General features: G+C 46.2%; 86 protein-coding genes, 2 tRNA genes and 3 rRNA genes (2 of these 91 running past the window's edge). 28 read left to right on the top strand and 63 right to left on the bottom strand.

Annotation, left to right across the window (positions count from 1 at the left end; all coding sequences use genetic code 11):
- From guaD to SHAL_RS03310, 13 genes are all read right to left on the bottom strand, one after another.
- Positions 1 to 305, bottom strand: partial view of a guanine deaminase gene (gene guaD, locus SHAL_RS03370; RefSeq protein WP_012275788.1) — the 5' portion only. Its footprint begins 1,012 nt before the window's first position; the window shows 305 of its 1,317 coding nt (coding positions 1-305); the start codon lies at positions 303 to 305; its stop codon lies off the left edge, out of view.
- A gap of 158 nt (positions 306 to 463) precedes the next feature.
- Complete coding sequence (locus SHAL_RS03365; RefSeq protein WP_012275787.1) at positions 464 to 1,870, bottom strand: nucleobase:cation symporter-2 family protein; 1,407 nt, start codon at positions 1,868 to 1,870, stop codon at positions 464 to 466.
- Between the two features lie 275 nt (positions 1,871 to 2,145).
- A complete protein-coding gene (locus tag SHAL_RS03360; protein WP_012275786.1) occupies positions 2,146 to 5,016 on the bottom strand; it encodes a molybdopterin-dependent oxidoreductase Mo/Fe-S-binding subunit in 2,871 nt (956 codons plus the stop codon).
- Positions 5,017 to 5,018: 2 nt separating this feature from the next.
- Positions 5,019 to 5,813 carry a molybdopterin-dependent oxidoreductase FAD-binding subunit gene (gene ygfM, locus SHAL_RS03355; RefSeq protein WP_012275785.1) on the bottom strand — a complete coding sequence of 265 codons (795 nt, stop codon included), beginning with the start codon at positions 5,811 to 5,813 and terminating at the stop codon, positions 5,019 to 5,021.
- A 342-nt stretch (positions 5,814 to 6,155) separates the two neighbouring features.
- Positions 6,156 to 6,614 carry an aspartate carbamoyltransferase regulatory subunit gene (pyrI, locus tag SHAL_RS03350; RefSeq protein ID WP_012275784.1) on the bottom strand — a complete coding sequence of 153 codons (459 nt, stop codon included), beginning with the start codon at positions 6,612 to 6,614 and terminating at the stop codon, positions 6,156 to 6,158.
- The gene (pyrB, locus tag SHAL_RS03345; RefSeq protein ID WP_012275783.1) at positions 6,614 to 7,546 is read right to left on the bottom strand and encodes an aspartate carbamoyltransferase; all 933 of its coding nucleotides are present in this window, start codon (positions 7,544 to 7,546) and stop codon (positions 6,614 to 6,616) included. The genes pyrI and pyrB overlap by 1 nt, the downstream gene beginning before the upstream one ends.
- Positions 7,547 to 7,658: 112 nt before the next feature.
- Positions 7,659 to 8,501 (bottom strand): FAD binding domain-containing protein, encoded by an 843-nt coding sequence (locus tag SHAL_RS03340; protein ID WP_012275782.1) that lies wholly within the window; start codon positions 8,499 to 8,501, stop codon positions 7,659 to 7,661.
- Positions 8,498 to 8,977: a (2Fe-2S)-binding protein gene (locus SHAL_RS03335; protein ID WP_012275781.1), complete on the bottom strand. Its 480-nt coding sequence runs from the start codon at positions 8,975 to 8,977 to the stop codon at positions 8,498 to 8,500. The genes SHAL_RS03340 and SHAL_RS03335 overlap by 4 nt, the downstream gene beginning before the upstream one ends.
- A complete protein-coding gene (locus SHAL_RS03330) occupies positions 8,961 to 11,162 on the bottom strand; it encodes a xanthine dehydrogenase family protein molybdopterin-binding subunit (protein ID WP_012275780.1) in 2,202 nt (733 codons plus the stop codon). The genes SHAL_RS03335 and SHAL_RS03330 overlap by 17 nt, the downstream gene beginning before the upstream one ends.
- A gap of 389 nt (positions 11,163 to 11,551) precedes the next feature.
- The gene (locus tag SHAL_RS03325; protein WP_012275779.1) at positions 11,552 to 12,787 is read right to left on the bottom strand and encodes a RidA family protein; all 1,236 of its coding nucleotides are present in this window, start codon (positions 12,785 to 12,787) and stop codon (positions 11,552 to 11,554) included.
- A gap of 837 nt (positions 12,788 to 13,624) precedes the next feature.
- Entirely contained in the window at positions 13,625 to 14,953 is a 1,329-nt protein-coding gene (ssnA, locus tag SHAL_RS03320) for a putative aminohydrolase SsnA (protein WP_012275778.1), read from the bottom strand.
- An 11-nt stretch (positions 14,954 to 14,964) separates the two neighbouring features.
- On the bottom strand, positions 14,965 to 18,069 hold the full coding sequence (gene ygfK, locus SHAL_RS03315) for a putative selenate reductase subunit YgfK (RefSeq protein WP_012275777.1): 3,105 nt from the start codon (positions 18,067 to 18,069) through the stop codon (positions 14,965 to 14,967).
- Positions 18,070 to 18,444: 375 nt separating this feature from the next.
- Positions 18,445 to 19,041 (bottom strand): NTP transferase domain-containing protein, encoded by a 597-nt coding sequence (locus SHAL_RS03310; RefSeq protein ID WP_012275776.1) that lies wholly within the window; start codon positions 19,039 to 19,041, stop codon positions 18,445 to 18,447.
- Positions 19,042 to 19,066: 25 nt separating this feature from the next.
- Here SHAL_RS03310 and yqeC point away from each other — a divergent pair, with 25 nt between their 5' ends.
- Together yqeC and yqeB are read left to right on the top strand one after the other, a co-directional pair.
- Positions 19,067 to 20,092 carry a selenium cofactor biosynthesis protein YqeC gene (gene yqeC / locus SHAL_RS03305; protein WP_012275775.1) on the top strand — a complete coding sequence of 342 codons (1,026 nt, stop codon included), beginning with the start codon at positions 19,067 to 19,069 and terminating at the stop codon, positions 20,090 to 20,092.
- A 100-nt stretch (positions 20,093 to 20,192) separates the two neighbouring features.
- Positions 20,193 to 21,785, top strand: a complete 1,593-nt coding sequence (yqeB, locus tag SHAL_RS03300) for a selenium-dependent molybdenum cofactor biosynthesis protein YqeB (protein ID WP_012275774.1) — start codon at positions 20,193 to 20,195, stop codon at positions 21,783 to 21,785.
- Positions 21,786 to 22,067: 282 nt separating this feature from the next.
- On the opposite strand, the gene SHAL_RS22490 is transcribed toward yqeB, so the two are convergent.
- The 3 genes from SHAL_RS22490 to SHAL_RS03290 all read right to left on the bottom strand — a co-directional run bounded on the left by SHAL_RS22490 (position 22,068) and on the right by SHAL_RS03290 (position 23,213).
- Complete coding sequence (locus tag SHAL_RS22490; protein WP_012275773.1) at positions 22,068 to 22,274, bottom strand: zinc ribbon domain-containing protein; 207 nt, start codon at positions 22,272 to 22,274, stop codon at positions 22,068 to 22,070.
- A gap of 127 nt (positions 22,275 to 22,401) precedes the next feature.
- The gene (locus tag SHAL_RS03295) at positions 22,402 to 22,704 is read right to left on the bottom strand and encodes a hypothetical protein (RefSeq protein WP_012275772.1); all 303 of its coding nucleotides are present in this window, start codon (positions 22,702 to 22,704) and stop codon (positions 22,402 to 22,404) included.
- A gap of 119 nt (positions 22,705 to 22,823) precedes the next feature.
- Entirely contained in the window at positions 22,824 to 23,213 is a 390-nt protein-coding gene (locus tag SHAL_RS03290) for a hypothetical protein (RefSeq protein ID WP_012275771.1), read from the bottom strand.
- A 1,231-nt stretch (positions 23,214 to 24,444) separates the two neighbouring features.
- Between SHAL_RS03290 and SHAL_RS03285 the strand changes: the two genes are divergently transcribed.
- Together SHAL_RS03285 and SHAL_RS03280 are read left to right on the top strand one after the other, a co-directional pair.
- On the top strand, positions 24,445 to 29,487 hold the full coding sequence (locus tag SHAL_RS03285; protein WP_150102052.1) for a 2-oxoacid:acceptor oxidoreductase family protein: 5,043 nt from the start codon (positions 24,445 to 24,447) through the stop codon (positions 29,485 to 29,487).
- Between the two features lie 2 nt (positions 29,488 to 29,489).
- On the top strand, positions 29,490 to 32,228 hold the full coding sequence (locus SHAL_RS03280) for a sulfide/dihydroorotate dehydrogenase-like FAD/NAD-binding protein (RefSeq protein ID WP_012275769.1): 2,739 nt from the start codon (positions 29,490 to 29,492) through the stop codon (positions 32,226 to 32,228).
- An 843-nt stretch (positions 32,229 to 33,071) separates the two neighbouring features.
- Here the strand turns inward: SHAL_RS03280 and arcC are convergent.
- The 5 genes from arcC to ygeW form a co-directional block, all read right to left on the bottom strand.
- A complete protein-coding gene (gene arcC / locus SHAL_RS03275; RefSeq protein ID WP_012275768.1) occupies positions 33,072 to 34,001 on the bottom strand; it encodes a carbamate kinase in 930 nt (309 codons plus the stop codon).
- Positions 34,002 to 34,082: 81 nt separating this feature from the next.
- Complete coding sequence (gene hydA / locus SHAL_RS03270) at positions 34,083 to 35,483, bottom strand: dihydropyrimidinase (RefSeq protein WP_012275767.1); 1,401 nt, start codon at positions 35,481 to 35,483, stop codon at positions 34,083 to 34,085.
- Between the two features lie 199 nt (positions 35,484 to 35,682).
- Positions 35,683 to 36,894 (bottom strand): YgeY family selenium metabolism-linked hydrolase, encoded by a 1,212-nt coding sequence (locus SHAL_RS03265; protein WP_012275766.1) that lies wholly within the window; start codon positions 36,892 to 36,894, stop codon positions 35,683 to 35,685.
- Between the two features lie 102 nt (positions 36,895 to 36,996).
- Complete coding sequence (gene dpaL / locus SHAL_RS03260; protein ID WP_012275765.1) at positions 36,997 to 38,211, bottom strand: diaminopropionate ammonia-lyase; 1,215 nt, start codon at positions 38,209 to 38,211, stop codon at positions 36,997 to 36,999.
- Between the two features lie 85 nt (positions 38,212 to 38,296).
- Entirely contained in the window at positions 38,297 to 39,484 is a 1,188-nt protein-coding gene (gene ygeW / locus SHAL_RS03255) for a knotted carbamoyltransferase YgeW (protein WP_012275764.1), read from the bottom strand.
- Positions 39,485 to 39,945: 461 nt separating this feature from the next.
- On the opposite strand from ygeW, the gene SHAL_RS23600 reads away from it, so the two are divergent.
- Positions 39,946 to 41,613 (top strand): sigma 54-interacting transcriptional regulator, encoded by a 1,668-nt coding sequence (locus tag SHAL_RS23600; RefSeq protein ID WP_012275763.1) that lies wholly within the window; start codon positions 39,946 to 39,948, stop codon positions 41,611 to 41,613.
- 243 nt (positions 41,614 to 41,856) lie between these two features.
- On the opposite strand, the gene ssb is transcribed toward SHAL_RS23600, so the two are convergent.
- Together ssb and SHAL_RS03240 are read right to left on the bottom strand one after the other, a co-directional pair.
- Positions 41,857 to 42,528, bottom strand: coding sequence for a single-stranded DNA-binding protein (gene ssb, locus SHAL_RS03245; RefSeq protein ID WP_012275762.1), 672 nt, complete (start codon positions 42,526 to 42,528; stop codon positions 41,857 to 41,859).
- A gap of 32 nt (positions 42,529 to 42,560) precedes the next feature.
- Positions 42,561 to 43,928 carry an MFS transporter gene (locus SHAL_RS03240; protein WP_012275761.1) on the bottom strand — a complete coding sequence of 456 codons (1,368 nt, stop codon included), beginning with the start codon at positions 43,926 to 43,928 and terminating at the stop codon, positions 42,561 to 42,563.
- A 266-nt stretch (positions 43,929 to 44,194) separates the two neighbouring features.
- Here SHAL_RS03240 and uvrA point away from each other — a divergent pair, with 266 nt between their 5' ends.
- The 4 genes from uvrA to SHAL_RS03220 all read left to right on the top strand — a co-directional run bounded on the left by uvrA (position 44,195) and on the right by SHAL_RS03220 (position 50,526).
- Positions 44,195 to 47,038 (top strand): excinuclease ABC subunit UvrA, encoded by a 2,844-nt coding sequence (gene uvrA, locus SHAL_RS03235; protein WP_012275760.1) that lies wholly within the window; start codon positions 44,195 to 44,197, stop codon positions 47,036 to 47,038.
- Positions 47,039 to 47,055: 17 nt separating this feature from the next.
- Complete coding sequence (locus tag SHAL_RS03230) at positions 47,056 to 47,358, top strand: hypothetical protein (RefSeq protein ID WP_049763867.1); 303 nt, start codon at positions 47,056 to 47,058, stop codon at positions 47,356 to 47,358.
- 94 nt (positions 47,359 to 47,452) lie between these two features.
- Positions 47,453 to 48,412, top strand: a complete 960-nt coding sequence (locus SHAL_RS03225) for a M28 family peptidase (RefSeq protein WP_012275758.1) — start codon at positions 47,453 to 47,455, stop codon at positions 48,410 to 48,412.
- Between the two features lie 236 nt (positions 48,413 to 48,648).
- Complete coding sequence (locus tag SHAL_RS03220) at positions 48,649 to 50,526, top strand: DEAD/DEAH box helicase (protein ID WP_012275757.1); 1,878 nt, start codon at positions 48,649 to 48,651, stop codon at positions 50,524 to 50,526.
- 399 nt (positions 50,527 to 50,925) lie between these two features.
- Here the strand turns inward: SHAL_RS03220 and SHAL_RS03215 are convergent, their stop codons facing one another.
- The 6 genes from SHAL_RS03215 to metB all read right to left on the bottom strand — a co-directional run bounded on the left by SHAL_RS03215 (position 50,926) and on the right by metB (position 57,453).
- Positions 50,926 to 51,903 carry a DMT family transporter gene (locus SHAL_RS03215; RefSeq protein WP_012275756.1) on the bottom strand — a complete coding sequence of 326 codons (978 nt, stop codon included), beginning with the start codon at positions 51,901 to 51,903 and terminating at the stop codon, positions 50,926 to 50,928.
- A gap of 56 nt (positions 51,904 to 51,959) precedes the next feature.
- Positions 51,960 to 52,223, bottom strand: coding sequence for a cysteine-rich CWC family protein (locus SHAL_RS03210; protein WP_012275755.1), 264 nt, complete (start codon positions 52,221 to 52,223; stop codon positions 51,960 to 51,962).
- Positions 52,224 to 52,610, bottom strand: a complete 387-nt coding sequence (locus SHAL_RS03205; RefSeq protein WP_012275754.1) for a GFA family protein — start codon at positions 52,608 to 52,610, stop codon at positions 52,224 to 52,226.
- A gap of 157 nt (positions 52,611 to 52,767) precedes the next feature.
- Positions 52,768 to 53,658 (bottom strand): methylenetetrahydrofolate reductase, encoded by an 891-nt coding sequence (gene metF / locus SHAL_RS03200; protein WP_012275753.1) that lies wholly within the window; start codon positions 53,656 to 53,658, stop codon positions 52,768 to 52,770.
- Between the two features lie 225 nt (positions 53,659 to 53,883).
- On the bottom strand, positions 53,884 to 56,277 hold the full coding sequence (locus SHAL_RS03195) for a bifunctional aspartate kinase/homoserine dehydrogenase II (protein ID WP_012275752.1): 2,394 nt from the start codon (positions 56,275 to 56,277) through the stop codon (positions 53,884 to 53,886).
- 15 nt (positions 56,278 to 56,292) lie between these two features.
- Entirely contained in the window at positions 56,293 to 57,453 is a 1,161-nt protein-coding gene (gene metB, locus SHAL_RS03190) for a cystathionine gamma-synthase (protein ID WP_012275751.1), read from the bottom strand.
- A 211-nt stretch (positions 57,454 to 57,664) separates the two neighbouring features.
- On the opposite strand from metB, the gene metJ reads away from it, so the two are divergent.
- Together metJ and SHAL_RS03180 are read left to right on the top strand one after the other, a co-directional pair.
- Positions 57,665 to 57,979 (top strand): met regulon transcriptional regulator MetJ, encoded by a 315-nt coding sequence (gene metJ, locus SHAL_RS03185; protein ID WP_012275750.1) that lies wholly within the window; start codon positions 57,665 to 57,667, stop codon positions 57,977 to 57,979.
- 178 nt (positions 57,980 to 58,157) lie between these two features.
- On the top strand, positions 58,158 to 58,889 hold the full coding sequence (locus SHAL_RS03180) for a sulfite exporter TauE/SafE family protein (RefSeq protein WP_012275749.1): 732 nt from the start codon (positions 58,158 to 58,160) through the stop codon (positions 58,887 to 58,889).
- Between the two features lie 5 nt (positions 58,890 to 58,894).
- Here SHAL_RS03180 and SHAL_RS03175 read toward each other — a convergent pair whose 3' ends face one another.
- Positions 58,895 to 60,088, bottom strand: a complete 1,194-nt coding sequence (locus SHAL_RS03175; protein WP_012275748.1) for a conjugal transfer protein TraF — start codon at positions 60,086 to 60,088, stop codon at positions 58,895 to 58,897.
- A gap of 209 nt (positions 60,089 to 60,297) precedes the next feature.
- A complete protein-coding gene (locus SHAL_RS03170; protein ID WP_012275747.1) occupies positions 60,298 to 61,212 on the bottom strand; it encodes a LysR family transcriptional regulator in 915 nt (304 codons plus the stop codon).
- Between the two features lie 143 nt (positions 61,213 to 61,355).
- On the opposite strand from SHAL_RS03170, the gene SHAL_RS03165 reads away from it, so the two are divergent.
- The 5 genes from SHAL_RS03165 to SHAL_RS03140 all read left to right on the top strand — a co-directional run bounded on the left by SHAL_RS03165 (position 61,356) and on the right by SHAL_RS03140 (position 67,693).
- A complete protein-coding gene (locus SHAL_RS03165) occupies positions 61,356 to 62,075 on the top strand; it encodes an SDR family oxidoreductase (protein ID WP_012275746.1) in 720 nt (239 codons plus the stop codon).
- A gap of 407 nt (positions 62,076 to 62,482) precedes the next feature.
- A complete protein-coding gene (locus SHAL_RS03155) occupies positions 62,483 to 62,812 on the top strand; it encodes a c-type cytochrome (protein WP_041415818.1) in 330 nt (109 codons plus the stop codon).
- Between the two features lie 175 nt (positions 62,813 to 62,987).
- Positions 62,988 to 64,700, top strand: a complete 1,713-nt coding sequence (locus SHAL_RS03150) for a DUF3373 domain-containing protein (RefSeq protein ID WP_012275744.1) — start codon at positions 62,988 to 62,990, stop codon at positions 64,698 to 64,700.
- Positions 64,701 to 64,748: 48 nt separating this feature from the next.
- The gene (locus SHAL_RS03145; protein WP_012275743.1) at positions 64,749 to 66,146 is read left to right on the top strand and encodes a tetrathionate reductase family octaheme c-type cytochrome; all 1,398 of its coding nucleotides are present in this window, start codon (positions 64,749 to 64,751) and stop codon (positions 66,144 to 66,146) included.
- Between the two features lie 398 nt (positions 66,147 to 66,544).
- Positions 66,545 to 67,693 carry a putative sulfate/molybdate transporter gene (locus tag SHAL_RS03140; RefSeq protein WP_012275742.1) on the top strand — a complete coding sequence of 383 codons (1,149 nt, stop codon included), beginning with the start codon at positions 66,545 to 66,547 and terminating at the stop codon, positions 67,691 to 67,693.
- 161 nt (positions 67,694 to 67,854) lie between these two features.
- On the opposite strand, the gene SHAL_RS03135 is transcribed toward SHAL_RS03140, so the two are convergent.
- Genes SHAL_RS03135 through SHAL_RS03125 form a run of 3 tightly spaced genes read right to left on the bottom strand, consistent with a single transcriptional unit; the run spans position 67,855 to position 70,685 of the window.
- Entirely contained in the window at positions 67,855 to 68,409 is a 555-nt protein-coding gene (locus tag SHAL_RS03135) for a response regulator transcription factor (RefSeq protein WP_012275741.1), read from the bottom strand.
- The gene (locus tag SHAL_RS03130; RefSeq protein WP_012275740.1) at positions 68,402 to 69,706 is read right to left on the bottom strand and encodes an ATP-binding protein; all 1,305 of its coding nucleotides are present in this window, start codon (positions 69,704 to 69,706) and stop codon (positions 68,402 to 68,404) included. The genes SHAL_RS03135 and SHAL_RS03130 overlap by 8 nt, the downstream gene beginning before the upstream one ends.
- A gap of 52 nt (positions 69,707 to 69,758) precedes the next feature.
- Positions 69,759 to 70,685 carry a dTDP-4-dehydrorhamnose reductase family protein gene (locus SHAL_RS03125; RefSeq protein ID WP_041415817.1) on the bottom strand — a complete coding sequence of 309 codons (927 nt, stop codon included), beginning with the start codon at positions 70,683 to 70,685 and terminating at the stop codon, positions 69,759 to 69,761.
- 110 nt (positions 70,686 to 70,795) lie between these two features.
- Here SHAL_RS03125 and SHAL_RS03120 point away from each other — a divergent pair, with 110 nt between their 5' ends.
- Positions 70,796 to 72,682, top strand: coding sequence for a metallophosphoesterase family protein (locus tag SHAL_RS03120; protein ID WP_012275738.1), 1,887 nt, complete (start codon positions 70,796 to 70,798; stop codon positions 72,680 to 72,682).
- Between the two features lie 236 nt (positions 72,683 to 72,918).
- Here SHAL_RS03120 and SHAL_RS03115 read toward each other — a convergent pair whose 3' ends face one another.
- The 3 genes from SHAL_RS03115 to SHAL_RS03105 all read right to left on the bottom strand — a co-directional run bounded on the left by SHAL_RS03115 (position 72,919) and on the right by SHAL_RS03105 (position 75,727).
- Positions 72,919 to 73,857, bottom strand: coding sequence for a pseudouridine synthase (locus SHAL_RS03115; RefSeq protein WP_012275737.1), 939 nt, complete (start codon positions 73,855 to 73,857; stop codon positions 72,919 to 72,921).
- Positions 73,858 to 73,915: 58 nt separating this feature from the next.
- Entirely contained in the window at positions 73,916 to 74,509 is a 594-nt protein-coding gene (locus SHAL_RS03110) for an LON peptidase substrate-binding domain-containing protein (RefSeq protein WP_012275736.1), read from the bottom strand.
- Positions 74,510 to 74,671: 162 nt separating this feature from the next.
- On the bottom strand, positions 74,672 to 75,727 hold the full coding sequence (locus tag SHAL_RS03105) for an alpha/beta hydrolase (RefSeq protein WP_041416231.1): 1,056 nt from the start codon (positions 75,725 to 75,727) through the stop codon (positions 74,672 to 74,674).
- A gap of 273 nt (positions 75,728 to 76,000) precedes the next feature.
- Here SHAL_RS03105 and SHAL_RS03100 point away from each other — a divergent pair, with 273 nt between their 5' ends.
- On the top strand, positions 76,001 to 76,462 hold the full coding sequence (locus SHAL_RS03100; protein ID WP_012275734.1) for a NanQ anomerase/TabA/YiaL family protein: 462 nt from the start codon (positions 76,001 to 76,003) through the stop codon (positions 76,460 to 76,462).
- Positions 76,463 to 76,658: 196 nt separating this feature from the next.
- On the opposite strand, the gene mepA is transcribed toward SHAL_RS03100, so the two are convergent.
- The 7 genes from mepA to SHAL_RS03065 form a co-directional block, all read right to left on the bottom strand.
- A complete protein-coding gene (gene mepA / locus SHAL_RS03095) occupies positions 76,659 to 77,555 on the bottom strand; it encodes a penicillin-insensitive murein endopeptidase (RefSeq protein ID WP_012275733.1) in 897 nt (298 codons plus the stop codon).
- A 400-nt stretch (positions 77,556 to 77,955) separates the two neighbouring features.
- Positions 77,956 to 81,180, bottom strand: coding sequence for an efflux RND transporter permease subunit (locus SHAL_RS03090; protein ID WP_012275732.1), 3,225 nt, complete (start codon positions 81,178 to 81,180; stop codon positions 77,956 to 77,958).
- 12 nt (positions 81,181 to 81,192) lie between these two features.
- Complete coding sequence (locus SHAL_RS03085; protein ID WP_012275731.1) at positions 81,193 to 82,605, bottom strand: efflux RND transporter periplasmic adaptor subunit; 1,413 nt, start codon at positions 82,603 to 82,605, stop codon at positions 81,193 to 81,195.
- Between the two features lie 10 nt (positions 82,606 to 82,615).
- Positions 82,616 to 83,935 carry a TolC family protein gene (locus SHAL_RS03080; RefSeq protein ID WP_012275730.1) on the bottom strand — a complete coding sequence of 440 codons (1,320 nt, stop codon included), beginning with the start codon at positions 83,933 to 83,935 and terminating at the stop codon, positions 82,616 to 82,618.
- Between the two features lie 287 nt (positions 83,936 to 84,222).
- Positions 84,223 to 84,627, bottom strand: coding sequence for a hypothetical protein (locus SHAL_RS03075; protein ID WP_012275729.1), 405 nt, complete (start codon positions 84,625 to 84,627; stop codon positions 84,223 to 84,225).
- Positions 84,628 to 84,815: 188 nt separating this feature from the next.
- Entirely contained in the window at positions 84,816 to 84,992 is a 177-nt protein-coding gene (locus SHAL_RS22485) for a DUF3012 domain-containing protein (protein ID WP_012275728.1), read from the bottom strand.
- Positions 84,993 to 85,065: 73 nt separating this feature from the next.
- Positions 85,066 to 85,437, bottom strand: a complete 372-nt coding sequence (locus SHAL_RS03065; RefSeq protein ID WP_012275727.1) for a SpoIIAA family protein — start codon at positions 85,435 to 85,437, stop codon at positions 85,066 to 85,068.
- Positions 85,438 to 85,619: 182 nt separating this feature from the next.
- Between SHAL_RS03065 and arfB the strand changes: the two genes are divergently transcribed.
- From arfB to SHAL_RS03040, 5 genes are all read left to right on the top strand, one after another.
- Positions 85,620 to 86,042, top strand: a complete 423-nt coding sequence (arfB, locus tag SHAL_RS03060) for an alternative ribosome rescue aminoacyl-tRNA hydrolase ArfB (protein ID WP_012275726.1) — start codon at positions 85,620 to 85,622, stop codon at positions 86,040 to 86,042.
- Between the two features lie 149 nt (positions 86,043 to 86,191).
- Positions 86,192 to 86,647 (top strand): type II 3-dehydroquinate dehydratase, encoded by a 456-nt coding sequence (gene aroQ / locus SHAL_RS03055; protein WP_012275725.1) that lies wholly within the window; start codon positions 86,192 to 86,194, stop codon positions 86,645 to 86,647.
- A 9-nt stretch (positions 86,648 to 86,656) separates the two neighbouring features.
- The gene (gene accB / locus SHAL_RS03050; protein WP_012275724.1) at positions 86,657 to 87,103 is read left to right on the top strand and encodes an acetyl-CoA carboxylase biotin carboxyl carrier protein; all 447 of its coding nucleotides are present in this window, start codon (positions 86,657 to 86,659) and stop codon (positions 87,101 to 87,103) included.
- 55 nt (positions 87,104 to 87,158) lie between these two features.
- Positions 87,159 to 87,821 (top strand): SDR family NAD(P)-dependent oxidoreductase, encoded by a 663-nt coding sequence (locus tag SHAL_RS03045; RefSeq protein ID WP_012275723.1) that lies wholly within the window; start codon positions 87,159 to 87,161, stop codon positions 87,819 to 87,821.
- 147 nt (positions 87,822 to 87,968) lie between these two features.
- Positions 87,969 to 88,322, top strand: a complete 354-nt coding sequence (locus tag SHAL_RS03040; protein WP_150102050.1) for a hypothetical protein — start codon at positions 87,969 to 87,971, stop codon at positions 88,320 to 88,322.
- 3 nt (positions 88,323 to 88,325) lie between these two features.
- Here the strand turns inward: SHAL_RS03040 and SHAL_RS03035 are convergent, their stop codons facing one another.
- From SHAL_RS03035 to tyrP, 10 genes are all read right to left on the bottom strand, one after another.
- Positions 88,326 to 88,952, bottom strand: coding sequence for a DsbA family protein (locus SHAL_RS03035; RefSeq protein WP_012275721.1), 627 nt, complete (start codon positions 88,950 to 88,952; stop codon positions 88,326 to 88,328).
- Between the two features lie 654 nt (positions 88,953 to 89,606).
- On the bottom strand, positions 89,607 to 90,695 hold the full coding sequence (locus tag SHAL_RS03030) for a linear amide C-N hydrolase (protein WP_041415816.1): 1,089 nt from the start codon (positions 90,693 to 90,695) through the stop codon (positions 89,607 to 89,609).
- A gap of 897 nt (positions 90,696 to 91,592) precedes the next feature.
- Positions 91,593 to 91,708, bottom strand: a 5S ribosomal RNA gene (gene rrf, locus SHAL_RS03025).
- Positions 91,709 to 91,892: 184 nt separating this feature from the next.
- Positions 91,893 to 94,786: ribosomal RNA gene (locus tag SHAL_RS03020) — 23S ribosomal RNA — on the bottom strand.
- A gap of 329 nt (positions 94,787 to 95,115) precedes the next feature.
- Positions 95,116 to 96,658 (bottom strand): 16S ribosomal RNA (locus SHAL_RS03015).
- The 16S, 23S and 5S rRNA genes sit together here, the layout of an rRNA operon.
- A gap of 895 nt (positions 96,659 to 97,553) precedes the next feature.
- Positions 97,554 to 98,897, bottom strand: a complete 1,344-nt coding sequence (gene gdhA, locus SHAL_RS03010; protein WP_012275719.1) for an NADP-specific glutamate dehydrogenase — start codon at positions 98,895 to 98,897, stop codon at positions 97,554 to 97,556.
- Between the two features lie 288 nt (positions 98,898 to 99,185).
- Positions 99,186 to 99,539 carry a hypothetical protein gene (locus tag SHAL_RS03005; RefSeq protein WP_041415815.1) on the bottom strand — a complete coding sequence of 118 codons (354 nt, stop codon included), beginning with the start codon at positions 99,537 to 99,539 and terminating at the stop codon, positions 99,186 to 99,188.
- Between the two features lie 24 nt (positions 99,540 to 99,563).
- Positions 99,564 to 99,654, bottom strand: a tRNA-Ser gene (locus tag SHAL_RS03000).
- A gap of 341 nt (positions 99,655 to 99,995) precedes the next feature.
- A tRNA-Ser gene (locus tag SHAL_RS02995) sits at positions 99,996 to 100,086 on the bottom strand.
- Positions 100,087 to 100,242: 156 nt separating this feature from the next.
- Positions 100,243 to 101,445, bottom strand: coding sequence for a tyrosine transporter TyrP (gene tyrP, locus SHAL_RS02990; protein WP_012275718.1), 1,203 nt, complete (start codon positions 101,443 to 101,445; stop codon positions 100,243 to 100,245).
- A 546-nt stretch (positions 101,446 to 101,991) separates the two neighbouring features.
- Here tyrP and SHAL_RS02985 point away from each other — a divergent pair.
- Positions 101,992 to 102,483 (top strand): TlpA disulfide reductase family protein, encoded by a 492-nt coding sequence (locus SHAL_RS02985; protein WP_041415813.1) that lies wholly within the window; start codon positions 101,992 to 101,994, stop codon positions 102,481 to 102,483.
- Between the two features lie 43 nt (positions 102,484 to 102,526).
- Positions 102,527 to 103,051 carry a GNAT family N-acetyltransferase gene (locus SHAL_RS02980; RefSeq protein ID WP_012275716.1) on the top strand — a complete coding sequence of 175 codons (525 nt, stop codon included), beginning with the start codon at positions 102,527 to 102,529 and terminating at the stop codon, positions 103,049 to 103,051.
- Between the two features lie 332 nt (positions 103,052 to 103,383).
- Here the strand turns inward: SHAL_RS02980 and SHAL_RS02975 are convergent, their stop codons facing one another.
- Positions 103,384 to 103,938: a hypothetical protein gene (locus SHAL_RS02975; protein ID WP_012275715.1), complete on the bottom strand. Its 555-nt coding sequence runs from the start codon at positions 103,936 to 103,938 to the stop codon at positions 103,384 to 103,386.
- Between the two features lie 222 nt (positions 103,939 to 104,160).
- Between SHAL_RS02975 and ubiD the strand changes: the two genes are divergently transcribed.
- Positions 104,161 to 105,642: a 4-hydroxy-3-polyprenylbenzoate decarboxylase gene (gene ubiD, locus SHAL_RS02970; protein ID WP_012275714.1), complete on the top strand. Its 1,482-nt coding sequence runs from the start codon at positions 104,161 to 104,163 to the stop codon at positions 105,640 to 105,642.
- A gap of 111 nt (positions 105,643 to 105,753) precedes the next feature.
- The gene (gene fre, locus SHAL_RS02965; protein ID WP_012275713.1) at positions 105,754 to 106,464 is read left to right on the top strand and encodes an NAD(P)H-flavin reductase; all 711 of its coding nucleotides are present in this window, start codon (positions 105,754 to 105,756) and stop codon (positions 106,462 to 106,464) included.
- A 156-nt stretch (positions 106,465 to 106,620) separates the two neighbouring features.
- On the opposite strand, the gene SHAL_RS02960 is transcribed toward fre, so the two are convergent.
- The 6 genes from SHAL_RS02960 to rbsD form a co-directional block, all read right to left on the bottom strand.
- On the bottom strand, positions 106,621 to 107,625 hold the full coding sequence (locus SHAL_RS02960) for a substrate-binding domain-containing protein (protein ID WP_012275712.1): 1,005 nt from the start codon (positions 107,623 to 107,625) through the stop codon (positions 106,621 to 106,623).
- 88 nt (positions 107,626 to 107,713) lie between these two features.
- Positions 107,714 to 108,631 (bottom strand): ribokinase, encoded by a 918-nt coding sequence (rbsK, locus tag SHAL_RS02955; protein ID WP_012275711.1) that lies wholly within the window; start codon positions 108,629 to 108,631, stop codon positions 107,714 to 107,716.
- Positions 108,632 to 108,755: 124 nt separating this feature from the next.
- The gene (gene rbsB / locus SHAL_RS02950) at positions 108,756 to 109,655 is read right to left on the bottom strand and encodes a ribose ABC transporter substrate-binding protein RbsB (protein WP_012275710.1); all 900 of its coding nucleotides are present in this window, start codon (positions 109,653 to 109,655) and stop codon (positions 108,756 to 108,758) included.
- 99 nt (positions 109,656 to 109,754) lie between these two features.
- Complete coding sequence (gene rbsC / locus SHAL_RS02945) at positions 109,755 to 110,729, bottom strand: ribose ABC transporter permease (protein WP_012275709.1); 975 nt, start codon at positions 110,727 to 110,729, stop codon at positions 109,755 to 109,757.
- Positions 110,726 to 112,231, bottom strand: a complete 1,506-nt coding sequence (rbsA, locus tag SHAL_RS02940) for a ribose ABC transporter ATP-binding protein RbsA (RefSeq protein ID WP_012275708.1) — start codon at positions 112,229 to 112,231, stop codon at positions 110,726 to 110,728. Before rbsA ends, rbsC begins: the two co-directional genes overlap by 4 nt.
- A gap of 17 nt (positions 112,232 to 112,248) precedes the next feature.
- Complete coding sequence (rbsD, locus tag SHAL_RS02935) at positions 112,249 to 112,668, bottom strand: D-ribose pyranase (RefSeq protein ID WP_012275707.1); 420 nt, start codon at positions 112,666 to 112,668, stop codon at positions 112,249 to 112,251.
- A 127-nt stretch (positions 112,669 to 112,795) separates the two neighbouring features.
- On the opposite strand from rbsD, the gene SHAL_RS23190 reads away from it, so the two are divergent.
- Positions 112,796 to 112,963, top strand: coding sequence for a hypothetical protein (locus SHAL_RS23190; protein WP_190273618.1), 168 nt, complete (start codon positions 112,796 to 112,798; stop codon positions 112,961 to 112,963).
- Positions 112,964 to 113,212: 249 nt separating this feature from the next.
- Here the strand turns inward: SHAL_RS23190 and SHAL_RS02930 are convergent, their stop codons facing one another.
- Together SHAL_RS02930 and SHAL_RS02925 are read right to left on the bottom strand one after the other, a co-directional pair.
- Complete coding sequence (locus SHAL_RS02930; RefSeq protein ID WP_012275706.1) at positions 113,213 to 114,496, bottom strand: winged helix-turn-helix domain-containing protein; 1,284 nt, start codon at positions 114,494 to 114,496, stop codon at positions 113,213 to 113,215.
- A 275-nt stretch (positions 114,497 to 114,771) separates the two neighbouring features.
- Positions 114,772 to 115,343, bottom strand: the 3' portion of a protein-coding gene (locus SHAL_RS02925) for an ABC transporter permease (RefSeq protein ID WP_012275705.1). It continues 259 nt past the right edge of the window; the window shows 572 of its 831 coding nt (coding positions 260-831); its start codon lies off the right edge, out of view; the stop codon is at positions 114,772 to 114,774.

Raw genomic sequence — 115,343 nt, 5'->3', positions numbered from 1 at the left:
TTCAACCACTCCAGCAACTGTTCGCCGTAGGCGCCAACCATCTCGGCTTGGGGATAGTGAATATGGGTATCAATAAATCCAGGCATTACTATTTTACCTGGATAAGTGCGCACCCTAACGTTAGCTGGAATTCGAGATTGCCCCTCCTCCCACGTGCCAACCCACTCAATATGTCCGTTGGCCACGAGCAATAAACCATCTTCAATAAATCGTAGGTTCTTTTCTATATCTTTTGGGCTATCAACGGTACAAGCGATATCCAATATCGATGCCCGGATTGCTTTGATTGTATGGCTATATTCCATGTTGACCTCTAATATTATTCATAATCTAGTTCACTTCGATTAGTGGTTGAGCACTATCGACAGGTGTTACTTTTTCATTTTTACTTATTGAGCTATGAGCGATTTAAAATCACTCATATTGATTTAGCGTTTGTTATCACTATGGGTTCAATCTGAAACTAAACACGAGTCACTTTTACACGTGCAGCCTCTTGGTCTGCGAGTGCGGTGTTGCATGATTCACACTCTTTTATCTGCTCTCTCAATGACTCGCGCTTCTCTTCGGCGCACTGCGCTTCATCGGATCGGCTCACTCTGAGCACGAGGTTTAATAACAAGGCGACCAAGGAGCCAGCGGTAATGCCTGAGCTAAAAATGACTCTGATGTAATCGGGGAAATAAGCCAGAATTTCCGGGCGCATGGTGACGCTCATACCAACAGCAACACCTACGGCGATGATCAGCATGTTGCGTTTAGTGAAATTGATGCGGGCTAGAATTCCGATGCCTGATGAGATGATCATGGCGAACATCACCAGTCCCGCGCCGCCAAGTACGGGAGATGGAATCGTCACCACTAAGGCGCCAACCTTAGGAAATAGACCTGCAAACACCATGATAAGGCCGGTTAATGCCACCACATGACGACTGGCAACCCCAGTGATTGAGACGATGCCGACGTTTTGACTAAATGATGAAAACGGTGTGGTGCCAACGGCAGATGCTAAGGCGCTACCCACGCCATCACAGAGGATGCCTCTGGAGAGCTTTTTACCCGTTAGCTTGGTATGAGTGGCGTCACTGAGGGCCAGAAAGTCTCCTGTAGACTCCATAATCGTGACCAGATAGGCGATCGACATGCCGATTATTCCACTGATGGTAAAACTAATTCCAAAGGGTAATAATGTCGGTAACGCAAAGTTTTCAGCGGCAAAAACAGGGGTAAAATCGACTATGCCTAGCATAATGGACACGAGGTAACCGACGAACATGCCGATAACGATAGCGGCAGCGGAAACAATGCCCTTCCCCCATTGCGACAGAGCAATAACCACCACCAGAACCAAGAAACCCAAGGCTAGATTACTATGATGACCATAGGTTTCCTCACCGACAAAGCCACCAGCAAACCAGTCCACTGCCACAGGTAAGATAGTTAAACCAATAAGCAGCACGACGGTGCCCGATACAACTGGAGGGAATAATTTGCGAATTTGAGGCATAAAACGACTGCCGATAATCATCACTAAGGAGCCGATAAGCGCCGAACCAAAAATGGCCGAAACGCCGGACTCCAGACCGATGGAAATCGATATCGCCACAAAGGTAAAGCTGGTGCCCATCACGACGGGAAGACGAATGCCTACGGGCCCTAAGCCTTTACACTGGATCATGGTGACAACACCTGACACCATAAGGGCGGCATTGACTAGAATGACCATTTCATTAACGGGTAGCCCTATGGCTGAACCGACAACGAGGGGAACCGCAACGATAGCTCCCATAGCTGCGAGCATATGTTGCAACGCCAAAATAATACTGACGCCCATGGGTGGTTTATCTTCAACTTGATATAACAGTTTCATCTCAAATCCTTTTCTCGGCTCTAAACGGCGAGTATGGTGCCTAAAACAAGCTCAATAGAGACTCAGTAACAATCAGTACTCGACGCTTTAGGTAAATGTCAGATCAAACAACTTAAATACATGAAAGAAAAACGGCCAAACAACCAACGTAAAATAGGTAAAACAGACAAGCATATAGAGGCGAACTCGATTAATTCGAGAACGCCTAACTTTGACTAAATAACGATTTAAACCAGCTCAGCTAATTCACGTTTGAAACTGGTTTGCTGTAAGAATTACAGCTTGTTGAGCCCTGCCAACACCTTTTCTGGTGTGAAAGGCCAATCTCTTATCCAGACACCACAAGCATCGTGAATAGCGGTCGCAATTGCGGGAGCTGCGCCGTTGACACCAATTTCTGAGATAGACTTAGCACCATAAGGGCCGACCTTGTCGTCACTCGGTACCAAAACGGCTCTAAAATCAGTCGGGATGTCACCAATCATAGGCGCACCATAACGCTTAAGATCTCGAGTCAATGGATTGCCGCTGGCATCATAGATAAGCTCTTCGGTTAAGCTGTGACCGATGGCGCGCATACTGGCACCATAGATCTGCCCTAAAGCGAGATCAGGATTGATTGGGGTACCGCAATCGAGCAGAGCATAGAACTTCTCTAGCTTGATCTCACCGGTGCGAACATTGACTGCCACTTCGGTAAAGTTTGCCCCATAAGGGAAGGCAAATAGTGGCGTGATGAAGCAACCACTGGCAAGCAGTTGACCCCAGCCAGTACCACTTTCAGCGCGGCGAGCAATATCAAAATAGCTCACTTCACCTTTTTTACCCTTCACTAAACCAGGTGCTACAATCGCGACATCTTCTACAGGCTCAGACAACATCTCGGCGCCACAGGTTAAGATCTTTGTGCGCATGTTTTCGGCAGCGATTTTAGCGGCATTACCAGAGAAGCAGGTACCCGATGAAGCGTAGGCGCCCTTATCAAATGGAGCGTGGTCGGTATCACCCGAGTGGATAGTAATGTCATCTAACTGACAACAAAGTACTTCTGCGGTGAGTTTCAGTAGGACAGTATCGAGACCGGTGCCGATATCGGCGCCTCCAGAGTGGACGATAAAGGTACCATCTGATGCCATCTTGATGGCACAGTTCGCTTGGTCGATATCGGGGATCCCCGATTTCTGTTGAATAATGGCCACACCTCGGCCTACTCGCCAGTCACCATCGGCTTGCTTATCACTATCCCAGTTAATTAGCTCACGGCCTTGCTTAAGGATGGGCTCAAGGGCGCAACTCATTGCTCTTGGTGGCGTAGAAGGCATCTTACCCTCACCAATGGCTCCGAGGATTTCAAGTTCTTGCCCTTCGCGTACACGGTTTTTCTCAACCATGTCCAGATGATCGATACCCAGTTCCGCGGCCATTTCAGCCATAATCATCGTTAATGCATAGTTGCCTTTTGGTGCACCATAGCCTTGATATGCGCCTGTTGGACAGATGTTAGAGTAATAAGTAGTGACGCGGAAATCGACGTTCTTACAAGGGTATAGTGGTAAAGAAAGCGCTGGGCCATTACAAGGAACAGTCAAAGCATGATTACCATAAGGACCGGTGTTGGCTAAGAAATCCATATCGATAGCGGTAAGCGTGCCATCTTTTTTAGCACCAATTTTAACATTAATTTTAGCCACATGACGGCTAGAGTTAGCGATAAACTCTTCTTCACGAGTATAGTGAAAATAGACACCGCGGCCGGTTATCCAAGTCGCCCAACCACAGACATCTTGCAATAACACATCTTGCTTAGAGCCAAATCCACCACCGACACGCTCTTTAATGACGTGGACCTTATTTTGTTTTACGCCGATGATATTTGCTACCTGACGACGCACATGCCAAGGCACCTGAGTCGAATCATGCATGACTAAACGGTCACCATCCATATAGCTATAACAGATGTGAGTTTCTGTCGGCAATTGTTGCACTTGCTTAGACTCATAAGTGCGCTCGATAATATGATCAGCTTCAGCAAATCCCTTATCTAGATCGCCGATATGACCGCGTACGCTGGCAGCAATATTCTTTCTTGGGTAGCAACCGATAGGGAAGTTGACGATAAACTTGCCTTCATTAATATCGGCATTGGCATTTTGCTCTTCAAGATCAGCTGGAGCACCTACCTTATATTCAATCGGACCGTTGTGTATGATCGGAGCATCCGCTGCGCGCGCCTCATCGATACTCAATACTGGCTTAAGCACCTGATACTCGACTTCGATAAGCTTCAGAGCCTGCTCGGCAATCTCTACCGACTCAGCAACGACGGCAGCGACACGATCCCCTACATGACGCATTTTTTTGCAGAACATGCGTCTGTCTAAAGGTGAAGGTTCTGGGGCACTTTGTCCGCCAGGGGTATAAGCGATATCAGGGCAGTTCTTATGGGTAATTACGGTAACGACCCCCTCTAAGGCTTCGGCCTTAGTGACATCGAGATGGGTGATCCAGGCGTGAGCATGAGGGCTACGCAGCATCTTAATCACACAAGCTGAGTCAGGAATTCTGTCTTCCACATAGCAAGGTTTAGCTTGCACCATGATGGCGGCATCAGTTTTAGGGGTATTTTTACCGACAAAGTTCAGCTCGTCCTTGAACTCTGGCGCATAACCCGATGCGAGCTGTGGATTTGTTAGGCGTGCAACAGCGAGTTCAATAACTTGATAATACTGTTGATAACCCGCGTCACGACTGAAAATCCCGGTTAGCGCATCATCAATCTCAGCACGATTTGGGTTAGAATTATGTTTAAGCAGTTCAGTTAATATCAGTGCCATAGCGGGGTCGTTATAACCCGATTGAACCACGCCCACATCAACCATGGCCTGCTGCACATGATTAAGTTTATTCCACTCACCTAATGATTCAGCGGTGAAGATTTCGCTATCATTAAGTTGAGCCGCAATCAGCAAGGAAGCATTAATGAGTTGGCCATTAAACAAAATAGTGTCAGAGCCACTAAAGCCAAAACCATCATCACTGTTGCGTACTGAGTGGTAGCCTAGTTTGTGCAGCAAAGTCTGAACATTTTCACCAACGCGACAGGTCAACACCGTTTTACGGCCGTTTATTGTTAGGTTAATACTCATGATTAAGCCTCCTTTACTAAGCGTTGGCACTCGATAAACAGGTCTGTCACTAAGATGCCCGCAATATACTGCTTATATTCAATGCTGCCGCGAATATCGGCTTCTGGAAATACTGCCTGAGCCACTGCTTTTTCTAGCGCCTCTTCATCTAAATCTTGGGCTTCGATATCAGTCAGTCTGACGGGGGTGCTGTAACCGGCTCTACGGGGAGAGACGCCATCTATCACGATAATGGTTTCACCTGTTTGCGATAGAGACACTGCGGCATTAACGATCGAAAGACCAGCTGCAGAACGCGTCATATTGAAAGCCAAACAAACAAGATTTATATCAGGAATAACGACTTGCAAAATCAAGTCACGGTTATCTTGTTGCAGATATTCTTCGATTGAAATATTGCTGGCATCGGCGGTAATAACGTGAGCCTTTAATGCCATCAATGTGGGTAATAATAGGGATTCATCTTGGTAAGCGGCAATCTCGCCACCGAGTGTTGCTTGATTACGTAGATGTTTGGAGTAGATAAAGGTTGCCGCTTGCTTAAGCGCATAGGGAGTTAATTCGCTATCAATCAGCGATTGAACTCGGCACATCGCGCCAATATGTAAGGCTTGGCCTTGTAACTCTATCTTATCGAGTGAGAGATGATCTAAGGAGATCGCTATCGTTTTCTCTGTTAATGTTGGTTTAGCATTGAGTTTTGATCCTCCAGCAAACCAAGTTGCGCAGGCGCTATGTTGCTGCATCAAATCCAATGCCTGTTCTGTATTATCAGGCTGTAAAAATTGCTCAATCATAATACTTCCTTCCCAAGGGTTTCTATTTTGAAACCATCAATAAATGCAGCTAAAGAGGTGCTACAAATAAATATATAAGAGCAACTATTAAGCCAACATCATGATTAAATTTCTAAATGAATTTTTTTTATGACTCGGGTCAAGTTTTTCTATACGTAAAAAAATGAATTTACTGTGGGATAAGCCGATCGAAGCAACAAGTGTTATATGCAGGTGATAAATAATTTAGCTTAGATGGTTGATATGCTGGAGGCTGAAAATAAGAGAAGAAAATAAGTATCAAAATAAGAAAAGGCTATCATATTGAGACTGATAGCCTTTAGGATAAGATTTACTAATAAATTAGTGGAGTTCCTTGAAAACCTCTGAGATAAATGACTTCTCGCAGTAATGACACTTAAGTTTCACCACTCCAGACTCTTGCTTGATATTAAAGCGGCTATCTACAGGCTCATTGTGACTGATACAATTACTGTTAGGGCATATTAGAACGCCGGCGATCTGCTCAGGGATTGCTACTTTAAACTTTTTAACCACCTCAAAGTTTTCAATTACATTGATGGTCGCCTTAGGCGCAAATAGGGCTAATTGGTTGGCCTGATTTTGATCGAAGACCGTATTTTCAATCTTGATTAAATCTTTATGTTCACCAGCATATGTCGGCAGATTCAAACCTATAGTAATACGCTGACGGCCCTTTGAAAGTTCAAAGAATTTTAAAATCTTGATACCTTGACCAGGAGCAATATGATCGATAACTGTACCTTGCTCAATAGCTTCAACTTTTAGATGCTTTTTCATTACTTATCTCCAAATTCGTTGGTCAATACCAAGGCAAGCAAAGCCTGACGAGCATAGACGCCATTTTTAGCCTGTTGGAAATAGTAAGCATATGGAGTGCTATCTACATCGGTGGTGATCTCATCAACTCTAGGGAGGGGATGTAATACTTTAAGATTATCCTTTACACCTTCAAACATCTGAGCAGTTAGGATAAAACTGGATTTCATATGCTGATACTCAGTTTCGTCGAAGCGCTCTTTCTGCACTCGAGTCATATACAGAATATCCAGTTTCGAGAGTACGCCATCTAAGCTGTCATACTGAGTGAATGTGCAGCCTTTTTCCTTAAGCTCATCGATAATATATTCGGGCATAGAGAGTGCTGGAGGCGCAACAAAGTGGAACTCACAATCAAACAAAGATAAGGCTTGGGTCAATGAATGGACGGTGCGTCCATATTTTAGGTCGCCAACAAACGCCACCTGTAACTTATCTAAGGTCCCTTGGGTCTCATAGATACTAAACAAGTCGAGCAAGGTCTGAGTCGGATGTTGATTAGAGCCATCGCCACCATTAATCACGGGAACCGATGAAAATTCACTAGCAAGTCGCGCTGCGCCTTCTTGATTATGACGCATAAAAAATGCATCACTATAGGAGGAGATCACCTGCACTGAATCCGCTAAGGTTTCACCTTTCTTGCCCAAAGAGGTATTGCCACTGTCAGGGAAGCCAATAACGCTACCACCTAACCTTTGCACCGCGGTCTCGAAAGAGAGGCGAGTGCGGGTCGAGGCTTCAAAAAAACAGCTGGCGATGACTTTATTTTTTAATAAATCAGGGCGAGGGTGTTGCTTCAGTTCATTTGCGGTAGAGACTATCAACTCAAGCTCAGCACGAGACAAGTCGGTAATTGAGATTATATTTTTGTTGTATAGGGGGTTACTCATTGTTACAGCGTCCTTTTCCGGTGGCAAAATCGATGTAAAATCGTACTCGTTTACCATCAATGAGTATAGATATATCCCGCTAGTTCGAGGTATATACCTATACTGATGCTAATTAGCCTAACCAGCGGCGCAGTAAATTCATCGCCGCACACCTACGATACTCAGCACTGGAACGACAATCGTCAATTGGCGAGATCAGATCACTATAATATTTGAGTATTTCGGTACGTGTTTTGCCTTCTTTTAATATCGAAGCATTGCGCCCAATGAGACTATTTTCAAACTCAACACTTCTGACCACCGTTGGCCCTACGGCGCCAAACGTTAATCGCCAATCCATGATAGTGCCTGATTCAATTCTTACTGCAGCCAATATCGACAGTTTGGTCAGAGCATTGGCGGCGCGAGTCCCCACTTTATGATAAAAATAATCATCGAACTGGGATAACGTCAGACTCACACTGGTCACAATCTCATCGGCATTAAGTGCTGTTTTGCCCGGTCCTAGAATAAACTCATCTATAGGTAGCTGTCTGCTACAGTGCTTACTGGTAAGATCAACACGGGCATCCAGCAAGTAGAGCGCGGGTAACATGTCAGCTGCTGGAGAAGCGTTACATATATTACCTATCAAGGTCGCTCGATTTCGAAGGGCTGGGGCTCCAATGCGGTTAGCGGCATCTTTGACCATTAAGGGGGTTAACTCATGGGCAATCAACTCATGCAAGGTCACCCCTGCTCCAATTACCACTCTGGACTCATTGCCTGAATTCACTCGTTCAATCTTTTTAAGCCCGTCAATATTATCAAGAAAGAGTATCGGAGCCTCACTATCAATTCGGTTTTCCAGACCACGAACCATGATATCTGTACCACCAGCAAAGAGGGTGGCACCCCATAGCGCTTTATAGTTCAATGCCTGAGGTAATTTAGTTGGACGATAGACTTTTATCATACTTCCCCCCACAGCTTCGCAGCAATTTTGGCCGCTTCAACGATCATTCCGTAACCGGTGCAGCGACAAAGATTACCCGCTAAAGCCTGACGAATTTGCTTATCCGTTGGCGTTATATCCGCATAAGTGCGGTTGTCGAGCAGGTGATAAAGCGCCAGTACCATAGAGGGGGTGCAAAAGCCGCATTGCACCCCTTTAGCCTCGAGCAATGCATTGATAACGAGCTGTCCCTTAGGGGTATCCCTTAACCCTTCAAGCGTGACTAATGCGGCTCCTTTAGCCTGAATCGTGGGGATCAAACAGGTATTAACCATTAAATTATTCATGATAACAGAGCAACTACCACACTCACCTTCACCGCAGCCCTGTTTTGCTGCCTGCATGTGTAACTCATCCCTTAGGGTGGTCAGTAAAGGTTGTAATGGGTCGACATCGACGGTGACCAATTCGCTATTAAGTTTAAAGCTGATTTTCATGGCCTTGCTCCTCTTGAGTCATTGACTCTAAACCACTTTTCTTGCCATAAAGCAAAGAACACACGACCTCGGGGGTCACTGGGATAGCATTGATAGGATGATTGATGGCACACTCAATAGCTGCGCAATATGCTGCAGCGCCACCATTATGAGTTAACTCGCCGCCACCTTTAGCACCTTGAGGACCGTATTGATAGGGGTTATCTACCACTGAACTGTGAATTTTTGGAACATCTAACGCGGTAGGAATAACGTAGTCGGCCATATTAGTTTGCTGGAATCGCCCCTCACTATCGAGCGTCATTACCTCAAGACCGCCATAACCTAATGCCTGTACAAAGCCACCGTCTATCTGTCCCTTGAATACTGCCTCATCGATGACATGACCCACATCATAGATAGCCCATAATCCTGTTATTTCGCTTACACCTGTAGCGCTATCCACTTCAAGCTCGACCACATTGATGCCATAACTGGTTGCCTGATAAGCGTTGCCTTTAAATGCCTGCTGATCCCATTGATGGTAATCAGGTTTGCTATATCTCTGCTCAACACTCTGTGCTGTACAACCCAGCCAAATATCGGTTAACTTTTCTGCGGCTTTTTCTAACAAGTAACCCACAATCACAATCGAGCGAGAAGCCACCGTTGGACCCGAATCAGGTACATGCTGAGTGTCGACCGCTGCGAGTCTTACCGAGCTCAAAGGCCGCTTCAATGTATCTGCCACTATTTTGCAAAATGTCAGGCTTAATCCTTGGCCAATATCAGTATTAGACACTTGGATCTCAATCTCATCATTGTCATCTTTTACTAGGCGCACAACAGCCTTAACTAAGGTGTCTTCAAGATCGCCAGCAAAACCGCAACCATGCTGAAATAGCGCCATTCCAATGCCTGATAACTTGTTAGCGCCTCTATCCTGCTGGCGATAGGCTTGCACTTTAGCGTGATAATCACTGCTCTCACAAATCTCGGCATACATCTTCTCCAGCACTAGGTCGCCAAAGATATCGGCACCTGTGAGCGTTTTAGATTTTGTGGTGAGCAGATGGGCGCGCTTAAACTCAGCTGCATCCAAACCTAATTTATTGGCAATATGATTAAGATGAGTCTCAATACCAAAGCAGGTCTGTGGTGAACCAAACCCTCTAAAGGCACCGCTAGGCACGGTATTGGTCGCCCAAGCCGTTGCCTCGACTGTCGCATTAGGGATATCGTAAACATTAGTGCAGGTAGTAATGGCCCGCTGCAAGACGATTCCAGACAGACTCAGGTAAGCACCAGCATTGATATCGACCTTGACGTCCATAGCCACAATTTTGCCCTGGCTATCGACTCCAGTGCGATAGTGAAAATTAATCGGATGGCGTTTAGTTGTAAAAGCGATATCCTCATTGCGTGAAAGTACTAACCTTATAGGCTGTTTTAATCTTTGCACGGCAACACAAAGTGCACCAGCCAGTACATCGGGATAGTCCTCCTTACCACCAAAAGCTCCGCCAGTAGGAGTCTGTATAACGCGTACATCCTCGCTTCCCAGTACTGTTGATATACAGTGATGCACATACCAAGGGCACTGCATCGAGCCTTCGATTACGACTTTTCCATCTTTGTGATAGCCAACCATGCCTTGAGTTTCAAGATACATATGTTCTTGATATCCAGTGCTTATCGACTCTTCAAATATATGCTCTGCCTGAGAGAATCCTGCAGCCAAGTCGCCTTTATTAAGCTTGTGTCTGTCGAACACATTCTTTAGATCATCAATAGCGTCTTGATTATGAATGGCGCCCTGAATAAGCTGTTTCGAATCTTGGGGCGTAAACGCTGGGGTTAACTGTTGATATTCTACGTGGATTAATTTTGCTAAACGGTCGAGCTCCTTAAGATCGGGCCCCACAAGCAACAGAATAACTTCGCCTAAGTAGCGGACCTCACTGCTGGCAAATACAGGCCAGTCAGATAGCACTATAGGTAACTCGTTTCGCCCGGGTACATCTTTTGCACCAAAGACAAAATACCCGGAGGGGAGCTTGGGCAGTGTAATATTAAGTATCTTGGCCCTTGCACATGTTGAGCGAAACAGTTTCGCCTCTAATAGATTATCGAAATGGCGATCGCTAATAAATTGAGATCGCCCTGTCGCCTCTTGCCATTTAAATGGAATATTTACCCTATCCATAATACCTCACACTCTCACTTTTCTTAACGAAAAGCTAAAAAGTTAAAAAGCTCTGGCCACATTTACATGTGACTTATTTTAGATGCCGCAAATGGATTAATAAAAGCAACTATTAAGCCATAATTAACTTAAATTCATTAAAATGAGTTATTTATGATGGGGATCGAGTTAATTGAGGTGCAAAACATGAACTTGTCGCGACACCACAGGTGTCGAAGTCACAAATGTTATATTTAGGTATTAATCATTCAAGCGCGGATGGTTAACCTGAAGAACGCGGAGTATAAAAAACAATAGTGTCAAAGCAATTAAGTATCAAAATAATAAAAGGCTATCATATTGAGACAGATAGCCTTAATTTTAACAATCGATATCTGATTTAGTCATTATTAAACTTGTGGAGGTGTCCCCTCACAGTTAGAAACAACAGCATCAATTTGTACCAAAGCATCCATAGGAATAGCAGCGACACCATAGACTGTTCTTGCTGGAAGTTCACTATTGAAGAATGTGGTGTAAATATCATTTACAGCATTAATATCTGCAATATTTTTCAATTGAATATTTATTTTAACGGTATCATCCATAACATGGTCAACACTTTCCACAATTGCCTTGATATTTTCTAGGCATTGTCTAGTCTGCTCACTGATCCCCCCCTCAACCACTTTACCCGTTTGCGCAACAATAGGTAGTTGACCAGAGATATGGTTGTAATGAGAAAAAGCGACCGTATGTGAGTATGGCGCATGAGGAGCATTTTCTGTATTGCTCGCTTCTATCACAAGCAAACTGGTGTCTTCTGGTAATTGTGGAGGAGTGCCATCTCCGTGTGATACCACGGTATCAATCTGTACCAATGCATCCATAGGTAAAGCTGAAACGTTAATGATTGTTCTTGCTGGAACATAGCTTGAGAAGAATGCAGCACAAACTTGGTTTACAGCATCAATATCCGCGATATCTTTCAGGAATATTGTTGTTTTAACGACATCATCCATAACATGGTCGATGCTTTCTAAAATTGATTTAACATTTTCTAAGCACTGCTTTGTTTGCTCCGCTACCCCGCCAGAAACAATCAAACCCGTCTTTGGGTTGATAGGCAGTTGAGATGCAAGGTTATTGTAATGAGAAAAAGCAACGGTTTGTGAATATAGGCCTTGAGGGGCATTTTCCGTGTTTCTTGAAACTTTTATCAGTTTACAAGGTGCTTGTGGCGCAGTACCTTCCCCATTTGAAATAAGTGCGTCCATTTGTACTAACGCATCACTCATCGGTAAAGCTGCCACCGCGACTGTCGTGCGTGTAGGAAGCGCATCCTGGAAGAAGCTTGTATACACTTCGTCTATCGCGGCAATGTCAGAGATATTTTTAACGAATATATTGATTTTAACAACATCGTCCATTACGTGGTCGATACTTTCTATAATGGTTTTGATATTTAATAAACACTGTTTTGCTTGGTCTATTACACACCCAACGACAATCTCGCCCGTTTTAGGGTCTATAGGCAATTGAGCTGAAATATTATTATAATGAGAAAATGCTACCGTTTGTGTTGAGACAGAACTTGTTGGTGCATTCACTGTGTTTCTTGATACTTTTATAATGTTATTGTTCATATCTATATTTCCTTTATTTCTAAATGTCTTTTAACTTAAGTTAAAAAAATGTGGTTTATATAGGCTAAAGCGCCCCAAAGCTTAAGAGATCGACTTACCTAAGGTATAATCAATCCCTAACGAGGATGTTTGTCCTAAATTTTTAATATTTGCTGCGGAATGACGCCTTTAAGACATTTGACTATTAATCTCTAACGTTTTTACTTCATCTGTTAATAATGAAACACTAAAAGACGTTGGCCATTTATATAAATAACAGTGTTGTTTATATAAAATGATCGCAATGCATTCTCATTTTTAATTAATCTAATTTACCCACTATATTTTTCCAAATACGCTGAACCATTTTTCTAACTGACTTCAGCGTAAGCGTAGATGGGATTTTAGTTAATCTAGTTTGTCCAGATCCGCTGAGCAGCCTTTCGTGCTTCAACGCAAATAGGAGCCTCATCGAATAGGTTTGTATCGTGGGCTTGGTACCCTCGATACCAGTGCTAACCCAGCGAATTGGCATGTACCGAGGGCTTGATGCCCTCGATAAACCTAAACGAAGAGCAAATCCAAACTAATCGAGTTTGTCCATATTCGTCCAGATCCGTTGAGCGACCTTTCGTGCTTCGGCGTAAATAGGCGCCACATCGAATGGGCATGTATCGAGGGCTTGATGCCCTCGATAAACCTAAACGAAAAGCAAATCCAAACTAATCGAGTTTGTCCATATTCGTCCAGATCCGTTGAGCGACCTTTCGTGCTTCAGCATAAATAGGCGCCACATCGAATGGGCATGTATCGAGGGCTTGATGCCCTCGATAAACCTAAACGAAGAGCAAATCCAAACTAATCAAGTTTGTCCATATTCGTCCAGATCCGTTGAGCGACCTTTCGTGCTTCGGCATAAATAGGCGCCACATCGAATGGGAAGGCGCGGTCTTGATACACAAACCGTCCCTCAACCATCACAGAGTTCACATTGCCGGCATTGATACCAAAGGCGATATGCCCTGGGAAGTTATCGGCAACTAATGGTGTTGGACTGGTGTAATCCAATATAGTCAAATCAGCCTTATACCCAGCTTCGAGTCGACCAAATTGAGCGTCAAAGTTATTGGCTAATATCTGATTACCATTCCACAGGTGGCGCAGGAAGCTATCAGGCCATAGTGGACCGCCGCTATCTCTGTGCTTGAAGAAAGCAAACTTAAGCTCTTCAAACATGTCAGCACCTATGCCATCTGTGCCCAGCACCACATTGTCAAACTTGCTCAACTTGTTGTTATAACCAACATTATTATTCATATTTGAGCGAGCGTTATGGGCTAGGAAACCGCCTCTAGCGTTTAAGATCTCAATATCTCTATCGGACAAGAATAAACCGTGAGCCAATAAGGTTTTGTTATTGATCAGGCCATATTTGTCCAAGCGTGCGACGATATCTTGATCGTAATGATGATGACTATGAGTCACATCATACTTGTCTTCCGCAACATGGATATGCAGTCCGCGCCCCGTGGCTTTAACTCCCTCAGCAAGCATAGATAAACCATCATTTGTTACCGTAAAAGGTGCATGGGCACCAATATGGGCTTCAACGAGATAGGGCTCATCACCCTTTGCTTTTGCTGCATCAATCAGCTGAGCAAAGGCGATATTCTCCTCAACCCCGGCACTCATCTCTTTTACGCCACCGTTTCTATCTGTGGTTTCGTAGCAGGTCATGCCCCGCAGTCCAGCCTTAATGAAACCGCTGCGCAAGGTCTTAAGAGAGCCTGCAATATAGTTAGGTGAAGCGTGATGATCGATAACACTAGAGCAACCACTTTTAATCGCTTCAAGCGAGCAAATTAGACCACTGTAATAGATCGCTTCCTCATCAAGCACCTTATCAAGACGCCACCACAAGTTCTTCAAGATAGAGATAAAGTCAGGACTTGGCTTAATATCTGCCATCACTCCACGAGATAAACCCGAATAAAAATGATTATGGGAGCAAACAACACCCGGCATCACTAACTTGCCTTTCATATCGGTGACTTGAGCATCTGGGTACTTAGCTTGTAGGTTAGTGCCAACAGCCTTGATGATACTCCCCTCAATCAAGATATCGACCCCCTCTTTAACGAAGCAAGGCTCAAACTGAACTGCGGTTGCATTTTTTAATAACATCATAATATTATTCCTTATTTATCCACATTGCCCAGTAGATAGTCATGCTTGCTAAGCACATAACTGATAATGGTAGATACGTCATATAATGTTCCTGGTAAGGTAAATTGCATATTATCAGTGAGCCCGCAGCTATAGATCTCTTTATTAGCACGAACCAGTAAACGCTTACCTTCGACTAGGAAACCTGAATTCTCACTGGTCTCAAAATCTTCAAGGCGATTGAAAATAGTAAACTTACTCTTATAAGGTTTGCCATCCCAAGGACAGAACTGAGCACAGTTACCACATTCGTTACAGTAAGCATCGATATGCAGTACTTGGAACTGATCCTTAAAGCCAGGAATTGGCAACGAGATATTAGCGCGGTTAGGACACACATCGACGCACTTGCTACACACATAAGAGCACTCTAAACAGCGCTTAGACTCTTGCTCAATAAAGGCGACTTGATCGTCTTCGCTACTTAACAGCTTCACCTGAATTTCGCCCTTACGGGCATAGATAGCCTTAACATCGATATCCGATTTAACCACTAGATTTGGCTCATTGAGCAACTCTTTGGCAAGAATGGCTGATGAAGCTTTACGACCACCAGAGATAGCAGAAACGATATTCGATGGGCCGGTGCTGGCATCGCCAATTAGATAGACATTCTCAAGACTTGTCTCACAGGTTGATTTCGATACGACTGGCCAGCCATCTTCTCCCATTGGGATACCGATACGGCTCAGTACTGCAACGTTACTTTGCTCACCCACTGCAGTAATTACGCTGTCAATTTCAAGTTCGACAGTCTCATTGGTGGCAACAGGACTGCGACGTCCCTTAGCATCAACTTCGCCTAACTCCATCACTCGTGCGACTAACTTGCCATTGGCATAGAAACCTTCAGGATTAGTGAGGAACATAAACTGAACCCCTTCAGCTAGTGCCTCTTCATACTCTTCTTTGTAAGCTGGCATCTCAGCCACTGTACGGCGGTAAAGTACAGTAACCTGCTCAACACCACTGACTTTAAGTGCAGCTCTAGCGCTATCCATGGCAGTATTACCTGCACCGATAACGGCGACATGTTTACCCAGTGGCGCCTTATATGAACTGACGTCGAATTCGCCCTTGTTGTATTGAGATAAAAAGTCCAATGACTTGTAAATATGGGTGTTGTCACCCTCAAGTTTGATAGGGTTACCTTTATCAGCACCGATCCCTAAACAGATATATTTGAAACCGCTCTCTTGTAACGATGATACGGTAAGATTATCACCGCAGCCGTACTCGATATTAACTCCGTGAGCAGTCACAAACTCGATATCATGCTCGATGGCAGAAGCGGGTATTCTAAAGTGAGGAATGATATTTTTAACGACGCCGCCAGCATTATTCTCTTTTTCAAAGATGGTGACCGGATGACCCGCTTTGGCTAAGAAGTATGCCGCCGATAGCCCCGCAGGACCGGCACCTAATACGGCTGCAGGAGCCTTATTTTCAAGACTTGGCTTATGCCATTTTTGCTTATATTCATCCCAACCTTTTTCCAGCGCAATCTTCTTCATCTCGCGGATATCAATTGCACCTTCATAGTCACGGCGGGTACAGTTAAACTGGCATTGGTGATCACAGATCTGTCCTGTAATGGCAGGTAGTGCATTACGAGAATAGATAAGCTCTAGTGCCTGAGCATATTTTTGCTCGCCCATAAGGCGTAGATACTCAGGAATATCTTGGCTGATAGGACATGCTGTAACACAGGGTGCTACCGAACAATCAGTGAAAGGTAGTGCTCTATTGACTGAAATATCTTCTGGTCCACGCCACTCTTTTTGAGTGTAATCAACAGTTAAAGATTTTTCTGCCAAAGCCGCTAGCTTGACAAGGTCAACTTTTTCCATCTGCCAAAACTTGCTGTCCGCCAACTCATTAACACAATCGGTTAAGCGCATGTAACCACCTGGCTTAAGCAGGTCGGTGGCCATAGTAATGGGGCGAATACCCGTTTCAAATATCTCTTTAATGTTGAATTTACTCGCGCCGCCAGAGTAAGAGATTGGTAGTTCACCATCAAACTCTGTGGATAGCTCTAGCGCGACATTAATAGATAATGGGAACAAGGCGCGACCAGACATATACATCTCTTTGTCTGGTAGTCGGCCTTTCTTATTAATCGTACCTAAGGTGTTAGTCAGTTTGACACCAAAGCCGATATCAAGGCTCTTACCTAACGCCATCAAGCGGCCTAACATGGCTTTAGCATCGGTAAGTTTTAAATCGTGACCAAATGCCTCTTCACTCAATGCGATATGGGTGAAGCCTGCATTATCTAAAATTGAGCGCACTCTAGGGTAACCCAACAAGGTTGGATTAAGCTTAACGAAGGTATTGATGTGTTTATCTTCAATCATGTAACGGCAGATGGCCTCAATTTCATGAGGAGGACAACCGTGCATGGTCGATAACGTGACACCTGTAGATAACTGTGGGGAGATAGAATCAATCAGGTTATTAGTGTTTACACCATAGCGCAGTTCTAAATCATTATCGGTGATAAACTCGCGTAACTCTTGTTGGTACTTAGCAAATAATGGATGCTTACTTGAATCTATCATGTCATCGATATAAGCCTGCATAGGTGCAGTCTTAATACCAGCAAGATCGTAACCTACGCTCATATTGAACACGAATGACTTAGGCTCACCTTCCGCTAGCGGCTGAAACACCTCTTCAAGTAAATATAGAGCAATCCAAGCTTTCAGATACTCATCATAGGCCTTTACTAGTGTAAATTCAGTAGACCACTCGGTATTAAAGCACTCATCTTCGGCGTCGATGCAAGGCTTAGCAATTTCTAAGGTATCGAGTTTCTGGACAGTCTTAAGCTCCATAAAGCGACCGCCAGCCAACCAAGAGCAGATAATATTTTGCGCAAGTTGGGTATGGGGTCCCGCTGCAGGGCCTACTGGTGTCTGACAATTTTCGCCCCAAACTGCAAGCTTGTTGGTATCTTCCTTATGATAGAATTGCTTCGCAGGGATCCCAAAAATTGATCCACTGCTCTTGTACTCACTGAACATACGATTAAGCAGCTCTCCGAACGGAACGGGACGCATAATGTCTGCCATGATATTTCTCCTTGGTACGACTCTGTTGTTATCTGTAAAGCCACTACATTTGCCAATCTAGGTTTAAGCAATGCTGGACTCATATTTATAATTCTTTGTCTTGAACAACGCTTTGTTTTGAATAGGAGCAACTAACACGCCAAGCTGATGGCTTTGCCGTGATAACCAAGCAAAAGCGTGACCACGGTCAAGATTAATCATTTTTTTGCGAGAATAAACCAAGGAAAATAAGCTGAGATGTGCTGTTTAGAGAGGAGGTTATTAAAGAATTATCAACAGTGAGAGCTTAGATGATTGATACCAAGATAAATTGGTATCAATTTGATAAGTGGTGCGGAAACTCTTATAGGGCGGCGATAATAATTAGCGTATTTATTATACTGATTGGTCTGATTTAAGTAGGGCTTGATACGCCTCAGGAGTATCAACATCAAGGTGTATATTGACTGTTGTTAACGCTAAATATTCGATTCTTTGCTGCTTGATAATGGACTTCATTTTACTCTCCTTTGCAGCGCCAACGACTAATGGCACGATAGACCTAGGCAGCAATACCGGATGACCAGTGCGCTCAGGATTGCCTGGAAATACCACCTTACCTCTTCGCTGCCACATAGCATGAAAAACCCTACTATCTATCATAGGCATATCACCATGGGTAATGAAAAAGTGCTCGGTGCTAACCTGTTGAACACCGAGCTGAATTGAGCTAAACATGCCCGTGGAAAAATGTTCATTGATAACGACCAAAATATTAGGTTTGTCCCGATATCTCAGCATCAGCTCTTCGCCTCTAAAGCCTGCAACCAGAATAACTCGAGAACAAAAACTCAGTGCGTTTTCAATGCATTGATCAAGTATTGTGTGATTTTTATATGCTAGCATCAGCTTCCAATCACCCATACGAGATGACAAGCCTGCAGCGGGTATTACGCAATCAACCGCAGGGGGTTGAGTCTCTTGTAATGGCATCTATATTCTCCAAGATGAGGACGCTATGTTAGTTGACGCGCTTATTAATGCCTGTGCTAATGATCAAACAATAACCCTTCAATCTAAGTTATCGAACCAAGCTCCAGTACCCAGTCTACTCGTAGCCTTAGTCGGCGGCGGAGGCAAGACCAGCACGGCTTTTCGCTTGGCTCAACAAGCTAAGGCTCGGGGAATGAAGGTGCTCATTACCACAACGACCAAGATGTACCTACCAAGTGAAAGTCTGTGTGACACTATTATCGATAGCGAGAACTTAATCTATCAAATTGATAGGCTTAGTGACGTTGTTGATACTCAACCTGAGAGCTATACAGTTAACAAAAAAAACACTATTGTGAGCCACCTCAATATTCTAAAACCTGCCACCTTAGAGGCTGTCAGTCATCGCGAAACAAATTCAGTTTTAAACCCCGTATCGCCAACTCACTATACTCCCTTATCAATTCCCCCTGCAAGCGTCTACTTCTGCTATCAGAAAAAACTAAAACCACTTGAAAATAAAGAAAAAAATACAGATAAAATAAAAATATCTGGTTTGTCTTTTGCCGAGATAGAGCAGATAAAAAATGCTGCAATATTCGATTTGATCATTATAGAAGCCGACGGTGCAAAACACTTACCACTCAAAGCACCTTCTAGGCATGAGCCTTGCATTCCCCCCTATGTTGATATCGTGATAGCTGTCACCGGATGTGAAGTGATTAATCAGAAAATCCAGCCAGAGCTTGTACATCGCTGGGTTGATTTCCAAGACATCACTCAATGTCAGGCTGGCGACAAGCTAGATCGACGGGTTTTGGCCAGGTTAATAGCCCATAAAGATGGCATGTTTAAGCATGCTCCAGCTAACGCTAAGCGAGTTTGGTTGATCAATAAAGTCGACCTAGCAAGCAACTATGTTGCAATCAAAGAGCTCGCAAAAAGTTTAGTTAAACAGGGAGTACCACTTGATGTCATCTGGCTCGCTAGCATGCAAACAGCCAACCCGATTAAAGAGGTGATAACTGGAAAGTATACCCAAGCCACTTGAGAATGCTTGATTCAGTGGGAATTTATAGGTCGCTTGGGGATAGATCACTAACACAAATGAGAAAGCGAGCTAACCGCTTTCAATGGTACAAGGTAGATTTATGAATATTTTTGCCCACGCGGCCCAATTAGAAGAACTTAATACTCCTTTCGCCCTCACCAATATTCTCGAAACATCTGGTTCAGCCCCCAGACACCAAGGTCAGATGATCGTTAAATTAGATGGCAGCATCATCGGCACCGTCGGCGGCGGCATGATTGAGCGCTACGTCATCGAGCAAGCCATCGAAGCCATCAAGCAAAGAGAACCCAGAGTCGTCAAGGGACGCATGACTCGCACAGGTCCCGATGCCATGGGAATGGATTGTGGCGGCTCGATGACTGTGCATATTGATGTATTTGGTTTAAGAGCGCCATTAGTCCTTATCGGCGCAGGTCATGTTAATCGCGCTGTAGCTAAAGCGGCTCATGTATTAGGATTTGATATTACCGTAGCGGACGCCTTTGCCGATAGTCTAGCTGAGGAACACTTTCCTCAGGGCAGCAAGCTCATCCTTGGCAACACCATGGAAGAGGCTATCGATAAACTCACTATTAATAGTGCAAGCTATGTGGTTATCGCGACTAACCATCAAGATAAAGACGCTATCTCTAAAGTCGTTAAACAAGATGCCAAGTATATCGGTCTAATGGCCAGTAAACGTAAGGTACAAACCCTGTTTACCCACCTTAGAAATATAGGCATAAGTGACGAGCGCATCGCTAATGTTTACTCTCCCATCGGCTTTAGTATCGGCGCCGAGACACCTGAAGAGATTGCCATTAGCATCATGGCTGAAATATTAAAGGTGAAAAACAGTGCGGCTGGTGGCTTGATGAAGGACGACACGCGGATCAATCGCAAGCGCCTAGTGCTCATACGGGGGGCTGGCGATATCGCCACTGGCGTTGCGATTCGATTGCATAATTCAGGCTTTAAGGTCGTCATGACCGATATTGCCAAACCCAGCGTGATCCGCCGCAGCGTGGCCTTTGCCCAGTGTTTATTCGACTACAGTGTTACAGTTGAAGGCATTACAGCTAAAAAAGCAGATTGCAGCAACTCCGTCTATAAACTTATCGATCAGGGGATGATCCCCGTATTGGTAGATGAACAATGCACCAGCGCGGCAAAATTACACCCAAGCTTTGTCGTCGATGCCATATTGGCCAAGCGTAACTTAGGCACATCGAAAGAGCTGGCTCCACACACTGTCGCCCTAGGCCCAGGTTTTATGGCCGGTGTCGATTGTGACGCTGTAATCGAGACTAACCGAGGCCATCATTTAGGCCGCATCATCTATCAAGGTGAAACTGCGCCTAATACAGGTGTTCCCGGAAATATTGGTGGCTACACCCATCAGAGAGTATTAAGGGCGCCCCATGCAGGCGTTATGCATTGCCATGTCAAACTCGGCGATATCGTAAAAGAGGGCGATCTTATCGCTCAAATTAACGATACCCCCATCAATGCGCCGCTCTCTGGAAAAGTCAGAGGTTTACTCAATGACGAGTTAGAAGTATATGAAGGATTAAAGATTGGTGATATCGACCCAAGAGGTGAGGACGCCGATCACCTTAGTGTCTCCGATAAGGCCCGCGCCATTGGAGGCAGCGTGTTAGAAGCCCTACTGCAACTAGAAATGCAAAGTTAGTACTCACTACTACTTCATACTTAAGCATTCCAGCAAAAACCGATGAGCCAGAAGATAAACTTCTGGCTCATCTTTTTTTTATAGCTTAACCATCTGTCAGTTAACCAGTTGCAAATATCTTTTGGTGATGCACTTCTACTTTGAACAAGAGGATGGTCTAAATCAAAAAAGACATGGTTGCCCTAGCTTTTTCTATCTATTTTTCAGAGATGACACCATGTGGGATGAGAATACTTGTGCAAATAAACTATTGACGCCATAGTCATTTTTTATGTGTATTGACTAATTAGTGAACAAGTCGAAAATATTACCCAAAGTACTAGTTTTACCCCGGTAAAATTCTGTATAAGTACAATTAGAACATATTACAGCTGTGAATTTTCGATTTTGCATATCAAATATCTTAGACCAACCACTACCTGTAGTTGCAATTGTATCCGTATCATAATCCCTGCAATCACATTTGGGACATTGCCAATTATTAGACATATTAACTCCTTGTTTTGATGATAACTCTAATACACATAATCCCCAACTCAGCGGGAGCAACTTGATTGGCTAAAATCTGCGAGGTACAGCGCAGCCAACCAAGTTGAAGTTCGCCGACGGTGCCTTGTTAACTGTCGCCTGCTCCGGGCAAAAAGAATTCAACCTTGCCGCATGACTCACAAGCGTACATATCAAGAGCCTGTTTATCTACAAACAACTCTCCGATATTGCCCAATGCGCCCCAACGAGTCCCTTCATGGAACTCTTTGGAACCCAGCTTGATCATGGGAGACTCACAACGCAGGCACTCCAAAACTTGGCTTTGGGATTCAGATAGTTTTTCCTGTCCTCTCTCACAGCCACAGTTCCAACAAACTTCAAAGCTAGTTTCTTCGATCTCGGTACTACAGTTTTGACATTTCCAAGCCATAAAACCTCCTAGAAAGTTAACGTCGTAATAATGGGCAAAAAACTTATTGGCTAAAATAGCGACGAAAGAGCAAAAGCCAACTGTTTTTTGTTCTGATTAATTTGCTTGTTATGTTTTGACTACCCCATACGCTTAACTTCAAATGACATTTGAACTTTAACTGGTGTCTTTTGTGCGTTTAACTGAGAAGGCTTATATTTTATTTTAGGTATCTTATTTAAGTGTTTTTGAGTCATCCACCCATCAGGAGTAGAGCTAACCAACTCTTTAGTGATTTCATTACCATTTGAATCAATGACGATAGAATATGTTCCTTTTCCTTCTCCTTTTGGTAACCAATCGGGGCGTCTTGACAGCATTTTTATTTTGGTTGGATCTCGAACCCAATAATTATTTAACTCTGACTCTTTAACTTCAATAATAGCCCCAACATATGACGGCTCATATGTGGACTTACAGCCAATTAAAATCAATGTTAAAGATAAAGCTACTAGAATTATTTTATTCATAATCTAATTCCTTGTTGCGAAACTAGTAAAAAACATAACAGCTTATTGAATAGCGGCTCAATAATATTCCGGTTAAAATTACAACTCAGTAGCAATCAGCCAAGCTAACCCGCTGTTAACAAACAAAAAATAATATAACTGAAAATTAATTACTCAATATAAAGCCCTCAAAATTGAGCGTCTTGCTCTAGAGGCATCTAAAAAATTTTACTAAATATTTTTATTTCAATAACTTATCAAAACTTAGGGAGCTTATCGAGCGTAAAACACCAGTTTTCACTCACTTTTTATAGCCATTTTCAAAAATGAGTTACTACCGAATAGCGCTTAGAATATACAGCTGTAATTAAAAAGGGCTCTTATGAATAGACCATCTACCGATAATTAAGTTAATTTTTGTATGGTTATACGCGATGGATCTAGTGCTGACGAAATCACTAGCCAACTAACTAATGAAGCATTTCCTTGTTACAGATGACTTAAAATTAACAATGGGTATCATTAATTAGCCTCCTCCATAGATGGCAGCGTGTTAGAAGCCCTACTATACCTAAAAATGCGCAGTTAGCGCTCACTACCACTCATGCATCTGCTTTTTTTATAGCTTAACCATCTGTCAGTTAACCAGTTGCAAATATCTTTTAGGTGATGCACTTCTACTTTGAACAAGGGTTTTACGAGGGATAGCAAACTTCAACCATAGACAAACATAATAGTCGGTAAATTAATATGCGATTAATAATGACTGGTCTGATTTATTTCTGATTTATTTCTGATTTATTTTTTAAGTCTGATTTATTTCATAAATGACCGCAAGCTAGTCAATCGTTCACGGAGCCATAAAGATAACTTTTAACTGAAGTTAGCCTAACAAAACAGCTTAGATCCCACTATCAAAATCATATAAAACCAGCTATCAAAATGAGATTAACAACGATAATACTATCAATATGATTCTTTTTGTTTTTCATACACTTAAGCAGCATTCTTTTCGGTATATTCAGGCTAAATTCGTGATCTACGCCACATTATCTTTCTCTAAAGCTAAGGTAGTATCAAAAGAATACCTCTTTTTATGTACCTACATTTTAGGTATTTCTATCCACATTAGGCCTGAGCTAAGCGACGTCTTTTTTATTAGCGCCAACGGCGTTTTATGCAGATCAAATAGATAATTGATCACATATGTTAGACGACTGAACTAGCCTAATAAACTTAGGAACGTCATGTTATGTCTTCATCTGAGCAAAAAATCAGTAAAAATAAGCAACAAGAATGTATTTCTACGCAATATCCTGGTTTAGATACCGTAATCCATGGAAATGGCGCGGTCGCCCACGTAATGAACTATGTTTGTGGCGGTGTGATAGGTTACCCCATTACTCCATCAACAGAAATTTCCGAAATCTATGAAGAGTTTCGCGCCCAAGGTGGCTGCAACATCTGGGATCAACATCCCTTCTTCTATGAGCCTGAAGGTGAACATTCTGCACAAAGTGGTGCATTGGCCGCAGCCTTAACCGGTGGTAAGTACATCTCTAACGCCTCTTCAAGCCAAGGCATTCTCTACGCGCTAGAGTCTCACTATGTCACTGTTGGTAAAAAAACCGCAGGATTTGTGCTGCATGTTGCTGCACGCTCGGTCTCTCGTCACTCGCTTAACGTGATGGCAGGCCATGATGATGTTTACGCTCTACTCTCTGCAGGTTACACCACGCTATTTGCCAGCAATGCTCAAGAAGCAGCCGATATGGCGGCAATCTCTTATAAAGTGAGCGCGCAATCACTTATTCCAGTCGCTAATACCATGGATGGCTTTGCCACCAGCCACATTCAAAGCAAGGTATACCTTCCAGAGCCGGAGCTACTTAAGCAGTTTCTTGGCAACCCAAGCGATCGTATCCCTGCCCCCACAGAAGCCCAGCGCCTACTTTATGGTGCCAAGGGACGTGTATGGCAACTGGGCCACTTTATCGAGCTGAATCAAGATGAGTTCTGGCCAGAAAAGCGCTCAGAGCTGCAAGCGTATCTGGCGAGTAACAGCGATAAGGTCGAGACAGACAGTAGCGGCGAACTCATTGAAGCAACAAAAGAGTGGGTTCCAACTGAGCTGCAAAACAAGTGGCGCCGCGCTTGGTTAAACGCCTATGAGAAAGACACTCGCCAGCGCGTACCAGCACTGGTTGATACCCACAACCCAGGGTTAACGGGTGGCGTGCAGAATCAGCCAGATTACCAAGCGGGTATTGTCGATCACCGCACTCACTTCCTTAGCGATGTGCCGCAGTTTATCGAACAAGCGATGGCGGAATATGGCGAATTAACAGGCCGTCACTATGAGCCTGTTATGGAGTTTATGTGTGAAGATGCAGACCATGTCGTTATCGGACTCGGTTCTGTCACCGATGACGCCGAAGCCGTTGCCAGTTACCTGCGCGACCAAGGCAAAAAGGTGGGCGTACTATCACTTAAGCAGCTCTATCCATTCCCAGAAGCCAAGTTAATTGAAAAACTTGCAGGCAAAAAGTCAGTTACCGTACTTGAGCGCTGTGACGAGACTCGCTTAACAGAGAGCGTGTCACGCTCACTAATGAAGGCCCGTGAAAATGCCGATGAAATGCGTCACCCAGGTATTATGCCGCTTAAGAAACTGCCTCAGCTCAGCACAGGTATATTTGGTCTAGGTGGTCACGATCTTCAGCCATCTCACTTGATTGCTGTATTTGATAACATGTACGCCAAGGCAACTAAGCCGTTCTTCTATGTTGGCACCACCTTTTTCGATGACGCGGCAACGGGTGAGCTAGAGCGGGTACAAAACCGTTTACGCCAAGCTTACCCAAGCACAGAACTAATGGCACTGGAGGTGGGTGAAAATCCAAACCTTCTACCCGATAGCGCCATACGTATCCGCTTCCACTCTGTCGGTGGCTACGGCACGATCGCAACGGGTAAACTGCTCACCGATATTCTATCTGGCGCACTGGGCTTACACTCTAAATCGATGCCAAAATATGGCTCAGAGAAGAGTGGCGCACCCACCAACTTCTTTATCACGCTGTCTCCCGATCCAATCAAGCTGACCAACGCCGAGCTCAAACAGGTTGAGGTGGTGTTATCGCCTGATCATAAAGTATTTATGCATACCAACCCGCTAGCTGGTCTGCAAAAAAATGGTACCTTTATCCTGCAAACCCACCATACCCCAGAGCAGGTATGGCAAGAACTCCCAGCGAGTGCCCGTCAGTATATTCGTGAAAACAACATCCACTTCTATATTGTCGATGCTTTTGAAGTAGCACGTAAGCATGCACCGACACCTGATCTTGAGATCCGTATGATGGGTATCGCCTTTATTGGTGCACTATCAGGCCATGCCGATCAGGTGACAGGTGACACCGATCCACTGCAGATGCTTGAGCGTATCGAGAAGCAGATCAACAAGAAGTTTGGTGCTAAGGGCGAGAAGATTGTTGCCGGTAATATGGCGGTGATCAACGATGGTATCGAGGCGACTCAGGCCGTTAACTATGCTGATTTTGAAGATAAGTCTGCAGCATCAACCGTCATCTCTAAACAACAGAAGCGATCAACTCAGGCAAGTTGTGGCCTATTTGACCAGAGCTACTTCGACAATATCGCCGGTAAGAAATACGCCGATGGCACTATCGGTGATGCACCTGTCATTCCAGGTTCAGGTATGTTTATCCCGCCTTCAAGTGCGATTACTAAAGATAAGGGACTGTTCCGCCTCAATGTGCCTAAGTTTGATCCAGATAGCTGTACCGGCTGTATGGAGTGTACGATTGCCTGTCCAGATGGTGCGATCCCGAACGGGATCTATGAGCTACACGACCTACTGACCCACGCCCTTAACAAGCTAGAGATCCCACCCGCGCAGCTTGAGCAGGCGAAATCACAGATCCAACCTATCTGTGACGGTATTCGTCATCACTACCGCAACCTTGCTAAAGGCGAGTCAGCTTCGTTGCCACAAATTGTAGCAACCGTTGTCGATAAGATGGCCTTTAGCGGTCCAGCTGTTAAGCATATCGCCGGTATGTGCGTAGTACTTGAAACTATGCCTATGAGTTTCACTAAGCCATTTTTCGACGCGATGGAAAATGATATTCCAGGCTCTGGCGGGTTATTTAGCCTAGCGGTCGATCCGAGCAAGTGTACTGGCTGTATGGAGTGTGTCGATGTATGTGGCCCTAAGTCGCTATCAAAAGTGCGCCAAACTACAGAGCTATGCAATGAAATTCAGCAGCACTTCGATACCTTGGCCGAGCTACCCAATACGCCAATTCGCTTCCTCGAGCAGGCAACCCAAAATGCGAGTGAAGCCAAGCGACTACTACTCGATCGCAATAACTACTACGCCATGAGCTCGGGCCATGGTGCCTGTCGTGGTTGTGGCGAGGTAACCGCACTTCGTCTAGTGACTTCGATTAACCGCGCGCTACAGCAGCAGCGCTATAAGGCACATATCGTTCAGCTTGAGGAGTTACTTGAGCAACTAGAGGCTAAGAAAGCTAGCCTTCTGGCCGATAATGCTACAGATAACAGCGATCCACAGCGCTTAGCGCGTATCGAGCAAACTATCGCCCAGCTAGATAAGCGTCTCTATCTATTTGAGCAGGGGCCAACGGGCAAAGGTCCTTCGGATGCACTGATCGCTAATGCTACAGGTTGTAGTAGTGTTTATGCATCGACCTTCCCATCAAACCCGTACCAAGATCCATGGATCAACAGCTTGTTCCAAGACACGCCAGCTATCGCTAAAGGCTTGTTTGAGGGTGAAGTTGTCAACCAGCTTGCGCAAATTAAAGCGGTTCGTAGTGCCAAGCTAGATATTAACGATCAATATGATCCTGAAGTTCATGACAAACAGCTTCGCTACCTTGAGTGGGCAGGTCTTAGCGACAGTGAGCTTGCCCTACTTCCAACGGTATTTAGTGTTGGTGGTGATGGTGCCACCTACGATATCGGTTTTGGCGCGTTATCTCGCCTACTGACTACATCGACTCCGATTAAAGTGCTTGTACTCAATACTGGTAGTTACTCAAATACCGGTGGCCAGGCTTCAACATCAAGCTTTACCGGACAGGACTCTGACTTGAGCCGTGTTGGTAAAGCTCACAGCGGTAAGCAAGAGGTGCGGAAAGAGCTAGGTATTATCGCCAGCTTCCACCCGAAAGTGATGGTTATTCAAACCTCTACTGCGCTGCAGGGTCACTTTATGTCGAGCCTAATAGAGTATGTAAACTATCAAGGTGCGCCTGCATTGCTAGATGTTTACACCCCCTGTATGGGTGAACACGGTATCGCCGATGATGCTAGTACACGCCACTCTCGCTTAGCAGTTGAGAGCCGCATGAACCCGGTATTTATCCACGACCCACGCAAGGGTGAAACCTTAGCCGAGCGCTTCTCACTAGACGGAAACCCTGAGGGAGACCAAGACTGGGCAACCCAAACTATCACTTACGTCGATAGCGATGGCATGACGCAGCTTAAGCAGGTGCCGTTTACCCCAGCCGATTTCGCCCTATTTGAGGGACGTTTCAAGAAGCAGTTCAGAGTCGTTAGCGAAAGCGATGATGTTGTTGAGGTCGCTGAATACCTTAAGCTCAGCAAATCAGAGCGTGCGGGTAAGACTCCAGTGATCTGGGCTACAGATAAGCAGCAGCACCTTATCCAGCTAGGCATAGTCGATTCCCTCGTCGCCCTTTGTGAAGAGCGCCTTCGTAACTGGAAGATGCTGCAGTACCTAAGTGGCCAACATATGAAGCAGGTTGAGCTTAGCTACCAGCAGCAACTTGAGCAATGGCGTCAACGCTACGAGCAAGCTATGGATGAGAAAGAGATCGCTATCGACAGCATGGCTAACGGCCTAGCTGAACTTGCCATGACCGCTGATACAGTCTCTTCCAGCGCTCTTGCTGCAGGCAATCGTATCCCAGTGACTCAGCTAGATAGCAGCGCAAATGATGCGCCTGCTGCAGGCGGCAATCAGCCTATCGTTGTTATCAGCGAAGAGGAGCAAGCCGAGTGTAACGATTGCAAATCTTGCTACCAACAGGTGAGTGAGCTATTCGAAAAAACCACCATTATCTGTAACGGTGAAGCTAAAGTGGTTGCTCAGGTGATCCCTGGAGCTGTCGACAGTGTCGCGCTAACGGATGATCTTGTTAGAAGAGCCAAGCGTATCGTCGATGAATGCGATGCCGAGATCATTCACTTTAACGCACCAGCAACTGCAGGAGTGTAACTATGACTGTTTCTTTATCGCAATCCCAGCGTGACTTGCTGATGCAGAAGATGGAGCAAGATCCCCAACGCTTCCAGCAGATGGTGATTGATGACAGCATGCAAGCTATTCGTCAAACCATGAAAAATGGCAAGTTAAACGCGGCCTTTACAACTAAGTTATGGGAGCTGCTGCTACAAGATAATGATCTTAGTGTCTCGTTGCAGCGCTATCTATGGCGAATTCCGCTAAAGCAGAAACGCACCTTTATTCAAGGTATCGATCAGCACCTAAGTGATCGCTACCCTATGTTCAAAGGTTTGTCAGAAGGCTGGCCAGGCAAGAACAATATTCCGCCTTATGTGCGCCCAGCCGAGGAGCGACGCCGTGACTTTGACCTCGTAACCCAAGGCTACCTTGGCTATATGGGGCTAGGTTATAGCCTGCGTGAAGTGGAGCTATTTGTCTGGCTAGAAGTTATTCGTGATAAGCAGTGTGAAGACAGACCCTGTGAGATCGGTGTTCCGGTGTGCAACGATAAAGGCGAAGAGCAGGCCGAGAGTGATGGCGGCTGCCCGGTTAAGATCCATATCCCCGAGGTATTAAACCTGATGGGAGAAGGAAAGCTCAGAGCCGCATTTGATCTCATTCGCGAAGCCAATCCGCTACCGAATATGACCGGCCGAGTCTGCCCGCAAGAGCTGCAGTGCCAAGGTGTGTGTACCCACAACGAGCGTCCAATTGAGATAGGACAACTCGAGTGGTTCCTGCCTCAGCGTGAGCGTGAGTTAGGCACCGACCTCCCCCAAGAGTGCATGGTTAACCCTTGGGTCGCGGCTAACAAGCCACCTATCGCCATCATAGGCTCTGGCCCATCAGGGCTTATCAACGCCTACCTGCTGGCCAGCGCGGGGCATCCGGTAACCGTATTTGAAGCCTTCCACGCCTTAGGCGGCGTGCTGCGTTACGGTATTCCTGAGTTCCGTCTACCGAACCAGTTAATTGATGACGTCGTCGCCAAGATTAAAGCCCTTGGCGGACAATTTGTGACTAACTATATCGCGGGTAAAACCGCAACCTTTGCCGATCTTAAGCGTGCAGGCTTTGCCCGCGTGTTTGTTGGTACAGGCGCAGGTCTACCGCGCTTTATGAATGTGCCCGGTGAGCATCTCAATAACATTATGTCAGCTAACGAGTTTCTAACTCGCGTCAACTTGATGCAGGCTCACAAAGACGATTATGAGACACCGCTTCCGGATGTTGACGGTAAAGAGGTGGTGATTATCGGTGGTGGTAATACCGCTATGGATGCCGCGCGTACCGCTTGCCGTTTAGGCGCTAATGTCACCATCGTCTATCGCCGTACTAAAGATCAGATGCCGGCACGTGTCGAGGAGCTACACCATGCTCTCGAGGAGGGCATCGTGGTTAAAGAGCTCTGCTCACCAAGTGAGTTCCATGGCGATAAAAACCATGTTCTGTCCAGTGCAACGCTTGATCTGATGACATTGGGTGAGCCCGATGCATCGGGACGCTGTCGTCCGCAGCGCACCGGTGAAACTGAGCGAATGAAGATAGACCTTGCCATTATGGCGCTGGGTAACGACTCTAACCCCATTGTTAAAGATGCCGAGCCACAACTTGAAACCTCTAAATGGGGCACATTAGTGGTCAAGAAGGACTCGCAAGAGACCTCACTTGCTGGCATTTACAGTGGCGGTGATGCTACCCGTGGTGGCTCAACGGCGATTAAAGCCGCTGGAGATGGTCAGGCAGCAGCGAAAGAGATCATCAAGAGCTTGGATTTCAATCCTAAAGAGATCCAAACCATGGTCGCAGCGGCGAAAGCCTATACCGATATTGGTCAGATGCCATCTAAGATCGTCGGTCGTCGTCAGTTAACCGACGAGATTGTCGAGTTCACTATCAATGCGCCCTTTATTGCGCGCTCAGCCAAAGCTGGACAGTTTGTGCGGGTACTCGCGACCGAGAAAGGCGAGCTTATCCCACTGACACTTGCCGACTGGGATGCAGATAAAGGGACTATCGTTCTAGTGATACAAGGTCTGGGTAGCAGCTCAAACCTTATCAACCAGATGCAGGAAGGCGACTGCTTCACCGCTATCGCTGGCCCACTGGGTCAACCTAGCCATGTGAAGCAGCATGAAGAAAAGCGAGTGGTGTTTGCTGCAGGTGGCGTAGGCCTACCCGCAGTACACCCCATCATGCGAGCTCACTTAGAGTTAGGTAACAAGGTCACTTTAATCTCCGGCTTCAGAGGCATCGAGCAACGCTTCTGGACTGATGAAGGTGACAAGGTTGAGGTACTTCGGGCGCAATACGGCGAGCAGTTTGAGGTGATCTACGCCAGTAACGATGGCAGCTTCGGTATCAAGGGCTTTGTGACTACGCCGCTTGAAGGCATGCTTGAAAACCATCGAGATGGAAAAGGTGAACCGATAGCAGAAGTCGTCACCATCGGCCCACCTATGATGATGCGTGCCGTCAGCGATCAGACTTTAGGCTATAAAGTGCCTACTGTTGCAAGCTTAAACGCCATCATGGTCGATGCCACGGGTATGTGCGGTGCCTGTATGGTGCCGGTCATGGAGAATGGCAAGCTAGTGCGCAAACACGCCTGTATCGATGGCCCTGAAATTGATAGTCACATTATCGACTGGGATAAGTTACTACCACGCTTTAATCAGTTTAAAACTCAAGAGCGTCGCAGCCAGATCAAACATAAGTTTATTGAGGAGTAACCTTATCGCTGTAAGGCCCAAAACGAATAGCTTCAAGTAGTAAGCTTTAAGAAAAGATAAAGCCAGTTCAGTTGATTAAACTGAGCTGGCTTTTTTAGTGGCTGACATTCTGCAATCCCTTACTACCCCTTATTATCCATGACTATCCCGTTATCCTGCAGCCAATCACTACTGCCCTGCAGCCGCTGTTTCAACAGACATTTAACTGGAATAAAGGTGGATGCTAGCGCCAAGGACGACTTAGACAGCTCTATAATACCAATTGCATTAAGTATCTGTTCATTCAGTGGGAATTCAAAGCGCTGAAGTCAAGCTGGGAACTTGAAGCTAATAGTTATTCTATATCAAGAGTTTCCGGCGCAGCATGCAGTGCTTTGCCACTTGCTTTTAACATCAGCCACCCTGTGGGAAGCGCTCAAGCATTCCACTTCTGCTTTGCATCGACTCACAAGGGAATAACCATTCTGTCGTCCATGCGCCTTGAATTGAAAAGCTTGAGCGCTTCTGAATTGATTAAATATTTAATGCAATTGGTATAAGCACTTAAAAAGACAAGGAGTGTCACTAACATTAATAATAAATGTCTTGTGACTGAGGGGGCATGTAGGACATTGTCGTTCCGACTGGGAGTGTACTTGCGGCTTATCGCAGAAGTATCGTATATGGAGGCTGGGTATACTGAAATTAGTGGTGCAGTTCTACTTTGAACAAGAGGCTGATAATTGATCTCAATGTAGAGGCGGGCTTCATTGGGGGGAATAACAGATGAGCTATGAGCTAAAAATAGAATCTAACTTCATTTAAAGGCTAGCATCCTTACAGATGCTAGCGCTGTTGGTTAGCTTAAACTTTCAAGTGACAAGCTGCCTTCATAAGGCTAACGCAGGTTCCTGAACGCTCTGCTAATACATCGAGTCCATGCTCAAGCGCACCGATATAGGCTTTGCCACCCGACAAAGCAAAGTCGGTAACCGCTTCAACTTTTGGCCCCATGGAGCCTGCAGCAAAGCTGTACTGACTCAACTCTTCTGGTGTTGTACGGTGCAGTGCCCTTTGATTTTCAGTGCCCCAATCAAGGTAAACGGCATCAGCATCGGTAAGGATCAGCAATTTATCGGCTTTCAATTGCTTGGCAAGCAAGGTAGCAGACAGATCTTTATCAATAACACCTTCGACGCCGATATAGCCATGATCACTCTTGCACACAGGAATACCACCACCGCCACAACAGATAACAATATGGCCAGAACCCAACAGGGTGTTGATAGAAGAACGATCCAATATGCTCATCGGCTTTGGTGACGGTACCACACGGCGAACATAATCACCGTCGCGTTTCATGATCCAGTTATTGGCTTCGGCTAAGAGACCTGCCTCATCTTCATTATATACAGGGCCTACAAACTTGGTCGGATCCAACATGCTAGGATCTTGTGAGTCGACTTCGATGCGGGTCAAAATAGTAGAGACCTCACTGTGAGGCATCACATTTTGCAGCTCTTGGGCCAGCATATAGCCAATCATCCCCTCACTTTCGGCGCCCAATACATCTAGCGGGTAAGGAGCAACGTCTTTATAGGACAAATTTTGCAATGAAATCAAACCCACTTGCGGTCCATTACCATGAACAATCGCCACACGGTATTCTTTGGCGATTTCGGCGATAGCCACTGCAGCGATCTTGATATTAGCCAATTGATTTTGAAAACTCGGGGCATCGCCACGACGTAGTAAGGCGTTACCACCAAGGGCAACAACAGCAATAGGTTTCATAGATATTCCTTAATTTTCTGTCACTTAGCTCTACTTTAATTCATTCTTTGCTAAGTGATAGAGATGACAGATAATGACTAATTAGATTTTGTTTTTATCGAATGGCAAACGATGCACAAATTGACCAGCACCGGCTTTCCCGAGAAACTCACCATTACATGCCACGACTTCTCCACGACTGATAGTCATGACGGGCCATCCGTTCACTTGGTGTGATTCATAAGGGGTATAGTCACTATTGTCATGTAGGTTTTCATGACTGATATGGACCTTAAGTTCCGGATTGAATAACACAATATCCGCATCGGAACCGGGTAGAAGGCAGCCTTTTTGTGGATAAAGGCCGAACAGTTTTGCAGGTTTAAAGCTAGTTATTTCAACGAATTTTTCTGGGGTAATTCTTCCCGACATCACTCCCTCTGAAAACAGCAGCGGCATACGGGTTTCAACTCCTGGCATGCCATTTGGGCAAACAGAAAAGTCATCATTACCTGATACTTTTTGCTCTTTATAGGAAAAAGCACAGTGGTCAGTCGCAACCGTATCTATGCTGCCATCTTCGACGCCTTGCCAGAGTTTCTCTAGCTCAGCCTTGGGCCTAAGTGGTGGGCTCATTAAATATTTAGCACCATCCTCATTTTCATAAAGCTTGTCATCAAGAAGTAGGTATTGTGGGCACGTTTCGCTCCATACTGCTTGCTGATTCTGCTTTGCCAAGCGGATATAATCCAGCCCTAGACCATTGGAGAGATGAACAATATAAAGCGGCGCATCATCGGCAAGTTTTGCCAAATTAATCATCCGAGCAATCGCTTCAGCTTCACACTCTAATGGACGACTGATCGCATGATATTTAGCTGAGGTTTTACCTGCTTTTATTAGTTGGCTGCGTTTTAAAGCGATAGCCGCATCATTTTCGGGATGCACAGCAGTTAAGGCTTGAACTTGGTTGAGGCGATTAAGGGCCTGCAAGGCACCCGTGTCATCGAGCTTATAATTATAAGTCAGATAAAGTTTAAAACTTGAGATCCCCTCACGATGTACCATGGCATGCATATCTTCGATAACTTCATCATTGATATGTTGGATCACCCCATGAAAGCTGTAATCGATTACCGCCTTGTCTTTAGCAAACCCTTTATAGACCTTAAGCTGGTGAAAAAGATCGCAACCTTTCGGTCCAAAGCCCATATGATCGATAATCATGGTGGTGCCACCGCAGGCCGCAGAGCGAGTCCCGGTATAAAAATCATCGACACTACGAGCGATGCCCACATCGATATTAAAATGGGTGTGTACATCGATACCACCAGGCATCACATAAAGACCTGATGCGTCTATAACCTCGGTATCAACGGGGTAATCAGTGATCACCTTGTCGACGGCTGCAATTTTGCCATCAATAATGAGCAGTTGTTGCTGTGACTGTTTCTGGGCGTCGACAAGGGTGCCGTTAATAATGAGTGTAGATTTTGACCCCATGATGTGCTCCTGAAACTAAAATAATGTTTAAATAAATAGTGTTGAAAAAGTACTTAAAGAGTAAGTAAAACTATGAAAAAGATGAATAAAACAAAAAGTGTTGCTACTGAAAAAAAAGAAAATGCTTGAATCAGATCAGGGTAAAGAGTGGTGGAAATCACCCTAAGGGCTGGGAGTTGGCCCTCAGGGTGCAGTCTTATTACTTCTTAAGCTGAGCTAGATACATCTGTGGGATCACTGCGTACATTGCAGCACAAGTCACAAGGTGATCTTTCCAAGTCTTCTCGTTTGGTGCGTGAGCCTCTGGCTCTTTACCAGGACCGAAACCGATCACTGGGATACCGTGACGACCCATGATAGATACGCCGTTAGTAGAGAAAGTCCACTTATCAACAGTAGGCTTCTTGTCAAATAGCAGTTCAAAAGACGCTTCTAGTGTCTTAGTTGCAACATGCTCTTCTTCAATCTTCCAAGTTGGGAAGTAACACTCAGTTGGGTAAACAAGACCGGTGTAAGCAGGACGGTTGTATTCGTACATAGATACAACACCACCCGCTTTCTTAACAGCAGGTAGAGCGCGAATTTCATCTAGTGCGCCTTCCCAAGTTTCGCCCCAAGTAAGACGACGGTCGATAGACACTGCACAGCTATCTGCAACAGCACAACGGCTTGGAGAGGTGTAGAAGATTTCAGATACAGTCAATGTACCTTTACCTAGGAAAGCATCATCGCCTAAGTTGCCAGCTAACTGCTCAAGTTCACCAAGGATGTGGCCCATTTTGAAGATAGCGTTGTCGCCACGCTCAGGAGCACTGCCGTGACAGCTGATCCCTGGAACGTCGATACGGATTTCCATACGACCACGTTGACCGCGGTAGATTTGACAATCAGTTGGCTCAGTAGAAACGACGAACTCTGGACGGATCTTGCTTTCTTCAATAATGTACTGCCAGCAAAGACCATCACAATCTTCTTCCTGAACGGTACCAGTCACAAGTAGTGTGTACTCATCTTCAAGACCTAGGTCCTTGATGATCTTACCTGCATAAACCATTGAAGCCATACCACCAGACTGGTCTGAAGTACCGCGACCACCGATCACTTCATCATCTTCCATACCTAAGTAAGGATCAAAATCCCAGTTATCTAGGTTGCCCACACCAACAGTATCGATGTGTGCATCCATAGCGATAAGGTGTGGACCGTGACCAACGTAACCTAGTACGTTGCCCATTGGATCGATTTCAACTTTGTCGAAACCCACTTTTTCCATCTCTTCTTTAATACGTAAAACAACTTTCTCTTCGTCACAGCTTTCGCTTGGAATAGCGATCATGTCACGTAGGAATTTAGTCATATCAGCTTTGTATGATTCTGCTTTTGCTAATACTTCATTGAAAGGAATTGCCATTATATTTCTCCTTCAACAGCGCCTTTAAAACGCTGGGAATAGTAATGTGTGAACGTCCTAAGCCTGAGTTCTTGACAAGATGACTATGGGGTTCACATTGGGTTATTTAGCTGTTGTTGGGTACTTACCTTCCCAAACAACTTCTCTATAATTCTTGGCGTCAGTATCACCCTCGGTGTTAATAAGCAGCACCACAGAGTCTTTGTTCAAACCGACCTTTTTCATCAGAACATCTTTATCTTCATGGAAGTGGATGGCAGCTAACATACCTAAGCCGACCGCACCAGATTCACCTGATATGATTCGAGGGTCATTCCCTAGTGGATTACCGAGAACGCGCATACCTAAAGCAGCAACCTCATCATCACATGAGACAAACTGAGTAGTGCAATCACGCATTACAGGCCAGCCAATCGTCGTAGGCTCACCACAGGCAAGTCCAGCCATAATGGTATCTAGATCACCATCGACATTAACGATCTCGCCTTTTTCGGTGAGGCTTGAGCGATACATGCAGTCCGCCTTAGCAGGCTCAACGATGATTGAATGTAGGTTATCGGCACCGTAAACATTGGTGAGGTAACCTAATGCGCCACTTGCCAGAGCTCCAACACCCGCCTGAAGTAGCACATGGGTCGGTGCTTTAACGCTATGTTCTTCCAGTTGCATCACTGCCTCAATTACCATCGCAGTGTATCCCTGAGAGATCCAAGTCGGGATCTCTTCATAGCCTTCCCAGGCTGTATCTTGAATAACTTTCCAGCCATTTTCGTTGGCTGTTTTTAGCACTAAACGCACGGTATCGTCATAGTTCATATCAGTAACAATACATTCGGCGCCGAGTGCTTTAATGTTATTGACACGCTCTTCGGCTGAACCTTTTGGCATATAAACAACGGCGTTTTGACCTAGCTTCTTAGCAGCCCATGCAACACCACGACCATGGTTTCCATCAGTCGCTGTGGCAAAGGTCATCTTCTCTGTGATCTCATTTTTTAGCTTGTCAAAATCAAATGCATTGATATCAAGCTTGAACTTATCGCAAAGTAGAAGTGCAATAGCATAGGCACCACCCAACATTTTGAAAGCATTCAGACCAAAGCGGTGTGATTCATCTTTAACTAAGATCTTACCGATACCAAACTCTTCGGCTAGACAATCAAGAGACAAAAGGGGTGTTGGCTTATAGCCATCAATACTGCTATGAAAAGCAAGGGCTTTTTTCGCTTCTTCAACAGTAAAAAGAGGAGACAGTTGACCATTGAAATGACGGTTATCAGCTATCTCCATATTAAGAGAGAATGTAGACACGGGCATACCTCACAAACGAAACTGATAGAGGGGCAGAACCTGCCCCCGATACTCTTGCTTGAAACAAGAGTCAGAAGAACTTAGAGTGAGGTTATTTCACTCGTTTTTTGTCATCATCAAGTAGCTGCTGCAGGATAGTTCCTGGGTTAGCATACTTGCGGTTAAGGATCATAGAAGCGATGATATATGGCTTCCAGCTTGCTTCTTTGTAAGTTGCGATACGGTACTTTTCAAATACTGCCTCTTCAACTTCACCTTCTTTACAAGAAACACCTGTGATATCAGCAGGTAGACAATGCATGTATAGTGCTTCGCCTTTCTTGGTCTTCTTCATCATCTCTTCGGTACAATGCCAATCTTTGTGCTTAGCATTTTGTGCAAGACACTCTTGCTCTAATGATTTAAGACCAGCTTCGTCATTGGCACGTAAAAGTTCTGTACGCTTGCCCATAACCTGGTAAGGAGCCCAAGACTTAGGGTAAACGATGTCAGCGCCTTCAAACGCTTCTGCCATTGTGTCTACTTGAGTGAAGCTACCACCAGATGCAACTGCATTTTTCTTCGCTTCTTCAACAACTTCAGGGATTAAGTCATAACCTTCTGGGTGAGCAAGAGTTACGTCCATACCGAAGCGAGTCATAAGACCGATGATGCCTTGTGGTACTGAAAGTGGCTTACCGTAGCTTGGAGAGTATGCCCAAGTCATAGCAATCTTCTTACCTTTAAGCTCTTTAAGGTCACCAAAGTGCTCTTCAAGCCAAGCTAGATCTGCCATTGACTGAGTAGGGTGATCAATGTCACACTGCAGGTTAATTAGTGCTGGGCGACTTGGCAGTACGCCTTCTTTAACACCGTCATCTAGTGCTTCACCCACTTCACGCATGTAAGCGTTACCCGCACCTAAGTACATGTCATCACGGATACCGATTGCATCGGCACAGAATGAGATCATGTTGGCCGTTTCACGTACTGTTTCACCGTGAGCAATTTGAGACTTACCTTCATCTAAATCTTGTTGAGCAAGACCTAGCATGTTGATAGCTGAAGCGTACGAGAAACGAGTACGAGTTGAGTTATCTCTAAATAGTGAGATGCCAAGACCATTGTTAAATACGTTGGTTGCAATATTTTCTGCACGCATAGTCTTTAACACTTTAGCAGTCTTAAGAACGCGTTCTAGCTCGGCAGGAGTTTGCTCCCAGGTCAACAGAAAGTCTTTTTGATCTAACTGAGATTCAAGTTCATTGATTTCCTTGATAAGGCTATTGATGCTTTTCATTATTATTCCTATTGCTGTATTTTTGTCATTTGTGCTTATAGATAAGGAGCGGTTTACTGGAATTTTAGAAAGGTAATTCTAGTTACTTATCGATAAAGCAAATAGGGTGCCAAAAATTAAACGCAAGCATAACCAACTGTTAATTAAGGCCTTTTGTTATTTGCGCAGAAAATAGCGAGAGAAAAACAGGGGGAGACTACTATCATTGATAGCGATGAGAATGATAGTCAGCATTAAGAAATTATCATTCTGATATGCTTATGTGACTTGGCTAACATTACAGCGCAAAGAAAAAACTACACATATCAAACTTATTCTAGGTCACAACAAATAAGGAGCAAATCATTAATATAGATAGCCCTATAAATAAAAATAAGAACACAGCATTGAATACTACCTATATGTCTGAATTAATGAGGCTTCAGCCGACTATAATACAATTCACGGAGAAACTATCCACGGTGCTGCAGCTCGATGCTGAAGTCGTAGATGCTGATCTTGTGCGTATTGCGGGTACTGGTCCCTACAATAAGTCTTTAGGTAAAAAGCTCAATAATAGCTCGCGGATTTTCAGATATATTATTGAAACTAAGCAGAGCAAAGTGGTGGTAAAAACGCGTTCAGATCCTATATGTGAAGGCTGTTCCAACCATGATAATTGCCGCGAAACCGCCTTTCTTGGCGTACCTATTATGCTCGATGACCGCTGCATAGGGGTGGTCAGCTTGGTGGCGTTTAATCAAGAGTCTGGTGACAGAATTAAAAATAATATTCAGCTGTTTCTTGATTATATTGAGCATATTTCCCAGCTCGTTGTTATCAAAGTTTCTGAGGCGAAGAAGAATGGATCTAATCTCGATGAGGTTTTTTCTAACCTGATCAACAATATGGATCAAGGTGTACTGGTACTTGACGATGCTAACCGTGTACTTCATGGTAATCCTCAAGCTTTGGACATATTGAATATCAGTCACAGTGAACTAGCGCTTATTGAAGTCAATATCCAGCCCTTATTACCCCATAACAATAAATTAAAAGGACCGGAGCAACACATAGTCACCTTAGGTGAATGCCAAGAGTTAGTGGTTGGTCAATTTCATGTTATCGCCAATAAACAGCTGTTTTTGATGTCCTTCCATCAACCCAACACCTCTATCACTGCCGATGACACACCAGCGAGTCCATTTTCCAATATTATTGGTGAATCGAATAAGATGCTGCAATTGAAAACCTTAATTGCGCGGGTCGCTAAGAGTCCATCGAGTATCTTAATCAGTGGTGAGAGTGGCACCGGTAAAGAGGTGTTTGCCCAGGCTATCCATAAATACAGTGATCGCAGTGAACAGAATTTTGTCGCTATTAACTGTGCTGCCATTCCAGAGCAATTACTTGAAAGTGAGCTGTTTGGTTATGTAAAAGGTGCCTTTACCGGCGCGCTTACCAAGGGCAAGGTTGGCTTAATTCAGGCGGCCAACAATGGCACTCTGTTCCTTGATGAAATTGGCGATATGTCGATGACACTGCAGTCTAAGTTGCTACGAGTGCTAGAGGAAAGAGAGGTGATGCCACTGGGTTCTAATGCCTCTACCCCTGTAAATATTCGTATTATTTCAGCCACTAACCGCAACTTCGCCGAGATGATAGCTGCAAATGAATTTCGTGAAGATCTCTATTATCGCCTCAATGTGATCCCGCTATATTTACCCGCTCTACGAGAGCGAGAAGGCGATATCGAACTGCTAGTCTATTACTTCCTCGACAGGCACTCTCAGGCTATAGGTACCTGTTATCCAGGTATTACAGAGGAGGTGATTAATAGCCTTAATGCTTACCACTGGCCGGGAAATATTCGCGAGCTAAGCAACCTCGTTGAATATCTAGTGAACATCGTCCCCAGTGGCGACCAAATTGATATCGACTTATTGCCGCCCTATTTTGATACTCCACAAGAGAGCTGCACACCTATGGTGAGTATTAATGATGATAACGTGAGTCTTGAGGAGATGGAGAGAATTAAAATTGAAGATAGCATCAATAGATTAGGGAACCGCAAGCTAGTAGCAAAAGAGCTAGGCATTGGCGTCGCTACCCTATACAGAAAGTTAAAAAAATATCGCCTATCTTGCTAATTTTTAATTAATTTCTCAAGGTACTTGGAGTCTATCGGAACGAAAAGTTACTATAGAATTCAAGTACCTCTTTAACCGTTGCTTCCATCGCCATTCTACCTCTATCTCCCACCAACTCTTGCCAATACATTTGGTGATACTATCGAATTAAAATCAAAGTGTCAGAAAAAGAAAAACCCAATCAAATGACTGGGTTTAGGTTACTTATACTAGTTAATCTTACATAACTATAATAACTGGGATCTAGAACGGGATATCGTCGTCCCAGCCATCATCCAAATCTGGAGTGAAGTTCTGCTGTGGCTGCGGAGCTGGGCGCTGTTGTGGCGCTTGCTGCGGAGCTGGAGCTGATTGTGGCTTAGGTGCATAACCACCTTGCTGAGGCGCTTGCTGCTGTGGTTGCTGTTGGTAACCACCTTGCTGAGCTGGAGCCTGTTGTGGCTTAGGTGCATAGCCGCCCTGCTGCTGAGGAGCTTGTTGCGGCTTAGGAGCATAACCACCTTGTTGCTGTTGTGGCTGCTGACCATAACCTGAGTTACCACCTTGTGCTGGTGCACCAGCATTTTGGTTACGGCTACCCAGCATCTGCATGCTGCCACTTTGATCGACAACGACTTCAGTGCTGTAACGATCTTGACCACTTTGGTCTTTCCACTTACGAGTCTGTAGCTTGCCTTCAAGGTAAACTTGAGAGCCTTTACGTAAATACTCACCAGTGATTTCAGCTAGTTTGCCGAACATCACAACACGGTGCCATTCAGTACGCTCTTGCTGCTGACCTTGTTGGTCTTTCCAAGACTCACTTGTCGCCACGGTAATATTGGCTACGGCATTGCCGTTAGGCATATAACGTACTTCAGGATCTTGTCCTAAATTACCGACCAAAATTACTTTATTGACACCACGACTAGCCATTGAAATCTCCTGGAACGTATATTAAATTTTACCTAATCGACAGAGCCTAACACAGCTCTGGCTTCTCTCAAATCGAAATGGTCATCTACTTTTAAATAAGCCACTTTTTCTTCGAGTACAACGATAGCTTCTGACACGCCCGCTAACGCCGACAACTCAGTAGCCATGGTCACTGCACTCTGTTTATCGGTCACATTCGCTTCCAATGTGTAACTCTTGAGTAGCACAGGATTTTTCATGCCGAAGGTCAGTAAAAACCACAGGCACATTAAGCCTAATGCAACCGCAAAGACTCCTGATGCACCGACCAGCTGATAGGCGCCACCGCCCAATAAACCACCACAAAACGCACCTAAGAATTGGCTCGTCGAATAAACGCCCATTGCAGAGCCTTTATCACCAACGGGACAAAACTTAGCAATCAAACTTGGTAATGAAGCTTCTAGGTAGTTAAAGCCGGTAAAGAACAGCACCACGGCAATGCTCAATACTACTAAATTATTGGCAAACATCGCCATCGAGCCCAGTGCAACCATCATAATAATGAGGGCAACTTGAAACATGCCTTTAGTATTATTGCGTTTAACCCCAATAATAATCAGCGGCACCATCAAGAAAAATGCCCCCATAAAGGCAGGGAAATAGAGCATCCAGTGCTCTTCTTTCGGTAGGCCTGCATCGACTAAATCTAGGGGAAGCGCCACAAAGACGGCCGTCAGCACTAAGTGTAAAATAAAAATTCCGGCGTCGAGTCTAAATAGCTGCGGGTCAAGCAACATACGTTTAAGCTTTTCAGGCGCGGCGACCGTATCCCCCTTTGGGGCCTGACCGACAGGAGTCGGCACTAACAGCTGTACTATCAACATCCCTAGCAATGCCAGTCCGGCCGTCATAAAGAACAGCCCCGACAAGCCTAAGTGCTGCGCCACAATGGGTCCAACTAACAACGACAAGGCAAACGAGAAACCGATACACATACCGATAATTGCCATCACCTTGGTACGTTGCTCATCGCGAGTTAAATCTGCCGCTAGCGCAAGAACAGCTGCAGCAATTGCCCCCATGCCTTGCAGAGCTCGACCAGCAACAACGCCATAAATCGTCTCAGCATTGGCGGCGACTAAACTGCCTAAGGCAAAAATCAATAATCCTGTGAGAATGATTGGCTTACGGCCAAATTTATCAGATAAGATCCCCATCGGGATTTGTAGAATCGCTTGGGTTAAGCCATATGCGCCGATGGCGATACCCACCCATAAAGGTGAAAAACCTTCTAAGTGCTGCCCGTAAAGTGCAAATACAGGCATGATCATAAACAAGCCCATCATTCGCAGCCCAAATACACTGGCTAAAGAAAATGCGACCTTTTTCTCAGTCTTGGAAAGTCCCTGGTTGGCCATGCCCCGCCCTGATCTGTGAACTTGAAATAAGTCGCGCAGTTTATCACGAAGTTTTTCAATAGCCCAAAAGTAAAAATAAAAGATGCAAAGTTAAACCATGTTATATGTTTGCCTCTCTTCAAGGTCGCAATATCACAGGGATTAAGGTCTGTACAGAAGCGAGCTCTTGATTATCACCTACAATTGATAACCAGTTCTGTCTGTTTCCTGTGGCGATTTTGTGAGATACTTAACCACTTTTTTCGGCTTTGAGATCTGAACGCTAGATGGAATATATTGAAGTTCGTGGTGCTCGTACCCACAATCTTAAAAACATCAACCTGACTATTCCTCGTAACAAGCTAATTGTTATCACTGGACTATCTGGGTCAGGCAAATCTTCTCTTGCTTTTGATACGCTATACGCTGAAGGGCAACGACGTTATGTCGAGTCATTATCAGCTTATGCGCGTCAATTCTTAAGCTTGATGGAAAAGCCTGATGTTGACCATATTGAAGGTTTAAGCCCTGCAATTTCTATCGAGCAGAAGTCCACATCTCATAACCCGCGTTCAACTGTGGGTACCATTACTGAAATCTACGATTACTTAAGACTGCTGTTTGCCCGTGTAGGTGAACCGCGTTGTCCGACTCATGGCAAACCGCTAGCGGCACAGACCATCAGCCAGATGGTTGATAAGGTACTAGAACTGCCTGAGGGCAGCCGTCAGATGCTATTAGCTCCTGTCGTTAATAACCGAAAAGGCGAACATGTAAAGCTATTAGAGAGTCTATCCGCACAGGGCTATATTCGCGCTCGAATCGATGGTGAAGTATGGGACTTAACCGATCCACCGGAACTTGATCTGCATGTAAAGCATACTATCGAAGTGGTGGTCGACCGCTTTAAAGTACGTGAAGACATGAAGCAACGTTTAGCCGAGTCATTTGAAACTGCGCTCGAACTGTCTGGCGGCATAGCCACGATTACCAGCATGGAACCCGTCGAAGGTAAAGCTAAGCCAGAAGAGCAAGTTTTCTCGGCTAACTTCGCCTGCCCAGTCTGTGGCTATTCAATGGCCGAGCTTGAACCAAGGATCTTCTCATTTAATAATCCAGCAGGTGCTTGCCAAACGTGTGACGGTCTTGGGGTACAGCAATTTTTCGATCCTGAGCGGGTGATCACTAATACTGAATTATCACTCGCTGGCGGCGCGATCCGTGGTTGGGATCGACGTAATTTTTATTATTTCCAAATGCTTACCTCATTAGCCGATCACTACAAATTTGATATCGAAAAGCCATTCGAACAGCTAAGTGATGAAGCACGCAAAATCGTGCTTTATGGTTCAGGTAATCAGAGCATCGCGTTTAAATACATTAACGACCGTGGTGACGTTGTTGTCAGAAACCATCCCTTCGAAGGGATCTTAAACAACATGGACAGGCGCTATCGCGAAACCGAATCCAATGCAGTCCGTGAAGAGCTAACCAAGTTTATCAACACTCAGTCGTGTCAAAGCTGCGGTGGCTCTCGTCTGCGTGAAGAGGCCCGTAACGTATTTATTGAAGAGCTTAATCTCCCAGTATTGACCCAATGGTCTATCGGTGAAGCCGCACAATACTTCGAGCAACTCGAACTCACGGGCCAACGTGCGCAGATAGCCGATAAGATCTTAAAAGAGGTACGGGATCGTCTTGGCTTCTTAGTTAATGTCGGTTTGAACTACTTAAGCTTATCACGCTCTGCCGATACCCTCTCTGGTGGTGAAGCCCAGCGTATTCGCCTAGCCAGCCAGATTGGAGCAGGCCTTGTTGGCGTGATGTATGTACTCGATGAACCCTCAATTGGCTTGCATCAGCGCGATAATGAACGCTTACTACAAACCCTTATCCATCTGCGTGATTTAGGTAATACGGTGATCGTAGTTGAGCACGATGAGGACGCGATTCGCATGGCGGACCACGTTATCGATATCGGCCCCGGCGCTGGCGTTCATGGCGGCCAAGTTATCGGTGAAGGGACCCTGCAAGACCTGCTCGACTGTAAAGAGTCGATCACAGGTCAGTATCTGTCGGGTGAAAAGCAAATTCACATCAAGACTGAGCGTACTCAATACGATCCAAACAAGCTGATAGAGCTATTTGGGGCATCGGGAAATAACCTTAAAGATGTCGATCTGCAAATTCCTGTGGGCTTGTTCACCTGTATCACTGGCGTCTCAGGGTCTGGTAAGTCGACACTGATCAATGACACCTTCTACAAGATTGCTCATATGCAGTTAAATGGTGCAACGGTTGATGAACCTTCTCCTTATAAGAAAGTGGTCGGCATGGACCATTGCGATAAGGTGGTCGATATCGATCAGAGCCCGATTGGCCGTACACCACGCTCAAATCCCGCCACCTATACTGGCATTTTCACACCAATTCGTGAGTTGTTCGCCGCAACCCAAGAGTCGCGAACCCGCGGTTACCAACCGGGCCGTTTCTCATTTAACGTCAAAGGCGGACGCTGTGAGGCTTGCCAGGGTGATGGTTTAATCAAGGTGGAAATGCACTTTCTACCCGATGTGTATGTGCCATGTGACAGCTGTAAGGGTCAGCGCTATAACCGCGAAACCTTAGATGTACGCTTTAAGGGCAAGAACATCCACGAAGTGCTGCAGATGACTGTTGAAGAAGCGCGTCCGTTCTTCGATGCGATTCCTGCCGTGGCTCGAAAATTACAGACCTTAATGGATGTGGGTCTGTCTTATATCCGCTTGGGTCAAAGTGCGACGACCCTATCGGGCGGTGAAGCGCAGCGAGTTAAACTTGCCAAGGAACTCTCTAAGCGTGATACCGGTAAAACCTTGTATATTCTTGATGAACCTACAACCGGATTGCATTTTGCCGATATCCAACTGTTATTGGATGTGTTGCATCGCCTCAAATCACACGGCAACACTATCGTAGTGATTGAGCATAACTTAGATGTAATAAAGACGGCAGATTGGATTATCGATCTCGGTCCAGAGGGGGGTTCTGGTGGCGGTACGATTTTGGTTGCAGGTACACCTGAAGAGGTTGCAGAGCATACCGAGTCGCATACAGCACGCTTCTTAAAGCCACTTTTAAGCAAAGCATAGAGCCAGTTAGAAACTCGATGCACTTTAGAAACCTCTTCTTAAGCACAAGCCTAGTGATGATGCTAGGCTTGCTGCTTATCGCCGTATTCGATCCCCTCATAGGTAATGGTAAGCCAGTCAAGGCCAGAGTGATTAGCAGTGATGATGAGTCAAGTACCATAGCCCTACCCGATGGCAGTGTCGCTTGCCTAACCGTTGGTAATTTAAAAAAAGACTCACGGGTACAAGTCACAGCCAAACAGCGACTGTTTTCACAGATCCCAGTTTATAAGCTCAAGGAGAACAAACCTACAGCTCAACAGCAAACGAGCATGAGGTGAGCAAAATATAATCGCCAAACAGGAAGTAAGGCGCTAATCTCATTAAAAGGGGTTCAATACCATTCAAAGGGCATAATAACAAAAGGCAAAATGGATGCTGCGTTTACTGTTAATTACAACGGCTTTACTAGGCTCTTCAGTACTGACTTCCTGCGCAACTCGCCCTCATTGCGATAAGGAGCCCGCAATCTACTGGGCCGATGTCAGCACCATTACAGCCGATCTACAGGCCCTAAGCTCGCCCCGCTTACAGGGACGCAAAACAGGAACCGAGGGCGCCGCCCTAACCCGAGAGTTTCTGCAGCAACGCTTCGAGCAAATAGGACTCCTCCCCTGGCAAGGTCAATATCAACACCCTTTTAGCTACCGCCGTTCATTCAGTGATAGAGTGGGGATCAATATGGTCGCAATGCTCCCTGCAAAACAGGAAACCCAAAGTTGGCGCGTCATCATAGCCCATTACGATCATCTTGGAGGCAGCGACAGGCGTTATTATCCCGGCGCCGATGATAATGCTTCGGGCATCGCTGGATTACTGCAATTAGCCCAATTTGCGAAAGAGCAAGGTAGCAAATTCAATCTGCTATTTGTTGCTACCGATGCCGAGGAGCCTGGGCTTTACGGTGGGTACGCACTCATAGATGCACTTAAGCTTGCAAGCACAACGCCCAATATCGAGCAGGTAGAGCTGGCGATAAACCTCGATATGATCGGCAGACCCGACCGAACTGGCGCCCTCTACATTGAGGGGGCAAGGCGCTTCGGTTCCTTCTCTGAGATGCGAAAGTCAATCAGGCAAGATAACCAGATCTGCATTCGCACTCAGCAACCTAAAGCCTTCGACGGCTCAGTCATCTCTATCGACTTTTTACGCGCCTCCGATCATTACCCTTTCCATCAAGCAGGCATTCCTTGGCTCTATTTTGGCGTACCAATCCATAGGGATTACCACCAAACAACCGACACTGCAGATAAAATAGATATTAACTTTCTTGCTGCTGTAAGCGAATCAGCCTACCAACTGCTAAAAATAGACAGCTTACTGCTACAATAACATCACAAAAATGGACAATCAGTTACTTTTTAAACAACTCAACTCATTAATTGGCCTACTATTTGCTATGAAATTTAGATAAAACACTTGGATTGATTGGTATTACCAATTGGAGCCTGCTATACTAGTCGGCTTACTGATACGTTTTTCGGTGCGGGAAGTCGACACGGGGTTGATTTTCTGTCTTAAACATCGGCACATTCCAAGTGCTCTGCTATTCCACAAGGCTACAACCCATGTCATCCAATGAAAAAACTTTCCGCGAACTCGGTCTAAACGAGTCTTTAGTGCGTGCTCTTGACGATCTTGGTTATGAAAAACCAACACCGATCCAAGCCGCAAGTATCGAGCCTCTTATGGCGAATAAAGATATTTTAGGTCAAGCGCAAACTGGTACAGGTAAAACAGGTGCTTTCGCACTACCTTTGCTAAACAGCATTGACCCAAATACTAATGCACCACAAATTCTAGTACTAGCGCCAACACGTGAACTTGCCGTTCAGGTTGCTGAAGCGTTCGCTAGCTACGCAAAATACATGAAAGGCCTACACGTTCTGCCAATTTACGGTGGACAAAGCATGCAACAGCAGTTGAATGCACTACGTCGTGGCCCTCAAATCATCGTTGGTACTCCAGGCCGTGTTATGGACCATATGCGTCGTGGCACACTAAAGCTTGATACATTAAAAGCTATGGTTTTGGACGAAGCTGACGAAATGCTAAAAATGGGCTTCATCGATGATATCGAATGGATCCTTGAGCACACGCCTAAGACTCGTCAACTAGCGTTATTCTCGGCAACTATGCCTGAGCAAATTAAGCGTGTTGCTAACAAATATTTAGATAACCCTGTTCACGTTAAAATCGCGGCAACAACTTCTACAGTTGAAACCATCGAGCAGCGTTTCGTTCAAGTATCACAGCACAACAAACTAGAAGCACTTGTACGTGTTCTAGAAGTTGAGAAGACTGAAGGTATCATTATCTTCGTTCGTACTCGTAACAGCTGTGTTGAATTAGCTGAAAAACTAGAAGCTCGCGGTTATGCATCATCACCACTACACGGTGACATGAACCAGCAAGCACGTGAGCGTGCTATTGACCAACTTAAACGTGGCCAACTAGACATCATTATTGCTACTGACGTTGCTGCACGTGGTCTTGACGTTGAACGTATTGGACACGTAGTTAACTACGATATCCCATATGATACTGAAGCTTATGTTCACCGTATTGGCCGTACTGGCCGTGCTGGTCGTACAGGTATGGCGATTCTTTTTGTTACACACCGTGAAATGCGTATGCTACGCACTATCGAACGTGCAACTAACAGCCGTATTGCTCCAATGGACGTACCAAGCCCTGAGACAGTGACTGAACGTCGTCTTTCTCGTCTAGGTGAGCAAGTAGCTGAAATCATCTCTCAAGATTTAGAGTTCATGAAAGGTGCGGTGGCAACACTTTGTCAGCAATTAGAAGTCGATACAGACATATTAGCTGCTGCACTACTTAAGCAAGTACAAAAAGATCGTCCATTGCAACTACATACAATGAACGAGCGTCAACGTGATAGCCGTGATGACCGTAATTCACGTGATCGTGATGACCGTGGTTCTCGTGACCGCAATGATCGTGGTCCACGCGATCGCAGCGACCGTCCACGTCGTGAGTCTCGTCCAACACCTGCAAACTTAGGTGCAGCGGATTCACTGAAGGACAATCCAGATGTTAAAATGTGCCGTTACATCATCGATGTAGGTCGTGACAATGGTGTTGGTGTAGGTAACATCGTTGGTGCCGTAGCTAACGAAGCAAACATCGATAGCCGTTACATTGGTCAAATCCAACTGTTCGATCAAGTGACTGCAATTGACTTGCCAGATGGCATGCCAAAAGAAGTTTTACAGCACCTTAAGAAAGTGCGTGTTTGTGGCCGTCCACTAAACATCCGTGAAGCTGCTGGCGAAACGTTTGCAAACACTTCTGGTGGCGATAGCCGTCCACCACGCCGTCCACGCAAGCCAGGTGGTGAGCGTAGTGGTAGTGACCGTGGTGACCGTCGTCCTTCTGGTGACAGAAAGCCGCACCGTAAAGGTCCAAAAGACGCTGAATAAGTCTAAGTTGTTGGAACCTCTGTTCCAACAAAATTAGACCAAAGAAAAGGAGCCATTCGGCTCCTTTTTTGTTTTCTGTCTTATAGACTCCGTACTCGATACACCTACCGACCAGCCTTCAGCGCTTTGAACTCCCACTGAATGAACCGAGATTTAATGCAATGGGTATAATGCAATTTGTATTAATGCAATGGGTATAAGACAGGCCCTAGTAACCACTAATAACTATTGCTAGCAGCCCCTCAGGAATCGCTATGGGTTAATCAGCCCTCTAAGGAACCCACCTGCTCAAAAGAATAACCGAACACAAGAGCGGTACCTTACAGCGGAAACATACCCCGTTTTTAGGCGCATAAAAAAGCCACCCTATTAGAGGATGGCTTATTCATGTCTTGCTGTTTAGGCGGCAACCTGAACCGGTTTTAACGCCCTACGTTTCTCCCAGATGGGAGACAACTGCACTGCAATCACAGATACCAGAATTAACACAATTCCGCTAAACGATAACGGGTCGATAATCGCCCCCTTGATGATGTCACTCCACCAACCTAAACTTACCACCACCGCAGTTAAGCTAAAGCTGATCACAGGACTCAATGCCAGCATGGCGCTCACCTGCCCTGTGGGCCAATACTTCATAGACTGACCAAAACAACCGTAGGCGATAACGGTATTAATCGCACAAAAAATCGCGATAGCCCACTGGCTCGAATCCATTACAGTGAACTGACTAAAATCGCTAAAAGGGGCCATAGCAAAAATGCCAAATAAGTAGATAAACAATAAAATGTTATTCGGCGACAAACGCTTAATCATCGACTTTTGGATTAATGCATAACTTGCCCATGACAGTACAGAAAACTGAATGATCAACACTCCCTTCCATACATCTGACGGCCCCGAAGTAAAGTCTAAATAAGGATGGAAGAACATCAACATGCCTAATCCCAGTGTCGCGAAACAACTGAGTTGTATTGCATTGAGTCGCTCTTTAAAAAACAACATCCCACCAAAGGCCAGAAAGAAAGGCGCGGTTTGAAAGTTGAGCTGAGCCGAACCCGGCGCAAGATACTTAAGCGAATAGACAAAAGAAACGTAGTTAAAAATTAGCAACACACCAGCTAAAGTCATTTTTAACCAAGACACTTTATCGAGTCCCCTAAACTGCTTGATGCTGCCACTTAGATACTGAATGGCAAAGCCTACCACCAGAGCAACCAAGAAACGGAACCAGGTTAAGGTAACGGCGTCGATAAATAGCCCCGATAGCTTGAGTGCTATCGGCAATACCCCCCAAAAAATAACTGCGACAGAAATAAAGATAAATCCGAGTTTAAACTCGGAGCATTGAGCGCGCGGATCCATGAATATGGCCATTGAAGAAATAACAAGATCGGCGATTTTGCCCTATCGGTCGCTTTAGGTCTAGTAGGCTAATCGATTCTCTTATAAAGCGTGCGACCTTTGACCTGCAACTGCCGCAGTCGCTGCAAACAAGCCTCACAAATACAAGCAGTTCCATTCAGACCAACCAGTTCATTCGCCTCTAAAACACTCACTAATAGGCTCTTGTCTGGAAACTCTTGTTTACTGCACCAACACTGTTCTATACCCGTGCCAGATTGCGCTGCACAATGATTAAGGCCCTGACACAAGGGGCAATGGTTAGCGTTATGGCGCATAGCTTGCTGACCCATTCAATTAAACTCACTATCGTAGCGGTCTGCAGGGTGGTTAATACCATCCATCACTGGGATCTCGCCAAGATCATAAGGGTTAACTCCCTCAATACAAGCCACGTTCACACCAAATTGCTCAGGATTGGAACGGCGCTGATGATGAGTATAGATCCCACAAATCTTACAAAAGAAATGTTTCGCAGTGAAGGTATTAAACTGATATTGAGACAGTTTATCGGTACCCTTAAGAATATGAATACTATCGAGAGAGACGGAGGCCACTACTGCGCCTCTCCTACGGCACATAGAGCAATCACAGCGGCGTAAATCTACAAGACCGTCGAGTAAGATCAAACCTAGCTGCACTCCCCCACAATGACAACTGGCTTTATGAGTGTATAGCATTGCTAACAAGCCTCCTTTATCGTCGTAGCCTAAGATGCTTTTGCTCTAACTCACCTCTAACCAAGCTTATCAGAAATTCCTACTCTCGATATCCCCATACTTAAAGTATGTAACTATCGTTATTATTAGTTAGCTTTTTTGAGGGAAACCAGGTCAGCTACTTACCCGGCCTAACCCCTAAGGTGTGGCAAATAGCATAAGTTAGCTCAGCACGGTTTAGGGTATAGAAATGGAAGTCTTTCACCCCTTCACGAGACAAGACTTTAACCATATCGATGGCAACATTCGCACCAACCATCTGGCGTGTCGTAGGGTCATCCTCTAGCCCTTCAAACTGACGATGCAACCAACTAGGAATAGACACATTGGTCATCGCTGCAAAACGCTTAGTCTGATTAAAGTTAGTGACAGGCAAGATACCCGGTACGATCTCGGCGTCGATCCCCGCCGCGGCGCAGCGGTCACGGAAACGTAGGTAAGACTCAACATCGAAGAAGAACTGAGTTATCGCACGATTAGCACCAGCATCGATCTTCTTTTTTAGATGAATAAGGTCAGACTGGGCATTACTCGCATCGGGATGCACTTCAGGATACGCAGCCACTGAAATATCAAAGTCAGCCACCGAGCGCAGTAAACTCACAAGATCATTAGCAAAACGCGTAGGCTTAGGGCTACCCTCTGGCAAGTCTCCGCGCAGGGCGACGATATCACGAATACCGCTGTTCCAGTAATGCTTAGCCAGTTCTTTTAACTCTTCGTCACTGGCGTCAACCAAGGTAAGGTGCGGCGCAGCCACTAAGTCCGTTTCTTTTTGGATACGCTCGATCACACCGTGAGTTCTATCACGAACGCCTGAGTTTGCACCGTAAGTCACAGAAACAAACTTAGGATTTAATGGCTCTAAACGACGAATAGAGTTCCAAAGTAGCTTTTCCATCTCTGGAGTTGAAGGCGGGAAAAATTCAAAAGAAACGTTAATGTCACCATTTAGCTCAGATAAGCTCTGGTTTAATGATGTTGCATGTTGTGCGTGATGAAAACCCATTTCAACTTCCTCAACTTCAGTATTAATTTGCATTCCAATATAGACGTTTGGACGTCTATATGTCCATATACTAGAGAAACTGAGTTTGAAGTCAAGCGCAAAAAGCAGGCAATTGAGTTTTTTTATTGGGACCGTAAAAATATCTACTTTCTGAAGAATGTGGTTTAGGGCTGAAAACAAAAAAGGGACTCAAATGAGTCCCTTTACAATTGATTAAAATGAAAATTATTCTTGCAGCAGATCTCGACAAATATGCGCTAAGTCTGACTGTACAGCCGCGGCGGTCACTAAGCGGCCAGCCCCAGGTCCACGAATTATCAATGGATTGTCTTGATAAAACTCACTACGGATAACAAACACATTATCACCTGGCGTTAAGTTAGCGTAAGGATGAGAAATATCGACCCACTGTATACCTACCTCAGCCTTTAGCTCACCATCGACCTTATCTAAAGACGCCACATATCTCAGCACTTTATCTTGCTCTGCCGCAGCGACGAACTGTTGCAGCATGTCGGCGTCAAGTTCACTTATCCGTAATAAAAATTGCTCTAACGGCAACTCAGCAAGATTATCCGGCACCAAGGACTTAAGCTCGATATCTTCAAGCTCAATTTCAAAGCCGATTTCACGAGCCAGAATAAGCAGCTTACGCTGCATGTCTCGACCCGATAGATCATCACGCGGATCGGGCTCGGTGATCCCTAAGCCTCTAGCTTCTATGACTAGCTCAGAGAAAGGTTTCTTAGCATCGAAGTTTTCAAATAACCAACACAGGGTACCTGAAAAAATACCGCCAACAGCCTCAATGCTATCGCCACTATTATGCAGATCATTCAATGCATGCTGTACCGGTAGACCGGCACCGCAACTGGCGTTATAACGCCAAAATAGACGGCGGTTATCTAACTGCTGTTTCAGCTCTCGATAGAAAGTTAGTGGCCCTGAGCCCGCTAGCTTATTTGCACTGACAACATGAATTCCACGAGCAAAAAACTCTGGGTATTGAAGAGTCAGATCGGCGCTGGCACTGATATCGAGTGCAATCACTTCATCGCATTCAAGCTCATGCACTTCATCAAACAGGTGACTATACTGCCAAGGTGTCGCATGCTCTTCAAAGGCCTGCTTCCACGAGCCCAACTCGATGCCCTCGTCGCTGATCAGTGCCTTACGTGAACTGACTAATCCGACCAACTCGACGCTAGCTTCAAGCTCTTTATTCAGTGCCGACTTAGCACCACTAAAGAGTTCAATCCAAGCTTCACCAATATTGCCCACCCCTAACAAGAGTACGCCAATACGTTTTCGAGGACCGGCGCAGCGACGGTGTACTTTTTGCGTGAGCAAGTTTACTTGTCCCTGTGGCACCAAGGTCACAAGGCTCATACCATCATTAAACAGCGGTCTAGCATTACGGCTGAGTAATCTGGCAAAGCCGCGGCGATACAGGCTTGCATCTGCGCTCACAAGCGCCACTAAACCAAGATCTTCGGTGATCTTAATGTCACTCACACCTAAGGCATCACGGTTAACGTCCAGCAATGCCAATACTTGCTTGTGGTTCTCTAGGGTGACAGTGAGCTCTACACGGTCTTGCCCTAGCTCCCAATAGGCCAGCGGACTTAAGCCGGTTTCTTCAAGAAGCTCAATAAGCTGTTTAAAATCACTCTTAAGCTCAAGGTTAAATAGCGCGACGCTGCTTAGATTAGTGACCACTGGCGCACTCGCCGATGAGCTCTTAGGTGCGATCAAGGTAAAATCTGTATGAGATGCATAACTTGAACGTACAGCTAGGCTTACTTGAGTATCAAACAGGGGTTGTAGAGTTCTGTTATGCAGCACCGGAGAGCCTAGGTGCGCCAAGCGGTTTGCTTCGGCTAATGACAAGCTACTGAGTAACTTAGCATCATTAATCTTATTCGGATCAGCATTAAACACGCCCTCTACATCGGTCCAAATAGTTACCCGCTCGATATCGGCCAAACTGGCAATCAAGGTGGCGCTAAAATCGGAGCCATTGCGTCCCAGTAGCAAAGTCTCGCCACGGTTATTAGCACAGATGAATCCGGTAATAATTAAACGCTCATTAGGGTACGTTTCGGTCATGGCATGAACGCGTTGACGAGATTCCTGCAGGCGAATTTGTGGTACCGCAGCCTCATCGGCAATCAAGAGTGTGCGCGCATCAACATCGGATGCCGCCACACCAGACTCACGCAATAGCGCCGCCAATAAACGTGCAGACCAGCGCTCACCAAAGCTCACCACCTGGTTGCTCTGGTAATCACTAATAGACTCTAGCGATAACAAGCTGATCAGCTGCGCCTTATCGTTAGAGAGTCGCTCCCTTAGAGCGCGCGCCTGTTCATTTGAGAGCAACTGCTCTATCAAATTTTGCTGGAAACTAATCAACATTTGTAGCTCTTCTTGCCACAACTGTTTACAGGAACTTAGCTCAAGTAAATTATACAAGAAGTTGGTGCTTTTACCCGCGGCAGACACCACCACTAAATCATCACTGTGACCATGAGTCAGCAGAATATGAGCAACGCGACGGTAACAGTCAGCATCCGCAAGACTTGAGCCACCAAATTTATGTAAGTGACAGCGTGCCATCGTATACCCCTTTAATTAACAAGCGGCTGCGGCATTAAGCGCAGCTTCAATATCGGCAACAAGATCATCAGCATCTTCGATACCAACAGAAAGACGGATAAGCGTATCCTTAACCCCAGCTTCAGCGCGTGCCTCTGGCTCCATCGCCCTATGCGTCATAGTTGCAGGTACGGCGACTAAGCTTTCTACGCCACCAAGACTTTCTGCAACTGAAAAAAAGTTAAGATTTTTTAAGAATGCGACCAACTGTTCTTCGCTACCCTTGAGCTCAAAACTCAGCATGGCCCCATAGCCCTTTTGCTGTTTAGTCGCAATTTCATGACCCGGATGCTCTTTAAGTCCCGGGTAGTATATCTTGGACACGGCCTGATGGTTAACAAGGGTATCAAGAATTCGCTGTGCATTCGCCTGATGTTCACGAATTCTCACTGCAAGTGTACGAATTCCGCGCAAAGTGAGATAACTATCAAATGCTGAGCCCGTTAGCCCTAGCGTATTTGACCACCAGTGCAGCAGTTCACCCAACTCCGGATCTTTTGCCACAACCGCGCCGCCCACCACATCACTATGACCATTGATATATTTAGTGGTTGAATGGATCACAATATCTGCACCAAGAAGCAGTGGCTGCTGTAAAATTGGCGATAGAAAAGTGTTGTCGACAACCACCAATGCGCCAACCTCATGACTGGCTGAGCTGATAGCCTCAATGTCTACCACACGCAGCAGCGGGTTCGATGGAGTTTCTAACCAGACCATCTTAGGTTTCTTGGCGATCGCCTGATTGAGCGCTTGTGAGTCGGTTTGATCCACCACTAATAACTTAAACTGGCCCTTTTTAGCTAAATTGGTGAATAGACGATAGCTGCCGCCATAACAATCATGGGGAACAACGAGTAAGTCATCGGGTCCTAGCAAGCTTGTCGCTAAAGTAATCGCAGCCATTCCGGTACAGGTCACAACACCAGTTGCGCCTTTTTCCAGCTCGGCGATGGCATCGCCTAGAATAGATCGGGTTGGATTGCCTGAGCGGCTATAGTCGAAGTCTCTTGGATTGTTATGGCCATCAAAAGAGTAGTTAGTAGATAGATAAATCGGCGGAACAACGGCACCATGCTGACTATCGGACTCAATTCCTTGACGTACCGCCGCAGTGGCTGGTTTACGCTCAGTCATGTACTACTCCTTTTCCTGTTAATTTTCAGCCAAGAGATGTCTGGACGTCTAAATGTACCTAAGCACTCACGCCTCGTCAACCATTTTAGCCGTTTAGACGTCCATGCATATAGAAATCTATTTGCAATTGTCATAAATAAGAGGCAATAATTTGACTGCACAATTTAAAGGGTTAAAATCTGCCCCGAATTTAGAAATAACAGGTGAGTCAATGACTGAGTGGAATGGCGATTATATCAGCCCCTATGCTGAACACGGCAAAAAGAATGAACAAGTGAAAAAAATCACTGTGTCCATTCCTTTGAAAGTACTTAAGGTGCTTACCGATGAGCGTACACGCCGCCAAGTAAATAACTTGCGTCACGCCACTAATAGTGAGCTGTTATGCGAAGCATTCTTGCATGCTTACACTGGCCAGCCACTACCAAACGATCAAGATCTTACCAAAGATAAACCCGACAGCATGCCTGCTGAGGTTAAGCGTTTGATGGATGAGATGGGTATTGAGTGGGATGAACTTGAATAATCTTCACCGATTATCAGTAAACATGATCTCCAGATAAGGACTGCTTAGCAGTCCTTATCTGTTTTTGGCCTAAATATGAGATCCGCTACCTCGTAGCAAGTTAAAATACCTAAACCTTCAAGTCGAGCGTAGAGATCCCCTCCTCGCTTAACTTTAGCCCAGATGGCTGGATAACCTAATGATCGATCCCACTACACTATTACTCGCTTCGCTCATTATCTTTTGTGGCGCACTGACCCAAAGCCTAATCGGTTTTGGCCTAGCCGTCGTTGCAAGCCCGCTGCTCTATATCGTCGATCCCAGTTTAGTTCCGGCGCCAGTCATCATGATGGGGTTCTCGATAGCGTTACTGACACTGTTTCGGGAGCGAGGTCAGCTCGAGTTCAACGGTCTACAGTACGCGTTATTGGGCCGTATTCCCGGAGGAATACTAGGTGCAACCCTCATTTTAATCGCACCGCAGCCGATCTTAGGTCTTGCGATTGCTGGAATTGTCGCCTTAGCCGTCGGCCTGAGCCTAATGAAGTTAAGCATTCCTGTGAACCGTTTCAGCCTATTCATCGCTGGGGTATTATCTGGCGTCTTCGGTAATATCGCCGCGATTGGTGGACCACCGCTGGCCATTTTACTTTCAGGTAAAGATGCAGGCCAATTTCGCGCCGCCCTGTCGGCCTTCTTTATCTTTAGTTCGATGATCGCTTTGATCATTCTGGCACTTGCAGGCCTGCTAACCCTAGAGCACTTTTACATCTCATTGATGTTACTGCCGTCAGTCGTTTTGGGGTACCTCGTTGCAGGCCGCTTGATTGGCCGCGTCGACAAACAAAAAACCAGAGCATTCACTCTGGCTTTATGTGGCTGTAGCGCTGTTATCCTAACCGTTAAATCAACAATAGAGCTAATGGGTTAGCTTGGTTAGAAATGATAGGAGGTTTGCAACACCCCTCCTACCGCATTGTCATCGCCGAACATACCAGTAAAATCTAAGAAAAATGAATCACCGAACGCAAAGCCTGTGCCCAAAGAGTAGAGGTTGGCGGTAGAGTCTTTCATATCATGGCGATAACCGAGGCGTAACGCCATCCAGTTGAAGGCTCTCACTTCCCCGCCTAGACGCCAGTATTGAGTACCATCCAGCTCTTTAAATTTCTTATTCTCAATCAGATCAATATCAGTCGTTACCGATAAAATTTCCCAATCATAAGCTACGCCTGCTGTTACGAGAGGTTCAACACGGTAAGTAAACTTCTGCCCTTCCACCTCTATGGTATCCACATCTTGGCTGATCAGATTTCGTCCTGATAGACCCAGAGTTAAGCCATCAAATGGCTGCATAGCCACCCCGACATCTAAATTAAAATTGGTCTCATCATTGCGATACATAACGTCATCAAAGTCACTGGCATCGAAGTTGTTTGCATTGGCGATATAATTGTAGGTATCAATTCGCTGAAACTTAGGTGATATTCCAACAGAGATAGGCATATTCACGATAGAGAGAGGGAAGCTTAAGGCGACGCCAAGATCTGATATCGCACCGCCAACCACTTGGCCTTGTGAGTTCAGATCAGAGACTTCGGGTGGATTTTCAGGATCCAAATGATTAAGCGTATCGATATCTGACTGGGCTATGTCGGCCACACCAACTGCGTTAACATAGCTCTTATAGAAGATAGCCATCGGCATTCTCTGGTGCGGAATGGCAACACTGAAACCTAGCCCTGCACTGGCATAGGCTGAAGTCCCTTTTAGAGACTCAAGATCGCCAACCAGATCATCACGAAACTTCGTAATATCGTCACGGTTCTCAGCATCAATTGCAGCAGCAAGAGCATCGTAAGAATTAATCAGCGAGTCGAACTTATCTATCATGTCATCGCTGTCAGCCACATCTATCCCTAGCACAGGCATCAACAGTACAGCAGAGTTGTCTTTATGCGCATTAATCGCAAGCAGGGCCGGGTTAACGAAGGCGGCGCCCTCTTTGTTGGAAGCGGCAACCCCTGCGCCGCCCATAGCATCGCTGCGCGCCTCATAATACTCCTGCCCCGCCTGTGCAAAAAAGCAGGGGAATAAGGCGCAAGCCAATGCAATTTTATGTAGTTTCATCCATTCCACCCTTTTTATGTCCTTAACGTTCTAAGCTGCAATACGGCTCAAATCGAAAAAAGGTTATTTTGTTCTTAAAGTATTCTAAGACAAAATCAGATAAACAGGAGGTTAAACTTAACTTTAAATCTACATTCTAATAGCAATTAGGTCGAAAGATGGATGACCCGAGTGACTCAAGCCTCAAGAGGTCAGCTACCTAAGCTTATTTAGGCATTTGGTAACTCGACATATTTCATAAAGTTTTGAATGGTAAATTCGATAAACTGCCTCAACCTAGCTGGCTGAAATTGATCTCGGTTATAGAGCAGATAAAGCGGCGTATCTGAGATAGCCCAATCATCAAACAGATGTACCAGAGTGCCCGCGTTGAGCTCTGCACTGCAGTAAATCTCTGGCAAGCGCACGATACCATTTCCCGCCAAGGCGCTACTTTTCATCACTCTGCCATTCTTACACAGCAAGGCTCCAGTAATCGTCACCTCTGTCTTATGACTCTTATTGCTACGACGGTGATAACTCCAATGATGAACCGAGCCGGTAACACAGGCATGATGCTTGAGCTCTTTAGGGTGTTCGGGTCTGCCATGCTTGGCGATATAACGTGGCGATGCCAAGGTACAATTTGCAATATCCATCAGCTTTCTGGCCACTAAGCCTGAATCCTCAAGCTCACCCATTCTAAAGACCAAATCAAACTCATCGAGCACCAAGTCGACTCTCTGGCTACTGAAATCTAAGTGCACCTGAATATTGGGGTGCAGAGTCATAAAGTCATTAACCAGTTGGTTCACGATCTCCTCACCGATATAGCCTCCCACACAGTTGATGTTAATCTTGCCCTGCAGGTTATGGGCATCATCAACCGTCTTCGCCACCGCTTGCTCCATGATGTCTAGCGCATGTTGGCAGCGCTCATAGAAAAAGCGTCCCTGCTCAGTTAACCGCTGAGCCCTAGTGGTGCGGGTGATCAAGGTGACACCTAGGTAACGCTCTAACTGAGTCAATTGCTTAGAAAGGTGTGAGCGAGAACAACCGAGCTTTTCAGCGGCAATGGTAAAACTGCCCTTTTCCGCTATCACGGTAAAAGCTCGCACATCTGCTAAATTTAGGTCTTGATACATAAATAGGAACTCGTTTTATCTTAGATAACAGAGACTGATTAGGAGTCATATGTAAACAATCATATTCTCTATAGATTATATATCAACAATATTGGGTTCGTTAGAATACTCACCAATAAAGACCCCCCCTATTTGAGGCTGATATGAAACAACTAATCGTAATTACAGGTGCATCTTCTGGTATTGGCGCGGCCATGGCTAAAGCCTTCAGCGCAAAAGGCCACCCTCTACTGTTATTGGCACGCCGCATTGAGCCGATGCAAGCATTAGGCTTAGATAACTGCCTAGCCGTTAGCGTTGATGTAACAGATGCTGATGCCATGAAAGCGGCTATTGCAAGCGCTGAAGCTAAATTTGGTCCAGTTGGCTGCTTAATCAATAACGCTGGCGTAATGCTACTCGGCGCTGCAGATGTACAAGATCCTGCTGAGTGGAGCCGTATGCTTAACATCAACGTGATGGGCGTACTCAACGGTATTCATGCAGTGCTTGCCGATATGAAGGCACGTAAAACAGGCACTATCATCAACGTCAGCTCAATAGCAGGCCGCAAGACGTTCCCGAACCACTCAGCTTATTGCGCTACTAAGTTTGCAGTGCACGCTTTAACAGAGAACATTCGTGAAGAGGTGGCAATGGATGATGTTCGTATGATCACTATCGCACCAGGTGCCGTAGAAACTGAACTACTGAGCCACACCACTAACGATGATATCAAAGCGGGCTACGAAGATTGGAAACAGCATATGGGTGGGGTTATTGCACCTGAAACCATTGCCGAAGCAGCGCTGTTTGCCTTTGAGCAACCACAAAATGTGTGTGTACGTGAAATCGTATTAGCGGCGACACGTCAAGAGCCATAGGCTCTGCTAATAGCCACGGCTTTCATCTGTTCATTTAAGGTCCCTTCAGCGATGCTGAAGGGACCTTTTGTTTACCTAATGTCAACACTCAACTATCACTTTAGTAATAGTTAAAAATCAAAAGTGTGATCTAGATCTGTTACCAAAATAGCTGAACTGGCAGTTCAAAAAACTCCAACTCAAACAAAAACCATATAAAATCAAAGTTATAAGTCATCGAATAACCATCAATTAGATTTTTCTCCATGATATTTTGTTCAATTAGATTTTTATCATGAATATGATCAAGCTCAACAATTAACCACCACTTGCCTGCTAACTTTAATAACAAGGCAGAAGCATTTTCGGAACACTCTGCTAACCAGCAAAGGACGGCGTAATACCAAAAAATAAAGAGTAAGGAGTTGATGATGAAAACTATCACTAAAATCGGTATAGGCCTTGCGCTAGCATTGTCTTTAGGGCTTCAAGCTCAAGCCGCCGATGGCGGTAACCCCAAGAAAGGCAAACACCTTTATAAGAAAGAGTGTAAAGCTTGCCATAGTCAGGGCGCAGTGGGAGGCGAGATCACACCAATGAGCAAAACCATGAGTCAATGGGATCGCTTTTTTAAGCGTATGAAGCATAAAGGCGATCAAGAAGCCTTTGATGCTTTGTCCAAAAAAGATCTAAAAGATATTCAGCAGTTTCTCTATGACCATGCCGCAGACTCAGATCAACCGCAAACTTGCGGCTAACACCAGTTAAGCGGCATTACTGCTTAAAAATTTTTTAACCAACAGATAAATAAAAAATGGGGAGGTACCTCAGGGCTTCATGCTGCCAAAAATCAGCAGTTCTGAGTAACCGCCTTAAACTGAGTCGAGTTTAATTGATTGAAAATAAATTAAAAACTCGAAAAGGAGAGATATTATGCGTACCCTTATATCATTGCTTGTTGCCAATGCTATCGCTTTCTCTGGCAGCGTCTATGCAAACGAAAATGATGCTCAAAAAATTGCCGACCTCAAACAGCAACTCGAAGAGATCACCAACGAAATTGACGATCTCAATGATCGCGTCGATCAAAACGAACGCCATACCGCCCTCGACCGTATCGAGCTAACGGGCGATTTTCGCACCAAGGCTCACTCGCTACATTATCGAAACGTCACCTGGAACCCGGCTATCAAGGTCAACTTTAATGATTTCGGTGCCAAAGCGATGGCAGGTGATTTTGGTATGCCAAATGATCCTAACTCCCCCCTAGGTAAGATGATGGCCGCGGATCCCAACCTCGCAGCCGCATTTCAAAGCGGACAGCTTCAAGGAGTCATGCCCTATGTCTTAGCGCAAAAAACGACTCAAGATATCGACAATGACATCCTCTACACCACAAGGTTACGCCTCAACCTAAAAGCTAAGGTGTGGGATAACGTTAGCTTTGCAGGCCGACTCTCTATGTATAAGAACTGGGGCGACTCAACTGGCGTTCAAGTATTCGATTCTTGGCGTTCATTCACTATGGATGGCACCAACAGCGGTAATACCAGTGGCGACTGGTTAAGAGTAGAGCGCGCCTACTTCGACTGGAAAAACATCAATGGCTCGCCGCTCTACCTATCTATTGGACGTCGCCCTTCAACCTATGGCCCACCGACTCAGTACCGTGAAAACGAAAAGCGTGGCGGCACCCCATCGGGCCACCTAGTCAACTTTAACTTTGATGGTGCCACCTTAGGCTACAAGCTAGGGGAATTGACGGGTGTCGAAGGCCAAGTGGTTCGCATCTGCTACGGTCAAGGTTTTGAATCTCAATGGGGTAACGGCGAGATGTTTGGCGATATCGTCACTAAAGACACTCACCTTGGCGGCTTCAATATCGATGCGATAAATGATGGTAGAAACTTCCTGCAATTCACCCTGTTTGGCGCCAAAGATGTCAACGATGGCTTTAAAGGCACCATGGCCTTCCCCACTCAGCTAGCCGGTATTTTTGCCCCAACCATGTACCAAGATATGCAGAAGTTCAGCAACTTTAACTTCGAGACTCGAGTACAACCAAGCGGCGTCATTGGTGACATGTTCCTCGGCGGAATTGGTTTCGCACGTGAGGAAGATAACGACGTGAAATGGTTCGTCTCTGGTGGCTGGACTCGCGCCGAAGGCAACGGCAATGCCGGTATGTTTGGTGGCATGCTCAGCGATGCGGTATTTGAAGCGCAGCTCAATGCCGATGGTAGTGAGATTATTATGATGGCCGCTAATGCAGAAGATAGCGATCCTAAGGATGGCTACGGTGTCTATGTCGGTGTTCAGATCCCGGCGCCTTACGGCAAGGTTGGCTTTGAATATAACTATGGTTCTGAATACTGGACTCCATTCACCCAGGCGCAAGATGACCCTATCGGCAGCAAGCTTGCGACCCGCGGCCATGTCGGCGAAGCCTATTACATGTTTGATATCAATCCACGCATGTTCATCAAGCTAGCAGGCCTCTACTACGACTATGAATATACCGGTAGCGGTACTCCCGTTGGTGCTCCGCAGGATATCGATGAGGTCATCGCTGGCACAGCTTACTCCATGCTGCCAGTTGTCGACACGGCCTTCGATATTAACGCCTCTGTCACCGTCAACTTCTAACGCCACTCAGATACTCCTCGGTTAACGCCGAGGAGATGGAGCATATTTATGAAAACCTTACCCATCACACTGAGCCTGCTAACAGCGCTACTGTACTGCACTAGTAGTTGGGCGGCTCAAGATCATAGTGAGTTTATTGAAGGCCCCTTTAGTAAAGGCTCAGATGTCACGACCCAGTGCATTGAGTGTCACGAAGATCATGCCGCCGACTTTATGAAATCGTCGCACTGGACCTGGGAGCTGGAACAGACTCTCTCTGGGCGCACCGTCAAGCGGGGCAAGAAAAACACCATCAATAACTTCTGCGTCGCCATCTCAAGTAACGAACCTCGCTGCACTAGCTGTCATGCGGGATATGGCTGGAAAGATAATAACTTCGACTTTAGCGATATGACCAAGGTCGACTGTCTCATCTGTCATGACACCACGGGCACCTATGTTAAAGATCCCGCTGGCGCTGGAGAAGTCTCTAGCAAGGTGAACCTTGAACGGGTCGCCAAAAATGTCGGTACGCCAGTACGAGATAACTGCGGTACCTGTCACTTCTATGGTGGCGGCGGGGATGGTGTTAAACATGGCGATCTCGACTCTTCGATGGCCTATCCAGACAAACGCACCGATGTGCATATGGATGTCGACGGTAATGATTTCCCGTGTCAGGAGTGTCACACCACTAAAGAGCATCAGATCACCGGTAACGCCATGGGGGTCTCTCCTGGCGGTGACAATCCTATTGGCTGTAACAACTGCCATGATAGCGCGCCCCATGAAAAGCAGAAGCTCAATGACCATGGTCAGGCGATAGCTTGCCAAACCTGTCACATACCAGAGTTTGCTAAAAACGAACCCACTAAGATGAATTGGGATTGGTCTACAGCGGGCTCCAGTCGTGAGCAGACTGTTGATGAGTATGGCAAGCACAGCTATATGAAGAAGAAGGGCGACTTCGTCTGGGCTAAGAATGTAACACCTCAATATGCTTGGTATAACGGCAAGGCCGACGCCTATATGGCTGGCGATAAGATGCAGGCAGATTCTGTCACTAAACTGACTTATCCATTAGGCGATATCAATGATCTCCATGCCAAAATCACCCCTTTCAAGGTACACACGGGCAAGCAGATCTATGACAAGAAGTTAAATATCTTCATTACTCCTAAAGTGTTTGGCAAGGGAGGCTACTGGAAAACCTTCGACTGGGATGAAGCCGCGAGGTTAGGTATGGAACAAAACCCAAATATGGTCGATAAAGGGATAAAATACAGTGGTGAATATGGCTTTGCCGCAACTGAAATGTGGTGGCCAATCAATCATATGGTCTCACCTAAAGAGGACGCCCTTAAGTGTAAAGATTGTCACAGCCAGCAAGGCCGACTCGACTGGCAGGCCCTAGGTTATGACGGCGATCCCATGAAAGTTAAAGGAGGGCAAAAACACACCAAGTAACCAGTCACTAGAGCAAGTACTGAAACTGCTAATCAAACAACGACCAGAAACAGCCATCCCACCAACTAGCCTTGCTACCTCTCCTTAGCAAGGCTATTCGTCAGCCATGCTCTTAGCAGGCTGACGCTTTTTAATGCCCACCTCATACAAATGAGTAAACTCAGGGCCTATCGCAGAGATCAATTCAACAAAAACCAAGCACAACTGACTCTATAGGAGGAAAGTTCAGTGTTTGCGCATATTGGACCAATTGACCATAGAAAGTTAAACCTCTAGCCAACTTGTCTCAACCTAGATGGACAATTGCCGTCTTAACAGCATTTTGTTCCCAATTTTCGGCATTAAAACTGGCATCATTCTTGCGATAGTTTAAGTGTTCTTTTCCCACGGCAAGCTATATGAGATGTAAGACCAACCGATTCGATAGTGTTAACCAATATTCAGGAGAGTTTAGCGGCGCCTTCGCCGATTTAGGTACCTTTTTACCCTTAGTGCTCGGCCTTATTGCCCTAAACCATTTTTCCCCTCAGGGGATTTTTATGGGGTTTGGCTTGTTTGCCCTGTTTACCGCTTTTTATTATCGTCGTCCCATTCCGGTACAGCCGATGAAAGTGATCGCCGCGCTGGTGATTGCCCAAGGACTCTCGCCCGGTATGCTGCAAGCTAGCGGTATATTGATGGGGGTTATTCTATTAGTGCTCGCCTATAGCGGCGCTATCAAATGGATGGCTAAGCAGTTGTCTCCCGCCATTAGTATCGGCATTCAGCTAGCCATAGGCCTACAGCTAATCTGGATGGGCGGCCAGATGATGAACCAAACTTGGTATATCGGCTTCGTTGCATTTATCGCCCTATTCGCCAGTAAATTCTTTCCCATGCGCTATTTGGCGATGCCACTAGTCTTAGCCCTAGGTATTTTATGGCAACTTAATAGCGGTACAGCCCCAAGCTTTGATCTTTCAGTCTATACGCCATGGCAGTTAAGTTGGCCCAGCTTAGATGAATGGAGTTCGGCCGTTGGTTTATTAGTGTTACCACAGCTGGCATTAACCCTGACCAATGCGGTTATCGCCACCTCTGCGATGGCTAAACAAAAGTTTCCTGAAGACAATAAAGAGAACTTTGCCCCTCAGCGATTTGCCACCAGCTCAGGCTGGGCTAACTTACTGCTGGCTCCGTTTGGTGCAATGGCTATGTGCCACGGTGCTGGCGGCCTTGCGGTGCAACATCACTTTGGTGCGAGAACCTGGCTAGCCCCAACCATTTTTGGTAGTAGCTGTTTGCTAATCGCCGCCTTTTGGGGCCAAGGCATTGCCACCGTTTTATCACTTATCCCACTTGCCGTTTTAGGTAGCTTACTGGCGATAGCGGGAACCCAGTTAGCTTGGTCACAACGATTCATCGACGGTAAACCATTCTGTATTTTTGTGATCCTATCCACCGCTGCGATCTGTTTGCTAATTAACACGGCTGCGGGATTAGCCACAGGATTCATTCTTGAGATGGGACGACGTCAATGGCATATCTACTCTGATCTAAAATCTTAAGCCTAGCTAGGCACTTATGGAGTTATCGACTCCATAAGTGCAATCTAAATGTTGTAGCAAAACGATGTTCTTTGTTATCGAAAAGCGCCCCCAGCACAACATCCTGTATTGGCACCGCCACCGATAGCTTTACTAGCGAGCGTGAGTTCATCTGTAAAATATTAAGCGAGCGATAGCTCTCGATGATCAGCCGTGGGTTTCTTCAGTAACTTACGCTGTAGAGTACGCCTATGCATTCCAAGTTGGCGCGCAGTTGCAGACACGTTGCCACTATTGGCATTCAATACCTGCTGAATATGCTCCCACTCCAGACGCTTAGGCGATAATGGCTCCTCTATCAAGGATTCAATCATACTGTCGAAGGGAGTCGTCGATAGCGCATTAAACAAGGTCTGAGTATCGACAGGCTTCGCCAGATAGTTATCAGCCCCTAAGCGGATAGCCTCTACGGCGGTGGCAATGCTGGCATAGCCCGTAAGCAATACCATCACCACATCCGGTAGCAACTGCCTGAGTGGCGAGATGAGTTTCAAGCCATTTTCTTGATCCAACTTCATGTCTAACAGCAGATGAGTCGGGCGAAACTGTCGTGCTAACAGCAGGCCCTGAGTCGCATCATGACACTGTTGACACTCAAACCCCTGCTTGGTCATGCGCCTGACAAGCACACTCGCTAAGGCGATATCATCCTCAATAATGAGTAGTTTTTTAGTCATGACACTCTCCATCGACGCCTGCATGCCAAACCGGGAAACATACCTCGGCAACCGTGCCGCCCTCTTTCGCTGAGCCCAAAAGTAGCTGCCCACCCAGACGTTCGAAGCTTGCATTACTGAGCAGCAGCGCCATCCCCATACCACGCTCACTCTCGACAAGTTTATGTCCTAGCTGTAGTAGCATCTTTTTAGGGATCCCAACGCCAAAGTCCCTCACCGAGATACATAGACGATCTCTGTCTGTTGCAGCCATAACCGATACCAGCACTTTAGCCTCACCGATATGGGCTAGGCTCGCGCTCCCTGCATTTTCAACTAAAGCCAACAGAGCCGGAAGCAGGCTGGCATCGCTCTTGATAGCTCTCGATTCAGAGTCTTCTGCTTGGTTATTTTTAACATGCTTAAGCTCCAAGTTAATCTCAGGCATCAACAATAAGACTTGCTGCTTAAGGGTTTCCAGCAACTCATCGGCCGTTAGTAGGCTTTGTTTCTGCTCGCGAATCGACTCGGTGGCCATGCGCAGAGAGTTCAGTGTCTGCTCACAGCGCACCAGCGCCGTATTCATCTCCTGTAAGATCTCACTATCACTGACGCTATCTTCCACCGCTTCATCCACCAGCAAACGCAAGCTAGCTAAAGGAGTCGCCATCTGATGCGCCATCTGCGCCGATGCCGTTCCCAGTGCCAATAACCTCTCTTGGCGCAGCTGCGCCTCGCGCATATAACTGAGCTCAACTTCCTGCTTACGCATTCGCTGGGCAATATACGCCACACTGGTGGTCAGTACTAATGCCGAGATCACGAAGTTAAACCACATCCCCAAGTAATGGGAGCTCATATCCATACCATGGTGCTTCATCTGGCTCTCTGGCACCGAAAAAATCATCAAGCTATAGGCAAGGGTCGACAATAGCGCTAAAGCCCAGGGCGCCCACTGAGGCAGAACAACCGCGGCAATCGCTATCGGTAATAGCAGTAGTGAGATAAAGGCATTGGTCGCCCCACCAGTAAAATAGAGCCAGGAGATCCAAAACAGGGTATCGATAAGCAAAACAATGAAAAAGCCGTTTTTCAACCGAGCAATCGAACCACGGTGCCAGAAAGTAACACCTAAATAGAGTGCCTCTAAGCTCATGCCCCAATAGAGCACCGGACTGGTATGCGACAAGCCAAAGGTATCAGCGGCAAAAAAGGTGAGTCCAATCTTGAGTAACAGGGCGCCAAATCTGAGCAAGGCTAGCTGATCAGTCGCGCCAAGGTTGCGTATGGGTAAGTTTTTAAAACCAAGGTTTTTCATCGTTTATTGTTCTTATGGTATTCGTTACTTGTGATATTTGCCGCTTGTGAAATTAGCTTCTTACATTATCAACTTTTAAGTAAGCAGCCGCACAGGGAGAGTCCTGCAGCGCTCTTTTAAATCCAATCCTAAAAGGTACCTTGCTTTCAATCTCTAAACTGACAAGCCGCTCACAGCTTAAGGTACTGTCTTTTGGGCGTTTTGCACTATCTGTGGGAGAGGTCACAGGAATGAGGTGCCCAGTGGCTAGCCCCAGCAGCTCCCCCATCACCAGCAACATCTGATACTTGGTCATCGTCTCTTTGGCACTGAAGTGATAATGGCCCGCTAAGGGCTCTCCAGCCTGCTTAAGAGCTATCATTTTCGTGATGGCCGCAGCCACATCGGCGGTAGAGGTGGGGCTTCTAATTGCCCAGTTATCGATGGACTGCTCAGCCGTATCGACCAAGTGATTAAGTAGCACCATCACCGCAGACTCATTTAACGACTCCACCTCACCGTAGAGTATCGGCAGGCGCAAAATGGCAAAACCTTGCTGCGCATCGCTAACGACCAGCTCGCCCTTCAGCTTAGATTGACCGTAAAAATTAACGGGATTGGTCTCGGCATCTTCTCGATAAGGGGACTGGCTGCCATCGAACACATAATCGGTTGAGATATATAACAGCCAAGCGCCATGTTGACTGGCAGCCTGAGTTAAAAACTGTGTGGCCTCGCTGTTAAGCGCCAATGCGGCTTGGGGATCTTGCTCGGACACATCCGGTCTACGCTCAGCCGCGCAGTGCAAGATAATATCGGGCTTATGCTTAGCGACAAAAGAACTCACCTGCGCCGCTTGAGTTAAGTCGAGCCTCTCTATATTTGGGCCAAACCGACTGTATCCGCAAGCAATTATCTGCTGCTGTGAGTTTTGACCCAGCTGTTTTATCAGCGCCCGCCCTAACAGCCCGCTTGCGCCTGTAACCATAATCTTCGCCATTTTCTTCATCCATTGAATTGCTCAAACTGGTCATCCATCTTAAGGGGTTTTCATCCTGTTACCACTGGTTTACTCTTGCTACAGATAACTTTTCATTGAAGAACCTATCGATGCCATCAGCAAGCGCTATTCCGCTCATTATTGCCGGCCCAAGCCTACGTCACTGTGATCAACAGCACTTCACCTTGTGGTTTATCTGTAAGCAGCCTCTGTCTAGTTTACGTTTAGCATTAGTTGGCGCCGAGTTTGACCGAGAGTTAAGCAGTGATGAGGTTCACTGTATCCCACTGGGTGAGCATGCATTTCAATATCTGATCCGTGTCAGCCAAGATCTGTTATTACCTAAAGATGTCGCACTCGCCTATCGACTATTTGATAGCGAAAAGGGTGAACTCTTTCATCAAATCGATGAGTTACATTACCCAGACGAACAGGCCTGCAGATTTATTATCAAGCCCCAAATCGATAAACTGATGCATGGCTCGTGTCGCAACGCCCATCATCACAGCAGTGATGCCTTAGTTGCCGCCGATACTCAGTTGATGCAGAGCAGCGATATTACAGAGCGTCCCGCACTCTTGATGATGAGTGGCGATCAGGTCTATGTCGATGATATTGCGGGGCCCATGCTGTATGCGATTGGCCAAGTCATCCAACTTCTGGGATTACATCAGGAGCAATTCGTCGACGCTCCACTAGCCGATAGCAGTCAGATCAGCTATCAGCCTGCAGCCATGTATCGACGCCACCTACACCTGCTGCCTAAGACCCAATATAAGGCGAAAACGGCCATTAAGGCCTGGTATATCAACCACCCTATTTTTACCTCATCGCTAGCCGAAAACCACCTAGTCAGTCTCAATGAATTGATGGCACTTTATCTACTTTACTGGTCACCCGAGCTATGGGATCTGATTGAGATCCCCAAAGAGGTCGCAGGACTTAACAAGACGCTCAGTCAGAGATGGCAAAAAGAGTGGACAGAGCTGTTAGCGTTTAAGAGCGGCCTAAAACAGGTGCGTCGATTGATGGCACATCTACCCACCTACATGATCTTCGATGATCACGACATTACCGATGACTGGAATCTCACCGCAAGATGGGAGCAAGCTGCCTACGGACACGCATTCTCAAAACGCATCATAGGTAATGCACTCATTGCCTACACCATCTTTCAAGGATTAGGTAACGCACCGAGCCGCTTCGACGCCGAAATCACTCCTGATCTAGATGCTTTTCTAAAAGATCCGACCACCAGCGCCCAAGATGCACTCATCGACAAACTGCTTAGTTTCGAGCGTTGGCATTACAGCCTGCAAACCTCGCCTAAACTCTTGGTACTCGATACCCGTACACGGCGCTGGCGCAGTGAGTCAAATCTCGCTAAACCTTCGGGATTGATGGACTGGGAGGCCCTGATGGAATTTCAGGCCGAACTGGTTAACCAACCCAATGTGATTATCATCTCTCCCGCGCCTATCTATGGGGTGAAGCTGATAGAAACGGTGCAGCGTATGGCGACACTATGTGGTGGATCTTTACTGGTCGATGCCGAAAACTGGATGGCCCACCCCGGCACGGCTAACACCCTATTGAGTATCTTCCAGCACAGAAAGACACCGGAGCAGTTCATCATCCTATCTGGAGATGTGCACTACTCCTTTAGCTATGACGTAGGTATTCGTTTTCGCCATGGCGGCCCCCAGATCTATCAGATCACCTGTAGTGGTTTTAAAAATCAATTTCCGGAAAAACTATTGCCGATTTTCGATAAGTTTAACGGCTGGCTCTATGGCCACTTTTCACCACTTAACTTTTTCACTAAGCGTAAGCGTATGTCGATCCGTGGCCGCCGCCCTAATGGTGAGCGTAGCAAACGCTTAGTCAATCAAAGTGGTGTCGGCATAGTAGAGATAGCTGTCGATGGTGCGCCAACCAAGATAGGCGTACTTCATGCCGATATGAGTGAAACCGAGTTTTTACCACCGAGGCGTTAGATCATAGAGCACCGGTTCTAGGTTCTAGGTGCTAGGTAAAAGCTAAGATGTAACAGCCGATAAAGGCTAAGACGGAAAAGCAAAAGTTAAAAGGTAAAAGCTGAATGCCATCTTTGGGTTTTATAGCAGGACTGACTGTATAGCAGGACGCAGTCCGCTCTCACCGCGAAGCGTCCTAGAAACGAGCATGCGAGTGCTCTAGGCTGTTCTAGGTTCTAGGTTCTAGGTCCTAGGTCCTAGGTCCTAAGCACTTCATCCTGTAAGTTAAATCCTTCGCAACTCACATCGATGCGCTCTTGAGTCATAGGATCGGTGAAGCATAAACGCTGCGCCATCAGCTTCAGCGGCGCTGCAAAATCATCGGCGGCTTTATCGAGCAACTCCGGGTAGAGTCTGTCATTTAAAAGCGGCATGCCCAGGCTCATCATATGTACTCTTAATTGATGGGTTCTTCCGGTCACAGGCGCTAACTCAAACAGACCATAACCGTTATGCACCTCGATTAAGCGGATTTCAGAGTGGCTATTGGCCTCGCCATCGCCAATACACATCAAGAAACTGGGAACCGTTTTCTGCAAACGGTTCTTAACCGTCCACTTCATGGGAAGAGTCAATGTACCTTGGACTATCATCGTCTTAATTTCGCTATTTAATGGCGCTATGGCTTGATAAGTCTTGCGGATCTGGCCGCTCTTAAACAGCTCATGGTAGTCATGACGAGAACCACTATTTAGGCTAAGCAACATCACGCCTGCTGTGGCTCTGTCTAACCGATGTGCGGCAACAATCTCTTGATTACCCGTCTTAATCCGCAGCCTGTTGACCAAACACTCATTAACGAAATTACCGCTTGGATTCACCGCTAGAAAGTGAGGCTTGAATGCCAACATAAACTCACTGGTCTGCAGCAAGATCTGCTCCTCAAAAGGGATTATCGTCTCCTGCTCGACCTCACGGTAATAGTAGATCCGCTCACGGGGGATAAAGCGGCTATCTAGGGTAATAGGCGTGCCATCGCGCCAATGCACTTTGCCGTCCAGAATACGTGTTTGCCACACGCTTTCCGCTATCGCGGGAAACTTACTTACAAGAAAGCTAAACACGGTAGGTTTATCGGTTACCGTATCCGGTAACACTACATAGGAGGCTTGGGTAGCGCGAACAGAGGAACTCATAAGACTCAAACTATCAAAGTGTGCAAAACAAAGTGGCGCTACTTTAACAAAACTCGGCTTAAGAGTGTTGATTATCTCTAGCGTGGGACTTAATCAACTCAAGCACAAAGTTCATGGTTTTGTGGCAATTAGGCTGATTTAGCAAACGTAACTTGTCTTGATTATAGAGTGGCAGCACCTCTAACCAACGCTGACTCACCCAAGAGGCATCTTCAAGATGCACATCATTTTCATATAAACCGAACAGTTCGGGATTAACCTGATAAAACTGCTCTAGGGCGGCACTGATAAGTTCAAATTCACCATAAATTGGCTCATGCTGCCAATTGTTACAAGGTAATACTCGGCTGATCCAAGTACCATTGCGGCGCTGTGCTGCAGAAAGCACTCTAACTCTTTGCTTACCTTCTATCACTATGCCTAAAGAGTTATCATCAAGCTGATTAAAATCAATAACTTCACACTGAGTCGCCGCTTCATAACAAGGCAGTTCGCAGTCTACTTTACTCATACCAAAAACAAGCGGGTAATGGCCTTTTAAGCTCTCGGCGATCATGCTCAGGTAGCGAGGATCGATCACTCGGATCTCGACTCGACCTTCAGGTAACAACAAGGTGTCATGGGTCAATAACGCCATCTCTTGTGTTCGCATAATAACCTCCTCCCTTCACTAGGTAGGCCTCATAATTTAACGACTCCCAATAAGGCTAAAGTGTAGCAGCTGAACAAATTTCAGCCAGCTTACAAAGCAAACCCACATCTTACTTAGGAGACAGGAAAACAACGCGCTTTATTACACAAACTCGCTGGAAAGCTATAGCTTCTCTAACCGCTGTGGCAGAGTGCCTTTATCTATAACATCAGCTAAATCATCGGCTAACACCTGGCTCATCAACGCCGCTTTACGCCAATACTTGATTCGAGTATCACTATCCAAGCGTTTAAAGTCCTCTCGGTCAGGCAACTTGCCGTAGGGCAAGCTCTGCAAGTAAGCATCGGTAGGCGCTAAAATTAGCGCATTATCATAATTAGCCTTAGCCAGACGCCATGATAGCGACTTATCGAACCAGCCCGGTGACATCTTAGGATAGAAATGCGGATACAAGGTCAAACCAGGGTTGCGGTTAAGCGGCAGATCGAAGTGGTAATCGGTGATCCCGCCATCGTAATAATGGCCTTTTGGTGCGCCCTCTATTTGGGTGACGGGAGCAAGTACCCAAGGAATCGAGCCTGTCGCTAATAGCACCTGATGAATATTACTGTTTGAAAGAGCGTAAAACTGACTAGGAAGATCTTGCAGTTGGGCAAAGGGAGAGCTGGGTTTATCGACACCAAAAACACAGCGTTTAAAGTGCCAGGCTAGGCTCTTACGACTGACAAAGTTTGTCATTGCAGCTGTCGCTAAACCAAACGCCAGTGGCGCCTGCCCGCCTAGCCGATTAATATGCCGAGCCTGACAGGCAATATAGTGGCTGTTGATCTGGGAATGACTCACTATCTCGTCTGCGCCACGACTGCCCAGCAAGCCTTCGATAACCCCTGTCACCTGCTGTGATACCTCGACCGGCGTGGGTTTTGTATCATATCGCTGACCGATATAAAGCTCCTCTAACCGATCGTAAGCCGATTGCGGATTTTCCTGAGCTAAACAAGCTAGTCGCCACGCTCCCGACGAGGCTCCTAGCGTGTGCAGCGGCTGACTAAGATCTTTAAAAAACTCGCAAAACAGGTAGCGATCAAGGCCCGCGATACCGATCCACTTAGGCCCACCCGAGGCTGCAAGCATCCGAGAAAATAGCTCTGGCTTAAGGCCGCTTTCACTCAGCGTTTGGTAGGCCTTAGGCCCTGCAATCAATCGTAACGAAGCCACATTCATCCTTAAAGTCTAATTATTTTCGCTCTCAATCTGTCTACGCCATACCCTAAACTTCATGCTCGCTAGACGCAACTCAGAAGTATGCTCGATATTAGCCAAAAACCATAAAGTTGCGATCGAAGCAAAAGGCACCGAATTTGAAGTGAACTCTTGTATCGCCTAAGACGAGTTAAGGCTACACTTCGCTTTTTATATGACAGGCGTTTCAGCCTGGCTTTGTCTAACTAATTTTAATGGTCAACATTAGACCTATTGTGAGTAAACATCATGATTGTTGATACTTTAGCGAACCGCCAAATCTACACTGCGATCAATCCTCGAATTGCTAAAGCCCTCGAACACCTTGCTACGACCGATTTTAGCCAGCTTGAAGTAGGAAGATATGAGCTAGAAGGCAAAGATCTGTTTGTCATCGTGAATGACTACCAGACAAAACCTAAAGAGCTAGAGCCGTTCGAAGTCCACCAGCAGTATATTGATGTGCAATATGTGGTGAGTGGTGAAGAGGAGTTCGGTTATCTGCCTTTGGCTAATCAGATACCATCGAAGGCCTATAACAGCGAGCATGACTATGCCAACTTTGATTATGAATCGAATAAAGATGATGCCGCCTTTATCCCATTGAAGGCGGGTATGTTTGCGCTGTTCTTCCCTGATGATATCCATATGCCAGGCACAGGGGCTAACGCAAGCCAAGTCAGAAAGGTAGTGATTAAAGTTCGCGCATAGAGCGACTAGCATTAAAGCCAGTCTAAGTAGCACTTAAGTCAGCCTAGCGTTTAAGCCCGGATTCACTCCAGAGCAATAGGCGTTAAGGCAAACAATAAAGCGCACCTACACGGGGCGCTTTGTACTCTCAATAGAGCTAACTCCAAACCCTCACATCCGCATCTTCCCTAACATTAACAACAACTTGGCACTACCACTACTTAGCTGCGACAACGGCTTCGCACAGCTTAGGCTTTCGCTTGGCTTTTACCTGCTTCGGCTTAACTTTTGGTTTTTCGACTTTTGCCACCTTGGCCTGCGTCAACCGTTGCCTCCACCAGCTTAGCTCGCTACAACCGTTACCCTTAGGGATTTTCGCCTGCTCACGGCAGAACTCATCCCCCTTTGGGCAGCGCAGTCTCACATGCATATGGTAAGTGTGCCCCCACCAAGGACGCACCTTCTCAAGCCAAGCGTCATCATCTAAGCCTAAATCACACAAGTGCTGCTTTATCACTGGGCTAACAAAAATTCGTGCAACGCGCGCATCTTGTGCAGCTAGCTTGACCATCTGGGTCTGGGTATTCGACCACAACTGAGTATCGAGTTTAAACTGCTTTTGGTTAACCAGCTTGAGCGGTGTGGGCTGCTCTCGCTCACTGTCTAATAATGGCTCCGCCGTAAGTTTAAGCCAGATATCAACATCGAGTCCTATCTGATGGCTCGTGTGGCCTTGGGTAAAATTACCCCCTCTTGGCATCGACATATCAGCAATCAAAATATCGTCACTGCCAAGGCGATTCAGACTCGTGGAATACTGCTCGATGAATTCGATAAGCTCAGGGTGGCCATAGTATCGCTGCCGTTGAGGACGGATAACCTGATAGCCGTTACCGTTTAACGGTAGAGCCTCAGCCCCTTTTAGGCAGCCATTAGCATAACTGCCGATAGCGCTAGCTTGGCTAACATAGGGAGTATCAGCGGCCTCCCATAGATTAGCTATCGCAGCCGAGGAAACGAGTAGATTTAAACCGACAATCGCCAGCGTCCGCCGTAAAATTCCCCACAACTTACTCGCCAACATAATCACCTCAGAATCATCGTTTAAGATCATCTATAAAAGATAGCTGAGATTTACGCTGATGAATTTCCCCAAGACAAGGCACTGGGTTTAGCCGAGAAGTTAGGAAGAGAGAGAAAGAGAGGAAGAGAGATGTGTAAAAGTTGAAGTAAAATCAGTGCACGAAAAATGCGGAGCACTCCTGCTCCGCGTACTAAATAAGCCTGCCATGCTAGGCACGTTATCCATTAAGGTGGTTAGGCATAACCGCAAACTAAACTTCAGATCGCCTTAATGGACTCAATACCGCTTAATGACTCGCGAACCGTATCTAAAAAACAAGATGCAGCGGTGATGGCAGACTAATGCGTCACCGCCATTATCAAGCCTTCTCTACCATCCATGGTAAAGAATGAATAAGCCACGGCTCAATGGAGCCGCGGACAGACAAGCATTACTTACGACCTTGGTAGATCCAACGGTAAAGTGTTGGCAACACAAGCAAGGTAAGCGCTGTTGAACTAAATAGACCGCCGATGATCACCACAGCGAGTGGCTGCTGGATCTCACTACCGACTCCCGAAGAGAGCAGAATTGGGATCAAGCCAAGGGCCGATGTCAGTGCCGTCATCAATACCGGACGTAGACGCCCAACCGTACCTTCGTAAACCGCATCATAGAGTGACTCATCGGTCTCCTCTTTGACGCTTGCCCGGCGCTGATTGATAGAGTCTACCAACACCACGCCATTAAGTACCGCTACACCAAATAGGGTGATAAAGCCGATTGAGCTTGGTACCGACAGATAAGTGCCACTGGCAAACAGGGCCACGACACCACCAATCAGCGCCAGAGGTACGTTAGCCATGATCAGACCAACCTGCCTCACCGAACCAAATGAGAAGAACAGTAGCAAGGCAATCAAGGCGATAGAGACAGGCACTACCAACATCAGCTTTTGCTGCGCACGCTGCTGGTTCTCATACTGACCACCCACCACAACGGTGTAACCAGGTGGTAATTCAGCCTGCGGCACGATAGCGTAGATATCATTTACCACTGAGCCCATGTCACGATCAGCAACGTTAGCCTGTACCACCACTCGGCGCTGAACGTCGTCGCGACGAATGTTTGGCGGTGCCATCTCTATCACCACATCGGCTACTTCGCCTAGACGTACGGTTGCACCGCTCACACCGGTAAGCAGTAGATCCTCTAAGATATCTGGCGAGCTACGATACTGCTCGCCTAGGCGAACATAGATATCGTAACGGGCGTTACCGTCGATCACCTGCCCAGCACTCGCGCCACCAACACCTTGGCTAACCAACGCCATGATCTCATCAACACTAATGCCATAACGCGCTAACTGATCACGCTTAGGACGAACCACTAACTGGGCTTCACCACTGACCTGCTCAAGTGATACGTCCACCGCGCCCGGGATCTGTGACACTAACTCGGTTAGCACTTGGCCGCGCTCAGACAATACATCTAAGTCCGGGCCAAAGATCTTAATCGCTAGCTGCGCCTTAACCCCAGATAGTAACTCATCGACACGGGTCGCAATCGGCTGAGAGAAGGTAAACAGTAGGCCTGGGTAGACGTTGAGTTTTGCTTCCATCTTACGCTGCAGTTCAAAGCGGTTGGTCGCACTAACCCACTCATCGACAGGCTTAAGACCGATGTAGATCTCGATGTTGTTCACCGGCTCAGGATCGCCACCTAACTCGGCCGCGCCGATACGGCTAAGGGCGTAATCCACTTCAGGGAACTCAAGCAGCAGTGCCTCAAGTTTTGGCGCGACATCCAAAGAGGTCGCAAGGCTTGCCGTAGGCGCTAGGGTCACACGTAGGTTGATGGTGCCCTCTTCTAGTTCAGGTACAAACTCTGTCCCTAATCTTGGTAGCAGCATCATGCTCATTGCAAACATCACAACGGCCGTGATCCCAACCACTTTCGGATGCGCCATGGTTGAGGTTAGCAGCTTACGGTAAACCGATTCAATCGGCTTTAGTACAGCACTTTCACGTAGCACCACACCACGCTTAAACAGGTATACCGCCAGTGCAGGCACGGCAATCAAGGCCACTAACAGAGCAGAGATCATCGCCAAGATAATACTCACAGCCATCGGCTGGAATAACTTGCCTTCGACGCCCTCTAGGGCAAACAGCGGGGCAAATACCACGATAATAATCGCCGTTGCGAAGAAGATTGGACTACACACCTCTTTTGCCGCCAGCATAACGCGCATAGTGATACCGCCGCTAGACTCACCATGAGCAGTCGTATTGGTACCATCTTCGTCAGCGTGGTAAGGGTCATCTTCATCCGATGCGCGCTTTCTAGCATTGGCCAAATGGCGTCTGTCAGGTTGAGTCAGGTGCTTGAAGATGTTTTCCACCATCACCACCGAGCCATCCACCAGCATACCGATAGCCACGGCTAAGCCGCCTAAAGACATCAAGTTAGCCGACATGCCAAAGTATGACATCACAAGCAGAGCCAAGCCGATAGAGACCGGAATGGATAGCAGCACCAACATTGTCGCGCGGATGTTGACGAGGAACAGCGCTAAGATCACCACGATAAACACGAATGCCATCAACAGGGCATCACGCACCGTAGTAACAGCTTGATTAACGAGGTCTGATTGGTCGTAGAAGACTTCGAACGACACGCCATCGGGCAGCGCCTGTTCAATCATCGCTGTACGAGCACTGATATCGTCGATGGTTTCTTTAGTGTTAGCCCCCATACGCTTAAGTACAACACCGGCCACGACTTCACCCAAGTCTTGGGCGTTACCCGCTTCATCACGGCGAGTCATGGTCACCGCACCGACGCGAATTTCACTGCCGTAATCCACCTTAGCGATATCACCCACACGCACTGGCGTACCGGCAACTTCGGTCAGCGGAATTTGCGCAATAGCCTTAAGACCTGCATCTCCCGCAGGTAATAAGCCATAGCCACGTACCACTAACTGTTCTTGGCCTTGGTCCATAAACCAGCCACCGGCGTTGCGGTTATTACTCTCTAACGCGCTAGTGACCTGCGCCATAGATAAGCCGTAGCTCAACAGCTTGTTTGGCTCAATTTGCACCTGATACTGACGAACTTCACCACCGAAAGATAACACCTCGGTCACGCCGCCCACAGGCATCATGATAAGCTTTACCATGTAGTCGTTGATGCTACGCAGCTCAGATGCATCGACACCCGACTCAGGTGTGGCACGCAAGATATATTGATAGATCTGTCCAAGACCCGAGGTATTCGGACCAATCTCAGGCACACCGACCCCATCAGGGATCATTTCACGTGCAGCTTGTAACTGCTCGAACACCTGCTGACGCGCGAAATAGATATCCGTGCCCTCAGCAAATACCACAGTCACAATCGACAAACCGGTACGCGAAAGTGAACGCACCTCAGTTACCGCAGGTAGGGCGTACATCGCCGACTCGACAGGGTAGCTGATCAACTTCTCAACTTCTTCTGCCGCTAAGCCTTCGGCCGCAGTGTTTACCGTCACCTGAACGTTGGTCACATCAGGAAAGGCATCTAAATTTAATTTTGGTAGCATGGCTACGCAGGCAATAATCAAGCCTACCAGCGTAAGCACTACCATCAGACGATTGCGAATGGCAACGTCTATGAGTTTCTGTAACATTGCAGCAGCCTCTTAGTGGTTGTGGATATCGAAACCAGATTTAGCCTGTTCAGAGGCAAGGAAAAATGCCCCAGATACAACAACCTGAGCATCTTTTTCCAAGCCACGAACTAGGTTCATGCCTCGCTGGCGCTCAACCACTTCAATCTCTAACGCTTCGAAACCCTCAGCGCCTTCGATAAATACCTGCCAATGACCATCGCTGCTACGAGTCAGTGCCGAATCCGGTAGGATCACACCGCCTTTCGATGCATCCGGTAGGTACAATTCAGCAAATTGGCCCGCGTGTAGCACATGGCCTGCGTTTTCAAACGCCACTAAGATCTGCTCGGTACGCGTCACGCTATCAAGCTCATGTGAACGGCCGATAATGGTGCCTTCCATGCTCTTGTCACCGACTTTAACCACGGTTTTGCTACCGATGCTGACTTTCTCAGCTTGAGTTGGCGTCAACTCGGCTTCAACCCAAAGATGTGATTCATCGGTTAGCTGCATCAGCGCCGTACCTGCTGGTACGATTTGACCTAATAGTGCGATATCTTGCTGAACACGACCGCTGATAGGTGCAATTAACTGATAGCTACCGATAGTTTCCGGTGCATTAGCCAGTGCCTTGATCTGCGCAGGCGTCATCTTCATCGCTTCTAGGGTTGCACGCTTAAGCTCTGCATCCACTTGCGCCATTAAACGACGGCTAGCACTAACAGCACTGGTGCTCATACGCTTCACACGACTCCACTCAGCAGCGGCATTGATATAATCGGCTTGCGCCTGAGCAACTGCAACGCCACCTAGGGTGAGTAGTATGTCGCCTTTATTCACCTCTTGACCCGGAACCACGTTTCTTTTCAACACTCGTACATCGACCTGAGGCGCAATGGTGACGGTTCTATCTCTATCTACCACTATGGTTGCTGTCGCTACATCTTCTAGGCTGAATGTCTGCTCGCTAAGCTGAGCCACTTCAATCTTTGCCAAGGCTAACTGCGCAGCCGTCAGCTCGATACCGTGAACATCTTCCTCGGCTTCTTCTGCGCCGTGTCCGTGACCATCATCTTTCTTCTCTGCTTCATCATGACCGTGACCGTCATCTTTAGCTTTTACCTCTTCGGCATCATGATCATGGCTATCTTCATGGGCACTCGCTTCTTTGGCATTATGGTCGTGGCTATCATCATGGGCCGTCTCTTCTGCTGCATGGTCATGACTATCGCCTTGCACTTGAACCAACACCACCTCTTCAGCTCCGTGATCATGGCCATCACCTGCAGTGGCAAGCGTAGGTAGCACAAATGCCGTAGTTAGGCTCATTAAGAAGCCAAAGCTCATGGCGCGAGTGATCGCATTAAGATCGAATAAGCGAGATTTTTCAGTGCCGTTAGTAACCATCATTGTGTGTACCATTTTTTTATTGTTCGTTTTCATAATCAAAGCCTTAATTCACTTGAACAGAGGCTGATGCAGCGCCCTGAGTCGATAACTGGCTATTGAGATAGCCTTCCAATTGCCCACTTGCTCCCATCCAGTTGAGCCAATTTTCATAAAGGGCTGATTCGAGCGTTAAGCCTGCTAAATAGCTGCTGCTCATCTGCCTTTGGCTCTGTAGGTAGTCGCTAGTATTGATATCTCCGGCCTGCCACTGTTGAGACAGTGAGCTTGCGGCCTTTGAACCTGAGGTCAGTACTAACTCACTCCAGTCTTGGTAGCGTTGGGTTAATCTTGGAAGGCTTAACGAAAATTGTTTCTGCTGCTGCAGCAAGATACGCTCAGCCGCAAGATAAGTTTGCTCAGCTATCACCACGCCTTGATTAGCGACGGCAATCGCCTCACTGTAGTTATTTCGGATCTGTAGCGGAATCGATACACCGACGCCAAACTTATTCTCATCGCCTTCACGCTCTGCGCTAAGGCTAATACTTGGGTCGGCGCTACTGTCTGCTTTAGCTTGCTCTGTGCTCACCTTGGCTACCAACACTTGCTGGTAAGCACTCTTAAGTGCGGGTAGCTCCGGAGAGACTTGGATATGACTCGCCTGCAGCGACAATGCGTTAACGAAATCCTCGAACGGTAGGTCAAACTCCCCAAACAGGGCTAACACCGCGCCGTCTGCGGCGATAGAGGCTTGTTCTGCTAATGCATAATCGGCGGCATTGCTGGCTACATCGAGCTGCATAAGTTGTAGCTCAACCTGAGACATATCACCCACCTCGGTACGCTGGCGAGCGATATCTAACTGAGCCTTAGCAATTTCAAACTGTTGGCGCTGAAACTCAAGCGCCTTGCGCGCCTGACTCTGACTGGTTAATGCTAATAGTCTCTCGGCCAACATCTGGTTACGCTCAAGCACGATATTAGATAGCAAGATTTCACTCTCTAATTGAGCGATACGCGTTGCCACGCCGCGCTTATCACCCCAGTCGATAGTCTGGCTGATATCTAAGCTGTAGGTATCTTCTGTGGCATTTTGGTAACCCAGCCCTAGCTCTGGGTTATAAACAGCTTTGTCAGCCGCCTCAATGCTCATCTGTGCCTGCTGACGGCGCGCTTCTTGAGCTTGCACTTCAGGCAAGCTGTTAAAGCGTTGCATCACTTGAGGAAGCCAGTCACTAAACTGACCAGCTTGGCTTGCGCTAGCGCCAACCTGAGCCTGAGCAACTGCCAGACTATGAATAGCCTCACCTGCAACGGCTTGAGCTACTGTTGCTGAGCCTGCAAAAAGGCCTAACAACAAGCTAGCGATTATCGTTTTTTTCATCGCGGATCCTATCAACCCGGCAATATCAATTGATACAGCTATCCATGAGCCTAGATATTGCTACTGGCTCAATTTAGTGCTGAATGACTATTGCTCGGGTGTAAATCGATATTAGGTCGGTATGAAGTTCACTGCTTAGCGAGCAAACATGAATAGCATTCAGTCAGCCAATCACAGCGAAAATCACACAGTTTTTTGATAAAGATTTAGCGAAGAGGAAGTCAGGCTATTTGAGCCACTGAGGCATAGGTGAGCAACCACCAAACCGAACTTCAACCCCGATAGGGCTAAACGATTGGAGGGCGGTAATCAGGACGTTGTTCTGGTGGTAGATACAGGGCATCGATGCTGTTGAGTTCATCACTCACGGGCACTGATGGCACCATAGCAACAAATGACATAGTGGTCGCATAACCGCCATGACAAGGGCAGTCTAAGCAAAGGTCGAAATTTTTAGACTCGGTTTTACTAACGGTATGGTCGTGCGCTTGCTCATCGACACTCACACTCGTTTGCGGATCCAGTGAACAGGTACAGTCGACGCACTCGCTCAAGGTGATAACCTCGGCGGTAAACTGCAGATGTGGATGCGACGAACTTTCCTCCTCGTGATCTCCTAGATGCAACTGGTGCGCGCCGATGTTGCCGCCTGCAAACTGCAGGAGTACAACGGCAATCAGCAGAGCTGCCATTCTATATAGAGATTGAGGGGTAAATAAACGCAAGCCGCACCTATAAATTTAGTTTTAAAATCTTGGTGTTAACACATTCTAACCAATATGACCCGCATCATAACGTAAAGTTCACTAAGAACAAGCTATTATCTCACTCTTAGTGAACTCGCTCTCATTTTAATACGAGTCGACTAAGCTATTGATATTTACTTAAATACACAATGCTTTGCATAATCAGCGGCTTCATTAGCCGTCCAATCGCCTGATGGCTTTTCTTTCATCTGCTTACACCAAGCTTCGCTGCCAACCTCTGGCGCGCACGCACTAAGGCCGAAAACAAGTGCGCAAACCAACGACAGTCCTGACAGTTTAGATAAAGACATTTGTAAATCCTTCTATATTTATTCGCGACATTAAAAAGCAATCTTGGCTAATGATACCAAAATTTAATCTAAATTAATCACACAGGTCGGTACGCGCGGCAATCCATTCTACGGCTAGCGCTTTCTGCTCTAGGGGATACCAAGCCACCTCACCTTGCATGAACGGTCCCATCAATCTTACTGCGTTACCAAACCAATCGGGCCCCCCCACAAGCACTAGGGCGTCAAAGTTAGGTAGTTGCACCTCACCGCTTCCTGCTAACGATTGCTGTTGCCAGCCCTCTAGCAAAACATCGGCTTCTACGTAGATACAGATCTTACCGCTTGAATCGCGATAACTCTCAATCAATGGTTGCATGATCTGACCGTAATCTTCTGTAGATAGGCGGCCACTGGCAAATAAACTGATCACACCCTTAGCAATATCAGGGATCTTACACAGCATACATCGGCTCCGTAATTATCAATAGCGACTTAATTATTGCTTGATAATAGCAAACCCGCCGCGAAGGAAAAGTGGATCATCACCTTATTCTGGCTAAAAGTCTGTTAATATTGACCTAAGGCAATCTAAGACCGAGTGTGAACAGAATTTCAAAACACACTCGCAATAGTGGATGTGAATTTTTGGCAGCAATAAAAATATCAAACTCAGTATCGATTCAAGACAGCGAACTCGAGTGGCAATTCATCCGCTCCAGTGGCGCAGGTGGCCAGCATCTCAATAAAGTATCGACGGCAGCGCAGCTGATCTTTGATATCAAAAGCTCCTCTCTACCCGAGTATTACCAGCAGCGTTTACTCGCCAAAGCCGATCACCGTATTACAAAAAGTGGCAAAATCATCATCAAGTGCCAACAGAGCCGCAGCCAAGATTTTAATCGCCAAACGGCACTTGAACAGTTTATTGCACTGGTTGCGAGCGTAAGTGCCGTGCAGAAGAAACGTATCGCCACCAAGCCAACTAAAGGTAGCCAACGTCGCCGTGTCGATACAAAAAAACAAAAAGGGGCGACTAAAGCGCTTAGGCAAAATAAGTCCAATTTTTAGCGCATCACTCGTACTCGATATGAGAAATACTCACAATTTTCACCTTTCGCTCTACAATGTTCGACAAGCAGCTGATTTTTTGTTGAAATCAACGCTATAAGCGCATACACACTCAGCGCACATTTACCGCGTATTGCAAGGGAATATTCATGAGCAGCCAACCCAAGATCCTATTAGTTAATGGTCCTAACTTAAACTTACTCGGACGTCGTGAACCTGGGCATTACGGCCATCATACTCTTGAGCAGATTGTCGATGACCTTAAGCAAAGTGCGACTCAGGCTGGTATACAGTTAGATCATATTCAATCTAACGCCGAGCATCTGCTTATTGAAGCCATTCACAACAGTGACGCCGATATGGTGATTATCAATCCGGCAGCCTTTACCCATACCAGTGTCGCCCTTAGAGATGCATTACTTGGCGTTGCGATTCCATTCATTGAAGTGCACCTTTCCAACGTGCACAGCCGCGAGCCTTTCCGTCATCACTCCTACTTTTCCGATAAAGCTATTGGGGTGATCTGCGGTTTAGGTGCTCAAGGTTATCAGTTCGCACTACAAGCAGCGATTGCTCGCATTCACGCTGCAGAAAAACAAGGTTAACTACAATCCATGGATATTCGTAAGATCAAGAAGCTTATCGAGCTAGTGCAAGAATCTGATATTGCAGAACTTGAAATTAAAGAGGGTGAAGAGTCGGTGCGCATCTGTCGTCACAGCCCAGTGCCAATGCCGGTAAATACTCAGACTTTTCTCGCTCCAGCGAGTAGTGTTGCGGCAGCAATACCGCACCCAACAAGCTCAGATAATGCTGATGATAACGAGGCGCATAGACTATTATCACCTATGGTAGGAAGGGTTTATTTAAACGACAAAGCCAGCCAAGTGCCTCTTTGTACTCTAGGTCAAAACGTTACGATTGGAGAGGTCGTGTGCATTATCGAAGCCATGACCATGAGTAACCGTATCACTGCCGATAAATCAGGCGTGATCAGTGCTATTTTAGTCGAAGATGGCCAGCAGGTAGATTTTGAGCAAGCGATTCTCGAGATTGAATAACCTCACTTAATAAAAACAACATCAGCAAACCATTTAGCAAAGAGTAAGGACCACTATGATACTCATTACCGGTGCCAGCAGCGGATTAGGCGCAGCGCTCGCCAAGCAGTATGGCAAAGAAAGTCCAATTTGCATCAGTGGTCGCAATAGCGAGCGTTTACAATTAGTCGCTACAGAAGTTTGCCAATCTTGCCAGACTCAAGTTACCGACCTTTGCGATGCAGATGCCGTAGCAGCCCTATTCGATAGTCTAGCCACTTCGCCATCACTGATTATCCATAGTGCAGGCAGTGGCTATTTTGGTCCTATCGAAACCCAGTCTCCACAGGCAATTCAGCAGCTGCTCAATAACAACGTCACCTCGGCAATTTTTTTACTACGGGAAGCGGTTAAACGTTATAAAGATCAATGCGTGACGGTGGTGATTGTTATGTCGACAGCTGCACTCACGGCGAAAGCTGAAGAATCGACCTACTGCGCAGCAAAATGGGCAGTAAAAGGCTTAGTCGAATCCGTACGATTAGAACTAAAAAATAGTCCAATGAAATTAATTGCAGTTTATCCTGGAGGCATGGCCACCGATTTTTGGCCCACCAGCGGTAAAAGCGCAAACACCGCCAGCTTTATGACTGCAGACGAAGCAGCGAGTATGCTAAAACAGGCACTACAGAGTACCGAGCACGGCTATATTAGCGACCTCACTATCGCCCGTGGCTAAGAAAGCAATTTTAAGAGAGTGATATAGAGAAGGATGAAGGATAAGGACGCTAAATAAAATGAAATAGCTGTCGCGTTTTCTATACTTACAACTTAGCGTTTCTGATGCCGCCTAGAGACTGGCAGTGTTCCTAATCAAGGAGAATGAATGCGAACTTGCCTACTCATGCTGGCTTTTTCAGTTTTATGCCTATTTATCGGCTATCACGCCTATCTGTTTATTATGCCCAGTGTAAAAGTCATTAATCAGTCTGGGCAGCTACTCACTCGAGTCGAAGTCAGCCTGCCGAGCAATAACTTAGTGTTTGATAATATCGGCCCTTCACAGAGTGCGCGCATTCACCACAGCACAGAACAAGCTGACGGAGACTATGCTTACCGCATCCGTTTATCATCGGGAAAACATATCAATGGTCGGTGCGGCTATGTCACTCACGACCAATATATGAAAGTACTGAAACTCACCGTAAACAGAGACGCCAAAGTAAAATGTGTCGAATAGCCCTTATTCACTGAGCAACGAGCCGATTTGTTGATAACTGCTCTGAGGGTCTTGGTAATCAACTTCGATCACGTAAAACTCACCATTTACTAATAACACTAATGAGGGGATACCTTGAATAGGCAGGTGCCTTGTTCGGCTTATCTCTTCTTCTAGCTTCACCTTACTTTCTTCACTCATCAACGTCGTTGCAAACTGCTGACTATCAAGTCCCAAACCTTTAGCTAACTCAATTAACGTAGCACTATCAGACGGGTTCCTTGCCTCTAAATAGTAGGCACGCTGGATCGCGAGCAACATCTCTTGCTCAAGGCCTGACTCCCTAGCCAGTAAAGCGGCGCGACAAGCTGAATAAGTAGAGCGACGTGGCTGACATTTCTTCCAAAAGTCAAAGTTAAACTCAGTACCTAACTGCAAAGCAATTTTATTCCAAGTTTGCTGCAAAAATTGCTGCATATCTTCGGGCATGGGCTCATCACTATCGGGCGCTAAGCCCCCTAATCGATATTCAATATTGAGATCTGGATAAGCTGCTTGCAACTTTGATTGTAACACCAACCAAGCTGGCCTATAAGCCCAGCACCAGCTACACATAGGATCGTAAACATAATACAGAATCGCTAAGTTCATTAAATGATATTTCCCCAGTCCATTTGAGGACTCCTAGACTACCTAGCTAGATAAAAATGTCTAGCCATTCAGACCATTCCAACCATATCTCTTGAAATATCAATAAAACCTATCGCCATAAAAGCCTAATGCGCTTATTACAAACCTTTCAATAATGGGTCATCACATTGCTGACACGCAAAACGCATCTAGACTTTTGATGAACTCATGCTAATTCTGCGTCGTGGTTAACATTATCAAACTAAAGATAAACCGATGATTTATTTGTAGTCGCCCCTTTGTATAATCCCGCGAAATTTGCCTCTAAGGAAATACTCGACCTGAACTATTAAATTCAGTCAGCAAATAATAATGCCTAAGACTTTGCAGCCCCTTCGAGTCCCCCCCTTCATCATCGGCTAAACTTTTTTTCGTTTTAAAGGATCTGTATGCGCGCCTTCTCGATAGTCAAAACCAAAACTAGTTTAGGTTATGTCTCTTATTCGTACTCTTCATATCAGACTGTGGGTCTACCTAAAACCAGGCAAACTGAGTTTACGATTACTCTTTTACGATTACTCTGTAGCTAACAAAGGCTATAAATAATTAGCAAGAAACCAAGAAGCCCTGGCATTTATGTCAGGGCTTCTTATCAAGTGGGGACAAGCGCGATAATTAATTGCTTACGCCTACCTCTTGATAGCTAAACTTACCACTGTCTAACTTCTGTTTACGTTCCTGCTTAACGGTAAAATCTAACTGCTTCAGATCGACTCGCTTAATCGTGCTGTCATGCATGGTCTTATAGAACAGTAACCCATGACTCTGATCGATAACCGAGGTCCACTGCGTTGCACTGGGCAGCTCTGGGATATGAGACTTATCGTTAAACTCACTGCCAATGGGAATATCGAAGTTATTTAAGATATGGAACGCCTGTGAAACCGCTTGTTCGGCAGTATTCAACTTAGGCGCAGTATTCACGTAAAACGCTGCACGCACGAATCGCGATGGCGGTGAAATATCTCCCGGTAAACCAACAAAGTTAGAGCCAACACCAAAAGATTGTGCCTCTACACCATTAATCTTCTGAGGTGGGCTGATCCCAGGATGCAGATTGATATAATTATTAAGGTTGGTCACCTGCCAGTTGTAATCTGGCGAGTTGGTTAGCACCTTAGCCGTGTTCTTATGAATATTGATTTTGCCGTGATCCATGATTTCAATCACAATGCTATTGCCCTGCTTATCAGACACGCGCCAGTGCGCCGTCGGCGAGGCGTTACCTTGCTGATCAAAATAAACGGTGACAATCTTAATTTTATCTAATGCCGCCTCGACCTCGGCAACGGTTTCAAACTGGGTTAACATCCAACGCACAAAGTCCATATCGGTAATGTTGTTTGCTGTCTGCTTAGGGTCATACTTGGCCAGAGAGCCATAGTTGCGAAAATAGAATAACCCGGCAGTCAGTCCTTTCTCGTTAATTCCCTCGGCAATAAAGCGATCGTCACTCACCGAGATCCCAGCAAAGCCATATTGACTCTTCCAGGTGAGACCTTGCTGCTGATCGGGCATAGTCGAAGTGTATTGGTGATTACGAGGCGAGATAACAAGCTTGCTGTTGAGATCACTATGGCCCCACTCTATGGTGCGAGCCTGAACCTGATCATTGTCTGTGGTTGATAGGGTAATGCCAGTACAGGCACTTGCGTGATAACTGAAAGCAGAGGTTAGAAGTAAAGCGAGTAGTGATTTTTTCATGATTTCAATCTTATACCGGTTGGTATTCATCTAAGCCAAAAGAAGATAGCTAAAACCAATCCTATTTGAACGATTGCTATCCGACAAGTTAAGGTACACCCGAAAAGCAAAAATGACAAAATCTTAAGTCAACCCCATCACATTGCATTTGCCATTGATATCGGGACGTCATGCGTCTGCACTTATCATTGATAGTTTATACCAATTGCATTAAGTATCTGTTCATTCAGTGGGAATTCAAAGCGCTGAAGGCAAGTTGGGAACTTGAAGCTAATAGTTATTCTATATCAAGAGTTTCCGGCGCAGCATGCAGTGCTTTGAAAGCCACCCAGTGGGAAGCGCTCAAGCATTCCACTTCTGCTTTGCATCGACTCACAAGGGAATAACCATTCTGTCGTCCATGCGCATTGAATTGAAAAGCTTGAGCGCTTCTGAATTGATTAAATATTTAATGCAATTGGTATAGGATATAGCGAGTGCTATAAACAACCTAAATTGTTTAGCCAAGCGCTTATACTAAAAAGCCCATTGCGTTAGCAACGGGCTTTATCGATTCTCTTTCGAGAATCCTGTTTTGTCTTCACTTTTACTAAAGTGAAATAAAAGTGGCGCCTGGAAATGACCGAATCGGTTCGCGCAGCAAACACATGGGGGTGAAAGTAGGGCGTTTTGAATACGCAGTATTCAGCCTTGCTTGAACGCGGAGAAGCTTGTCTTCGTAGCCGGGGACCCCGCTCAGCGGCGGGTCGACATCGGGAGTAGGCATTGCACGTACGTGCTTAAGTGAAAAACCACCTGCCTACATTGAAATTGGCTATGGAAAGCAACGTTGGAGGCTTATAAAACCCAAACGCAAAAAAGCCACCTTATGCAGGTGGCTTTTCGACTTAAATAGGCGCCTGGAAATGACCTACTCTCACATGGGGAGACCCCACACTACCATCGGCGATACTGCGTTTCACTTCTGAGTTCGGAATGGATTCAGGTGGTGCCACAGCTCTATGGTTTCCAGACAAATTTGGTAAATTTAGAAAGCTGGACTCGCTATGCAAGTCTTAAAAATTGGGTTCAAGTACATGGATGTACTTTGTGTCATAAATGCAGGAGCAATTTTATGACCACACTACATTAAGTGCTTAATTCTAATTCTGGTTTCTACAAGAAACATAGTTAACTCATAAAACCCATTAGGGTTGTATGGTTAAGCCTCACGAGTCATTAGTACAAGTTAGCTCAACGCCTCACAACGCTTACACACCTTGCCTATCAACGTCCTAGTCTCGAACGGCTCTTTAGAGGAATTAAATTCCTAGGGATGACTCATCTTAGGACTCGCTTCCCGCTTAGATGCTTTCAGCGGTTATCGATTCCGAACGTAGCTACCGGGCAATGCTATTGGCATAACAACCCGAACACCAGCGGTTCGTCCACTCCGGTCCTCTCGTACTAGGAGCAGCTTCCTTCAATCATCCAACGCCCACGGCAGATAGGGACCGAACTGTCTCACGACGTTCTGAACCCAGCTCGCGTACCACTTTAAATGGCGAACAGCCATACCCTTGGGACCGACTTCAGCCCCAGGATGTGATGAGCCGACATCGAGGTGCCAAACACCGCCGTCGATATGAACTCTTGGGCGGTATCAGCCTGTTATCCCCGGAGTACCTTTTATCCGTTGAGCGATGGCCCTTCCATACAGAACCACCGGATCACTATGACCTACTTTCGTACCTGCTCGACGTGTATGTCTCGCAGTTAAGCTGGCTTATGCCATTGCACTAACCGTACGATGTCCGACCGTACTTAGCCAACCTTCGTGCTCCTCCGTTACTCTTTGGGAGGAGACCGCCCCAGTCAAACTACCCACCAGGCACTGTCCCGAACCCCGATTCAGGGGCCGCGGTTAGAACATCAAAACTACAAGGGTGGTATTTCAAGATTGACTCCACTCCATCTAGCGACGAAGCTTCAAAGTCTCCCACCTATCCTACACATGTAGGTTCAATGTTCAGTGCCAAGCTATAGTAAAGGTTCACGGGGTCTTTCCGTCTAGCCGCGGGTATACGGCATCTTCACCGCAATTTCAACTTCACTGAGTCTCGGCTGGAGACAGCGTGGCCATCATTACGCCATTCGTGCAGGTCGGAACTTACCCGACAAGGAATTTCGCTACCTTAGGACCGTTATAGTTACGGCCGCCGTTTACCGGGGCTTCGATCATGAGCTTCTCCGAAGATAACCCAATCAATTAACCTTCCGGCACCGGGCAGGCGTCATACCGTATACTTCCTCTTGCGAGTTTGCACAGTACTGTGTTTTTGATAAACAGTTGCAGCCACCTGGTATCTGCGACTCTCGGCAGCTTAGGGAGCAAGTCCCATCACCACTAAGAGCGTACCTTCTCCCGAAGTTACGGTACCATTTTGCCTAGTTCCTTCAGCCGAGTTCTCTCAAGCGCCTTGGTATTCTCTACCCGACCACCTGTGTCGGTTTGGGGTACGATTCCTACTAACCTGAAGCTTAGAAGATTTTCCTGGAAGCATGGCATCAACTACTTCAGTCCCTTAGGACCTCGTCATCAGTTCTCAGCCTTAAGTACACCCGGATTTGCCTAAGTGTACAGCCTACAACCTTAAACGCGGACAACCAACGCCGCGCTAGCCTAGCCTTCTCCGTCTCTCCATCGCAGTTAGCAGAAGTACGGGAATATTAACCCGTTTCCCATCGACTACGCCTTTCGGCCTCGCCTTAGGGGTCGACTCACCCTGCCCCGATTAACGTTGGACAGGAACCCTTGGTCTTTCGGCGAGGAGGTTTTTCACCCCCTTTATCGTTACTCATGTCAGCATTCGCACTTCTGATACCTCCAGTGTGGGTTACCCCTTCACCTTCAACGGCTTACAGAACGCTCCTCTACCGCACTAGAACAAGTCTAGTACCCATAGCTTCGGTGTATTGCTTAGCCCCGTTAAATCTTCCGCGCAGGCCGACTCGACTAGTGAGCTATTACGCTTTCTTTAAATGATGGCTGCTTCTAAGCCAACATCCTAGCTGTCTAAGCCTTCCCACATCGTTTCCCACTTAGCAATAACTTTGGGACCTTAGCTGATGGTCTGGGTTGTTTCCCTTTTCACGACGGACGTTAGCACCCGCCGTGTGTCTCCCGTATAGTACTCATTGGTATTCGGAGTTTGCAAAGGGTTGGTAAGTCGGGATGACCCCCTAGCCTTAACAGTGCTCTACCCCCAATGGTATTCGTACGAGGCGCTACCTAAATAGCTTTCGAGGAGAACCAGATATCTCCCGGTTTGATTGGCCTTTCACCCCCAGCCACAAGTCATCACCGCATTTTTCAACATACGTGTGTTCGGTCCTCCAATTGATGTTACTCAATCTTCAACCTGCCCATGGCTAGATCACCGGGTTTCGGGTCTACACCTTGCAACTAAACGCGCAGTTAACACTCGGTTTCCCTACGGCTCCGCTATTCGCTTAACCTTGCTACAAAATGTAAGTCGCTGACCCATTATACAAAAGGTACGCAGTCACGGTCTCAAGAACCGCTCCCACTGCTTGTACGTATACGGTTTCAGGTTCTATTTCACTCCCCTCACAGGGGTTCTTTTCGCCTTTCCCTCACGGTACTGGTTCACTATCGGTCAGTCAGGAGTATTTAGCCTTGGAGGATGGTCCCCCCATGTTCAAACAGGATGTCACGTGTCCCGTCCTACTCGTTTTCACGTAAAGTTAGTTTTCATGTACGGGGCTATCACCCTGTGCCGCTGTGCTTTCCAACACATTCCACTAACACCCTCTACGCTTAAGGGCTAATCCCCGTTCGCTCGCCGCTACTAGGGGAATCTCGGTTGATTTCTTTTCCTCCGGGTACTTAGATGTTTCAGTTCCCCGGGTTCGCCTCATTAACCTATGTATTCAGTTAATGATACTAGCTTATGCTAGTGGGTTTCCCCATTCGGACATCGTTAGCTCAAATGCTTGTTACTAGCTCGCCAACGCTTTTCGCAAGTTACTACGTCCTTCATCGCCTCTGACTGCCAAGGCATCCACCATATACGCTTAGTCACTTAACCATACAACCCAAATAAGTCTCTATGAGATTATCCGTTGTTTTATCAGGGTAGATAAAACAGCCGTATCGTAACTAATGGTTTCTACTTTCGCCAAAATTAGAATTTTTTACTTGAAGTCGTTAAACAACAAGCCAAGACACTTAATGTTAAGTGTTTTAGAACTCAATTTTTTAATTTCGCAATAATCTTAAAGATTATTACTATCAGCTTTCCAAATTTTTAAAGAACGATATCAACTACGTGAAGTAGGATATTTTGTCGCTCGCCTCTTTCGAGACAAACAAGCAATCTGTGTGAACACTCAACAACTATCAAGTTAGTCGTATAGGTAAGGAGGTGATCCAGCCCCAGGTTCCCCTAGGGCTACCTTGTTACGACTTCACCCCAGTCATGAACCACACCGTGGTAAACGCCCTCCCGAAGGTTAAGCTATCTACTTCTGGTGCAGCCCACTCCCATGGTGTGACGGGCGGTGTGTACAAGGCCCGGGAACGTATTCACCGTAGCATTCTGATCTACGATTACTAGCGATTCCGACTTCACGGAGTCGAGTTGCAGACTCCGATCCGGACTACGACCGGCTTTGTGAGATTAGCTCCACCTCGCGGCTTCGCAACCCTCTGTACCGACCATTGTAGCACGTGTGTAGCCCTACTCGTAAGGGCCATGATGACTTGACGTCGTCCCCACCTTCCTCCGGTTTATCACCGGCAGTCTCCCTAAAGTTCCCACCATTACGTGCTGGCAAATAAGGATAAGGGTTGCGCTCGTTGCGGGACTTAACCCAACATTTCACAACACGAGCTGACGACAGCCATGCAGCACCTGTCTCAGAGTTCCCGAAGGCACTAAGCTATCTCTAGCGAATTCTCTGGATGTCAAGAGTAGGTAAGGTTCTTCGCGTTGCATCGAATTAAACCACATGCTCCACCGCTTGTGCGGGCCCCCGTCAATTCATTTGAGTTTTAACCTTGCGGCCGTACTCCCCAGGCGGTCTACTTAATGCGTTAGCTTGAGAGCCCAGTGTTCAAGACACCAAACTCCGAGTAGACATCGTTTACGGCGTGGACTACCAGGGTATCTAATCCTGTTTGCTCCCCACGCTTTCGTACCTGAGCGTCAGTCTTTGTCCAGGGGGCCGCCTTCGCCACCGGTATTCCTTCAGATCTCTACGCATTTCACCGCTACACCTGAAATTCTACCCCCCTCTACAAGACTCTAGTTTGCCAGTTCAAAATGCAGTTCCCAGGTTGAGCCCGGGGCTTTCACATCTTGCTTAACAAACCGCCTGCGTACGCTTTACGCCCAGTAATTCCGATTAACGCTTGCACCCCTCGTATTACCGCGGCTGCTGGCACGAAGTTAGCCGGTGCTTCTTCTGCGAGTAACGTCACACCCAAACGCTATTAACGCTTGAGCTTTCCTCCTCGCTGAAAGTGCTTTACAACCCGAAGGCCTTCTTCACACACGCGGCATGGCTGCATCAGGCTTTCGCCCATTGTGCAATATTCCCCACTGCTGCCTCCCGTAGGAGTCTGGACCGTGTCTCAGTTCCAGTGTGGCTGATCATCCTCTCAGACCAGCTAGGGATCGTCGCCTTGGTGAGCCATTACCCCACCAACTAGCTAATCCCACCTAGGTTCATCCAATCGCGGAAGGCCCGAAGGTCCCCTCCTTTCCCCCGTAGGGCGTATGCGGTATTAGCAGTCGTTTCCAACTGTTATCCCCCTCGACTGGGCAGATACCTAGGCATTACTCACCCGTCCGCCGCTCGTCACCTCAGGAGCAAGCTCCCTTGTGTTACCGCTCGACTTGCATGTGTTAGGCCTGCCGCCAGCGTTCAATCTGAGCCATGATCAAACTCTTCAATTAAAGTTTTTTTGCTTCTTCCACCTTACAAGTAAGGCTAAATCAGCGGCTCAACGAATTCTGTATTACATATTGCTATGAACACTCATTCATTAAGTAATTTTTTGATTGCCTCGTGAGAGGCAATTTCGAATAACTTAATCTCTGTGAGTGTCCACACAGATTTGCTTGTCATATTGTTAAAGAGCGGTGCTAATCCTATTAAGAACAAGTCTTTCAGTTAGCAGCCTAAGACGCTAGGTCGTTGGCTTGAGGAGGCGTATTCTACACTCTCCAGTGGCGGCGTCAAGCGCTTATTTTAAGAAGTTTTTCAAGCGCTGATTTGTTAATCGCTATTGCGAAAAACCATCAAAACCCGAAGCCCTTAAAGCGATTGTCACCTGAGATTAATTTCCGTAGAAGTTAATCTCTCTAACTCGATCTGCTAGGCTAGTTGCCTGCTTCACCGTGTCAGTGGGGTCGCATTATAGGGAGTTTCGGGATCAGCGCAAGGGGCATTATTAATAAAATTAGAATATTCGAATCAAATGCATAGTTATCAAACGATACGTACAAAAAAGGGGCTTAAAGCCCCGTTTTTATCGTCAACTCATACCAGATAACAATCATATGGATTGGAGGTATCCGAGTTACAGCAACGGAAAGAATAGTAGATATACTTCATCTCTACTATATAGAGGGTGCAGAATAGAGGGTGCAGATGAGCATGACATAGATAGCAGCTCGTTCAGTTACCATATAAAAGCTACTATTTACCTGTTGCCGTATATCTATTGCATAATGAGTGTCGTATTTCGACTTCAGGCAGAGCTAAGCTGATGATAGCCACCGCCTAAAAGATAGTTTAGCGCCGAAAACAAAAAAGGGCCCTAAGGCCCTTTAAAAACATACTAACGATTTAGTAAACGCCTTGCGCTTTCATGGCGTCGGCTACTTTTACGAATCCCGCAACGTTAGCACCCAACTCATAGTTGATGTGTGTACCTTCACGGCCATACTGCTCACAGGTGGCATGAATAGAGTACATGATATCACGTAAACGCATATCCACTTCATCACGGCTCCAACTTAAACGCAGCGCATTTTGGCTCATCTCTAGACCTGATGTCGCAACGCCACCCGCGTTAGCCGCCTTGCCCGGTGCAAACAGCACTTTAGCTTCATGCATTAACGCGATAGCTTCAGCCGTGCTTGGCATATTCGCGCCCTCGGCAACCATCTGTACACCGTTAGCGATTAGCATCTTGGCATGCTCGCTATCTAGCTCGTTTTGAGTCGCACAAGGTAGAGCAACTTCTGCAGCAAACTGCCATGGCGTTCCGCCTGTCACATACTCTAACCCATTCTCATAGGCGTAATCAGCAACACGTCCGCGGCGATCGTTTTTAACTTCCATTAATTTAGCAAGCTTCTCAGGGGTAAAGCCTTCTGGATCAAATACCACACCACTAGAATCTGAAGCCGTAATTACCTTACCGCCCATCTCCATCGCTTTTTCGATAGCATATTGCGCCACGTTGCCCGAGCCAGAAACAGTGACAGTTTTACCTTCTAAGGTTTCACCTTTTGCTTTTAGCATCGCTTCAACAAAATACAGTAGACCATAGCCAGTCGCTTCAGGGCGGATCAAACTACCACCAAATGTTAGTCCCTTACCGGTAAACACACATTCAGCGCTGTTAGTCAGCTTTTTCATCATACCGGTCATGTAGCCCACTTCGCGGGCGCCCACACCGATATCACCAGCAGGAACGTCGGTATCAGCACCTAAATGACGATGCAGTTCAAACATTAACGCCTGACAGAAGCGCATAACTTCGCCATCGCTCTTTCCTTTAGGGTCGAAATCGCTACCGCCTTTACCGCCGCCCATAGGCAAGGTCGTTAAGGCGTTCTTAAAGGTTTGCTCGAAAGCCAAGAACTTAAGTACTGACTGGTTAACAGAAGGGTGGAAACGCATGCCGCCTTTGAAAGGACCAATAGCAGAGTTGTGCTGGATCCTAAAAGCACGGTTTACCTGGACTTTACCTTGATCATCAACCCAAGAAACACGGAATTGGATCAGACGCTCCGGCTCAACCAGACGTTCTAAAATCCCTGCATCCAAATATTCAGGATGCGCTGCAACAAAAGGCCAGATAGAAGTGAGTACTTCTTTAACCGCTTGCAAAAACTCAGGCTGGTTAGGGTTACGCTCAGCAACAGTAGAAAGAAAACTATCAAGAGTCAGATCGCAGCTCATTTTGGTGCTCCAGGGTATACAAAGAATTGAGATTGCTACTGCTTGGATTACGCTAGGTAAACCCGCAGTTTATTGTGTAGAAAGGTTTATATCAGGAATTGATGGTTAATGAATACAAGACTTTACGAATCTTGCGTGTTACCTCAAGAAAATCGATCATTCTACCCCTGCGTAATTAATTCCTCAATAAACTAGCCACTTAAATGAGAAATCATCAATAATTTCCATACAATGCAAGTTGATGTATCCCTGAGTAATACTGGTGTCACCTCCGAAGATTTAAAAGGTCTACAAACCTGTTACCCAAATTGAGTTTTCCAGTGATAACAGGTGCGCCTTCGCTCTAGCTCTCACGATGACTTTACGGAGAATTTTATCCAAATGAAAATGGGCTCCACTCTTTACAAACAAGAGTGGAAGCCCTTTCTCTAAATGTAGTGCCCGGATAGCTGACTTTGAGCAAACTTTAAAAACAGGAACACTAAGGTTCTTTTTATAAATCACAAAGAGCAAAAAGCCCGCTATAAAATAGCGGGCTTTTCTATGTATGGCGTTGGGGTAGCTGACTTTTAAACTAACGTTAGAAACAGGAACCCTAGGGTTCTGATCTGCTTTATATCCGAAACGAAAAAGGGCTTCCATTACTGGAAGCCCTTTCTCTAAATGTGGCGGAGGGATAGGGATTTGAACCCTAGATGGGCTATAAACCCATGCCGGTTTTCAAGACCGGTGCATTCGACCACTCTGCCATCCCTCCGAACGCCGCAGATAATAGGGATACTCGATGCCAATGTAAAGCCAAATTTGATTCAAATGGCTAATAATGCGAAAAGCCCCTACATTCTGCTGAAAAATCACCCAAAACTAATGGTAGATAGCCAATTTCGAACAACAAGCCTCTAGGGTTTGTTATTCCTACTCCGCAAACGAAAAAGGGCTTCCGCTCTCTATTAAAAGAATGGAAGCCCTCTCTCTAAATGTGGCGCAGGGATAGCTGGCTTTAAACTAACGTTAGAAACAGGAACACTAGGGTTCTAATCAGCTTTATACTCGAAACGAAAAAGGGCTACTCTTTTGAGTAGCCCTTCATCTTGAATGTGGCGGAGGGATAGGGATTTGAACCCTAGATGGGCTATAAACCCATGCCGGTTTTCAAGACCGGTGCATTCGACCACTCTGCCATCCCTCCGAACGACGCTGATAATAGGGATACTCGACGTCAATGTAAAGTCCAACTCGAACCGAATGACTAAAAAAACAACCAACAAGGCAAAATATTGCTTAATCAGCTATTTTTCAGTCAATTACTCAGCAAGATAAGTGTCTTTTATAAATTTGTAACCTATCAACCTACCGCAGGCAACAGATTAAAAATCTGCATAAGCTGGACGCTAATGATCAATACACCAGCTAATGTTGCCGCGATCAAACCCAAGTTGCCGCCTTTCACTCGATACCCTTGCAAGCCTGCTTGCTTACGCTGTGCGCTAACCATAGCGACTGGCAAAAACACTGCCAAAATCACTAAAGCAAAAGCCGCATAGCCCAGTGCAGTGATAAAACCTTGAGGGTAGAACAATGCAAAACCCAGTGGCGGTAAGAAAGTCACTAAGCCTACCTGCACTCTGTGACTAGCCTTAGTGCTACGCTTTAGTAAGTCACCGATAAAGTCGAACAGGCCTAAACTCACCCCAAGGAATGATGTCGCTAACGCTAGATCGGCAAAGATAGATACCGCATTAGCAATCATAGGGTTTTCTAGCATTCGGCTCAGAGAACCAATAAAGCCATTCAGACTTTGGCTAGCCATTAGATCTTGCTGAGGCAATACCCCTTGGCTGGCTAACATCCATAACACATATATCATTAGCGGCAATGCAGAGCCCACGACAATGATCCAGCGCAGCGCCTTGGTATCTTTACCTAAGTAGCGCACCACTGATGGAATAGAGCCGTGAAAGCCAAAAGAGGTGAATATCACTGGCAGAGAGGCAAATACCAAGCCTTGATGTACAGGTAAAGCGACTAAATTCTCGACAGAAACATGGGGCAGTAACAGAAACAACATCACCACTAACGCGATAAGCTTAAGCGAGAACAGGCTTCGATTAATCATATCGACCGAACGAGTGCCTATGGCCACAACGGTACCGATTAGCAAGGTAAAGATAATTGCGCCAGCTTGCATCGGCAGCTCGAGTCCAAACCAGTTGGTTAATTTACTGTGGATCTGCTCACCGCCACCGGCAATATAAGCAGCACATAATGCGTAGAAGAGAAACATCATTGCAAAGCTTGCTATGACTTGTCCTTTACGACCCAATAGTTTGTGTGCCAGCGTGTGCAGCGTGGCATCGACTGGCGCATGTTGATGCACTTCAATCATAAGCAGTGCGGTATAGGTCATCAAAGACCAAATCAAGAGCATGATAATGCTCGCCATGCCAAAGCCAAGACCCGATGCTGCGAGAGGTAATGCCAACATACCGGCACCGATTGTGGTACCCGCAATAATCAGCATACTGCCGAAGATTTTACTTTTGTTCATTTATGGTGTTCCAAATTAACGATAAAGTGCTCGGAACAGGCTTTGATGGTGGCCAGCTTCCGAAAGATGGAATTGCCACAATGGAGTGATTTAAAACATGAGGGGAAGTGAATAACCTCTATCTACGCCATTGTGGCTATAGATAGTAATAAGCCTTGTTCTGTGTTATCAACACGTGATAATCCTTAGTAAGCATTGTTAATCAAAGAGTTAACTAACAGTATAATAGGTAAGGCTCCAAGATAGGGGGTCATTGTTCGACTGTCAACAATCATTGGCGATTTTTTGTTAAAAGCCGACGCAACGCGCTTTAATAAAGCTACCATCGATACAAAGCTAAAATATCAAATAGTCAGTTACATGCTGTTTCAACCCAAGCTTATACATTCGATCACAGCTCTGTTAATTTAACAGAGCTGATCTTGTGAGTTACATTTGTTTGCTCTTTTATGAATGACTAAGACATTTAAAAAAGATAATAATCTTGTAGGTATAGCAAGGCTATATGTTCAATCGCGCTTACACCAATTAAAAAAATGGATGCCAATGAAAACCCTTAAACTAGTTTTAGCCAGTCTATTAATGCTGACAATAACAGGCTGTGCCACGACCGAAAGCCAACCGGAATACCACACCTATGTAAAAGTTGGCGATAATGTTCCCGTCACACAGTTCGTCGATACTCAGGGTAATAGCATTGATTTAGCCGAGTCAAAAAACCATAAGCTGTTAATTCTATTTGCCACTTGGTGTCCAGACTCACAGCGAGCTATGAAGTATTTAGTTAAATCCGATCTTCACCTAAGTCCAAATGTCGACATCATAGGTATTGGCCGTGAAGAAACTAATATCGAGTTGAACAAGTTCGGCGCTGAATATGAGCTCAATTTCCCACTGGTGGCCGATACCGATAGACAGATCTATTCACAATTTGCCAATGCAGGCATTCCAAGATTGATCTTATTAGATGCTGATAATAAAGTGGTTAAAACCATTATTGGTGAAACAGAAAACCCAATCATAGAAGTCGTATGGTGATAGCGATTGGCATTAGAGATTAAATATTAGACAAGGATAGCTCATGAGTAAGCTCATAACTAAAACAGCGCGGTTAATTATTAGGGAGTTTAATCTCGATGACATACAAGCGGTCTACGATTTCAACGCCGACGAGAGAGTCAACCGCTATACAGGCGATGCCGGCGTGGTGCAGTCACTCGCCGATGCCGAACGCATCATTCGCGACATTTGGCTTACCGAATACCTGCAATTTGGCTATGCACGCTGGGCTGTGGTTTTAAAAGAGACCAACAGCGTCATTGGGTTTTGTGGTTTTAAAAATGATTACCGCATCAATGAAACTGATATAGGCTATCGTTTTGCACCAGAACACTGGGGCAAAGGCTATGCAACGGAAGCCAATCAGGCATGTATTGAATACGCCAAAGATCATTTGGATTTAGACTATATCGTTGGCGATGTGGTTGAAGAAAATCTCGCCTCTATTAATGTACTACTAAAGCTTGGGATGACATTTAATAAGAAATTTCAAGATATGGGCTTTACGGTCATTCGCTACGATATGTATCTGAAGTCAAAAAGCTAACATTCTCATCAATGTTAGTCGCGTCAATGCCTGCTCCGTCAAAATGAGTATTTAACGGAGCCCGTTACTCCTATTAACTGATCCGCTGTTGAATCGAGGGGGCACTGGCCTGTAATACGAGGGAGTTAAGCCATTAAGGTGCTCTATCAGCTTAAACCACAGCTCGATATATTGAATCGCTTCGGCCTTACCCACCTCATAATCCACCGCATGGGCAACTCAATTATAAATTGCCTCCAGCTCATGAGACATTCTTCCCTGTGTTAACTATTTTATCTTGGTGAAGGGTAGCAAGATTATTCGACTGATAAAACGGTCTACACTATCAGGGATCAGTTTATTTTTTGATAGGTTTTAGTTTTCCAATCAAATACATACTCAGTGCCTTGCCACTCATATATTGTGCGCCCATCTCTTTGAATAACCCGCGCATTTTCGGGTAGCCGATTAAGGCCAGTTGCATAGCTAACACTGGTTGTCACCCGCTCTGGTGGGGCAATGACTTTAGGCTCCGGCGCTTTATAGGTGGGTCTGTCGTAGCGATAAGGCGAGTAATAACGATTGTTGTAACTATATGGATAGCGCCAACGAGAGCCTACCCCCCAGCTATAGCCAGGTCGCCAACCGGGTCTGTAATAACCACTGCGATAAGGATAGCCGTACCAACTGTTAGATACCCCGACATTCCAGCGCCAAGGATCGCGGTAATCGTAATTACTCCAGCCCACTCCTACGCTCACGTTATTGTGAGCCGATGAATTGGCAAAAAGGTATCGATGTTGTTGGTTAGCAAACTGACTCGGTGGCTCGACAGCAGCAGCGCCCGATACGCCGAAGACGAAAAGGAAGCTCTGACTCCATTTAACGGTAATCATGCTCATAGGCATAGTCATCCTCCTCGATAAATCAGTCATTACCTATTAGTTAATCTTACGCTTAATAACCTCATACGCCAATGTCAGTTCAAAATACAGGCTGATAACAAACTCGAGTTCAGTAATCGCTAAATATTTACGATGTTCTACATTGATGAACAAGCGTTTAACGCACGTTGGAAATAGTGCTATAGTTCGCGCCATATCACAGTTTATAGCGATGAGAATTCCCCTATGAGTTTTAAGGATTTACGCAGCTTTATAGACCACTTAGAAACCAATGGTGAGCTTAAGCGCATTAGTCATCCCGTCGATCCTCATTTGGAAATGACAGAGATTGCCGATCGTGTATTGCGTGCCAAGGGGCCGGCTCTGTTATTTGAAAATCCAGTCGGCAACGACATGCCGGTACTGGCCAATCTTTTTGGCACCCCAAAACGGGTGGCGATGGCATTAGGTAAAGAAGATCCTATCGCGCTGCGCGATGTGGGTGAACTACTCGCTTTTCTAAAAGAGCCCGAGCCGCCTAGCGGCTTTAAAGATGCCATAGCTAAGATCCCAATGTTTAAGCAAGCCTTAAATATGCCGCCAAAGACGGTACGTAATCCACCTTGCCAACAGGTCGTCAAAACTGGCGAAGAGGTCGACTTGACCAAGCTGCCAATTCAGCACTGCTGGCCTGGCGATGTTGCGCCGCTAGTCACTTGGGGACTCACCATCACCAAGGGGCCACGCCAAAAACGTCAGAACTTGGGCATTTATCGCCAGCAACTGCTTGGCAAAGATAAGCTGATTATGCGCTGGCTAGATCATCGTGGCGGTGCATTAGACTTTAAAGATTTTAAAGAGAAACATCCGGGTGAGCGTTACCCTGTGGTCGTGGCATTAGGCGCCGATCCTGTGACCATTTTAGGCGCAGTGACTCCAGTCCCCGATGCCATGAGCGAATATGCTTTCGCGGGCCTATTGCGCGGTGAGCGCACCGAAGTCTGTAAAGCCTTAAGCTGTGACTTAGAGGTCCCTGCCACCAGCGAAATAATCTTAGAAGGTTATATCGATCCCGAAGAGATGGCAGAAGAAGGCCCTTACGGCGATCACACAGGTTACTACAACGAAACCGACTCATTCCCAGTGTTTACCGTGACTCATATGACTCACAGAAAAGACGCGATTTACCACAGCACCTACACCGGCCGTCCACCAGATGAGCCAGCCATGCTAGGTGTGGCACTGAACGAGGTGTTCGTGCCGATTTTGCGTAAACAGTATCCTGAAATTATCGACTTTTACCTGCCACCAGAAGGTTGCTCGTATCGTATGGCGGTGATCTCGATTCGTAAGCAATACCCAGGGCACGCCAAACGTGTGATGATGGGCGCATGGTCATTCCTACGCCAGTTTATGTACACCAAGTTTATTGTGGTGGTCGACGAAGATGTCAATTGCCGTGACTGGAACGATGTGATCTGGGCGATTACTACCCGTATGGATCCCAAGCGCGATACCGTGATGATTGAAAATACCCCTATCGATTATCTCGATTTTGCCTCGCCAGTTGCGGGTCTAGGCTCGAAAATGGGGATGGACGCCACGAACAAGTGGCAAGGTGAAACCGACCGCGAATGGGGCACTCCCATTGTAATGGATGAAGCTGTTAAACAGAAAGTCGATGCTATCTGGAATGATCTCGGTATCGATGATGCACCGACGCTGTAGGAATTTTTAGCGATCAACATTCGCTAAACTTTAAATAGCCTGCTGTAAGTTCGCAGGCTAAAAATTTAATATTGAATAAGCTTCCACAGAGAAGCGCATCAAGGAATAAAGATGAACACCATTAGCTGTACGATTGAAAAAGTAGCGCCGTTTAATAATGCCGTATATCAGGTGATTTTAAAGCCGAGTACCCCATTTGACTTTAAAGCTGGTCAATACCTTTGTGTCGTCATGGGCGAGAAAGACAAACGTCCATTCTCTATCGCCTCTGCGCCAGATGCTGAGCATATTGAGCTACATATCGGTGCAGCCGTGAGTGAGAGTTATCCTATGCAAGTGGTTGAGCGTCTCAAAGAATGCTTAACCTCTGGCAGCAATATCGAGGTTGAAGTGCCTGGCGGCGATGCTCACCTACGAGCAGACAGCCTACGCCCTCGCCTACTGATTGCTGGCGGCACAGGGTTCTCTTATATCAAGAGTATCGTTGAGCAGAAGATTGCTTTAGGCCAAGAGATAGAAACCACCCTATATTGGGGCTGTCGTAATCAAGAAGCGATGTACTTTGAAACCATTGCGCGCCAGTGGCATGAAGCGCACCCATGGCTACACTTTGTACCTGTAATAGAAGAAGCCACTGCCGACTGGAAAGGCAAAGAAGCTAACCTTCTAGAGCAGATTAAGAATGATTTTGATAACCTAAGCGGCTATGACATCTATATAGCGGGTCGTTTCGATATGGTTGGCGCAGCGCGTGAAGTGTTCCGCACTATGGGCGTTGACGAAGACCACCTGTACGGCGATGCGTTCGCGTTTATTAAGTAAGCTTATCGGTATTAGCTTATCGGTATTAGCTTATCTGTATTAGCCTATTCAGTTGCTATAGGCGAGTGAGTCATTAGCTATGATTCACTCGCGATTTATCCTACTTAACTATTTTCCACATTCTTTCTTCAAACTCTTTCTTCTAAACTCTATTTTTTACCTTTGACTCACGCTGGCGCGCACCGTCACTCTAGGCTCAATATCCATAAATTGTGGTGGCAGGTTTGGATCTTGCAGTCTGGCAATCAAGGCATGCACCGCCGCCGCACCTAAGCGTGCTTTCGACTGATGAATACTGGTAAGCGCTGGGGTCATAAATTTAGCTAATTGAATATTATCGTAACCGATAACCGATAACTGCTCGGGGATCTGCACCCCAGTGCGCTGCGCTTCATGTAATACACCAATCGCCATCATGTCATTACACACAAAAAGTGCTGTCGGTAAGCTACCCACCGCTTGTAGCTTAGCAAACGCCGCCTTACCGCCCTCGGTTTCAAAGTTCCCTTCAACCACCCAATCAGGGTTAATCGGTAGATTAGCCGCTTGCATCGCATCGACAAAGCCCTGATAGCGCAGATCGGCCTGCTGACGATTACGTGGCCCGGTAATACAGCCGATTTGAGTATGCCCGTTATCAATCAGATATTGAGTCGCCAGTATGCCACCTTGGCGGGAGTGGCCCTGAATTTTGTCACAAGGAAAATCCACCTGCCCCCAATCCATCACCACTACAGGTAGCGAGTCTAGACGGCGATAGATTAGTGCATCCTCGCCTTCTAACATGGCGCACATCATGATTAAACCGTCGACACGGCGCTCAATTAACGTCGTTAATGAACGTTTTAAGCGCTGGGCATCACCTTCGGTATTACACAGAATAAGGTTGTAACCCTGCTGGTAACACGCCTGCTCAACACTACGAACCACCTCAGCATAGAAGGGGTTGGTCGAGGTGGTCACCAACATGCCGATGGTTTTGGTGCAGTTCTGTTTAAGGCTGCGGGCCACCGCCGATGGACCGTGATAGTTCAGTTGCTGCGCAGCCGCTTGCACCCGCTTGGCAATATCCTCACTCACAAAGCGGGTAGCATTCATCACATGACTCACCGTAGATGTGGATACGCTGGCAAGTTTGGCAACATCTTTCATGGTGGCCATGGGGGTTAACTTCCTATCTGAATCACTATGTTAAAAGCGGTATTAATAACTCTCTCAATAACAGTATTCACTGCTATCTAGTGCGATTTTAGTGCGCAGCTAAGAACTGCTCAACTTCTTCCCGTGTTGGAATAGAAGTTTGTGCGCCAAAACGGGTCACTGAGATCGCCGCCGCAGCATGGGCAAACACAATCGCTTTATCTATTGTCTGGCCTTCGAGCAGTGCCGTAACAAAGGCACCATTAAAAGTATCACCGGCAGCGGTAGTATCGGTCACTTGTACTTTAAAGCCCGCAATAATTTTACCTTCACCTTGCTCACTTAAATACACGCCTTTTGAACCTAAGGTGATCATCACAGTAACGATGCCTTTATCGTGCAGTACTTTCGCAGCTTGAGCGGCGCTATCGGCGTCTGTAATCGCGACTCCAGTTAATAGCTCAGCTTCTGTCTCGTTAGGAGTAATGATATCAACCATCGCCAGTAAAGTATCAGGCAGACTACGTGCAGGCGCTGGATTCAATATCACCTGAGTTCCTTGGGCTTTAGCAATGCTAGCGGCAAGCTCAATACCCGGCAGTGGCGTTTCTAACTGCATCAGCAAGTACTGTGCTTGCTCGATTTTCAAGGCGTGCTGCTCAACAACCTTTGTCGTTAATGCATCATTAGCGGCGGCAGCAATACAGATACTGTTTTCACCACTATCGGCCACTTGGATCATCGCAATGCCCGTTGGGGTATTTTCCACCATATGTACAGCCGACACCTCCATACCATCTTGCTCAAAGGTATGACGGATGTTTCTACCAAAACCATCGTCTCCCACACAAGCGATAAAGCCAGTATCAGCACCTAGGCGCGCAGCAGCAACGGCCTGATTAGCCCCTTTACCACCTGGGATAATTTGGTAATTGTAACCATGCAAGGTTTCTCCCGGACGCGGGAAAGAGGCAACTTGCAGTACATGGTCGGCATTCACACTGCCTAAAACGATTAACTGAGACATTTACATATTCCTTGATGTTCTCTGAGTCGCTGCCAACCGATTATGATGTTGGGCTCAGAGCAAAACGCGCCTTGAATCAAGTTCAAAAGGCGCAGCACACTAGTGTGACAAATTATGAGTAAAATTACTGTGTTGCAGTAATGATTTTTAACGCAACAGGAATCGATTTTTCAACCTGCTGGCCCTTTAAGATCTTGTCGGCCATCACAATAGCCGTGGCGCCGAGTAGTTCAGGTTGCTGGGCAATGGTTGCCGATAACTGATTTCGTCTTACAGCAGCAATGCCTTCATCGGTGCCATCAAAACCAATCACCATCACCTCTTTACCCGCCGCTTCAATGGCGCGTAGGGCACCTAAGGCCATTTCATCATTTTGGGCAAACACCGCCTGCACATCGCCATTGGCGGCAAGCATATTTTCCATCACGTTTAAGCCTTTTGAGCGGTCAAAATCCGCTGGCTGACTAGATAACATATTTAAGCTATGAGCCTTAACGGCATTGCTAAAACCTTCACCACGCTCACGAGCGGCAGAAGTACCCGCAATGCCTTCAAGCTGAATCACCTTGGCATTAGCGCCTAAGGTGTCGGCAATAAACTGCCCAGCTAATTCACCACCGGCAATATTATCTGATGCGATATGGCTGGCAATGTCGCCGCGTTCTGCGGTTCTGTCTAAGGTAAGTACTGGAATATTGGCCCGATTAGCGGTGCGGATGGCGTTAGTCACCGCCATTGCATCGGTCGGATTAATCAAAATAGCCTTAACACCGCGCATGGTGAGATCTTCAACGTTTGCCAGCTCTTTGCTTGGGTCGTTTTGCGAGTCCAGTGCAATCAGCTTATACCCAAGCTCTTTGGCCTTGGCTTCAGCACCATCTTTCATGGTCACGAAAAAAGGGTTATTCATCGTCGACAGCACGATAGCGATGGCATCTTGGGCGCTAGCGCCAAAAGATACCGAGCTCGACAGTAGCGCTGCCGCTAACATCACTGACACTTTCTTGTTAATAGGTTGTTTCATAATCGCCTTTCAATATCCAGCCTTTATGATAGTAGGCTCTAAAATGATAAGAACTTTCAGAACAAAAGCAGGAACGACAAACGCCCTGCTAATCAGAAATTACGCTTTTTGCTTAGTGTCGATAAGTACCGCTAACAAGATGACGCTGGCTTTAGCAATCATCTGATAATAAGACGAGACATCCAGCAGGTTTAACGCATTATTTAAGAATCCAATAATCAGTGCACCAATTAAGGTACCGACGATACGACCCTTGCCACCCATTAAGCTGGTTCCGCCTAAGACCACGGCTGCAATCGCATCAAGCTCATAGCCCATACCCGCGGTCGGCTGCGCCGAAGACAGCCGCGCCGTCACGATAATGCCAGCCAGTGCGGCCATTGAACCACAGATGGCGTAGGCAGCAATCTTGACCTTATCAACCGCAATACCCGATAAGCGCGCTGCAGACTCATTGCCACCCACGGCATAGATATAACGACCAAAGCGGGTGTGGTTAAGCAAGTACCATGCACCAGTAAACACGATAGCCATCAACCAAACTGGCACAGGAATACCCAGCACATAGCCCGTTCCCAGCCATGTAAAGCTATCAGCAGTTTCGCTAAAACCTGTCGGCACCGGGCGACCATCGGTATATACCATTGTCACGCCGCGCAGCAGTGTCATGGTCACTAACGTTGCGATAAAGGCCTGCACCTTACCTTTGGCAACGATAATGCCGCTGATAGCACCTAACGCCGCGCCAGCAATCAAAGCCACTGGCAGCGCTATCATGACTGGCACATCCATGCCAATTAAGGTCGCGACAATTGCGCCACTTAGGGCCAAAACCGAACCGACACTTAAATCGATACCCGCAGTCAGAATAACGATAGTCATGCCAACGGCAATAATTCCGTTAATCGAAGTTTGGCGTAAAATATTAAGGAAGTTATCAACGGTTAAGAAGTTAGGGCTCAGCAAAGAGACCACAAAAATAAGACTAAACAGGGCTATAAGCGATTTTTGCTCAATCAACCACTCTTTGTTAATACGCTTATAAAATGGCTGCGCTGTAATTGACTGACTCATGCAATATCCTTGTTTAATGTTTTACCGACTGCACAAGCAAGAATAGTTTCTTGATCTGCTTGGGCGGCATCAAATTCGCCACTGATCTGGCCTTGGTGCATAACTAAAATACGATCCGACATCCCCAATAGTTCAGGCATATCCGATGACACTAAAATGATGCTCATGCCTTGAGCCTTGAAGCGGTTGATAAGATCGTAGATCTCTTTTTTCGCTCCCACATCCACACCACGAGTTGGCTCATCTAAAATAAGCACCTGCGGCAGAGTCATTAAGCCTTTGGCGATTGACACTTTTTGCTGATTACCGCCAGATAAGTTACCAATGCGGGCATCGCGGCTTGGAGTTTTAATATTAAAGGCATCAATAAAACGGTCGACTTCGGCCATTTCATCGCGGTGGCGCAGTTGTAGCCCAGAACTTAACTTGGCTAATGCGCAAATAGACATATTTTCTTTGACCGACAGCTCTAGCAGTAAGCCATCGCCTTTGCGATCTTCAGAAATATAAGCAATACCGGCATCAAGTGCTTGCTGTGGGTTATTGATCTTAATATCACAGCCATTTAGCGTTATCTGGCCCTGGGTTTTAGCGCCAGCACCAAAGATGATTTTCATCAACTCAGTGCGCCCTGCGCCCATTAGTCCAGAAAAACCTAATATTTCACCTTGGTTAAGGGTAAAGCTGACGTTTTCAACCCCAGGTCCCGATAGTTCGCTAACGGCGAGTCTACAGCCCTGATGTGTATTGGCGATACGCGGATATTGCTCTGCCAATTTACGGCCCACCATGCGCTCAATCAGCTGATCTTCATTAATGTCGCTAATCGCACACTCATGAATAAAGCCACCATCTCTAAGCACTGTCACCGCATCACAAATAGTAAAGATCTCTTGCATACGATGAGAGATATAAACGATACCGCAGCCTTGCTCACGTAACTCATGAATCACTTTAAACAGCGATTGAGTTTCAATATCGGTGAGCGCGTCGGTGGGTTCATCCATGATGATCACTTTCGAGTCGAACGAGATAGCTTTGGCAATTTCAACCATCTGCTGTTCGCCCAAACTCAGCTTGCCAAGCAATGTTTGCGGTGCATGAGATACAGATAAGCGTGTTAATAACGCCGCAGCTTGAGCATTCATTTCATCCCAAAGTATGCGGCCAAAACGCGAGGTAATTTCACGCCCAAGGAAGATATTTTCGGCGATGGTTAGCTCAGGCAGAAGATTGAGTTCCTGATGGATAATGCTAATGCCAGCTTGCTGTGAATCACGCGGACCATCGAAGGAGCGCGCCTTACCTTGATAGACGATACGGCCAGCATCTAAGTTATAGCTCCCGGTGAGTACTTTCATTAATGTCGATTTTCCAGCGCCGTTTTCTCCCATCAAAGCCATCACCTTGCCTGGATAAACATTTAAGCTAGCTTTATCTAGGGCTTTAACCCCGGGGAAAGACTTTTCAATCGCTTGTAACTGCAATATTGCTTGGGTCATACGTGACTCCGATAAGCTTAAAATACAACACCGGTTTTAAAAATCACATTGGCATAGGGCGTACACTCACCGGTACGGATCACCGCGCGGCTATTGTGAGTGCGCTGTTTAAACGCTTCATGGCTAACGTATTCAATACTAAAGGTACGGCCCGTTGCTAATTGCTCTGCCTCGATTTCAACCAATAGCGCTTGATGACACTCAGGGCTAACATCGGCAAACTCTTGCGCCAACACAACGCCCTCGATTTGTGAGCTTGCTAGCCAGATTTTAACGGTAGCAATAAAGCTTGGTACGCCATGGGTCAGAGCCAGATCGATGCGCTGCACTGCAGCAGGGATCGGTAAGCCAGCATCACAAATGGCGACCTCATCGGTATGCCCCAATGTGGCTACTAGGTAATTCATATCTGCATTGAGCAAAGCGTGTTTGTTCATCTATCAACCTAAAGTATTTTTATATGCATCACGGCAGATATTCTTTACCGCAAAGCCATTCGATCGAAACGTTTCGATAAGACAGGACAAGACTAATCGAAACGTTTCGATATTGCATGAAGCAAGAATGAGATCTGTGAAGGATCTAACAGAAATGCCTGCGATCGATGGGGGAGTGATGAGTAAAGAGGTGAGTAAAGGGGGAGCTCTGGCTTTAGCGCTCGGTCAAACGATACAAAAAAGGCAAAACAGCGTTAACTGTTTTGCCTTTGATTTATCTCGTTTGACGGCATAAATGCCAACCTACAATGAGGTTTTTAAAAGAAGGGGCTAGATCCTAGGGCGCTTCGCTGCGAGGACGGGCTACGCCCTACTAGGAACAACAAAAGCCAAAAGCACCACCTTTACCACTTCTTAGCTTTTGCTTTACCCGGCTTTTCCCGTCTCAGCTTTTCCGGCTTTTCCGGCTGTTCCGTCTTGGTTTTAACCTGCTTTTCCTAGGACCTAGGACCTGCTTTTAACCTAGGACCTGCTTTAACAGCTATTAAAGCTTCACCTTGTCATATTCATACCAAGCAACTAAGTTGCCTAGGATCGGTACCACCCAGACGGCGGTATCTGCATCTTTGTATATACGATAGAAATACAGGTCACTATCGATGATCTCGTGTTTACGGATCTCACGGTAAAAGTGCATTGCAGATGAACTCACTTGATCAGGCTTAACTAACTCTTTTTGACTGACCTTAACGTGAAAAACATCCACATCGAGATCATTCATCTGCTCGCGGTACTGTTTAAAGTCACCCTTGATCTTATACTTGATAGGCGTCGTCTTGCACTCTTCATCGGTTACGCAAGCTGCAGAATAAAACTTACCGCTGTTTTCGCCATCATAGATAAGTGACAGACTGATGTCTGAGCGCACCAACATATTACCTTGAACAGGAAAATAAACATCTGCGTGATAATGATGCTCAATAAAGCCACTGGTACCGGGCTCGTCATGGGGAATAATGACTCGGTTATAGCGGATGCGCTGTTCCATCTTATGGCTCAGCTCGGTAAAATTCTGCATATTTAAGCCAGCTGGCGTCAGATCAATCGCAGTGATATTGATTAAGCCTTTTCCTGAGCAGCCATAGCCGCTAGCTTCAGGACACACAGCCATCGAGTAGTAATTACCATCGGTGACCGCAAAGCCCTTAAATTGATTAATATCGGTTAAATGATTCGACTCTGGAGCAAGGTGTTTTTGCCACATGGAGGCATGTAAGTGGCTAACATCTTCTTTATGAATAAGCTGCACGTCTTGTTTGGTGCCACCAATATTCAGCTCAATTTTCTTATCGGCATCCCAGCTGTTCTTGGCTTTAATCACGCCGTGATAATCACTGAAATACCATAGAGATAAGCAGATGAGTATCGCAATAACGATACCACTGATTTTCACCAAAAGAGAGACATCGACAATAGCGGCACGCATAGACTCAGCATCATTTACCGCTAACATCTTAATATGCGAGCGAGCCGATACATTAAGCTGATAGCCGCGACCCGCAATCGTTCTCAGCATCACCTCAGGATAAGGTTCAAGTTTCTTTCTTAGAGTACTAACACATTGAGTTAGCGAAGTGGCGGCAACGACACGATCGGGCCAACCTGCAGCCAGTAACTCTTCTTTAGTGCATACCGAACTAATTGCGAGGATCAATCGATGTAAAACTGCGGACTCAGATACCGTCAAAGTGATGGTTGTGTTGTTCGCATGATCAATTAATTGTTTTGCCTCTTCATCCAACTCCAGATAAGGAGTAACTTTATGCACCTTAAACTCCTTTAAATCAGTTAACTACAATTGAGATATTAACGAAACTTAATGTTAGTTTACTAAAATAAATTATTAAAAATGTGATTTCCGCCGAAAATCAAATCAACCAATCCCGATCTGCTTGTTTACGTTCACATATCTCACATTTTAATGGAACTCTGCATCCAACATTGAATACAAGTGTCCACTTTCCTTCCCTATTAACAGGATAAAAAGTGGACTCATCACTCATGGTATAGAAAGACGACATCGACTAGGCTAAGTCGTTATAATCACAGAGTTCGACGCTGAAAGACTCGATTGGCGATAGCCAGCAGTGCCAAGATCCACAATAACATGGCGCAATAGAAGCCAAGCTTTCCCATGGTCGATGAGGAGAGTCGCGCAAGACTGCCGCTAGCCACATCTGAACCGATTAAGTTAACCGCGCGATACAGATCCGTTGGATTTAGCGCAATAAGAAAGTTGATCATGTACTGATTCATAAAGGCCAGATCAGCAACTAATATCGCCAGCAGTATCAAATCGTAAATCAACACAAACAGAAACCAAACAAACAAAATGCTGCCCACCGCCTTGGCTTTTTCTGTCGATTTAAGACTCACTATGTAGCCCAGTAAAATAAAGGTGATGGCAAGCAAGATGCTGCTAAAGATAAACTGCGCAAACTTGCTTAGTATCACTTGAGACTCATAAGCCTCACCGAAGATTAGCAGTAACACTGCGGTTAACCCGAATGCAAAACAGCTAGTCGCACTCATGATCAGGCTATGACCCAATAGTTTACCCAATAAGATCTGCAGCCGACTAATCGGGTATGACATTAATAGCAGCAGAGTGCCAG

It is taken from the genome of Shewanella halifaxensis HAW-EB4, assembly GCF_000019185.1.
GTDB classification, from domain to species: domain Bacteria; phylum Pseudomonadota; class Gammaproteobacteria; order Enterobacterales; family Shewanellaceae; genus Shewanella; species Shewanella halifaxensis.
This window is presented reverse-complemented; position numbering and strand designations above follow the sequence as displayed.

Bases quoted from the DNA above. Each gene is read 5' to 3' on its own strand.
- SHAL_RS03365 (WP_012275787.1), bottom strand. From the start codon at position 1,870: ATGAAACTGTTATATCAAGTTGAAGATAAACCACCCATGGGCGTCAGT.
- SHAL_RS03360 (WP_012275786.1), bottom strand. From the start codon at position 5,016: ATGAGTATTAACCTAACAATAAACGGCCGTAAAACGGTGTTGACCTGT.
- ygfM (WP_012275785.1), bottom strand. From the start codon at position 5,813: ATGATTGAGCAATTTTTACAGCCTGATAATACAGAACAGGCATTGGAT.
- pyrI (WP_012275784.1), bottom strand. From the start codon at position 6,614: ATGAAAAAGCATCTAAAAGTTGAAGCTATTGAGCAAGGTACAGTTATC.
- pyrB (WP_012275783.1), bottom strand. From the start codon at position 7,546: ATGAGTAACCCCCTATACAACAAAAATATAATCTCAATTACCGACTTG.
- SHAL_RS03340 (WP_012275782.1), bottom strand. From the start codon at position 8,501: ATGATAAAAGTCTATCGTCCAACTAAATTACCTCAGGCATTGAACTAT.
- SHAL_RS03335 (WP_012275781.1), bottom strand. From the start codon at position 8,977: ATGAAAATCAGCTTTAAACTTAATAGCGAATTGGTCACCGTCGATGTC.
- SHAL_RS03330 (WP_012275780.1), bottom strand. From the start codon at position 11,162: ATGGATAGGGTAAATATTCCATTTAAATGGCAAGAGGCGACAGGGCGA.
- SHAL_RS03325 (WP_012275779.1), bottom strand. From the start codon at position 12,787: ATGAACAATAACATTATAAAAGTATCAAGAAACACAGTGAATGCACCA.
- ssnA (WP_012275778.1), bottom strand. From the start codon at position 14,953: ATGATGTTATTAAAAAATGCAACCGCAGTTCAGTTTGAGCCTTGCTTC.
- ygfK (WP_012275777.1), bottom strand. From the start codon at position 18,069: ATGGCAGACATTATGCGTCCCGTTCCGTTCGGAGAGCTGCTTAATCGT.
- SHAL_RS03310 (WP_012275776.1), bottom strand. From the start codon at position 19,041: ATGCCATTACAAGAGACTCAACCCCCTGCGGTTGATTGCGTAATACCC.
- yqeC (WP_012275775.1), top strand. From the start codon at position 19,067: ATGTTAGTTGACGCGCTTATTAATGCCTGTGCTAATGATCAAACAATA.
- yqeB (WP_012275774.1), top strand. From the start codon at position 20,193: ATGAATATTTTTGCCCACGCGGCCCAATTAGAAGAACTTAATACTCCT.
- SHAL_RS22490 (WP_012275773.1), bottom strand. From the start codon at position 22,274: ATGTCTAATAATTGGCAATGTCCCAAATGTGATTGCAGGGATTATGAT.
- SHAL_RS03295 (WP_012275772.1), bottom strand. From the start codon at position 22,704: ATGGCTTGGAAATGTCAAAACTGTAGTACCGAGATCGAAGAAACTAGC.
- SHAL_RS03290 (WP_012275771.1), bottom strand. From the start codon at position 23,213: ATGAATAAAATAATTCTAGTAGCTTTATCTTTAACATTGATTTTAATT.
- SHAL_RS03285 (WP_150102052.1), top strand. From the start codon at position 24,445: ATGTCTTCATCTGAGCAAAAAATCAGTAAAAATAAGCAACAAGAATGT.
- SHAL_RS03280 (WP_012275769.1), top strand. From the start codon at position 29,490: ATGACTGTTTCTTTATCGCAATCCCAGCGTGACTTGCTGATGCAGAAG.
- arcC (WP_012275768.1), bottom strand. From the start codon at position 34,001: ATGAAACCTATTGCTGTTGTTGCCCTTGGTGGTAACGCCTTACTACGT.
- hydA (WP_012275767.1), bottom strand. From the start codon at position 35,483: ATGGGGTCAAAATCTACACTCATTATTAACGGCACCCTTGTCGACGCC.
- SHAL_RS03265 (WP_012275766.1), bottom strand. From the start codon at position 36,894: ATGGCAATTCCTTTCAATGAAGTATTAGCAAAAGCAGAATCATACAAA.
- dpaL (WP_012275765.1), bottom strand. From the start codon at position 38,211: ATGCCCGTGTCTACATTCTCTCTTAATATGGAGATAGCTGATAACCGT.
- ygeW (WP_012275764.1), bottom strand. From the start codon at position 39,484: ATGAAAAGCATCAATAGCCTTATCAAGGAAATCAATGAACTTGAATCT.
- ssb (WP_012275762.1), bottom strand. From the start codon at position 42,528: ATGGCTAGTCGTGGTGTCAATAAAGTAATTTTGGTCGGTAATTTAGGA.
- SHAL_RS03240 (WP_012275761.1), bottom strand. From the start codon at position 43,928: ATGGCCAACCAGGGACTTTCCAAGACTGAGAAAAAGGTCGCATTTTCT.
- uvrA (WP_012275760.1), top strand. From the start codon at position 44,195: ATGGAATATATTGAAGTTCGTGGTGCTCGTACCCACAATCTTAAAAAC.
- SHAL_RS03230 (WP_049763867.1), top strand. From the start codon at position 47,056: ATGCACTTTAGAAACCTCTTCTTAAGCACAAGCCTAGTGATGATGCTA.
- SHAL_RS03225 (WP_012275758.1), top strand. From the start codon at position 47,453: ATGCTGCGTTTACTGTTAATTACAACGGCTTTACTAGGCTCTTCAGTA.
- SHAL_RS03220 (WP_012275757.1), top strand. From the start codon at position 48,649: ATGTCATCCAATGAAAAAACTTTCCGCGAACTCGGTCTAAACGAGTCT.
- SHAL_RS03215 (WP_012275756.1), bottom strand. From the start codon at position 51,903: ATGGCCATATTCATGGATCCGCGCGCTCAATGCTCCGAGTTTAAACTC.
- SHAL_RS03210 (WP_012275755.1), bottom strand. From the start codon at position 52,223: ATGGGTCAGCAAGCTATGCGCCATAACGCTAACCATTGCCCCTTGTGT.
- SHAL_RS03205 (WP_012275754.1), bottom strand. From the start codon at position 52,610: ATGCTATACACTCATAAAGCCAGTTGTCATTGTGGGGGAGTGCAGCTA.
- metF (WP_012275753.1), bottom strand. From the start codon at position 53,658: ATGGGTTTTCATCACGCACAACATGCAACATCATTAAACCAGAGCTTA.
- SHAL_RS03195 (WP_012275752.1), bottom strand. From the start codon at position 56,277: ATGGCACGCTGTCACTTACATAAATTTGGTGGCTCAAGTCTTGCGGAT.
- metB (WP_012275751.1), bottom strand. From the start codon at position 57,453: ATGACTGAGCGTAAACCAGCCACTGCGGCGGTACGTCAAGGAATTGAG.
- metJ (WP_012275750.1), top strand. From the start codon at position 57,665: ATGACTGAGTGGAATGGCGATTATATCAGCCCCTATGCTGAACACGGC.
- SHAL_RS03180 (WP_012275749.1), top strand. From the start codon at position 58,158: ATGATCGATCCCACTACACTATTACTCGCTTCGCTCATTATCTTTTGT.
- SHAL_RS03175 (WP_012275748.1), bottom strand. From the start codon at position 60,088: ATGAAACTACATAAAATTGCATTGGCTTGCGCCTTATTCCCCTGCTTT.
- SHAL_RS03170 (WP_012275747.1), bottom strand. From the start codon at position 61,212: ATGTATCAAGACCTAAATTTAGCAGATGTGCGAGCTTTTACCGTGATA.
- SHAL_RS03165 (WP_012275746.1), top strand. From the start codon at position 61,356: ATGAAACAACTAATCGTAATTACAGGTGCATCTTCTGGTATTGGCGCG.
- SHAL_RS03155 (WP_041415818.1), top strand. From the start codon at position 62,483: ATGATGAAAACTATCACTAAAATCGGTATAGGCCTTGCGCTAGCATTG.
- SHAL_RS03150 (WP_012275744.1), top strand. From the start codon at position 62,988: ATGCGTACCCTTATATCATTGCTTGTTGCCAATGCTATCGCTTTCTCT.
- SHAL_RS03145 (WP_012275743.1), top strand. From the start codon at position 64,749: ATGAAAACCTTACCCATCACACTGAGCCTGCTAACAGCGCTACTGTAC.
- SHAL_RS03140 (WP_012275742.1), top strand. From the start codon at position 66,545: ATGAGATGTAAGACCAACCGATTCGATAGTGTTAACCAATATTCAGGA.
- SHAL_RS03135 (WP_012275741.1), bottom strand. From the start codon at position 68,409: ATGACTAAAAAACTACTCATTATTGAGGATGATATCGCCTTAGCGAGT.
- SHAL_RS03130 (WP_012275740.1), bottom strand. From the start codon at position 69,706: ATGAAAAACCTTGGTTTTAAAAACTTACCCATACGCAACCTTGGCGCG.
- SHAL_RS03125 (WP_041415817.1), bottom strand. From the start codon at position 70,685: ATGGCGAAGATTATGGTTACAGGCGCAAGCGGGCTGTTAGGGCGGGCG.
- SHAL_RS03120 (WP_012275738.1), top strand. From the start codon at position 70,796: ATGCCATCAGCAAGCGCTATTCCGCTCATTATTGCCGGCCCAAGCCTA.
- SHAL_RS03115 (WP_012275737.1), bottom strand. From the start codon at position 73,857: ATGAGTTCCTCTGTTCGCGCTACCCAAGCCTCCTATGTAGTGTTACCG.
- SHAL_RS03110 (WP_012275736.1), bottom strand. From the start codon at position 74,509: ATGCGAACACAAGAGATGGCGTTATTGACCCATGACACCTTGTTGTTA.
- SHAL_RS03100 (WP_012275734.1), top strand. From the start codon at position 76,001: ATGATTGTTGATACTTTAGCGAACCGCCAAATCTACACTGCGATCAAT.
- mepA (WP_012275733.1), bottom strand. From the start codon at position 77,555: ATGATCTTAAACGATGATTCTGAGGTGATTATGTTGGCGAGTAAGTTG.
- SHAL_RS03090 (WP_012275732.1), bottom strand. From the start codon at position 81,180: ATGTTACAGAAACTCATAGACGTTGCCATTCGCAATCGTCTGATGGTA.
- SHAL_RS03085 (WP_012275731.1), bottom strand. From the start codon at position 82,605: ATGAAAACGAACAATAAAAAAATGGTACACACAATGATGGTTACTAAC.
- SHAL_RS03080 (WP_012275730.1), bottom strand. From the start codon at position 83,935: ATGAAAAAAACGATAATCGCTAGCTTGTTGTTAGGCCTTTTTGCAGGC.
- SHAL_RS03075 (WP_012275729.1), bottom strand. From the start codon at position 84,627: ATGGCAGCTCTGCTGATTGCCGTTGTACTCCTGCAGTTTGCAGGCGGC.
- SHAL_RS22485 (WP_012275728.1), bottom strand. From the start codon at position 84,992: ATGTCTTTATCTAAACTGTCAGGACTGTCGTTGGTTTGCGCACTTGTT.
- SHAL_RS03065 (WP_012275727.1), bottom strand. From the start codon at position 85,437: ATGCTGTGTAAGATCCCTGATATTGCTAAGGGTGTGATCAGTTTATTT.
- aroQ (WP_012275725.1), top strand. From the start codon at position 86,192: ATGAGCAGCCAACCCAAGATCCTATTAGTTAATGGTCCTAACTTAAAC.
- accB (WP_012275724.1), top strand. From the start codon at position 86,657: ATGGATATTCGTAAGATCAAGAAGCTTATCGAGCTAGTGCAAGAATCT.
- SHAL_RS03045 (WP_012275723.1), top strand. From the start codon at position 87,159: ATGATACTCATTACCGGTGCCAGCAGCGGATTAGGCGCAGCGCTCGCC.
- SHAL_RS03040 (WP_150102050.1), top strand. From the start codon at position 87,969: ATGCGAACTTGCCTACTCATGCTGGCTTTTTCAGTTTTATGCCTATTT.
- SHAL_RS03035 (WP_012275721.1), bottom strand. From the start codon at position 88,952: ATGAACTTAGCGATTCTGTATTATGTTTACGATCCTATGTGTAGCTGG.
- SHAL_RS03030 (WP_041415816.1), bottom strand. From the start codon at position 90,695: ATGAAAAAATCACTACTCGCTTTACTTCTAACCTCTGCTTTCAGTTAT.
- gdhA (WP_012275719.1), bottom strand. From the start codon at position 98,897: ATGAGCTGCGATCTGACTCTTGATAGTTTTCTTTCTACTGTTGCTGAG.
- SHAL_RS03005 (WP_041415815.1), bottom strand. From the start codon at position 99,539: ATGGAAGCCCTTTTTCGTTTCGGATATAAAGCAGATCAGAACCCTAGG.
- tyrP (WP_012275718.1), bottom strand. From the start codon at position 101,445: ATGAACAAAAGTAAAATCTTCGGCAGTATGCTGATTATTGCGGGTACC.
- SHAL_RS02985 (WP_041415813.1), top strand. From the start codon at position 101,992: ATGAAAACCCTTAAACTAGTTTTAGCCAGTCTATTAATGCTGACAATA.
- SHAL_RS02980 (WP_012275716.1), top strand. From the start codon at position 102,527: ATGAGTAAGCTCATAACTAAAACAGCGCGGTTAATTATTAGGGAGTTT.
- SHAL_RS02975 (WP_012275715.1), bottom strand. From the start codon at position 103,938: ATGCCTATGAGCATGATTACCGTTAAATGGAGTCAGAGCTTCCTTTTC.
- ubiD (WP_012275714.1), top strand. From the start codon at position 104,161: ATGAGTTTTAAGGATTTACGCAGCTTTATAGACCACTTAGAAACCAAT.
- fre (WP_012275713.1), top strand. From the start codon at position 105,754: ATGAACACCATTAGCTGTACGATTGAAAAAGTAGCGCCGTTTAATAAT.
- SHAL_RS02960 (WP_012275712.1), bottom strand. From the start codon at position 107,625: ATGGCCACCATGAAAGATGTTGCCAAACTTGCCAGCGTATCCACATCT.
- rbsK (WP_012275711.1), bottom strand. From the start codon at position 108,631: ATGTCTCAGTTAATCGTTTTAGGCAGTGTGAATGCCGACCATGTACTG.
- rbsB (WP_012275710.1), bottom strand. From the start codon at position 109,655: ATGAAACAACCTATTAACAAGAAAGTGTCAGTGATGTTAGCGGCAGCG.
- rbsC (WP_012275709.1), bottom strand. From the start codon at position 110,729: ATGAGTCAGTCAATTACAGCGCAGCCATTTTATAAGCGTATTAACAAA.
- rbsA (WP_012275708.1), bottom strand. From the start codon at position 112,231: ATGACCCAAGCAATATTGCAGTTACAAGCGATTGAAAAGTCTTTCCCC.
- rbsD (WP_012275707.1), bottom strand. From the start codon at position 112,668: ATGAACAAACACGCTTTGCTCAATGCAGATATGAATTACCTAGTAGCC.
- SHAL_RS23190 (WP_190273618.1), top strand. From the start codon at position 112,796: ATGAGATCTGTGAAGGATCTAACAGAAATGCCTGCGATCGATGGGGGA.